The organism is Emcibacter sp. SYSU 3D8 (assembly GCF_039655875.1).
GTDB lineage: Bacteria > Pseudomonadota > Alphaproteobacteria > SMXS01 > SMXS01 > RI-34.
This window is the reverse complement of sequence record NZ_JBBYXK010000001.1, coordinates 337,019-452,361: the sequence shown is the minus strand read 5'-3', so window position 1 is coordinate 452,361 and position 115,343 is coordinate 337,019. Positions and strand designations below refer to the sequence as shown.

Below are 115,343 nucleotides of genomic sequence, written 5' to 3'. Positions count from 1 at the left end.
GGACCGCCGACCGGTAGCTTCTCGTTCATGCCGGGCCTGTCGATGACGGCCGGATAACGGCCGGCCATTTCCCGGCTGGGCAGGTTGCCCTGCAAGGCGTCCTTCGACCGCGACAGCAACCCGTCGATCATTTCCTGCCGGGCCTGCAAGGTTTGGGTCCGGTTCAGGATGTCGTCCTGCAATGTCAGCAGCTGCTTGTGGAGGTCGCCGCGGATCACGCGCAGGTCGGCGATCTGCCGGTCCTTGCTCTCGATCACCTGGTTGCCGAATATCATCGTGGCCGACGCGATGCCCACCCAGCACATGGCGGTGAAGGCAACGGCCAGCGAGATCGACTGGAAGCGGGGCGACAGCGAGACGAAGCGCACGACACCGCGCGAGCGAAAATAAATCTGACGCTCGGGAAAGTGATGTTGGTACTGCTTCGTGAGGTAAACACGAAGCGCTTCCAAACGCGGCCAGTCGCGTTTCTGCAAGCCTTTTGCCCTCGATCTGCACTCAATTGAACCAGCCGAGGTTTCTAACAAACTTCGCTGGCCGACGCGACTCATTAGAGCCTTGCGTCCGCCGCGTTGCACAAACCTTCGTGGAAATCGGGCGCAAATCCGGCCGTTTGTCGCGCTTCATGGTTGAACGGAGGCTTCAGCGCGCCGCGAAAGTGGGTTTTTACCAGTTTCCGCCACATGGGAAGCGAATCATTACGGTTTCGCTGACACATCCAGTCGAACCATCGCATGCCCACCGCCACATGGCCGATCTCGTCGCGCAGGATAATGCGCAGAATCGCGGCGCTCTCGAGATCGCCCGCGCCCTCGAAGCGACGGATCATGGCCGGCGTGACGTCCAGCCCGCGCGCCTCCAGGACCAGCGGCACGATGGCCAGCCGCGCCATCAGATCATGGGCAGTGTCCACCGCAGCCTCCCACAGCCCGTCATGGGCGGGCAGGTCGCCGTATCCCGCGCCCAAATCCGCCAGCCGGTCGGAGACCAGCAGGAAGTGCAGCCCTTCCTCGTCGGCGACCGTGACCCAATCGTCGAAAAACGATCGCGGCAGGTCAGGCGAGGCAAAGCGCGCGATCAGGTCCCAGGCCAGATCGACGGCGTTCAATTCGATGTGGGCGAGGGCGTGCAGCAGGGCGACCCGCGTGGCCAGGGACCCTGCCGAGCGGCGCCGCGGCATTCGGCCCGGCGCCAACAGCTCGGGACGCTCGGGACGGCTGGGGCGATCCGGCGGCGCAGTGCTGCCGATTTCCGGCAGCACTTTGTCTCGCCAGGCCTGGGCCACCCGCCGGGACAGCAACGCCTTGGCCCGCGCGTCGGCGGTGCCAAGCACGGCGCAGGCGCCATCCGTCAGTGTCGCGAATTGGGACATGCTGTTCAGAGCGCCTGCACGGCGGCCAGGACTTCGTCGGCGTGTCCCTTCACCGATACCTTCGGCCAGATGCGGCGGATCACGCCGTCGGCGTCGATCAGGAAGGTGGCGCGCATGATGCCCATATACTTGCGGCCATAGAGGGATTTCTCCTGCCAGACGCCGTAGGCCTCGGTGACCGAGCCGTCCTCGTCGGCGCCCAGGGTTACCCCCAGCTTGTGCTTCGCCGCGAATTTCTCGTGCTTGGCGACGCTGTCGCGCGAGACGCCGATCACCTCGGCGCCGGCCCTGGCGAAGTCGGCTTTCCGTGCCGTGAAGTCAATGGCCTCCGTGGTGCAGCCCGGCGTGTCGTCCTTCGGATAGAAATAGAGGACCACCTTTGTGCCTTTCAGGTCCGCGAGCGAAATCCGGTCGCCGCCGTCGCGGGGCATGGAGAACGCCGGGGCCTTGTCGCCGACTTCAGGTTGCTTTGACATTGGGTTCCTCCTGAGGGGGGAGATTGGATGCGGGGATGGTGATCATCTCGTCGAATATCTGGCGCACGCGCGTTTCATGTGCCAGCAAGGCCTTTTCCAGCGCACCGAAACTGTCATAGCCGGTGGCTCGCGTCAGCGCGGCGAGCAGGGCCGGCGTGCCGTGCTGGGCCGGGTCGAAGTCGCCGCCCAGCGTTTGCCGGGAGAAACCGCGGATCGAGTCCATGAGTACCCATGCCTGCTTCAGTTCGTCGGCCAATGACGTCGTGATCAGCCCGGTGCCGAGAATGTTCTCGAATACAGCCAGGGTGCGCGGGCTGAACAGGGCTGGATTACCCATCCCGTGGCGAAGCTGCAGGTATTGGCCGATGAACTCCAGGTCGAGCAGGCCGCCGCGCACATGCTTCACCGACCAGGGATTCTCCGTCCCGAATTCGGCGGCGAGACGGCGCCGCATGTCGGCAACGGTGAACAGCACCCGGTCCGCGTCGCGCGGCATCGCCAGAACCGAGTGGATCAGGTTGTCGACCTCGGCCATAAGGTCCAGCGGCCCGGCCACCGGACGCGCCCGGGTCAGCGCCATGTGTTCCCAGAGCCAGGCCTGGTTGCGCTGGTAGCTCTCGAACCCTTCGACCGACACGGCCAGCGGCCCTGCGCGTCCCGACGGCCGAAGCTGCATATCGACCTCATAGAGTCGGCCTTCGCCGGTCAGCGCCGTCAGCGCATTGATAATGCGCTGGCCCAGCCGACCGTAATACTGGCTGACAGGCAGCGGCTTTTCTCCGTCCGACACGGCATCGACGCCGGGCGTCCGATAGATGAAGATCAGGTCGAGATCGGAGGTGAAGGTGGTTTCCGATCCGCCAAACGATCCCATCGCGACGATCGCCAGTCCGCCGCCCGTCACCCGTCCGTGCCGGCGCGCGAAATCTTCCTCGACCGGCGCGAGCATGCCGCGCACGACCGCTTCGGCAAGCGCGGTATGGGCGGCCGCTGCGTCGGCGGCGCTGATGATGTCGTGCAGCAACTGGACGCCAATCTGGAACTTGCGTTCGTTGGCCCACCGGCGCGACAGATCCATGACGTCCTGGAAGTCGGCGGCGGCCGACAATGTGTGGTCCAGATCGTGTTCCAGTTCCCGCTCGCCGGGCAACCGGGTCATGAAGCCGGGACTGAGCACGGAATCCAGCAGCAGATGGTTGTGGGCAAGGAAATCGGACAGCGCTGGCGCGGTGCCCAGAATCTCGGCCACCAACTCGAGCAGCTTCGGATTGGCCTGAAACAGGGTCAGCAGCTGCACGCCCGATGGCAGCCGCGACAGGAAGTCGTTGAACCGCTGCAGCGCCTTGGTCGGCTCGGCGGTCTTGCCGAACGCATCGAGGATTGTCGGGATCAGGATCTTCAGCAATCCGCGCGCCCGTTCCGTTCGCAGGGCCCTGAACCTGCCCGTCGACCACGAGCGTACCAGGTCGACGACTGTCTCGGGAACGTCGAAGCCCAGAGCGGCGATATCGGTCAGCATCTCGGCCGACGGTTCCGCAGCACCGAACAACCGGCTCCAGTGTTCATCCTCGCTGACCGTGTGGGCGTCCCTGAACAGGTCGTCATAGCGCCGTCTCACATTGCCCAGATGCCGCAGCATGTCGGCCTCGAAACCGGCGGTCTCGGCATAGCCGAGGAATGCAGCGACGGCGGCGACCCCTTCCGGCTTCTCCGGAACCTTGTGGGTCTGTTCGTCCCGGGTCATCTGCAGCCGGTGTTCGACACTGCGCAGAAACCGGTAGGCATCGCTCAGCTCGGCTTCGTCCTCGTCGGAAATGATGTCCAGGCTGCGCAACACCTCGAGGCCCACCAGGGTCTGCTGAACCCGCAACTCGGGCATCCGTCCGCCGGAGATAAGCTGGTGCGCGCCGACGAAGAACTCGATTTCCCTGATCCCCCCAGGGCCAAGCTTGACGTCCTGGCCGGCGGCCCGGATGCCCTGGTGTCGGTGGTGGCTATGGATACGCGCCTTCATGGCGTGGATGTCCTCCAGCGCCACATAGTCCAGGTGCTTGCGCCAGACAAAGGCCTTGATCCGGTCGAGAAAGCCGTTGCCCGCGTCCAGATCGCCGCCGACCGGACGCGCCTTGATCATGGCGGCCCGCTCCCAGTTCAGACCGACGCTCTGGTAATAGATTTCCGCGGCGTCGACCGAAATGGCGACCGGCGTCGCGCCCGGATCCGGGCGAAGCTGCAAGTCGACGCGGAACACGTAACCGTCGGCCGTTCGCTCTTGCAGCAGCTTCACCAGGTCCCGTGTCATGCGGATGAAGCAATCATGGGCGTCGCGCCGCCCGACGTAGCGGATCACTTCCGGATCGAACAGCACGATCAGGTCGATGTCGCTTGAATAGTTGAGCTCGCGGCCGCCGAGCTTGCCCATGCCCAGCACGATGTAGCCGGCATTGCGGCCGAGTTCCGGGATGGCGGGCGAGCCCTTTTCCAGCGTCCACTCGAGGTCGCCGGCCACCATGCGAGCGCGCAGGATATGGGCGACAGCATGATCCACCGCCAGTTCGGCGAAGTCGCTGAGAGCCGTGGTGACCTGCTCAAGCGTCCATGCGCCGGCGATGTCGGCGAAACCAGTGATCAATGCAACCCTGATCCGCGCCTGCCGCAGCGCCCGCATGAAGGAATCCTGCGCCTCGATCGCGGGCAGGCTGGACCGCAGATCCTGGACCAGCGCCTGCATCGCCGCGTCGGGCCCCCGGGCCAGCAGGATTTCCAGCGTTTCCGGCGCCTTGAACACACACATCGACAGAAACGGACTGTTACCGAACACCGCCAGCATCAGGCTTTCGACCTCTGGCCGCGCCGCCATCTCGGCCAGCGCTGCCGGTCCTGCGGCGATCTCATCCTGCCAGTCTTCCAGCTTTTGACGCGCCAACGCCGTGTCGTATGGCTTCGGGAGCTTGTCGAGAGTGATGGGCAGGTCTAAGTCTTGCACGGGAGATGGCTCGATTTCTGGTGAGGGCACGACACTGCTGAGTTGCGCCGTCCTGGTCAAGCCGCCTCCGGCGGCAGACGGTTAGGTGTTCTTGGCGACATTCCGGTGGATATGGCGGGGCGCGGCGGCAATAGTCCTTCTGGTCGCCGTCGTTTTGACGTTGCTGGTGGCGCGGCTCATGTTGGGCCCCGTCGAGGTCGATTTTCTGCGTCCTACCATGCAGCGGGCCCTGGCCGGGCAGCTTGACGGCTTCACCGTCGATTTCGAGCACACGGTCCTGGTCTGGGGCGGCTGGAGCCGCGCCATCGATCTGCGGATCACCAGGGTGGCGTTGAAAGACCGTAACGGCCGGCCGGTGGTCGAACTGCCGCAGCTGGCGGTGGGCTTCAATGCGGCCAAGCTGTTTCGCGGGCATCCTACGCCGCGGCGCATCGAGTTCTTCTCGCCCCTCGTCCTGCTGTCGCGCAAGGCCGATGGCAGCTTCATCCTGCGCCATGACGACCGCGCCCAGGAAGGATCGGATGTCATCGAACAGCTGCTGAAATCCATGCTCGAGCCGCCATCCGACCGCAATGACCTGCGCCGGTTTTCGATCACGGATGCGGTGGTGGACATCGACGATCTGGCGGGCGAGGAGGACTGGCTGGTGAGCGGCGCGTCGCTGGACGTGCGGCGCACGGCCAAAGGCCTTGGCGCCACGCTGGTCGGGACGCTGGCGGGAACGGAGCGCAAGACCGGATTCAAGCTGCGCGGCGACTTCGACGGGGCCACCAAGCGGGCCGCCCTGTCGCTCGACATCACCGGCGCCGTACCCTCCATGTTTTCGCGGCCAGAGGGTGCGCTTGTGGTGCTGCGCGGCTGGAACCTGCCCGTCAGCGGCCGGGTGACCGCGAACGCCAAGTCAGATGGCCATGTGGAACGCCTGGACTTCGACCTTACGGCGGCGAAGGGCCGGTTGACCGTGCCGGCATTGGCCGCGCCCTTCAATGTCGACAGCGCCATCCTCAAGGGCAATCTGGATCGTGCATCCGGCAGGCTGACGCTCGATCCCATGCGGCTGATGGTGGGGCGGGCGGTCATTGAGGGCAAGGGCGTGGCCTTCACCTCTGCCGCAGGAGACGGCGGTACGCTCGACGCCACCCTGCACCAGCTGCCGTTCCGGACGCTTGCCGCCATGTGGCCGCCGGAATTCAAGACCAACACGCGCAGCTGGATCGCAAAGAACATCGCCGCTGGTGTTATTTCCAAAGGCCAGCTGACGGTCGATGTGCAACCCGTGACGCCGGGGCAGCCGGATCAAGTGGATTTCGGCCTGGATTTCGAATTCGACGGCCTGGAGGCGCATTATCTTCGCCCCATGCCGCCGATTTCCCGCGCGAAGGGAAGCGCCAGTCTTCGCCCGCAGTTTTTCGAGCTTTGGGTCGATGAGGGCGTGATCGCGGACCCGGCCAACAACCTCGACGTCGAGGTGGCCGCGCTGCATGGCCTGATCGATCATCTCGACGAGAAGGTCGTGCATGAGGCCGACATCCTGCTGGCCCTCGACACGGATGTGCCCCAGTTGCTCACCCTGCTGGACTACAAACCGCTCGGATATGCCAAGGGTTTCGGGGTCGACCCGCAGACGATCACCGGCCAGATGCGGGGCAAGGTCCGGTTCCGCATTCCGTTGATCAAGAAGCTGCAGATGAAGGACGTGACCTACGAGGCCGCCCTGATCGCCGAGCAATTCCTGCTGACCAAGGGACTGGAGAAGCTGGAGTTGCAGCCGGGAGATCTGCAACTGACGCTGGATCGTTCGGGTGTGGTCGCCAGGGGCGATTTCGTGATGCTGGGCGCCCCGACCGTTGTGGAGTGGACCGAGAGCTTCACCGACAAGTCAGGCACGCCGACCCGCTACGCCGCGCGGGCCGCGCTTGGACCGGAGGCGGCTCGCAAGCTTGGCATGCCGGATGTCTTCGAGATGGACGGCACGATGGACACGACCACGGTGCTGGTGGGGAAAGGGTCGAAAATCAGCCAGGGAACCGTGCGGGCCGACCTGAAGAACGCATCGTTCGCCTTTCCCATCATGGAGTGGGAGAAGCCGGCAGGCGAGCCGGGCACGCTCAGCATGGACATGGCGTCGCAGCCCGGCGGCCTGTTGCCCGGCAAGCTCAGTGTTTCCATGCCCGACCTCAACACGTCGGGGCGGCTTCAGTTTACCCCGGAAGGCAATTTTTCGGCGATCGAGTTGCCGAGTCTTCAACTGGGCGAAAGTGATATCGCGCTGGTTCTACGCGCGTCCGAGGATGGTCCGCTCGATATCGACATATCGGGCAGGAAGGCAGACATCCGTCCGTTTCTGGAAGGCGAAGATGATGGCAAGGACGCAGCCAGGCCGGAGACGGAAGAAGAATCCACCTTCGCTGCGAACGTCGTTCTCGACGTTGACGAAGCGATCCTGCCCAAGGGCGTGCCGATCCGGGACATGGACGCCGTCATCGCCATCGCACGCGGCGAAGTGATCGACGCGCAGGTCACCGGCATTCTCAAGAGCGGCAAGTCCATGTCGGTGGATTTTCAGCTTACCGGGGCCAAGCCCGGCATCGACGTGGTGACCGACGATGCCGGCGAGTTGCTGCGGACCCTGGGCGTGCTCGACGGCGTCACTGGCGGCAGCATGACCATCAGCGGGGCGATCAGCGGGCCGCGGGGAAAACGTCATACGGTCGGGACGATCAGCGCGAAGGATTTCCGGGTCAAGGATTCACCCATGATGGCGCAGATGCTGACCTTCGGCTCGCTGTCGGGGTTGCGGGATACTCTGACGGGCGATGGCATCGGCTTTGACCGATTCGACACCGAATTCGACATGGGCGAGGGCACGCTGCTGCTCAAGGACGCCAAGGTGTTCGGCTCTCAACTGGGCATTCGCGTGTCCGGACGTCTCTACGACAACCAGACCAGGCTCGATCTGGACGGTACGCTGGCACCGGCCTATACGTTGAACACCGTTCTGGATTATGTTCCGATCGTGGGGCAGATCATTTCAGGTGGCGAGAACGAGGGTCTGATCGCAATCCGGTTCTCGGTGCGCGGTACGACGGCCGAGCCCGACGTGTCGGTCAATCCATTGTCGGCGCTGACACCCGGTTTCCTGCGCAACATGTTCAACGTGTTCTCGACGTCACCGCACGAGCGCGACAAGGTAACGCGCCCGGCGAATGCACCCAGCGATCCGCCGGCAAAAGGTCCACCGGAAGATGACTAAGCCGCGCAAGAGATCCAGGCCCAGCGTGATCTTTCCACCGTCTTTGGTGTTTCTGCTGATGGCGGCGGCCGCGATCGTCATCGAGTTGCTGAAACCGCTGCCCATAGCGCCCGCCAACCTGATCCGCATCGTGGTGGGACCGGTACTCATGGCATTGGGAGCGGCGCTGTGGCTTCTGGCATGGCGCGAGTTCCGCCGCCACGGCGAGGTGTTCGGTCACCAATACGCCACGGAGACGGTTGTCACGACAGGGCCGTATCGAATATCGCGGCACCCGGCCTATCTGGGCTATGCGGTCATCATGGCGGGCGCGGGTCTGCTTATCGACTGCGGCTGGATGCTGCTGCTGGTGCCGGTCGCGGTGTTGATCGTCGACTCTGCGGCGCTTCGGGAAGAAGCCTATCTGATGGCCAAGCACGAGAACGACTACCGACCCTACAGGTCGGAGGTGCGGCGCTGGATCTGACGCGGCCGGTTACTGGGCCTTGCCGTCGGATCCTTTCGGAATTTCGGTGATGCTGTCGATGATGCAGGGCGTGAAATTACTGCCCAGGACGCCCCCCGAGGAATTCACGGGTACCTCGATGGTGTCGACCTCGCACAATTTGGCCAGCGACCTGGCATCGTGCCGCCACGTGCCCTGCATTTTCAGGCCCGGACACCGATGGGCCAGGGTCATCTTGTAGTCCCTGCCGCCGCGCATCTTCAGGATGATGGTCTTGTTGTCGATGACCTTGCTGCTCGACATGCGGGTGATGTCGATGCAGCGAACCAGCGGCTTGTCACCGCTTTCTGCCGCCACTGCCGGAATTGCGGCGCCGGCCGCGATGGCGGCGGCAATCAATCCCGTGGTCAGCATCTTGTTCATTGCAGGCTCCGTTCTTCGTTTTCAGCAGGCTAGACGGGTCGCACAATCACATGGCGCTTCTTGCCCGCCGTCAACTTGATAACGCCATCGGAGTTCAGTGCGTCCAGATCGAGGATACGTGTCTCATCCTCGACCTTTTCGTCGTTGACCCTCGCGCCGCCCCCCTGAATGAGACGTCTCGCTTCACCATTCGACGCGCTCAGCCCCGCTTGTCTTAGGAGATTGAGGATGCCGATGCCCTTTTCAAGCACTGTGCGCTCGATTTCGACCGTGGGGAGGTCATTGCCGAGGCCGCCCTGCTCGAATGTGGTGCGCGCGGTCTCCTCGGCGAGAAGGGCAGCGTCGCGGCCGTGGGCGAGGGAGGTTGCCTCGGTCGCCAGCACCTTCTTGGCCTCGTTGATGCCGGCGCCCTCGAGCGCGGCGAGCCGGGCAATCTCGTCCAGCGGCAGCTCGGTGAACAGCTTGAGAAAGCGCGCCACGTCGGCGTCGTCCGTATTGCGCCAGAACTGCCAGTAATCGTAGGGCGACAATTGCTCGGCGTTGAGCCAGACGGCGCCCTGGGCGGTCTTGCCCATCTTGGTGCCCGCGGAGGTGGTCATCAGCGGCGAGGTCAGGCCATACAGGTCGGCCTGGTCGACGCGGCGCCCCAGTTCGACGCCATTGATGATATTCCCCCACTGATCCGAGCCGCCCATCTGCAGCGTGCAGTTCATCCGGCGGTTCAGTTCGAGGAAGTCGTAGGCCTGCAGGATCATGTAGTTGAATTCGAGGAAGCTGAGCGGCTGTTCGCGCTCGAGCCGGAGCCTGACGCTGTCGAAGGTCAGCATGCGGTTGACCGAGAAGTGCTGGCCGAAATCCCGCAGGAATGAAATATAGTTGATGCCCGACAGCCAGTCGTCGTTGTCGACCATGATAGCATCTGTGGGCCCGTCGCCAAAGGTCAGGAACCGGTCGAACACCTTCCGGATTCCTGCCTTGTTCGTCTTGATCATTTCGTCGGTCAGCATCTGGCGCGACAGGTCGCGGCCGGTGGGGTCGCCGATCTTGGTGGTGCCGCCGCCCATGAGCACGACCGGCTTGTGGCCGGATTGCTGCAGGTGGCGCAGGATCATGATCTGCAGCAGGCTGCCCACATGCAGGCTGGGCGCCGTGCAGTCGAAGCCGATATAGGCGGTGACCGGACCCTTGCACAGCGCCGCGTCCAATGCATCGAAGTCCGTGGCCTGATGCAGGTAACCGCGGTCGACGAAGGTGCGCAGAAAGTCTGATTTCGGTTCGGTCATATTGAGTGCCCGGTGCTAGGGTAGCCGCGAAAACGCGCGGCCCGTACCTAGCACATGAGAATATGAGCACAAAGACGCAACTCACGGCCATCGGCCTCATGAGCGGCACCTCGCTCGACGGAATCGACGTGGCGCTGCTTCGCACCGACGGTGTCACCGTGGAGCATCTCGGGCCGACCTATTTCGAACCCTATAGCCGCGGTCAGACCATGCGGCTCAAGATGCTGCTCGACATGGCGGCCGAGCAGGGGCGCGACCTCGTGGGCTCGCCGGTGGTTCACGCCGTCGAGCAGGATCTGACCCGCGCCCATGCGCGGGCGGTCGAGGCGCTGCTGCATCAGGACGGCCTTGCCGCTGCCGACATCGATCTGGTGGGCTTTCACGGGCAGACAATCCTGCATCGGCCCGCCGAGCGCTGGACCTGGCAGATCGGCGACGGCGGCCTGCTGGCGCAGGAGCTGGGCATCGCCGTGGTCAACGACTTCCGCACGGCGGACGTCGCCGCCGGCGGGCAGGGCGCACCGCTGGTGCCGCTTTACCACCAGGCGCTGCTGGGGTCGGCCGGGCTGGCGGACGATGACTGGCCGGTTGCGATTCTCAATATCGGCGGCGTCTCGAACGTCACCTGGCTGGGCCGCGATGGCTCGGTCATCGCCTTCGATTGCGGACCGGGCAATGCCCTGATCAATGACTGGCTCAACCGGCACACGGGCGAGGCGCTGGACCGGGACGGCGCGATGGCCGCATCGGGCAGGGTCGACGACGCGGTGGTGCGCGAGATGATGCGCCACGCCTTCTTCGACCGGCCCTATCCCAAGTCGCTCGACCGCAACGACTTTCCGGTCGACATGGTTGACGGCATGTCACTGGAGGACGGCGCCGCGACTCTGACAGCGGTCACCGTCGCCGCCATCGCCGCCGGCCGCGATGTGCTGCCCGAGGCGCCCGGCCGCTGGCTGGTCTGCGGCGGCGGCCGGCACAATCCCGTCATCATGGCGGGACTGCAGCGTGTCTTGCAGGTGCCGGTCGATCCGGTGGAAACAATGGGCCTGCGCGGCGACTTCCTCGAGGCAGAGGCTTTCGCTTTTCTGGCCGTCCGGTCGATCAAGGCCATGCCCCTGAGCACGCCGACCACGACCGGCGTGCCGACGCCCCTGACGGGCGGCAGGCTGTTTTCGAGGAATTAGGCTTTCAGGCGCTGGTCCAGGTAACCGTCGACGGAGCCAATAAGCTGCTCCATGTGGTTCTCGTAGAAGTGGCTGGCGCCCGGAATGGTCGTGTAATTGACCGTGATGCCCTTTTGCGCCTGCAGTTTCTCGGCCAGCTTGGCCGTGGATTCCTGTGGAACGACTTCGTCCGCGGTGCCCTGGATGAGGATGCCCGAGGACGGGCAGGGCGCGAGAAAATTGAAGTCGTACATGCTGGCGGGCGGCGAGACCGAGATGAAGCCCTGGATTTCGGGGCGGCGCATCAGCAGCTGCATGCCGATCCAGGCGCCGAACGAGAACCCGGCGACCCAGCAGCTCGGCGCGTCCGCATTGTATGTCTGCAGCCAATCGAGGGCCGACGCGGCGTCGCTCAATTCACCGATGCCGTTATCGAATTCACCCTGGCTGCGGCCTACCCCGCGGAAGTTGAAGCGCAGCACCGCGAAGCCCCGGCGCGCGAAGGCGTGGAACAGGTGGTAGACCACCTTGTTGTTCATGGTGCCGCCATGCTGAGGGTGCGGATGCAGGATCAACGCGATCGGCGCGTTTTTCACTTTCGGCGGTTGGTAGCGACCTTCAAGTCGGCCGTCCGGCCCAGGAAAGATGACCTCGGGCATTCACAATTCTCCCACGCTAAACTTACATGTCGGTTGCCCGGCACCAAAACGCATTAGGTCGCGGTTCAAAAGTGCAGTAGAGCCAGAGCATTACTGACGCATCTTGAAGCGCGCAGGCTGGCACCTGAGATAACCCGTAACCTGACGACTGCAAGGGGTTGGCCCCGGCACTTGCCGGAAATCGCAGTGCGGCGTGTTATATAGCATTGACCATCTGCGAAATGCGAGCATCGGATCATGGGATCGACTGCAAATCTCCGATTGGTGCCGCCGGCGCGGGCTCGAAGAGGATTATGACCAGCGGATTCACCTATCTGGACTACAACGCAACGGCTCCCGTCAGGCCCGAGGTGGCGGCCGCCGTCGCCGAAGCGCTGGTACGGGTCGGCAACCCGTCCTCGGTGCACAAGGCCGGCCGTGCGGCGCGCGCCGCTGTCGAGCAGGCGCGTGCGCGTGTCGCCGCGCTGGTCGGCGCCCGGGTGTCCGAGGTGGTGTTCACCAGCGGCGGGTCCGAAGCCAACATGGCAGCGCTGACCCGGACCGGCGCCGCGCGGCTGATCATCTCGGCGATCGAGCATGATTCCGTTACGGAAACGGCCGCGGCTGGCGGCCTGCCTGTCCAAACCATGCCCGTTGATTCCGAGGGTGTTGTCGACCTGGCGGCGCTTGAGCGGCTTCTGGCCGAAGCGCCGCGCGATGGCGGCACACTGATCTCGCTGATGCTGGCCAACAACGAAACCGGTGTGATCGAACCGGTCGCCCGGGCGGCCGCGATCGCCCGTCGTTACGGCGCTCGGCTGCACTGCGACGCGGTGCAGGCGGCGGGCAAGATCCCGGTCGGCTTCAACGATCTGGACGCGGATTACCTTACCCTGTCCGCCCACAAGCTGGGCGGGCCGCAGGGCGTGGGCGCGCTCGTGGTGCGCGAGATCTGCGCGCTGACGCCCCTGGTCAGCGGCGGCGGCCAGGAGCAGGGCCGGCGGTCCGGCACCGAGAATGTTCCCGGAATCGTCGGGTTCGGCGTCGCCGCCGAGCTGGCTGGCCTGCCCGCAGACACGGCGCTGCTGCGCGACGCCTGGGAGGACAGGGTGAGAACGGCGGCTCCGGAGGCGGTCATATTGTCGGCCAGCGCCTCGCGCCTGGCGAATACCAGTTGCGTCGCCTTGCCGGGCGCCGGTAGCGAGACCCAGGTGATGGCGCTCGATCTGGCGGGTATCGGGATCAGCGCCGGAGCGGCGTGTTCGTCGGGCAAGGTGAGGACATCGCGCGTCTTGTCCGCCATGGGCTGCGATGCGGATGTGGCGGGCTCGGCAATCCGCGTCAGCCTGGGCTGGGGGACGACGGAAGCCGACATGGACCGGCTGTTCACCGCCTGGGCGGCCTTGCACCGGCGCATGGCACAGCGGAAGGCGGGCTGATGACGACCGATATCCAGCTGCCGATCTACATGGACTACCAGGCGACGACCCCGCTCGATCCCCGGGTGCTTGAGACGATGATGCCCTTCCTGACCACCAGATTCGGCAACCCGCATTCCAGCAGTCACAAATTCGGCTGGGAAACGGCGGACGCCATCGAGCGCGCGCGCGGCGAGGTGGCGGCGCTGGTCGGCGCCGGACCGAAGGAGGTCATCTTCACGTCGGGTGCGACCGAATCCAACAATCTGGCGATCAAGGGACTGGCCCGGTTCTACCGCAAGCATCGCAGCCACATGGTAACCGTCGCCACCGAGCACAAATGCGTGCTCGAATCCTTTGCCGCCATGGAACGGGAAGGGATGTCGGTCACCTATCTGCCGGTGAAGCCGGACGGATTGGTCGATCTCGGCGCGCTGCGGGCGGCGATCGGCGACCAGACGCTGCTGGTGTCGGTGATGGCGGTGAACAACGAGATCGGCGTGATCCAGCCGCTGGCCGAAATAGGCGCCCTGTGCCGCGAGCGGCGCGTGTTCTTTCATACCGATGCGGCCCAGGCCGCCGGCAAGATCGCGCTGGACGTGAATGAAATGAACATCGATCTCATGAGCATCTCCGGACACAAGGTCTACGGACCCAAGGGCATCGGCGCGCTTTACAGCCGGGCGGCGTCGCGGCTCAAATTCGATCCGATCATCAGCGGCGGCGGCCAGGAAGGCGGGTTGCGATCCGGCACCCTGTCGCCGGCGCTCTGCGCCGGGCTGGGCGCGGCCTGTGCCGTGGCGGCCGACGAGATGGAGGCCGAGGGGAAACGCCTGGAGCGTCAATTCGATCGCTTTGTCGGCGGCGTTCTGGACGGTGTGCCGGGCGCGGTGCTGAACGGCCACCGGGACCGGCGCATTCCCGGCAATATCAGCCTCAGCTTTCCCGGGCTGGACGGCGCCCTGCTGCTCGCCCAGCTCCGTGAATTGGCGGTCTCGTCCGGCGCGGCCTGCGCCTCGGCGGTCGCCGGTCCATCCTATGTGCTGCAGGCGCTGGGCGTCGAGGAACGATTGGCGCAGGCGACGATACGGTTCGGAATCGGCCGCTTCACAACCGATGCCGAGATCGATTACGCCGTGGATACGGTGATACGCAAAGTAACCCAGTTGAGAAAGGCGGCATGATGCCCAGGATGACCTTCGTCAGCGCGGACGGAAAGACCCGGAAGGATGTAACCGCCCAGGCCGGCCAGTCCGTGCTGGAAATCGCCCATGCCAACGGCGTCGATATCGAGGGTGTGTGCGAGGGCTCCATGGCGTGCTCCACCTGCCACGTCATCGTCGACAAGGCGTTTTATGCGAAGCTGCCAAAGCCCAGCGGCGACGAGGCGGACATGCTGGACCTGGCCTTCGGCCTGCGGCCGACCTCGCGTCTCGGGTGCCAGGTTGTTCTCACCGATTCGGTCGACGGACTGGTGGTGAAACTGCCGGACCGCACGGTGAACATGATGGACGTCTGATGGCCGTCAGCGCCGAATACAGCGCTTTCGTGCTGGAACTCCTCGAGCCTCTGGACGGTGTCAGTCTGCGGCGCATGTTTGGCGCCGCCGGCCTGTTCTGTCATGGGGTGATGTTCGGCCTGATCGCCGGCGACCGGCTTTACTTCAAGGTGGGCGCCGGCAACCGCGCCGATTTCGACGAGGCGGGCTGCGGCCCGTTCACCTATCCGACGAAGACCGGCGAACACGGCATCCTGTCGTATTACGAGGCGCCCGATTCCCTGTTCGATGACCATGACGAAATGCTGGATTGGGCCCGCAAGGCCCTCGACGAGGCGTTGCGGGCCAATACCAAAGACAAGGCTGCGAAAAAGCCGGCGAAGCGCCGGAAATAGCCCGACGGATGTTTCAGCGGCCCTCGAACTTGGCCGGGCGCTTTTCCCGGAAGGCCGTGGTGCCCTCGGTGTAGTCGAAGGTCTTCGAGGCACGGATCTGGAGGTTGTATTCCAGCTCGAGCTGCTGGTCGTAATTGTTCGCCCAGGTGGCGGCCAGCGCCTTGCGGATGAACGAATAGGCCTTGGTCGGTCCCTTGGCCATGCGGGCGGCCAGGTCCATCGCCGCGGGCATCAATTTGTCGTCGTCCAGCACCTCGGTGATCATGCCCCATTCCAGCGCCCGGTCGGCAGTAACGCGTTCACCCAGCATCATCATCCGTGCAGCGCGGGCCTTGCCGATGAGACGGGGCAGAATGAACGTGCTGCCCGCGTCCGGCACCAGGCCGATATTGATGAATGCCTGCATGAAATAGGCCGAGCGCGCCGCGTAGACGAGATCGCCGGAAATGGCGAGGCTCATGCCCGCGCCGGCCGCCGGGCCATTGACGGCGGTGATGATCGGCGCCTTCAGGTCGCGCATGCGTTTCAGCATGGGATGGTAGTAGACGTCGAGGGTCGCGACCGTGTTGTCGGGATCGTCGGGGTCGGCCGGCTTGCGGTTCTTGAGGTTGGCGCCGGCACAGAAGGCGCGGCCTTCGCCGGTGATCACCACAGCGCGCACCTTGCTCTCGCGGTCCTCCAGGATGGTCAGCACCTCCCTGAGGCTTTGCAGCATGGGCAGGGAGACGGCGTTCATCGCCTCCGGATCGTTGAGCGTCACGACGGCCACGCCGTCATTGATGTCGAGCGAAACCTTGTCGAATTCCATGGGCCATCTCCCCTCGCTAATCCTGCAGCAGAACGACCGATTGCAGGACACAGATTGTGATTCCGGGCGCTGCAGCGGATATCCGCTGCAGATCGCCGTCAGCCTTGATTAATGCGGAAGGCGGATGCGGGCAAGGTGGCAGTAGCGGCGCGGCCTCAACGGCCGCGCCCGTGCCATCCCGATCAGTGTATCAGGCTGCCTTGGGCGGCGTTTTTTTACGGGGCGCACGCGGCTTGCGGGCCGGTTTCGGCTTGGCATCCGCTTCCGGTGCATCGCCGGCGGGCGCCGCGGCATCTGCCGCCGCCTTCGCGGTATCCGCCTTCGGCTTCGCGGCGCGGCGGCGCGGTTTGGCCTTGGGCTCCTCGGCCGCTGCGGGCGCCTCATCGGCGGCAGTCTCGGCCTTGTCCGTGTCAGGCTCAGCCGGTTTCGCGGCAGCCTTGGCGCGAGGCTTGCGCACCCGCTTCGGCTTGGGGGCAGGCTGCTCCTCGGCCGCAGGCGTTTCGTTGGGCACTTCAGGCTCTTCCTGGACCGCGCCCGCTGCCGAATCAGGCTGTTGCTCAGTCGCGTCGGTTACCGGCTCGGGCTGGAGTTCCGGAGACGGCGATTCGGCCGGGGCTTCGGCAACCGCAGTCTCGGCGGCGGCAGTCTCGGCCGTGGCTGACTCGGCGGCGGCGTCCCGCGGCTTCTTGCTCCGGGTACGGCGCTTGCGCTTCGGCTTGCGATCGCCAGTGGCGTCCTGCGGCTCGGCTGCGGCGGTGTCCTCGGCCGTTACGGCATCGGCGGCCTCGGCGTCGGTGTCAGCCTCGGCGGCGACCTCAATCTCAGCCTCGGTGTCGAACAGAATCTCGTCGTCGTCGTCATCGGCGGCAATCGGCGCGATCTTGAAAGCGCGCAGCAGGAATTCAGGGACATGGTCTCCCAGGCCGACAACGGGCTCGAAATCATCGTCGCGGTAGGGGCGACGGTCACGGGGCCGATCCCGGTCCCGCCTGTCGTCGCGGCGCGAATCCCGGTGCCGGTTGTCATCACGGCGAGCCTCTTGACGGCGCGGTTCATCACGGCGCGGCTCGTCGCGGCGCTGTTCGCCTGCAGCCTTGTCCGGGCGCGGCTTCGATGCCTGATTCCTGCGCGGCTCGTCGATCACGTCCGCCTGATCCTGCGGTTGCGTCACCACGGGCACGTCCTCGGTTTGCGGCGGTGCCGCGGTCTTCGACGCGTCGCCGCGCTTGCCGCCCCGGCTGCGCCGGCGGCGCTTGCCGCGCTTTTCCTCGGAGGCGTCGTCTCCGGGTGCGTCGTTCCGGGCCGCTTCGCTTCTGGGCGCCTCGGCCGGCGTCGTATCATTCTCGGCGACGGCCGGAGATTCGGTTTCGGGCTTCGGCGCGGCGCCGGTCAGTGTGCTGATGGCCTTGCCAATGAGGTTCTGGACGTTGCGCAGCCACTTGGAATCTGCCGGTGTCGAGATCATGAAGGTACGCCCGCTGCGACCGGCCCGGCCGGTGCGGCCGATGCGGTGAATATAATCCTCGGCATGAGAAGGCACGTCGTAGTTGAAAACGTGGGACATGGCCGGGATATCCAGGCCGCGTGCCGCCACGTCGCTGGCAACCAGAAGGCGAAGATTGCCGGCCTTGAACTTTTCGAGCACTTCCGTGCGCGAGCCCTGGTCCATGTCGCCATGCAAGGCCGCCGCGTCAAACCCGTGCTTGACGAGCGAACGGTAAACCACGTCCACATCGCGCTTGCGATTGCAGAAGACGATGGCGTTCTTGATTTCCTCGCCGCGCAGCAGCTCGCGCAGCTTGGCGCGCTTGGCGCCGGCTTCGCTGGTGTTCATCGGCACCAGGAACTGCTCGACCGTCGTGGCGGTTGACGAGGGGGACGCCACTTCGATCCGCTTGGGATCGGTCAGGAACTTGGAGACCAGGTTCTGGATTTCCCGCGGCATGGTGGCCGAGAAGAAAAGCGTCTGATGCTTCTTGGTGATCAGCGAGCAGATGCGCTCGACATCGGGGATAAAGCCCATGTCGAGCATGCGGTCAGCTTCATCGATCACCAAGATGTCGACGCCGTTCATCATCAGCTTGCCACGGCCGAAATGGTCGAGTAGCCGGCCCGGTGTGGCGATCAGCACGTCGACGCCCCGGTCGAGCTTGCGCTCCTGTTCGTCGAAGCTGACGCCGCCGATCAGCAGCGCCATGTTCAGCTTGTGATATTTGCCGTAGGTCTCGAAGCTTTGCGCCACCTGGGCTGCAAGCTCGCGAGTCGGCTCGAGGATGAGAGAGCGCGGCATCCGTGCCCGGGCGCGGCCCTGGGACAGGATGTCGATCATCGGCAGCGTGAAACCGGCTGTCTTGCCCGTGCCGGTCTGGGCAATGCCCAGCACGTCGCGGCCCTGCAATACGACAGGTATCGCCTGCGCCTGGATAGGCGTCGGCGTTGTGTAACCGGCTTCTTCAACGGCCCGCAGGGTTTCCGGGGCCAATCCGAGATATTCGAAGTTCACTTTAGCAATACCGTTTCACCCACGGACACGCATGCCCACATGTCCAGAAAGTCTCGTCGATGTGGGCGATCCGTCGGCCGAGCCAGCTTTGTTTGCATGATTCACGCCGCGCAAAATAGGGACTTTACCTGCGAAGTCAACGCCGTATTCATGCGGGGCGCGCTGATTAAACGTCAAGATCGCTCACAGTAGATGCATGCTTCTGTATGTATTCAAAGCGCATTTCTGGCCGTTTCCCCATCAGTCGGTCCACCAGATCGGAGGTTTCCTCGAGTCCGATAAATCGATTTTCGCCTTCCGGAAGCTTGACGCGCAGCAGGGTCCGGGTCGCCGGATTCATGGTCGTGGCCTTGAGCTGGGCCGCGCTCATTTCGCCCAATCCCTTGAAGCGGCCCACTTCGACCTTGTCGCTGCCGTTGAACACGTCGGCGATCAGCTGATCCTTCTCGGCGTCATTCTGAGCGTAGACCGTCGTGTTCTTGTGCGTCATCCGGTAGAGCGGCGGCATGGCCAGATAGAGATGGCCCTCGCGGATCAGGCCCTGCATGGAATGAAAGAAGAAGGTCATCAGCAAGGTGGCGATATGGGCGCCGTCAACGTCCGCGTCGGTCATGATCACGATCTTCTCGTAGCGCAGATCCTCCTCGCGGTAGTGCGTGCCCGTGCCGCAGCCCAGCGCCTGCACCAGATCCTTCAGTTCCTGGTTGGCCGACGCCTTGTCCTGCGCGGCACTTGCCACGTTGAGAATCTTGCCGCGCAATGGCAGCACCGCCTGGTTGGCGCGGTCGCGGGCCATCTTTGCCGAGCCGCCGGCCGAATCGCCCTCGACGATGAACAATTCCGTGCCGGCGGTGCCCGCATTGGCGCAGTCGGTCAATTTGCCGGGCAGGCGCAGCTTGCGCGTGGCGCTCTTGCGGCCGGTTTCCTTTTCCTGCTTGCGGCGGATGCGTTCCTCGGCACGGAGCAGGGCATAGGCCAGCAGGCTGTCGGCCACCTGAGGGGCGCCGGACAGCCAGTGGTCGAAATGGTCGCGCATGGCGGTTTCGACCACACGCGTTGCTTCCGGGCTGGCCAGCCGTTCCTTGGTCTGGCCCTGGAACTGGGGCTCGCGGATGAACACCGACAGGATGACGGTGATGTTGGCCAGCACGTCCTCGGCGGTAATCTGGCCGGCCTTGCGATTGCCGGCCAGTTCCGCATAGGCCTTCAATCCCTTGACCAGCGCATTGCGCATACCGGTCTCGTGCGTGCCGCCCTCGGGCGTCGGGACCGTGTTGCAATAGGAATTGATGAAACCGTCCCGGTCGATGGGCCAGGCGATCGCCCATTCTACCCTGCCGCCGGATTCCATCTCGCCAGAACCGGCGAATGGAGCCGGGGTGACCAGATCTGCGCCTTCGATCTCCTGATTAAGGAAGTCGAGCAACCCATTGGGGAAATGAAGCACTTCTGTTTCAGGTGTCGTGTCGCTGGACTTCAGCAGCGATGGTGCGCACGACCAGCGAATCTCGACGCCGCGATACAGATACGCCTTGGAGCGCGCCATGCGGTAGAGCCGTGCCGGCTTGAACGCCAGCTCGTCGCCGAAGATCTGCGGGTCGGGACGAAAGCTGATGGTGGTGCCGCGGCGGTTCTGCACCGGGCCCATGTCGTCCAGCCTGGAGGTGGGCTTGCCGCGTGAATAGGTCTGGCGCCACAATTTGCGATCGCGCGCCACCTCGACATCGAGCCATTCGGACAGGGCGTTCACCACCGACACGCCCACGCCGTGCAGGCCGCCTGATGTTTCGTAGACCTTGCCGCCAAATTTGCCGCCCGAATGCAGGGTGGTCATGATCACCTCGAGCGCCGAGATGGTCTTGAACTTGGGATGGGCATCCACCGGAATGCCGCGGCCGTTGTCGCGGATGCTCAGGCTGCCATCCTCGCGCAGCTCGATCTCGATGCGCGATGCGTGGCCGGCCACGGCCTCGTCCATGGAATTGTCGAGTACCTCGGCCGCCAGATGGTGGAACGCCTTCTCGTCGGTGCCGCCCACATACATGCCCGGCCGCCGCCGCACCGGCTCCAGCCCCTCGAGGACCTCGATGTCCTTGGCGGAATAGTCGCTGGTGGCGCCGCCGGCGGCGAACAGATCGTCGTTGGGCTTGGTGCTCATAGGTTCCTTGGAACGGACCGTGAATCAGGAGAAGCGCAGTATAGTGTATCCAACAGGCGAGGGGCACCCGATATGTTGTGCTGAAATGCGCCTCGCCGGTACGCTGCCCATGTACAGACTGAAGATATGACCTCAAATCCAGGGCCTGCAATGGCGGCTGATGCAGCCCTGATCGTCCGGTTTGGCCGGGCGGGCGGACAGTTCATGGGCACAAGGATTCCGCAGGGTTCGACCCGGCTCCGGTCCTGGCGAGACCGCCTTGCTTGCGCCGGAGTCGCCGGGTGACAGAGAACCGGGCCATAAAGAGAAAGCCCCGGCGCGAGGCCGGGGCTTTCCGTGTAGAGGTGAGGAGCGCGGGATGCGCTCCCTTCGCTGGTTAGGCGCTGTAGTACATCATATATTCGATCGGGTGGGGAGCCGTTTCCCACGCCATGTACTCTTCTTCCTTGAGGGCCAGATAGCCGTCGATCTGGTCGTCGTTGAACACGCCGCCCTTCTTCAGGAAGTCGCGGTCCGAATCCAGCGCCTCGCAGGCCTGGCGCAGGCTGCCGCAGACGGTCGGGACAGCGGCCAGTTCTTCCGGTGGCAGGTGATACAGATCCTTGTCCATGGGCTCGCCCGGATGGATCTTGTTCTCGATGCCGTCGAGGCCGGCCATCATCATCGCCGCGAAGCCGAGATACGGGTTCGACGCCGGATCGGGGAAGCGAATCTCGACGCGCTTGCCCTTGGGGCTCGGCGAGTAGGGGATGCGGCACGAGGCCGACCGGTTGCGGGCCGAATAGGCCAGCAGCACGGGGGCTTCATAGCCGGGGACCAGGCGCTTGTAGCTGTTGGTCGTGGCGTTGGTGAACGCGTTGATGGCCTTGGCGTGCTTAATGATGCCGCCGATATAGTACAGGCAATCTTCCGACAGGTCGGCATAGCCGTTACCGGCAAACAGCGGCTTGCCGCCCTTCCAGATCGACTGGTGCACGTGCATGCCCGAGCCGTTGTCCAGCGCCACCGGCTTCGGCATGAAGGTCACCGACTTGCCATAGGCATGGGCCACGTTCTGGCAGACATATTTGTAGACCTGCACGGCGTCGGCGGCGGTTACCAGCGTGCCGAACTTCATGCCCAGCTCGTGCTGTGAGGTCGCCACCTCATGGTGATGCTTTTCGATCGGCACGCCCATGGCGCGCATGGTGTCCAGCATCTCGGCGCGGATGTCATGGCCGCTGTCGACCGGCATGGCGGGGAAGTAGCCGCCCTTGATGCGGGGCCGATGGCCCATGTTGCCGCCTTCGATGGCGACGCCGGCCATATGCGGGCTTTCGACGTCGTCGAAACGGTAGAAGGCGGTGTTGTAGCCCACTTCCATCTGCACGTTGTCGAACATGAAGAATTCGGGCTCGGGGCCGAAAAAGGCGGAGTCGCCGATACCGGTCGAACTGAGATAGTTCAACGCGGCCTTGGCGGTGCCGCGCGGATCGCGGCCATAGGCCTCATGGCTGCCGGGCTCCAGGATGTCGCAGATCACGATCAGCTGCTTGGTCGCCGAGAACGGATCGAGCACGGCGGTCGAGACATCCGGCATCAGCACCATGTCGGACTCGTTGATCGCCTTCCAGCCGGAGATCGACGAACCGTCGAACATCACACCTTCGACGAACATGTCCTCGTCGACCACGTCCTTGTGCATGGACAGGTGGTGCCATTTGCTGCGCGGATCGGTGAAGCGCAGATCAACGTACTCGATGTCCTCGTCCTTGATCCGCTTCAGCAGGGCAGTAACGTCACTCATGGATAATCCTCTCGTTCCCGATTCGTGTTGTTGGCTGGTGGTATCAGATGGCGTCGACGCCGGTTTCCCCGGTGCGAATGCGGATCGCCTCCTCGACATTGGTGACGAAGATCTTGCCATCGCCGATGCGGCCGGTCTGAGCCGCCTGCTGGATCGCCTCGATGGCCCGTTCCAGCAACGCATCGTCAAGCACGACCTCGATCTTCACCTTGGGCAGGAAGTCGACGACGTATTCGGCGCCACGGTACAGCTCCGTGTGACCCTTCTGCCGCCCGAAACCCTTGGCTTCAATGACGGTAATGCCGCTCAGTCCGACCTCGTGAAGAGCTTCCTTCACCTCGTCCAGCTTGAACGGCTTTATGATCGCTTCGATTTTCTTCATGCTTTCGTTCGTCCAACCCCAGAGTTTTGGAATTACGTAGTATGTCGGATCAAGCACGATACGTGCCAACTCTCTGCAAAACCGTATCTTGCCATTTCCGGAGTGTCCATCGCCGTTGGCCGGCAGCAGCGAGGTCCGATAATGCACAGAGATAAGGCAGCATGATGAATATGTGGGCAGACATTGGTGGGAGTGTGCATTGAGACCGGTCAACGAGGTGGTGGACAGCCTGGGGACCACCGTCTTCACGGTCATGTCGGCGCTGTGCGTGGAGCATGATGCGATCAATCTCGGGCAAGGATTTCCCGATGAGGACGGGCCCGAAGATGTGCGTGAGGCCGCCGCCCGCGCCGCGATGGAGGGGCCAAACCAATATCCGCCGATGATGGGCCTGCCGGTGCTGCGCCAGGCGATTGCCGCGCACAACAAGCGGTTCTACGGGCTGGACGTGGACTGGCGCAGCCAGGTGCTGGTGACGTCGGGCGCCACCGAGGCGCTGACCGCCAGTCTGCTGGCGCTGCTGCAGCCGGGCGACGAGGTGGTGCTGATCGAACCGGTCTATGATTCCTATCTGCCCATCGTGCGGCTGGCGGGCGCCGTGCCCCGCATGGTGCGGCTACGGCCGCCGGAATGGTCGCTGCCCGAGGCCGAGTTGCGCGCGGCGTTCGGCCCGAAGACCAAGCTGCTGGTGCTGAACAGCCCGATGAATCCGACCGGCAAGGTGTTCGATGCGGCCGAACTGGCGTTGATCGCCGAACTGGCGCGTGCGCACGATTCCTATGTGATCTGCGACGAGGTGTACGAACATCTGGTGTTCTCGGGTAGCCGTCATGTCCCGCTCATGACCTTGCCGGACATGGCCGAACGAACCCTCCGTATCGGTTCGGCGGGCAAGACATTCTCGTTGACCGGCTGGAAGGTGGGGTATCTGACCGGCGCGGCCGCGCTGATCGGGGCCGTGGCCAAGGCGCATCAGTTCATTACCTTTACCACGCCGCCGAGTCTGCAGGCAGCGGTAGCCCATGGCCTTGCCAAAGATGACGACTATTTCCGCGGGCTGGCGGCCGCGATGGAGCGCAAGCGGGACCGGCTGGTGACCGGCCTGCGCGGCGCCGGATTCAGGGTGCTGCCCTCGCAGGGCACGTATTTCGCCAATGTGGATTGCCGCCCGTTGTGGAATGGCGGCGGTGACGTGGACTTCGCCATGACCCTGGTGCGAGAGGCGCGGGTGGGCTCGATTCCCGTCAGCGCATTTTATCCCGGAGAGCCGCCGACCCACATGCTTCGCTTCTGTTTCTGCAAGCAGGATGCGGTGCTTGACGAGGCAATCGCGCGTTTGCGGGCCTTCTCCGGGGCGATCGGCTAGGTCGGTTGGCGACCATCCGCCTTCCTGACGCTTCACTGTCTCTTCTGGTGTTGCATGGCGGGGGCAATGCGGGTAAGAACTGCGCCGCTGCGGTGGCTGTAGCTCAGTTGGTTAGAGCGCGGGTTTGTGGTACCTGAGGTCGTGGGTTCGATTCCCATCAGCCACCCCAATTCCTCCTTTCATACTTATGTTTTGGCGTCTGCGGCGATGCCTCGTAGAGTCGCGCCATGACGGGTCTCGACGTGCTCACTACCGCGGAGATGTATCGTGCCGATGCGCTGGCCATCGCGCATGGCACGCCGGGCATCACCCTGATGGAGAATGCGGGCCGGGCGTGCGCCCGCGTCATCGCCGACAATTATGAACGTGTGCCGGTGAGCGTGCTGTGCGGCCCCGGCAATAATGGCGGCGACGGTTTCGTCATCGCGCGGCTGCTGCAGCGGCAGGGCTGGAGCGTCCGGCTTGGCCTGCTGGGCGAGCCGGCACGGTTGAAGGGCGACGCTGCCGGCATGGCATCGCGCTGGACCGGCCCGGTCGAGGCCTTGTCGCCCGATCTGCTGGCCGGGGCAGGGTTGATCGTCGACGCCCTGTTTGGCGCCGGACTCGACAGGCCGATCGCCGGCGCAGCGGCCGACATGATCGAGGCGGTCAACGGCGCCGGGGTGCCGGTCATCGCCATCGACGTGCCGAGCGGCGTCGAAGGCTCGACAGGCCGGGTGCTCGGTCCGGCGATCGCGGCAACGCGCAGCATCACCTTCTTTCGCAAGAAACCCGCCCATCTTCTTGCGCCCTCGAAATTTCTCTGCGGCCATGTCGATTCGTGCGATATCGGCATCCCTGCTGAAGTGCTGGCCGAGATCGGCGCCCGCTGCTGGGAGAACGGTCCGGCGCTGTGGCGGCCGGTGTTCCCCTTTCCGGCGGATGAAGGCCACAAATATGCGCGGGGGCACGCCATCGTCGTTTCCGGCCCGCTGGCGAATGGCGGCGCGGCCCGGCTGGGTGCGCGTGCTGCGCTGCGCGTCGGGGCAGGGCTGGTGACCGTCGCCTGTCCGCCAGATGCGGTCGTGGCGCACGCGTCCCAGCTCAACGCCGTGATGACTGCCCCATTCACCGACTTCGCCGACATCCTGGCCGACCGGCGGCGTAACGCGGTGCTGGTCGGGCCCGGCAACGGCGTCGGCGAGACCACCCGGGCCTCGGCGCTGAAAGCGCTACGGGCCGGCCGCTCCTGCGTCGTCGACGCCGACGCCATCACCAGCTTTCGCGACACACCGGCCGAGCTGTTCGGCGCCATCGCCGCGCCCTGCGTGCTGACGCCCCATGACGGCGAGTTCGCGCGGTTGTTTCCGGACATTACCGGGGGCTGCAAACTGGACAGGGCACGTGCCGCCGCGGCCCGCGCCGGCGCTGTCGTGCTGTTCAAGGGCCCGGATACCGTGATCGCGGCGCCGGACGGCCGCGCCGTCATCAACGCCAACGGACCGCCCACACTGGCGACCGCAGGATCCGGCGATGTGCTGGCGGGGCTGATCGTCGGCCTGCTCGCCCAGTCCATGCCGGCCTTCGAAGCCGCATGCGCCGGCGCCTGGCTGCACGGCCGGGCAGCCGCCCTGTTCGGGCCGGGTCTGATCGCCGAGGATCTCAGCGAGACGCTGCCCGCGGTGCTGCGCGAGCTCGCACTTTTATAATCGCAGGTGACCCCATCCGGTGGCGGCGTGGCCGCCTGACACCGGGTTTGCATGCAGCGGCGCAGGCCCCGGCCAGCAGGGGCAAGCGGCCCGCCGCGAAGGCCAATCCAAGATCGCTGGTGCATTTCAAAAAAGTTATGCTATACGTCCGCCCCCTGAGCGGGGCGGGATTGCTGCGGATGCGCCAGAGACTGGCGGGCGTGGCGGAATTGGTAGACGCGCCGGATTTAGGTTCCGGTGAGGAAACTCGTGGGGGTTCGAGTCCCTTCGCCCGCACCAACGCAGTCTCCGCCTTAAACATTGTTGCACAACAGAATTCGGACGATCTAATGCAAGTCACCGAAACCAACGCCGAAGGCCTCAAGCGCGAGTACAAGATTACCGTCGAGGCGGACGTCATCGACAGCAAGCTCGACGAGAAGCTACAGCAGCTCGCCGGCCGCATCCGCCTGCCGGGCTTCCGTCCCGGCAAGGTGCCGGTCGGTCATCTGCGCAAGCTGCACGGCGACGCGCTGATGGGTGAGGTGCTTGAGGAAACCGTCAACGCCACCACCCGCGAGGCGCTCGAGAAGAACGAGCTGCGCCCGGCCATGCGCCCGAACATCGAGATCACGTCGTTCGAGCGTGGCAGTGCTCTTGAATACCAGCTCTCGGTAGAAGTGCTTCCCGAGATCATTCCCGGTGACCTGGGCAAGGTGAAGCTGGAGCGGCAGACCGCGCCGGTCGGCGACGCCGACATCGAGGAGGCGCTTCAGCGTATCGCCGAAGGGCAGAAGGCCTACAAGACCGCCGCGAAGACCTACAAGGCAAAGAAGGATGACTCCGTCGTCATCGATTTCCTCGGCAAGCGCGATGGCGAACCCTTCGAGGGCGGCACGGCCGAGGATTACGAGCTGGTGCTGGGCTCGAATTCGCTGATCCCCGGCTTCGAGGACCAGCTGATCGGCGCCAAGACCAACGAAAAGCGCGATGTCAACGTCACCTTCCCGGACGATTACGGCTCGGAAGAGTTGGCCGGCAAGGACGCCGTATTCGAAGTGACGGTCAAGGAAGTGAAGAAGCCGATCGCGGTGCCGATCGATGACGAACTGGCCCAGAAGGTCGGCCTCGAGAGCCTGGAGCAGCTGCGCGAGCGCCTCAAGGAGCAGGTGGCCGCCGACTTCAACCGGGTCTCGCGCATGAAGCTGAAGCGTTCCATGCTCGACCAGCTTGCCGACATGCACGACTTTCCGGTACCGGAAGGCATGGTCGATATGGAGTTCAACCAGATCTGGCAGGATTTCGAAACCAGCCTGAAGCAGGAAGGCAAGACGCTCGAAACCGCCGACAAGCCGGAAGACGAGCTGCGCACGGAATATCGCGAGATCGCGGTGCGCCGCGTCCGTCTTGGCCTGCTGCTCTCCAATATCGGCGACAGCAACGAGATCACGGTCAATGCCGAGGAACTCAACCGGGCCATCATGATGGAAGCCCAGCGGTTCCCGGGCCAGGAGCGCCAGGTGTTCGAATTCTACCAGAAGAATCCGGATGCCATGCAGCAGGTCCGCGCCCCGATTTTCGAGGAGAAGGTCATAGACTTTATCCTCGAGAAGGCCGAAGTTACGGAGAAGGAAGTCGACCGGGAAACGCTGTTGAGCGATCCCGAGGAAGACGCCGCCGCCGACTCCAAGTAACCTCGGGTCGGCGCGCGCGTCGGACCGAACCGGGGGCAGGGCGCCCAGAAATTGTCCTGCCTCTACCAAATCCAATCGCGAAGTCCATCTGTATGAGGATGGGCTTCCGGCTACAAGGCGGTGACATGAGGGATCCACTGGAAATTTACGGCGCGCTCGTTCCCATGGTGGTCGAGCAGAGCAATCGCGGCGAACGGGCGTACGATATCTATTCGCGCATGCTCAAGGAGCGCATCATCTTTCTGGTGGGGCCGATCGACGACCACGTCTCGAGCTTGATCTGTGCCCAGCTGCTGTTCCTCGAAGCCGAGAATCCCAGCAAGGAAATCGCCCTCTACGTCAATTCGCCGGGCGGTATCGTGACCTCAGGCCTCGCGATCTACGACACCATGCAATACATCAAGGCGCCGGTGTCGACGGTGTGCATCGGCCAGGCCGCGTCCATGGGGTCGCTGCTGTTGCAGGCGGGCGAGCCGGGACGGCGCTTCGCCACTCCCAATGCCCGCGTCATGCTGCACCAGCCCTCGGGCGGCGCGCAGGGGCAGGCGAGCGATATCGAGATTCATGCTCGCGAAATCCTCGCCATCCGCGAGCGTCTCAACCAGATCTATGTCAAGCATACGGGTCAGGACATCGAGACGATCCGGCGCGCGCTGGAGCGCGACAACTTCATGACGGCGCAGGATGCGAAGACCTTCGGGTTGATCGACGAGGTTTTCGAGAAGCGTCCCGATCCGCAGAGCAAGGCGGCCTGATGCGGCGCATGGAGCGGACTTCTGCCTTTCACGCGGCGTTGAGCCGTAACATTGGCATTGATTGCCCCGGCTTCGCCCGGATAGCATGGATTGAAACGACGGTACGACACGGGTAATGACCAAGACCAGCGGCAGCGGCGACTCCAAGAATACGCTTTATTGTTCTTTCTGCGGAAAGAGCCAGCATGAGGTGCGCAAGCTCATTGCGGGTCCGACGGTGTTCATCTGCGACGAATGCGTCGAACTGTGCATGGACATCATCCGCGAGGAGAACAAGAACTCGCTGGTGAAGACCGGCGACGGCATCGCCACGCCGGCCGAGATCTGTCGCGTGCTGGATGATTATGTCATCGGCCAGGAAGTGGCCAAGCGGGTGCTCTCGGTCGCGGTTCACAATCACTACAAGCGGCTGAATCACGCGTCGAAAAACAACGACGTGGAACTGTCCAAGTCCAACATCCTGCTGATTGGCCCGACGGGCTGCGGCAAGACGTTGCTGGCCCAGACCCTGGCCCGCATCCTGGACGTACCGTTCACCATGGCCGACGCCACCACGCTGACCGAAGCCGGCTATGTGGGCGAGGATGTCGAGAACATCATTCTCAAGCTGCTGCAATCCGCCGACTACAATGTCGAGCGTGCCCAGCGCGGCATCGTCTATATCGACGAGGTCGACAAGATCAGCCGCAAGTCCGACAATCCGTCGATCACCCGCGACGTGTCGGGTGAGGGTGTTCAGCAGGCGCTCCTCAAGATCATGGAGGGCACTGTCGCCAGCGTTCCGCCCCAGGGCGGCCGCAAGCATCCCCAGCAGGAATTCCTGCAGGTGGATACCACCAACATCCTGTTCATCTGCGGCGGCGCCTTTTCGGGACTCGAGAAGATCATCGATGCCCGCGGTGCGGAGAAGTCGATCGGTTTCGGCGCGAATGTGGTCGGGCCCGAGGATCGCCGCACCGGCGATATCCTGCAGAGCGTCGAGCCCGAGGATCTGCTGAAATTCGGCCTGATCCCCGAATTCGTCGGCCGCCTGCCGGTGCTCGCCACCCTGGGCGATCTGGATGAGAGCGCGCTGATCGAAATCCTGACCAAGCCGAAGAACGCGCTGGTCAAGCAGTACCAGCGCCTTTTCGACATGGAAGGCGTATCGCTCGGTTTCACGGACGATGCATTGCATGGCGTCGCCAAGCGGGCGATCAAACGCAAGACCGGGGCGCGCGGCCTGCGGTCCATCATGGAGAGCATCCTGCTCGACACGATGTACGATCTTCCGGCGCTGGAAGGCGTGGGTGAGGTGGTCATCAACAACGAGGTTGTCGAGGGCCGCGCCCAGCCGCTGTATATCTATTCCGATCGGCGCGCCGAAGACGTCGGCAAAGGCGCGTAATATCCGTGTTCCCCCGTCCTGTTCGGGCGGGGGTTGATCTTTCGTAACCCGATCGCCACATGAGCGGGTACGATAGAATGGGGCTGCCGAGTCGGTTGGCCCCCAGATATGGATCGAATGGAAGCCATGCAGAAGACAGACAAGTCCAACACGTTCCCTGTTCTGCCATTGCGCGACATCGTCGTGTTCCCGCACATGATTGTTCCCCTGTTCGTGGGGCGCGAGAAATCCGTGCGGGCGCTCGAGGACGTGATGAAGGACGACAAGAAAATCCTCCTCGTTACCCAGAAGGACGCCGGACAGGATGACCCTGGCCATGCGGATATTTTCCGTGTCGGCACCATCGCGTCGGTTCTCCAGTTGCTCAAGCTGCCTGACGGCACCGTAAAGGTGCTGGTCGAGGGCGGTGCACGGGCGCGGCTGGACGAGTTCGTCGACAATCCCGAATTCTTCGAGGCGACGGCGTCGGAGATCGATGAGACGCTGGCCGAGCGTACCGAGCTCGAGGCACTGGCGCGCTCGGTGGTCACCCAGTTCGAGCAGTATGTGAAGCTGAACAAGAAGGTGCCGCCGGAAGTTCTCGTTTCGGTCAACCAGATCGAGGATCCGGCCAAGCTGGCCGACACGCTGGCGTCGCATCTCTCTGTCAAGATCTCGGAGAAGCAGGAATTGCTCGAGATGGAGGACGTGGGCAGCCGCCTTGAGCGGGTCTACGGCCTGATGGAGAACGAAATCGGCGTGCTCGAGGTCGAGAAAAAGATTCGCGGCCGCGTCAAGAAGCAGATGGAGAAGACCCAGCGCGAATATTATCTGAATGAGCAGATGAAGGCCATTCAGCGGGAACTCGGCGAGGGCGACGAAGGCGCCGACGAAATTGCCGAACTCGAGGACAAGATCGCGCGCCTGAAGCTGAGCAAGGAAGCCCGGACCAAGGCCGAAGGTGAGCTCAAGAAGCTGCGCAACATGAGCCCCATGTCTGCGGAAGCCACCGTCGTGCGCAATTATCTCGACTGGCTGCTCAACATTCCGTGGGGCAAGTCCAAGAAGGTGCGGACCGATATTCATGTGGCCGAGCAGGTTCTGGATACGGACCATTACGGCCTTGAGAAGGTCAAGGAGCGCATCCTGGAATATCTTGCCGTCCAGCAGCGGACCAAGAAGATCCGGGGACCGATCCTGTGCCTCGTCGGCCCGCCCGGCGTCGGCAAGACCTCGCTCGGCAAGTCCATCGCCAAGGCGACCGGGCGCGATTTCGTTCGCGTGTCGCTGGGCGGCGTGCGCGACGAGGCCGAGATTCGGGGCCATCGCCGGACCTATATCGGTTCCATGCCCGGCAAGGTCATCCAGAGCATGAAGAAGGCGGGCAGCAACAACCCGCTGTTCCTGCTCGATGAGATCGACAAGATGGGCGCGGATTTCCGGGGCGACCCGTCCTCGGCGTTGCTCGAGGTTCTGGATCCCGAGCAGAACAGCACGTTCAACGACCATTACCTGGAGATCGACTACGACCTGTCGAAGGTGATGTTCGTGACGACGGCGAATACGCTCAACATTCCCGGCCCGCTGATGGACCGCATGGAGATCATCCGTCTCAGCGGCTACACCGAGGACGAGAAGATCGAGATCGCCAAGCGCCATCTGATCAGCAAGCAGCTGGAGCAGAACGGCATCAAGAAGGGCGAGTGGGAAATCACCGACGAAGCCCTGCGCGACATGGTCCGTTACTACACCCGCGAGGCGGGCGTGCGGAGCCTGGAGCGCGAACTGGCCAAGCTGGTTCGCAAGGCGATCCGCGTGCTTGTCGGCGGCGAAGCCGACCAGGTGCGGGTCACGTCCGAGAACCTGGGTGATTACCTGGGCGTTCGCCGCTTCCACTACGGTATCGCCGAAGAGGAAGATGGTGTCGGCGTGGTCACCGGCCTGGCGTGGACCGAAGTGGGCGGCGAACTGCTGTCCATCGAGGCCGTGCTTGTTCCGGGCAAGGGCAAGATGACGATCACCGGCAAGCTTGGCGATGTGATGCAGGAATCGATCCAGGCGGCCGCCAGTTTCGTGAAGTCGCGGGCGACGACGTTCGGGATCCATCCGCGCATCTTCGAAAAGCGCGACATTCACATTCACGTGCCCGAGGGCGCCGTGCCCAAGGACGGTCCGTCGGCGGGTGTCGGCATGGTCACGTCGATCGTATCCGTGCTCACCAACAACCCGGTCCGCAAGGACATCGCCATGACCGGCGAAGTCACATTGCGGGGCCGGGTGTTCGCCATCGGTGGGCTCAAGGAGAAGCTGCTGGCCGCACTGCGCGGCGGCATCACGACGGTGCTGATCCCGAAGGATAACGAGAAGGATCTGGCGGAGGTCCCCGACAATGTGAAAGCCGGGCTGAAGATCATCCCGGTGGGCACCGTCGAGGAAGTGCTGTCCCATGCACTGACCAAGCCGCTGACTCCGATCACCTGGGAAGAGGACGATTCGGTGGGCTCGCTGAGCAAAGACGCGCCCAAGGGAGATGCCGAAGGGCTGGTTACTCACTGATCCTCTCCTGACGACAGTTCGAAAACGGACAAAGCCCCCGAAAAGCGCAGAATTTCAGCGCATTTCGGGGGCTTTTCCTTTGACCCTTATAGGTGCTGGCTCTAAACTCTCGGTTCTCTCGCAAAGAGGGACCTGTTGGACAAATCATCTACAAACAAGGGGGTTGTCGTGAACAAAAACGACCTGATCGCGGCCGTTGCAACCAGTGCAGGCCTCTCCAAGACGGATGCGGCAAGTGCGGTTGATGCCGTTCTCGATGGAATTTCGGGTGCGCTGGCTAAGGGCGATGAAGTCCGTCTCGTCGGCTTCGGCACATTCAGCGTCGCCAAGCGCGCCGCCACTACCGGCCGCAATCCGCGGACTGGCACTGCCATTGACATTCCTGCGTCCACCCAGCCCAAGTTCAAGGCTGGCAAGGCGCTGAAGGACGCCGTCAACTAAGGCGTTTCCCGACGTTCCGGGTTGTGGGCCGGCCGCCTGTTGAAGGGCGGTCGGTTTCATTTATTCATTCAGAAGACCATATATTCCAAATGCTTCGGGCGGTTAGCTCAGTTGGTAGAGCATCTCGTTTACACCGAGAGGGTCGGCGGTTCGAGCCCGTCACCGCCCACCAGCCTGCGCGCAGATAAGCGAGCGCAGCGAGACAATTCCTGCAAGATACGGCGCCGGCACTAGGCGCGATCCGAGCCGCCTGGGCGGCGCCGGTGCGAAATCGGCATCGTCCAGCAGCGAGAGCCGGCCCGGTGGCCGGTGCGGCCGCTTCGGGCGAGGCGAGGGCTCTGGGGCCGAGAAATACCCGATCTCCGCCGCTGGCCGGGCCTTTGCTAAAAGCGCTTCCCAGGCAGTTTCCATCTGCGATGCTGTTATCCCCAAAATCTTCGGACTATCGGGGCATTATCCGTTGACACCATCCGGGGGCTGCCGTAAACGGAGCCTCCCTTGCGGGGGTGTAGCTCAGTTGGTTAGAGCGTCGGCCTGTCACGCCGAAGGTCGCGGGTTCGAGTCCCGTCACTCTCGCCACTTCTCTCCGTATTCCGGTCGGCCGCGCGCTGGTGAATGCGCCACGCGGAAGATTGAATTACGACGTTTCATCCGCTTTTGCGGGGGTGTAGCTCAGTTGGTTAGAGCGTCGGCCTGTCACGCCGAAGGTCGCGGGTTCGAGTCCCGTCACTCTCGCCACTTTCCCACAGTTCTGGCCTGCAAAATCACAGGTCCATGGGATTTGACACAAAGGGTGCGCCGACTATACTGCGCCCCGATCGATCCCAGCCGGACCGATTGGTAAGCCGAACTTACAACGCAAAATCAGACGGTTTCCGATGCAGGGTTTGCTCGCCGAGTACCTACCTATCCTATTGTTTCTTGGCGTCGCCACAGCCTTCTCGCTGATCATGATCGGGGCCGCCGTGTTGGTGGCCCGCCAGAATCCTGACCCGGCCAAACTGGCTGCTTACGAATGCGGTTTCGATGCCTTTGGCGACAGCCGCGGTCAGTTCGATGTGCGCTTCTATCTGGTCGCCATCCTGTTCATCATCTTCGATCTCGAAGTCGCTTTTCTGTTCCCGTGGGCTATCTCACTGGGTGGCATAGGATTGTTCGGGTTTTGGTCGATGATGATCTTCCTGGGCGTGTTGACCGTCGGGTTCGTCTACGAATGGAAGAAAGGGGCGCTGGAATGGGAGTAGCAAATCCGCTCGCAGTGGCCGGCCGGCCGCTGGACACCTCCACCGCCGCATCGCGCGACTATTTCGAGGGCCTGTCCGGCGATCTGACCGAAAAGGGCTTCATCGTCTCCAGCCTGGATGACCTGATTACCTGGGCGCGCACCGGATCGTTGTGGTGGATGACTTTCGGTCTGGCGTGCTGCGCGGTCGAGATGATGCAGGCCAGCATGCCGCGCTACGACATGGAGCGCTTCGGCTTCGCACCCCGCGCGTCACCGCGCCAGTCTGACGTGATGATCGTCGCCGGCACGCTGACCAACAAGATGGCGCCGGCGCTGCGCCGGGTCTACGACCAGATGCCCGAGCCGCGCTACGTGATCTCCATGGGCAGCTGCGCCAATGGCGGCGGCTACTACCATTATTCCTATTCGGTCGTGCGCGGCTGTGACCGTGTGGTCCCTGTCGACATCTACGTTCCGGGTTGCCCGCCGACCGCGGAAGCGCTGGTTTACGGGATTCTGCAACTGCAGAAGAAGATCCGGCGGACCGGAAACCTGTCGCGATAGAGGCTATGATGGACGGCGCGCTACACGAGCTTGGCGACCATATCGCCACCAGCCTGCCGGATGTCGTGACGGGCTTTGAGGTTCGTCTCGGCGAACTGACGGTCGGCGCCCATGCCGCGCATATCAACCGCTTGTTGAAATTCCTGCGCGACAACACGGCGTGCCAGTGCCAGCAGCTTGTCGACATCTGCGGCGCCGATTATCCGAACCGGCCACTGCGTTTCGACGTGGTCTATCATCTGCTCAGCCTGACCCATAACCAGCGCGTCCGGGTGAAGGTGCAGACCGACGAGGACACGCCGGTGCCGTCGGCTATCGAGGTTTTCGGCTCCGCGAGTTGGTTCGAGCGTGAATGCTGGGATCTGTACGGCGTCATGTTCACGGGGCATCCGGATCTGCGCCGGATTCTGACCGACTACGGCTTCCAGGGATTTCCGCTGCGCAAGGATTTCCCGCTGACCGGCTATGTCGAGGTGCGCTATTCGGAAGAGCAGAAGCGCGTGGTTTACGAGCCCGTCAGCCTGATGCAGGAGTTCCGGGACTTCGACTTCATGAGCCCGTGGGAAGGCGCCAAATACATCCTGCCTGGCGACGAAAAGGCGCCGGGCGAGGGCGGGAAGCAGGGCTGATGGCGGACGTAGAGCTCAAAAACTTCAACCTTAACTTCGGCCCGCAACACCCTGCGGCGCATGGTGTTCTTCGCCTGATCACCGAGCTTGACGGCGAGATTGTCGAGCGTCTCGACCCGCATATCGGCCTGCTTCACCGCGGCACCGAAAAGCTGATCGAATACAAGACCTATCTGCAGGCCGTGCCCTATTTCGACCGGCTCGATTATGTCGCGCCGATGAACCAGGAACATGCCTTCGCGCTCACGGTGGAAAAACTGCTGGGCTGCGAGGTGCCGGTCCGCGGCCAATATATCCGCGTGCTCTATTCCGAGATCGGCCGGATCGCCAATCATCTGCTGAACCTCACCACCCACGCTCTGGATGTGGGCGCCATGACGCCTATCCTGTGGGGGTTCGAGGAACGCGAAAAGCTGATGGTGTTCTACGAACGGGCCTGCGGCGCCCGGTTGCACGCGGCCTATTTCCGGCCGGGCGGCGTCCACCAGGACCTGACGCCCGAGTTGCTGGCAGACATCTTCACCTGGACCGATACGTTCCCGGCAGTTCTCGCCGACATGGAAACCATGCTGATCGAGAACCGCATCTTCAAGCAGCGCAATGTCGACATCGGCATCGTGACGGCGGAGCAGGCGTTCGATCTGGGGTTTTCGGGACCGCCGCTGCGGGCCTCGGGCATCGCGTGGGATCTGCGCAAGTCGCAACCCTATGACGGCTACGAGAAGTTCGACTTCGATATCCCGATCGGCAAGCACGGTGATTGCTACGATCGCTTCATCCTGCGGCTGGAGGAAATCCGCCAGAGCCTGAGGATCATTAAGCAGGCAATCAACGAAATGCCCGCTGGGCCGGTCGCCTCGCTCGACCGCAAGATTGTGCCGCCCAAGCGCGGCGAGATGAAGCGCTCCATGGAAGCGCTGATCCATCACTTCAAGCTCTATACGGAAGGTTACAAGGTGCCGGAAGGCGAGGCTTACGCCGCCGTCGAGGCGCCGAAAGGCGAGTTCGGCGTCTATGTGGTCTCGGACGGCTCCAACAAGCCGTACCGCTGCAAGATCCGGGCACCGGGCTTTCCGCACCTGGCCGCCATGGATTTCATGTGCCGGGGGCATATGCTGGCTGACATTCCGGCCGTCCTCGGTTCTCTTGATATCGTGTTCGGGGAGATCGACCGATGAGCGGCGTGCACGCTGCCCCCTTCGTCCAGCCCTCCAGCTTCGAGTTCACTGCGGAGAGCATGGAGCAGGTCAACAAGCACATCGCCAAGTATCCCGAGACGCGCCAGCAGAGCGCGGTGATGCCGCTGCTCGATATCGCCCAGCGTCAGAACGGCGGTTGGCTGCCCGAAGCGGCGATCCGCGTGATCGGCGAGATGCTGAGCATGCCCTATATCCGCGTCTACGAGGTCGCCACCTTTTACACCATGTACAATCTGGCGCCGGTCGGCCGGCACTTCGTCCAGGTCTGCACGACCACGCCGTGCTGGCTGCGCGGATCGGACCAGGTGATGGAGGCCTGCCGCCAGTCGCTTGGCGTGCGCGCCGGCCATACCACGGAAGATGGAGCGTTCACGCTGCTCGAGGTGGAGTGTCTGGGCGCTTGCGTCAACGCGCCCATGATGCAGATCGGCGACGATTATTATGAAGACCTGGACGCGGACTCCACGAAGCGCATCCTGGACGATCTTCGGGCGGGCCGCACGCCTGCGGCCGGGCCGCAGGTCGACCGTGTCAACGCGGCGCCCGAGGGCGGACCGACCACGCTGAAGGAGACCGCATGATGCTGGCGGACCAGGACCGCATCTTCACCAATCTTTACGGTCTGCACAGCCCGTATCTGGACGGCGCCAAGACGCGCGGCGACTGGGACGGCACCGCCGCCCTGATTGCCAACGGCCAGGACTGGATCATCACCCAGATCAAGGAATCCGGTCTGCGCGGCCGGGGCGGCGCGGGTTTCCCGACCGGTCTGAAGATGTCGTTCATGCCCAAGGAGAGCGACGGACGTCCGTCCTATCTGGTCGTGAACGCCGATGAGGGCGAGCCCGGGACCTGCAAGGACCGCGAGATCATGCGGCATGACCCGCACAAGCTGATCGAAGGCTGCCTGGTGGCCGGTTTCGCCATGCGCGCCATTGCCGCCTACATCTATATTCGCGGCGAGTTCTACCGCGAGGCCGAGAACCTGCAGCGGGCCATTGACGAAGCCTATGACGCCGGCTTGATTGGCGAGAATGCCTGCGGCAGCGGTTACCGCTTCGACGTCTATGTCCACCGCGGCATGGGCGCCTATATCTGCGGCGAGGAAACCGCCCTGATCGAGAGCCTGGAAGGCAAGAAGGGGCAACCGCGCCTGAAGCCGCCGTTTCCGGCCAATATGGGCGTCTGGGGCTGCCCGACGACGGTTTCCAATGTGGAATCGATCGCCGTGATCCCGACCATCCTGCGCCGCGGCGCCACCTGGTTCTCGGGCATTGGCCGGCCGAACAACACAGGCACCAAGCTGTTCTGCATTTCCGGCCACGTGAACAAGCCCTGCACGGTCGAGGAAGCCATGAGCATCCCGCTGCGCGAGCTGATCGACAAGCATTGCGGCGGTGTGCGGGGCGGCTGGGACAACCTGCTTGCCGTCATTCCGGGCGGCTCGTCCGTGCCGGTACTGCCCAAGGCGATCTGCGACGACGTGCTCATGGATTTCGATGCGCTGAAGGCGGTGCAGTCGGGCCTGGGAACGGCGGCGGTGATCGTCATGGACAAGTCCACCGACATCGTGAAGGCCATCGCCCGGCTGTCCAAGTTCTACATGCATGAAAGCTGCGGCCAGTGCACGCCGTGCCGCGAGGGCACCGGCTGGATGTGGCGCGTCATGGATCGTCTGGTGCGCGGCGAGGCCGATGTGCCCGAAATCGATCTGTTGCAGGAAGTGACCAAGCAGGTCGAAGGCCACACGATCTGCGCGCTGGGCGACGCGGCGGCATGGCCGATCCAGGGCCTGATCCGTCATTTCCGCCCGGAACTCGAGGCGCGTATTGCCGCCTACAAGAACGCCCAGGTTCAGGCGGCGTAGGGGAAACGGGATGCCAACGCTTACCATCGACGGCAAGGAAGTCACGGTCGGCCAGGGCACCACGGTGCTGCAGGCTTGCGAGGTCGCGGGCGTCGAAGTGCCGCGGTTCTGCTATCACGAACGCCTGTCCATCGCCGGCAATTGCCGCATGTGCCTGGTCGAGCAGGAAAAGGCGCCCAAGCCGATAGCCAGCTGCGCCATGCCGGCCGCCGACAACATGGTGATCCACACCAATACGCCGCAGGTGAAGAAGGCCCGCGAAGGCGTGATGGAATTCCTGCTGATCAACCATCCGCTCGATTGCCCGATCTGCGACCAGGGCGGCGAGTGCGACCTGCAGGACCAGAGCATTGCCTATGGCAAGGGCGCCAGCCGGTTCCACGAGAACAAGCGCGCCGTCAAAGAAAAGTACATGGGTCCGCTGATCAAGACGGAGATGACCCGGTGCATCCATTGTACCCGTTGCATCCGCTTTGCAGAGGAAGTGGCCGGCGTCGAGGAAATCGGCGCCATCGGGCGCGGCGAACACATGGAGATCACCACCTATCTGGAACAGGCCATGACGTCGGAATTGTCCGGCAACGTCATCGACCTGTGCCCTGTCGGCGCGCTGACCTCGAAGCCCTATGCCTTCACGGCACGGTCGTGGGAGCTGGAGAAGGTGGAGAGCGTCGACGTCCATGACGCCGTCGGCTCCAATATCCGCGTCGACTTCCGCGGCAAGGAAGTCATGCGCGTGCTGCCACGCCTCAACGAGGACATCAACCAGGAGTGGATCTCCGACAAGACCCGCTTCGCCTATGACGGCCTGAAGCGCCGCCGGCTGGATCGGCCCTATATCCGCAAGGACGGCAAGCTGCAGGAAGCCAGCTGGGCCGAGGCGTTCGCCGCCATTGCCGCACGGGTAGACGGCGTGCCGGCCAGCGGGATCGCTGCCATTGCCGGCGATCTGGCCGACCTGGAGGCCATGGCTGCGCTGCAGGACCTGATGGCCAAGCTGGGTTCGCCCAATATCGACTGCCGCCAGGATGGCGCGAAGCTCGATGCCACGGCGCGCGCGTCCTACCTGTTCAACAGCACCATCGCCGGCATCGACCAGGCTGACGCGCTGCTGATCGTCGGCTCCAATCCCCGGATCGAGGCGCCCATCATCAATGCCCGCATCCGCCAGCGCTGGCTGAGCGGCGGTTTGCGCGTCGGCGTGATCGGCGAACGGCCGGAGCTGACCTACGATTACGATTATCTCGGCGCCGGTCCGGACACGCTGGGCGAGGTCGCCTCGGGCGGCCATTCCTTCGCCGACGTGCTGCGCGGTGCGCAACATCCCATGATCATCGTCGGCCAGGGCGCGCTTGCCCGTGACGACGGCGCCGCCGTGCTCGCCGCCGCCCGTCAGATCGCCGACAGCTACGGCATGATCGGCGAGGGCTGGAACGGTTTCAATGTGCTGCACACGGCCGCCGCCCGTGTTGGCGGCCTCGACCTGGGCTTTGTGCCGGGCGAGGGCGGTCTCGACGTCGAGGGCATCCTGGCGGGCGCCGAGTCCGGCGCGGTCGAGGTGGTCTACCTGCTGCATGCCGACGAACTGGACACCAGCCGGCTCGACAAGGCCTTCGTGATCTATCAGGGCACCCACGGCGACGAGGGCGTCAAGCACGCCGACGTGATCCTGCCGGGCGCTGCCTACACCGAAAAGAACGCCACCTGGATCAATACCGAGGGCAGGGTACAGCTCGGCAACCGCGCCGTCTTCCCGCCCGGCAATGCGCGCGAGGACTGGACCATCATCCGGGCTCTCTCGGAAGTGGTCGGCGGCAAGCTTCCCTATGACAATCTGGGCGCGCTGCGCCGGCGGATCGCCGCCGCGCTGCCCCATGTGACCGCTGTGGACGATGTGGTGCCTGCCGAATGGACCGCGTTCGGCCAGGCCGGGGCGCTGGGCGATGCGCCTTTCGTCTCGACCGTGACCCAGCATTACCTGACCAACCCGATCTGCCGCGCCTCCTACGTCATGGCCGAGTGCCACGCCGTGATCGAACCGGCCCAGGAAGGAACCGGTACTCATGGCTAATCCGTTCCCGGAAAACGGACTCTTCACTCTGGTCTGGCTGGTGCTGTGCATTCTGGCGGTCATGCTGCCGGTCGTGATCGCCGTCGCGTTCGTGATTTATTTCGACCGCAAGATCTGGGCCGCCATGCAGCTGCGCCGTGGTCCCAACGTGGTCGGACCCTTCGGGCTGCTGCAAAGCTTCGCCGACGGCATCAAGCTGGTGCTGAAGGAAACCATTGTTCCGGCCAGCGCCAACAAGGGCGTCTATTTCATCGCACCGGTGCTGACGTTCGTGCTCGCCATGGTCGCCTGGGCGGTGATTCCATGGGGCTACGCCAACGGCGTGAAGCTGGTCATCTCCGACATCAATGTCGGCATTCTCTACCTGTTCGCGATCTCGTCGCTGGGCGTCTACGGCATCATCATGTCGGGCTGGGCGTCCAATTCGCGCTATCCGTTCCTGGGCGGCCTGCGCTCGGCGGCGCAGATGGTGTCCTACGAAGTGTCCATCGGCTTCGTGCTGATCACCGTGCTGCTGTGCGTCGGTTCGCTGAACCTGAGCGATATCGTCGAGGCGCAGCGCGGCACCTGGTACGGCATCCCGAAGTGGTTCTTCATTCCGCTGTTCCCCATGTTCGTGATCTTTTTGATCTCGGCGCTGGCCGAGACCAACCGGCCGCCCTTCGATCTGCCCGAGGCAGAGGCCGAACTGGTGGCGGGATACCAGGTGGAATATTCGTCCATGACCTTCGCCATGTTCTGGCTGGGCGAATACGCGAACATCCTGTTGATGTGCGCCATGATCTCGATCCTGTTCTTCGGGGGCTGGCTGCCGCCTTACGACGTATGGTTCCTGAACTGGATACCCGGTCCGATCTGGCTGATTCTCAAGATCGCCGTCTTCTTCTTCGTGTTCTCATGGGTCAAGGCCGCGGTGCCGCGCTATCGCTACGACCAGCTCATGCGTCTGGGTTGGAAGGTCTTCCTGCCCATCTCGCTCGGCGCGGTCGTGGTCGTGTCGGGTTTCCTGGTCGCCTTCGACCTACTGCCAAACAAGGGTTAGGAGCACGCCGATGTCGAGCTTCTCACGTGCCGCCAAGACGATCCTCCTCTGGGAGTTCGTGCAGGCCATGGCATTGACCATGAAGTACTTTTTCAAGGCCAAGCAGACCATCAACTATCCCTACGAGAAGGGGCCGCTGAGCCCGCGCTTCCGGGGCGAGCATGCGCTGCGCCGCTATCCGAACGGCGAGGAACGCTGCATCGCCTGCAAGCTGTGCGAGGCGATCTGTCCCGCCCAGGCCATCACCATCGAGGCCGAACCCCGTGCCGACGGCTCGCGCCGCACCACCCGCTACGACATCGATATGGTGAAGTGCATCTATTGCGGGTTCTGCCAGGAAGCGTGTCCGGTCGACGCCATCGTCGAGGGGCCGAACTTCGAATTCGCCACCGAAACCCGCGAAGAACTCTACTACAACAAGGACAAGCTGCTGGCCAACGGCGACCGCTGGGAACGCGAGATCGCCGCCAACCTTGCAGCCGACGCACCCTACCGCTAAGAACCCGGCCAGAAGAAGCCTAACCAGGAACGCTCACCGGATGATCCTGCAGACGATAACGTTCTATCTATTCGCCGCGATCACGGTCGCCGCCGGCTTCATGGTGATTGCCGCGCGCAACCCGGTGCACTCCGTGCTGTACCTGATCCTGGCGTTTTTCACGTCGGCGGGATTGTTCGTGCTGATCGGCGCCGAGTTCATCGCCATGATCCTGGTGATCGTCTATGTGGGCGCCGTCGCCGTGCTGTTCCTGTTCGTGGTGATGATGCTCGACATCAATTTCACCGAATTGCGCCAGGGCTTCCTGCAATATCTGCCGATCGGCGCGCTGATCGGCATCGTGTTGCTGGTCGAGTTGCTCATGGTGCTCGCCGGATGGCAGTTCGGTCCCGAGATCGCGGGCCAGGCCATGCCGCAGGCCACCACAGACGGCATGACCAATACCGAGGCGTTGGGCAGCGTCATCTATACCCAATATGTCTACGCGTTCCAGGCGGCGGGCGTGATCCTGCTGATTGCCATGATCGGCGCCATCGTGCTGACCCACCGCACGCGGCCGGGCGTCAAGAAGCAGCGCATTTCCAGCCAGGTCTACCGCGATCCCAAGACGACCATCGAAGTGAAGAAAATTCCGCCGGGGCAGGGGATCTGAAATGACGATCGGCCTTGAAAACTACCTGATCGTCGCCGCGATCCTGTTCACCCTCGGCATCTTCGGCATCTTCCTGAACCGGAAGAACGTCATCATCATCCTGATGTCGATCGAGCTGATGCTGCTGGCCGTCAACATCAACCTGGTCGCGTTCTCGGTGTTCCTGGGCAACCTGATCGGCCAGGTCTTCGCCCTGTTCGTGCTGACCGTGGCGGCCGGCGAGGCGGCCATCGGCCTTGCGATTCTGGTGATCTACTTCCGTAACCGCGGCACCATCGCCGTGGAAGACATCAGCCAGATGAAGGGTTGAGGGGAATGTTTCCGTTTGCGTTTATCGTCTTCCTTCCCCTTGCCGCGGCGATCATCGCCGGCTTCGGCGGACGTGTTATCGGCGACCGCGGCGCGCAGATCGTTACCTGCGGCGCGGTAATCACCTCGGCCATCCTGTCGATCATCGCCTTCTTCACCGTGGCGCTGGGGCACCAGACCGAACACGTTGTGCTCGCCAACTGGATGCTGTCGGGTGACTTCACGGTCGACTGGGCGATCAAGGTCGACACGCTCACCGCGGTGATGCTGGTGGTGGTCAACGGGGTGTCGTCGCTGGTGCATGTGTACTCGGTCGGCTACATGAGCCACGATCCGCACAAGCCGCGCTTCATGGCCTATCTGTCGCTGTTCACCTTCGCCATGCTGATGCTGGTGACCGCGGACAACTTCGTGCAGATGTTCTTTGGCTGGGAAGGCGTGGGCGTCGCGTCCTACCTGCTGATCGGCTTCTGGTACAAGCGCCCCTCGGCCAATGCCGCCGCCATCAAGGCGTTCCTGGTCAACCGGGTCGGCGATTTCGGCTTCGCGCTCGGCATTTTCGGCATCTTCCTGGTATTCGGCGCCCTGGATTTCCAGACCGTGTTCGCTGCCGCGCCGTCGATGGCCGGCAAGAGCTTCACCTTCCTGAATTATCAGGTCGACGTGATGAACACGCTGACCTTCCTGCTGTTCATCGGCGCCATGGGCAAATCGGCCCAGCTCGGTCTGCACACCTGGCTGCCGGATGCCATGGAAGGCCCGACGCCGGTTTCCGCGCTGATCCACGCCGCCACCATGGTGACCGCCGGCGTGTTCATGGTCGCCCGCTGCTCGCCCATGTTCGAGCAGGCGCCAGAGACCATGCAGTTCGTGACAATCATCGGCGCCTCGACGGCGTTCTTCGCCGCCACCATTGGCCTGGTGCAGAACGACATCAAGCGCATCATTGCCTATTCGACCTGTTCGCAGCTCGGCTACATGTTCTTCGCGCTTGGCGTGGGCGCCTATGGCGCGGGCATCTTCCACCTGTTCACCCACGCCTTCTTCAAGGCGTTGCTGTTCCTGGGCGCCGGCTCGGTGATCCACGGCATGTCGGACGAACAGGACATCCGCAAGATGGGCGGCCTGTTCCCGTACATGAAGGTGACGGCCATCCTGATGTGGATCGGTTCGCTGGCGCTGGCGGGCATCGGCATTCCCGGTGTGTTCGGCTTTGCCGGCTTCTATTCGAAGGACATCATTCTCGAATCCGCCTTCGCGGCGCATTCCGGCGTCGGCCTGTACGCGTTCTGGCTGGGCATCGCAGCGGCGTTCATGACCGCGTTCTATTCGGGCCGCCTGCTGTTCATGACCTTCCATGGCCGCAGCCGCGCCGATCATGACGTGCTGCACCACGCCCACGAATCCCCGCAGGTGATGCTGGTTCCGCTGTACATCCTGGCGGCGGGCGCGGTGCTGGCGGGCTTCGTGTTCTACGAGTTCTTCGTCGGCCACCATTATGCCGAGTTCTGGAACGGAGCGCTGACCGTGGTCGGCGAGAACGTGCTTGAACACGCGCACCATGTGCCGTTCTGGGTCAAGCTCCTGCCGCTGGTCATGGCCGTCGGCGGCCTGGCCATCTCGTGGTCGTTCTATATCGACAACGTGCCGAAATGGGCTCGGGCCGTGTCGCTGCTCGCCAGTATCGGCATCATCGTCGCGGGTGTCGTGCCGGGCGTGGTCGAGCATCAGGGCGGCATGATTTTGACCGGCATCGCCGCGCTGGTCCTGTCGCTGGTGTTCTACTTTGGCCGCACCACCGCGCCCGGCGCGCTGGTCGAGACCAACCAGGCGCTCTACCAGTTCCTGCTCAACAAGTGGTACTTCGACGAACTCTACGACTTCCTGTTCGTGCGTCCCGCAAAATGGCTGGGAGTCCAGTTCTGGAAGAAGGGTGATGGCAAGATCATCGATGGCTATGGCCCGGATGGCGTCACTGCCGCGATCGGCTATGTCGCCCGGCGGGCACGGGTGCTGCAGACCGGATATGTCTACCATTATGCTTTCGCCATGCTGATCGGCGTCGCCGCCTTCGTCACCTGGTTCATGCTGCACTCGGGCGGGGGACACTGATGACCGGCTGGCCAATTCTCTCGCTGATCACCTTTCTGCCGCTGCTTGGCGCGGTGTTCGCGCTGTTGCCGCGCGGCGACGATGCCGTGGTGGCGCGCAATGTCCGCGCGGTCGCCCTGCTGACGACCGCCGCGACCTTCGTCGTATCGCTGCTGATCTGGATCAACTTCGACAGCGGCACGGCGGATTTCCAGTTCGTCGAAGACCACGCCTGGCTGGGCGGTGCGATCCGCTACCGCATGGGCGTCGACGGCATCTCCATGCTGTTCGTGATCCTGACCACGTTCCTCATGCCGTTCTGCATCCTGGCCAGCTGGGAATCGATCCAGACTCGCGTGCGCGAATACATGATCGCGTTCCTGCTGCTCGAGACGCTGATGATCGGCGTGTTCTGCTCGCTCGACCTGGTGCTGTTCTACCTGTTCTTCGAGGGCGGCCTGATCCCGATGTTCCTGATCATCGGCGTCTGGGGCGGCGCGCGGAAGATCTACGCGTCGTTCAAGTTCTTCCTCTACACCCTTGTCGGCTCGCTGCTGATGCTGCTGGCGATGATCGCCATCTACATCTATGCGGGTACCACCAGCATTCCCGAGCTGCTGACCGGCGACCATTTCGACGCCGGCGTGCAGAAGTGGCTGTGGCTGGCGTTCTTCGCGTCCTTCGCGGTGAAGATGCCCATGTGGCCGGTGCACACCTGGTTGCCCGACGCCCATGTCGAGGCGCCGACAGCCGGCTCGGTAATCCTGGCGGGTGTGCTGCTGAAGATGGGCGGCTATGGCTTCCTGCGATTCTCGCTGCCCATGTTCCCGGTCGCGAGCGACTATTTCGCGCCGCTGGTGTTCGCGCTGTCGGTGATCGCGGTGATCTACACCTCGCTGGTCGCCCTGATGCAGCAGGACATGAAGAAGCTGATTGCCTACTCGTCGGTTGCCCATATGGGCTTCGTCACCCTTGGCCTGTTCGTCATGAACACGCAGGGCGTCGAGGGCGGCATCTTCCAGATGCTCAGCCACGGCATTGTGTCGGGCGCGCTGTTCCTGTGCGTCGGTGTTGTCTACGACCGGCTGCATACCCGCGAAATCGACCGCTATGGCGGCCTGGTGAACAACATGCCGCGCTATGCGCTGGTGTTCATGGTGTTCACCATGGCGTCGGTCGGACTGCCGGGGACGAGCGGCTTCGTCGGCGAGTTCCTGGTGCTGGCTGGCGTGTTCAAGGTCGACACGGTCGTCTGTGCGCTCGCCGCCACCGGCCTGGTCCTCGGCGCGTCCTACATGCTGTGGCTCTACCGCAAGGTGATCTTCGGCGATCTGACCAAGGATGACCTGAAACACATGATCGACCTGTCGCCTCGCGAGAAGCTGATCTTTGCGCCGCTGGTCGCCGTGGTGTTCTGGATGGGCATATTCCCGGGGTCGTTCCTCGGCGTCATGCACGTCTCGGTCGATAACCTGCTGCACAATTACGATACGGCGATCGCCGCCCATGAGACGGGTGCGTCCGCGGTTGCCGAGGGAGCGCATCGATGATCGAAGTACCGGCCCTGCTTCCGGCGCTTCCGGAGATCATTCTCGCCATCGGCGCCCTGTTCCTGCTGATGCTGGGCGCGTTTTCGGGCGAGAAGTCGCTGCGGACTGTATCCCTGCTGGCGGTTTGCCTGCTGCTCGGCGCCGCCATCGCGGTGCTGCCCGGCTACTACGACAACGTCGTCACCTTCGGCGGCATGTTCGTGTCGGATTCATTCGGCGGCTTCTGCAAGATACTGATCCTGATCGGCTCGGCGGTTTCCATCATCATCTCGGTGGACTATCTCGAGCGCGAGAACCTGAAGCGGTTCGAATATCCGGTGCTGATCGTGCTCGCCACGCTCGGCATGCTCATGATGGTCTCGAGCAACGATCTGATCGCGCTCTATATCGGCCTCGAGACGCAGAGCCTGGCGCTTTACGTCCTGGCCGCGTTCAGCCGGGATTCGGTGCGCTCGACCGAGGCGGGACTGAAATACTTCGTCCTCGGCGCGCTGTCGTCCGGCATGCTGCTCTATGGCAGTTCGCTGGTCTATGGCTACACCGGCAGCACCAATTTCAACGAGATCGCCGCTGCCGTGACCGGCAGCGGTCCGGTGTCGATCGGCCTGCTGTTCGGCCTGGTATTCGTGCTGGCGGGCCTTGCCTTCAAGGTCTCGGCAGTGCCCTTCCACATGTGGACGCCGGATGTCTATGAAGGCGCACCTACGCCGGTGACCGCGTTCTTCGCCGTCGCGCCCAAGATCGCCGCCATGGCGCTGCTGGTGCGCACCTTGTACGGCGCGTTTCCGGAAATCGCCGACCAGTGGCAGCAGATCCTGGTCTTCCTGTCGATCGCCTCCATGGTGGTCGGCGCGGTCTTCGCGATCGTTCAGACCAACATCAAGCGGCTGATGGCCTACAGCTCGATCGGCCATGTCGGCTACGCGCTGATGGGGCTGGCGGCGGCGTCGCCGGATGGCGTCAAGGCGGTGCTGATCTATCTGGCGATCTATCTGGCGATGAATGTGGGGGCGTTCGCGCTCATCATCGCCATGCGGCGCAAGGAAGGCGCGACCGAGTCCATCGCCGACCTGGCGGGCCTGTCGCGGACCCGTCCGGCCATGGCGCTGGCCATCGCCATCTTCATGTTCTCGCTCGCCGGTATCCCGCCGCTCGCCGGATTCTTCGGCAAGTTCTACGTCTTCATCGCCGCCATCGACGCCAACCTGACTTTCCTGGCCGTGATCGGCGCGCTGGCCAGCGCGGTGAGCGCGTTCTATTACCTGCGCATCGTCAAGGTGATGTATTTCGACGAGCCGGCGGAAGCGTTCGACGTGTACACCGGTCGGGGTATCGCGGTCGTTGCCAGTGTCTCTGCGGTGATCACCGTAATCTTCGCCGTACCGTTGATTGCCGGCAGCCTCGACACCGCCGCCATGTTGGCCGCGCAATCGCTGTTCCGGTAGGGCGGGCGAGGTGGTCCATCTTCCCGATGGCTACAGCATCGCGATCTTCGACAGTATCGACAGCACCAACGAGGAGGCCCGGCGGCACGCCGCCACGGCCCGTGACCGCACGGTCTACTGGGCCAAGCGCCAGACGGCGGGCAGGGGACGCCGCGGCCGTTCCTGGATGTCCGAGCCGGGCAATCTCTTCGTATCGCTGCTGCTGAAACCCGATTGCCCGCTGGTGCAGGCTGCCCAGCTCTCGTTCGTTTCCGCGCTGGCGATCAGCGATGTGCTGATGAAGGCCGGCGCAGGTGACCGGGCGGCGCTCAAATGGCCTAACGATGTGCTGGTCGACGGCGCCAAGATTTGCGGCATCCTGCTGGAAGCCACATCGACGGGCGCCCAGGTCGAGGCCGTCATTGTCGGCATCGGCCTGAATCTGGTCAGCCATCCCGACGGCACGCCCTATCCGGCGACCGATTTTCATCACGCCGGGCTGGAAAATCTCAACGCCGACCTGGCGCTGACATGGTTGCTGGATGCTTTCGAGCTACGTTACGCAGCATGGCGCGACCAGGGGTTTCCGGCGGTCCGCGCTGACTGGCTGATCCGCGCCTGGCGGTTAGGGCAGGATATCCAGGTCCAACTTGACGGCGAAACCGTCACTGGACGCTTCGCCGAGTTGGACGAGTCCGGCGCACTGGTGGTCGAAACGCCTGCCGGAGCGCGCCACATCACGGCCGGAGATGTTTATTTCCCCGGCGCCGCTTGAGGAAACTATGACCAAGGAACTGCTGTTCGTGCCGCTCGGCGGCGCGGGCGAGATTGGAATGAACCTGAACGTGTTCGGGTATGACGACCAGTGGATCATTGTTGATCTGGGCGTCAGCTTCGGCACCCCGACGCTTCCGGGCATCGATCTGGTCATGCCGGACCCGTCCTTCATTGAGGCACGCCGTGACAAGCTGCTCGGGATCGTGCTGACCCACGCTCACGAGGATCACCTGGGCGCCGTACCGCATCTCTGGACCCGGTTGCGGTGTCCGGTCTACGCCACGCCCTTCACCGCCGGCATCCTGCGCAGCAAGCTGTCCGAGGTGGGCCTGCTCAAGGAGGTGCCGCTCATCGAGACCCCGCTCGGCGGCCGCGTCTCGCTCGGGCCGTTCGAAATCGATTTCCTGACGCTTACCCATTCCATCGCCGAGCCCAGTGCGCTCGTCATTCGCACGCCTGTGGGCACCGTCTTCCATACCGGTGACTGGAAGATCGACCCGGACCCGCTGATCGGGGAACCGTTCGACGAAGACGCGCTGGCCCGGCTGGGCGAGGAGGGCGTTCTCGCCATGATCTGCGACAGCACCAATGTCTTCAATCCCAGCGCCAGCGGCTCCGAGGCCGATGTGCGCCGGAATTTGCTGGAACTGGTGGGCAAGGAGACAGGCAGGGTGGCGATCACCTCCTTCGCCTCGAACATTGCCCGGCTGGAGACGCTGGCCGAGGTGGCGAAAGCCCATGACCGCCATGCCGTATTGGTCGGCCGGTCGCTGCGGCGAAATGTCCAGGTCGCCCAGGCGACCGGCTATCTGACGCATCTGCCGCCCTTCATCGACGAGGCGGACGCCGGCTTCCTGCCCCGCGACAAGGTGCTTTATATCTGCACCGGCAGCCAGGGCGAGCCGCGCGGCGCCATGATGCGCATCGCGTCGGGCGACCATCCCCACGTGAATCTGGCGGATGGCGACACCGTGATCTTCTCCTCCAAGATCATTCCCGGCAATGAGCTGGCGCTCAGCGGGCTTTACAATTCACTGGCCAAGCGAGGCGTCAGGATCATCACCGAGAAGGATGAGTTCGTGCATGTCTCCGGCCATCCGGGCCGCGAGGAGCTGTCGCGCATGTATCAGTGGATCCGGCCCGAGATCGCCGTGCCCGTTCACGGTGAGGCGCGTCATCTGTTCGAGCACGCCGACCTGGCCCACGAGTTGCAGGTGCCGCGCTGCGTCGTGCCGGCGAATGGCACCGTGATACGGCTGGCGCCTGGCACCGCCGAGATCGTCGACCGGGTAAAGGCGGGACGGCTCGTGCTTGATGGCAATCAGCTCGTCGCCGAGGACAGCACGTCCATCGTCGAGCGTCGCCGCAGCCTCCACAATGGCCATCTTGTCATCAGCATTGCCGCCGACGACGAGGGCCGGCTGCTGACGGATCCAGGCGTGACCCTGTTCGGCGTGCCGGATCCGGGCGATCTCGCGGAAGACATCGCCGATGCAATCGAGGCGACGGTGAAGGGCATGCCGCGCGGTCAGCGCCGCGACGATGAAACCCTGCGCGAAGCCGTCCGGATCGCCGCCCGGCGGGTCGTCCGCCAGATGACCGACAAGAAGCCGGTCACCGATGTGCAGATTCTGCGATTGCCGTCACAATCCTAAGTCCCTAAACAGAACCCATCCGAATTCACGAGGAGCACGTCATGATCGGTCGTCTCAACCATGTTGCCATCGCCGTCCCGGATCTGGCCGCCGCGTCCGCAGTCTACCGTGACACGCTCGGCGCCAAGGTTACCGACGCCGTGGACATGCCCGAGCACGGCGTGACCACCGTCTTCGTCGAACTGCCGAACACCAAGATCGAGCTGCTGCATCCGCTGGGCGACAAGTCGCCCATCGCCAAGTTCCTCGAAAAGAACAAGTCCGGCGGCATCCACCACGTGTGCTACGAGGTCGAGGATATCCTGTCGGCCCGCGACAAGCTGAAGGGCGAGGGCGCCACCATCCTGGGTGATGGCGAGCCGCGCATCGGCGCCCACGGCAAGCCGGTGCTGTTCCTGTCGCCCAAGGATTTCTGCGGCACGCTGGTCGAAATCGAGCAAATCTGAGCGGGGCCCGCCGATGGGACTTGTCAGCGGCATCGTCGTCTATGTCGTGATGTGGTGGGTGGTGTTCTTCACCATGCTGCCCATAGGCGTGAAGACCCATGCCGACGAGGGCACCGAAAGCGAGGCGGGACATGCCGATAGCGCGCCCATCAGACCCTATATGTGGCGCAAGGTGCTGGCCGCGAGCGTGATCGCGGCTGTCCTGTGGGGCGGCTACTACTGGCTGCAGGGTTCCGGGCTGATCACGCTGCGGCCGGATTTCAATCGCCCGGATTGACCGCGCCGCTTGGCTGCGTAACGCACAAGAAAAAAGCAAGGCTCGTTGGAGCCTTGCTTCTCGAGATCGTCGATAATTCTTAGTAGTCGGCTATTTCGCCGTTCTATGTTAGTTAAGTCCCCTCCCAAGGAACTTTAACTCCCCAAACTTGGACCACTCCGCAGTTGCTCGGTGCCTGTTTGCCTTGCGCGGCTATTGTTTGATTTCTGCTGCGCTTCGTTGTTGATGGAAATGTAGGTGATTCCACTGGGCATGTCATCGGCCGTTGGCGGTTTCCACGGGGTTGCAGGTAACTTTTCCAGGCCGTGTTGCAAAAACACCACAACGCGGACTTGTGCGCGCCGTCGCCCCACCGCCAATTGCTTTAGGCCATCACCAGCCCTAAAGTCCGCCGCAAGAAAGCCGCGATCACCGCAGATCGCGGCGCCAGCCGGGAGCAAGTCAGTCCATCATGCGCCGTTCCGCCCTATTCCTGCCGACCATGAAGGAAACTCCCACCGAGGCGCAGATCGCCTCGCATCGCCTGATGCTGCGCGCCGGCATGGTCCGCCAGTCAGCGGCGGGCATCTATTCCTGGCTGCCGCTGGGATTGCGCGTGCTGCGCAACATCGAGCAGATCGTGCGCGAGGAGCAGGACCGGGCAGGCGCCCAGGAAATGCTGATGCCGACCATCCAGTCGGCCGAGCTGTGGCGCAAGAGCGGCCGCTATGACGATTACGGCAAGGAAATGCTGCGGATCGTCGACCGTGGCGAGCGCGAGCTGCTCTATGGACCGACCAATGAGGAACTGATCACGGACATCTTCGCCAGCTCGGTCCGGTCGTACCGGGATCTGCCGAAGAACCTCTATCATATCCAGTGGAAGTTCCGGGACGAGATCCGCCCGCGCTTCGGCGTGATGCGCGGCCGCGAGTTCCTGATGAAGGACGCCTATTCGTTCGACCTGGACAAGGAGGGCGCGCGCCGGTCGTACCTGACCATGTTCGTCGCCTATCTTCGCACCTTCGCGCGCATGGGCCTGCGGGCCGTGCCGGTTCATGCCGATCCGGGCGCCATTGGTGGCAACATGAGCCACGAGTTCCATATCCTGGCGGACACGGGCGAGAGCGACGTCTATTTCGACGCGGCGTTCGAGGACTACACGGTCGGGCAGATGCTGAACGCGGACCTGGACATGGTCGCCCGGATGGAAGGCCTCTATGCCGCCGCCGACGAAAAGCATGACGCTGCGGCATGTCCGATTCCGGCCGACCGGCTGCGCCAGCGCAAGGGTATCGAAGTGGGGCACATCTTCTATTTCGGCACCAAATATTCCGAGCCCATGGGCGCGAGCGTGACGTCATCGACCGGCGAGAGCGTCGCTGTCGAAATGGGCTCCTACGGCGTCGGCGTCTCGCGCCTCGTCGGTGCGATCATCGAGGCAAGCCACGACGAGAAGGGCATTGTCTGGCCGGAAAGCGTGGCGCCCTACAAGGTTGTGCTGATCAACCTGCGTCACGGCGATGCCGACTGCACCGCGGCGGCGGACGGCCTCTACGAGAGGCTCCAGAACGCCGGAATTGACACGCTTTACGACGACCGCGACGAGCGCCCGGGCGTAAAATTCGCCGATGCCGATCTGATCGGCGTGCCGTGGCAGGTGGTGATCGGCCCGCGCGGCGTGAAAGCGGGTGTGGTCGAGTTCAAGAACCGGGCGACAGGCGAGACCCTGGAGATCACTCCCGAGGCTGCCCTCGACCGCCTGTCCGCGAAAGCCTGATGATCGCCGCCTTTGAATGGATGATGGCCGCGCGCTATTTGCGTGCCCGGCGCAAGGACGGTTTCATCTCGCTGACGGCTGTGCTCTCGGTGGTCGGCATCGTGCTCGGCGTCGCCACGCTGATCATCGTCATGTCGGTGATGAACGGTTTCCAGAACACGCTGATCAACCAGCTTCTGGGCCTGCGCGGCCATGTGCTGGTACAGACGGCGTTCACCGAACCCATGCGCGATTACGAGCCGCTGGTCGAGCGGCTGCGCAAGGTCGAGGGCGTCAGGGAAGCACGGCCCATCGTCGAGGGCCAGGCCATGGCGGTGGGGCCGCGCCAGTCGGCGGGCGTCATGGTGCATGGCATCCGGCCCCAGGACATCGCCCGGCACGACATCGCCAAGGCCGACGCCAAGGGCCGCACCAAGGTCATCGCCGGAAGCCTGGCGGATTTCACGCCCGGCGATTCCATCGTGCTCGGCACGCGGCTGGCGGATACGCTGGGCGTGCGGCCCGGCGACGTGATCACGCTGGTCTCGCCGCAGACCACGGCCACGCCGTTCGGATCGGCGCCGCGCATGCGCGATTATACCATCGTGGCCGTCTTCAGCGTCGGCAACGTGCTGTTCGACAGCACCTACATCTTCATGCCGTTCGAGGACGCGCAGACCTATTTCCGCCAGAAGGACCAGGCCAGCGAGATCGAGGTGGTGCTGAACGATCCGCGCAAGATCAATCAGGCCATGCCGCTGATTCAGGATGCGGCGGGCGAGGGCTTCCGGCTGATCAGCTGGGAAAGCCTTAACGCCGGGCTGGTCAGTGCGCTCAAGGTCGAGCGCAACGTGATGTTCGTCATTCTTGTGCTGATCATCCTCGTGGCCGCCTTCAACATCATGTCGAGCCTGATCATGCTGGTGAAGGACAAGGGCAGGGATATTGCCGTGCTGCGCACCATCGGCGCCTCGCGCCAGTCGGTGATGAAGATCTTCATTCTGTGCGGCGGCATGCTGGGCGTGAGCGGCACCATCATCGGCTTCCTGCTTGGCGTTGTGCTGCTGAATTTCCGCAACGAGATCCTCGGTGGTCTGGGGCGGCTGCTCAACACCACCTTTTTCCCGCCCGAGGTCTATGGCATTGACGGCCTTCCGGCGCTGGTCGATCCGCTGGAAGTGGGGCTTGTCACCGGCATCGCCATGATTCTCAGCCTGCTGATGACCGTGTATCCGGCCTGGCGCGCGGCCAGTCTCGATCCGGTGGAAGCGCTGCGCTATGAGTGACACGGCGCTGAAGCTGGTCGATCTGCGCAAGGGCTTCGACGCGGGGCAGGGACGCCTCGAAGTGCTGCGCGGCGCCACGATCGAAGTGGCCCGCGGCGAGGTGATCGCCCTGCTCGGCCCGTCGGGCGCGGGCAAGTCGACGCTGCTGCATATCGCCGGTCTGCTGGAGGCCGCCGACAGCGGCGAAATCATCCTGGCGGGCAAATCCTGCGCCAGACTGTCCGATTTCGAGCGCACCGCGATCCGCCGCGAGACCGTGGGCTTCGTCTACCAGTTCCACAATCTGCTGCCCGAGTTCAGCGCCGCCGACAACGTGGCGCTGCCTCAGATGGTGGCGGGCAAGTCCCAATCCGCCGCCCGCGCCCGGGCCAAGGAATTGCTGTCGCGGCTCGGCCTCGGCCAGCGGCTGGAGCATTATCCGTCGCAATTGTCCGGCGGCGAGCAGCAGCGCGTCGCCATCTGCCGCGCCCTGGCCAACAAGCCGAAAATCCTGTTCGCCGACGAGCCCACGGGCAACCTGGACGAGGCGACCGCCGACGCGGTGTTCGCCGAATTGCTCCGCGTGGCCCGCGAGGACGGCGTCGGCGCGCTGATCGCCACCCACAACGGCGCGCTCGCCGACCGCATGGACCGGCGGATATTGCTGCACAACGGGATGATTGAGGCGGGTTAGCGCGGCGGCGCTGGCCTGGCTGATTTTCTCCGACTCCGCGCCCCTGCACCTTGTTCGCTGTTCGAGACGGCGATCAAATCTGATCTCTCATTGTTCCACCGAGAGGTATCAGAAGCCATTCAGAGGAATGGAGGCGGAGGGCGCTGGCAATGGTTGAACGCCAATCAACTCGCCGACACATCCTGCCTCGATCAGAATATCAATTGGCAGGAGTCGTGGAGTGATAGTGACGTCGGTGTAGCCGGCATTGTCCTCGATCTGGTGATAAGCGGCTATCACCCTGGAAGGCTTGTGGCTCGCATCAAGTTCGACTGTTAGCCGGTCGTCATTCGACGAAGCCTCGATCGCGCTTTCCAGGACACCTGCATCGAAAAGGACGCCCTTGGCCCGTCGGATCAGCTCCGGCATTCCTGTAACGGTGAAGCCACCGAGTGTTCGCGGTCCCGCTTGGGTCAATACCGGCATACCTGCACACGGACGGTCAGTTGTCAGAACTAGCTTATCCGGCGGCGCGGCTATGACGGCCGTTTCCATTGTCATACCGTTCGACGGCGCCGGATCAGCGAAGACAATCCGCAGTTTGTGGGCGTACTCAACGGGCTCGCCATCTTCAGTTGAAGGTGTGAAGCGGTATCCGTTGACTTCATCCCAGGCCTTGTCATCCAAGGCCGGATCGCCACTGCTTTCGATAATTCTCAGGGTGCTCAGGTCTGGAGTGCCGTCTATGCGGACGACGAAACCCACAATAACTGCGGGAGATCTACCGGTTCGATGCGGTTCTGCCGCCTTGGCCGATGCAGACGCAGATACGATTGCAATCAATATCAAAACGAGAACACGCACCTCATACTCCAGTCGACTCCAATCCAGCGATGACAGGGCAACAGACTGCATAAATCAAGTGTTCTGGTTTGGCTCTGCGCTTTCCACACAATCTGAGCCGCAACCCACTTGCAGGGTTTGGCTTGAAGCGGCTGACGCATTACCTTGTGACCCCGTAACGCTCCACCCCTGATTCTGGACAGCGCCTTGGCCGATTTCATCCATCTCCGCGTCCATTCGTCCTATTCGCTGTCCGAGGGTGCGATCCATCTGAAGGCGCTTACCAAGCTGTGCGCGGCGCACAGGATGCCGGCCATGGCGGTGACCGACACGGGCAATCTGTTCGGCGCGCTGGAGCAGTCGGTGCTGATGGCCGAGGCCGGCGTCCAGCCGATCATCGGCTGTATCGTGCGGGTGTCCTATGCACAGGCGGTGCTGGGCCAGCAGCCGCCCGAACCGGCGCAGGTGGTGTTGCTGGTGCAGAGCGAAACCGGCTACCGCAACCTGATCAAGCTGGTCAGCCGTTCGTTCATGGAGACCGACGCCACCAGCGAACCACGGGTGTCGCTCGAGGACCTGCTCGCTGCGAATGAGGGCTTGCTGCTGCTGACCGGCGGGCCGGATGGACCCATCGGCCGCCTGGTCCAGCAGAACCAGCCTGCGGCTGCCGAAGCGTTGGCGCAGCGCATCGCCGGTGTGTTCGCGGGCCGCACCTATGTGGAGATCCAGCGCCACATGCAGGACGACGAGCAGCGCACCGAGGCCGCGTTTCTCGATATCGCCTACAAGCTCGACCTGCCGCTGGTCGCCACCAACGATGTGTTCTTCGCCAGGCGCGAAATGTACGAGGCGCACGATGCCCTGCTGTGCATCGCCACCGGCGCCTATGTGGGCCAGACCGACCGGCGGCGCGTGACGCCCGAGCATTATTTCAAGTCGGCAGAAGAGATGAAGGTGCTGTTCGCCGACCTGCCCGAGGCCATCGACAACACGGTGACCATCGCCCGGCGCTGCGCCTTCATGGTCAGCACCCACAAGCCCATCCTGCCGAAATTCTCCCGTGACGGGGACGAGGTCGAGGAATTGCGGGCACAGGCGCGGCAAGGGCTCGAATTGCGGCTCGAACAGGCTGTCTATGGCGACGGCCTTGACGAGGCGGCGAAGAGCGAAGTCGCCAGGCCCTATCGCGAACGCCTCGAGTTCGAGCTCGACGTCATTGTCAATATGGGGTTTCCCGGCTACTTCCTGATCGTGTCCGACTTCATCAAGTGGGCCAAGGAGCATGATGTGCCGGTGGGGCCGGGCCGTGGCTCGGGCGCCGGTTCGGTAGCGGCCTGGTCGCTGCAGATCACCGATCTGGATCCGCTGCGCTTCGGCCTGCTGTTCGAGCGCTTCCTCAATCCCGAGCGCGTGTCGATGCCTGATTTCGACATCGATTTCTGCCAGGAGAAGCGCGGCCAGGTGATCTCCTATGTGCAGGAGAAGTACGGCTTCGATCAGGTTGCCCAGATCATCACCTTCGGCAAGCTGCAGGCCCGCGCGGCGCTGCGCGATGTCGGGCGCGTGCTGGAGATGCCCTACGGCCAGGTCGACCGGCTGTGCCGCATGGTCCCCAACAATCCGGCCAAGCCGGTGACGCTGGCCGAGGCCATCGAGGGCGAGCCCCGGCTGCAGGCCGAGCGTGACGGCGACGAGTCCGTGGCGCACCTGCTGGAGACCGCGCTGAAGCTCGAGGGCCTTTACCGCAACGCCTCGACTCACGCAGCCGGCGTGGTGATCGGCGACCGGCCGCTCGACGAACTGGTGCCGCTCTACCGCGATCCGCGATCGCCCATGCCTGTCACCCAGTTCAACATGAAGTGGGTCGAGCCGGCGGGGCTGGTGAAGTTCGACTTTCTCGGCCTGAAGACCCTGACCGTGATCGAACGCTCGGTACGGCTGATCCGGCGGCGCGGCATCGATATCGACATTGCCCGGCTGCCGCTCGATGACGAGAAGACCTTCAGGATGCTGTCGAAAGGCGATGCGGCCGGCATCTTCCAGCTTGAAAGTTCGGGCATGCGCGACGTGCTCAAGAACATGCGGCCTGACAGTTTCGAGGACATCATCGCGCTGGTGGCGCTCTACCGTCCCGGTCCCATGGACAACATCCCCACCTATATCAAGCGCAAGCATGGCGAGGAGACGCCCACCTACATGCACGACTGGCTGAAGCCGGTGCTGGAGGAAACCTACGGCGTCATCATTTACCAGGAACAGGTGATGCAGATCGCCCAGATCCTGGCCGGTTACAGCCTGGGCCAGGCCGATTTGCTGCGCCGCGCCATGGGCAAGAAGAAGCAGGAGGAGATGGACGCCCAGCGCGCCAGCTTCGTGCAGGGCGCCACGGCAAAGGGTGTCGATCCCGAGCAGGCATCGTTCATCTTCAACCTGGTGGACAAGTTCGCCGGCTATGGCTTCAACAAGTCCCACGCGGCGGCCTATGCGCTGGTCGCCTATCAGACGGCGTGGCTTAAGGCCAATTATCCGGTCGAGTTCCTGGCCGCGTCCATGACCCTGGACGCCGGCAACACCGACAAGCTGAACATGTTCCGCCGCGAACTGGAACGCCTGTCGATTCCGCTATTGCCGCCCGACATCAACCGCTCGGGCGTGGAGTTCGAGGTCGAAGCCGTCGAGGGCGAGCAGTTTGGCGTTCGCTATGCGCTCGCAGCGATACGGAATGTGGGCGCGCAGGCCATGCATACCGTGGTGGATGAGCGTGACAAGGCGGGGCCATTCGCGGACCTGGGCGACCTGTCGCGCCGGATCGACCCAAGGCAGGTCAACAAGCGGCAACTGGAGAATTTGGTCAGGGCAGGGGCGTTCGATTCCCTCAATACCAACCGTGCCCAATCGTACGAGGCCGCGGAGACCATTCTGCGCCATGCGGCGGCGGCGGCGAACGACCGCACGTCCAACCAGGCGGCGCTGTTCGGCGGCACGGGCGGCGGCGAGACAGTGGCGCTGAAGCTGCCTGTGGTGCGCGACTGGAGCACCATGGAAAAGCTGTCCAACGAATTCGACGCGGTCGGCTTCTTCCTGACCGCCCATCCGCTCGATGCCTACAAGCGCGCCCTGAAGCAGCAGAACGTCATGACCTGGCTTGAGGCCTTTGCCCAGATGCAGCGCGGCATGACCGGATTCCGCCTCGCGGGTGTGATCGCGCGCGTACAGGAACGCAAGTCGCAGAAGGGGAAGCCCTACGCGTTTGTCGAATTGTCCGATTCCAGCGGTGCGTTCGAGGTGATGTTCTTTTCCCAGCAATTGCTGTCCCACCGCGAATTGCTGGTGGTCAACAAGTCGGTCGTCCTTACCGTCGAGGCGCGCATGGAGAACGATGCGCCCAAGCTGGTCGCCAACGGTGTCCAGACCATCGACGAGGTTGCCGCCGCCGCCGGCATGGGGCTGCGCATCGTCATCGACAGCGACAAGCCGTTCGATGTGGTCAGGGACATCCTGGAGCAGGGCGGACGCGGCAAGGGACTGGTGCATGTCACGCTGAAGCTGCCGGAGATGAGCAGGCAGGTTGAGTTGACGTTGCCGGACCGATACAAGATATCGCCCAGGCTGCGGGACAGTCTCGAAACCGTCCCCGGCATCCTTGAAGTCCAGGAAATCTGATGACCGAAGCCATTCCGTTTGCCGCCACCGTCCTGCTGTTGCGTGACCGTCCCGATGAGATGGAAGTGCTGATGGTGCAGCGTCACCGCGACATGAAGTTCATGGGCGGAGCGCTGGTATTTCCGGGCGGCAAGCACGACGCCGCCGATGTCGGCGCCGCCAAATACGCGACCTGCGCGTCAGACGACGTGGCGCTGCGCATCACCGCCATCCGCGAGGTGTTCGAGGAATGCGGCATTCTGCTGGCGCGCGAGAAGGACGGTAGCGGCTTCGTCGGCGATGCACACCGGGAGCAGATCGCCGAGCGGCATCGCAAGAGGCTGGATAAGGGCGAGATGAACATGGTCCAGCTTGCCGAGGCCGAGAACATCGAGTTCATGACCGATCTGCTGGTGCCGTTCGCCCACTGGGTCACGCCGACCGGTGCCCCGCGGCGCTATGACACCTGGTTCTACATGGTGCGCGTGCCCGAAGATCACATTCATGCCCATGACGGCGGCGAGTCCATCGACTCGGTCTGGATCAGTGCGTCGCAGGCGCTTGCCGACGAGGCCGCCAAGCTGCGCGAGATCACGTTCCCCACGCGCATGCAGCTCGCCAAGCTGGGCCGCAACAAGACCGTGGACGCCGCCCTCGATGCGGCGCGCCGCGCGACCATCGTCACGGTGCTGCCGGAGATTCGCGATGGCAAGCTGCAAATCCCGCTGGAAGCCGATTACGATATCACCGAAGAAGAGCTGAGCCGCGCCCTTCACAAATAGGGGGGGAAATCTTCCGGCCGTCCAGACGAACCAAGAAATCGGACTGCTAAACTCCTTGCATCCCGGCCGGTGACGGGCTAAATCACCGGCCATCACACACGCAGGGGCACGGTCAAGTGTGTTGCTTGATCGGTCCGGTGTCGGCACCCGCCGACTCTTATCCCTGTGGCGGTTGAACCGGTAAAGGAAGGATTTGCAGATGGCTCTGCCTCACGTATCTATGCGCCAGCTCCTCGAAGCGGGCGTTCATTTCGGTCACCAGACGCATCGCTGGAACCCCAAGATGGGCCCGTATATTTTCGGCGCCCGCAACAAGATCCACATCATCGACCTGTCGGAGACGGTTCCGCTGATGAACCGCGCCCTGGTGGCGATCCGCGACATCACCGCCGGCGGTGGCCGCGTGCTGTTCGTGGGCACCAAGCGCCAGGCGGCCGACGTGGTGGCCACGGCCGCCCACAAGTGCGGCCAGCACTACGTCAACCATCGCTGGCTCGGCGGCATGCTGACCAACTGGAACACCATTTCCCAGTCGATCCGCCGTCTCAAGACGCTGGAAGAAGAGATGAATGGCGGCGAGAGCGGCGGCCTCACCAAGAAAGAGCGCCTGAGCCTCAGCCGCGAGCACGAAAAGCTCGAGCGCTCGCTCGGCGGCATCAAGGACATGGGCGGTCTGCCCGATCTGCTGTTTGTGATCGACACCAACAAGGAATCGATCGCCATCCAGGAAGCCAACAAGCTGGGCATTCCGGTGGCGGCCGTGGTCGACACCAATTGCGATCCCGACGGCATCGATTATCCGATTCCGGGCAATGATGACGCCAGCCGCGCCATCAACCTGTATTGCGACATGGTTGCGGCGTCGGTGCTTGAAGGTATCCAGCGCGAGCTGGTCGCCGGCGGCGTCGACATCGGCGAATCCGAAGCGCCGGCTGTCGAAGACCTGCCGGAAGCCGCCGAGCTCCAGGCCGAACCGGAAGCGGCGGCACAGCCTGAGGCCGCCGCCGAAGCAGAGCCGACCCCCGAGTCAACGGGCGACGCCAAGACCGAAGCCGCACCCGCTAACGGCTGAGCGCCGCCCGCGTTCATTGAATACCAACGGGGGCCGCTAAAAACGGCCCCCCTTTGTCACCAGGACCCGTTCGCAGGAAGGAAGAACCATGGCTGAAATTACCGCTGCCCTCGTCAAGGAGCTTCGCGAGAAAACCGGCGCCGGCATGATGGATTGCAAGAAGGCGCTGACCGAGAATTCGGGTGACGTCGAGGCATCCGTCGACTGGTTGCGCCAGAAGGGACTGGCCGCCGCCGCGAAGAAGTCCGGCCGTGTCGCAGCCGAAGGTCTTATCGGCGTCAGCGTCGGCGGCAATTCCGGCGCTATGGCCGAAGTGAACTCGGAAACGGATTTCGTTGCCCGCAACGATACGTTCCAGGCGTTCGTCAAGACCGTCGCCGATCTGGCGCTGGCCAATGAAGGCAACCAGGACACGGTGATCGCCAGCGGCTTTCCGAACGAGAGCCGCACGGTCGCTGAGCAATTGACCCACCTGATCGCCACCATCGGCGAGAACATGGCGATCCGCCGCATGGCCGCGCTGAAGGTCAACCAGGGCGTTGTCGCGTCCTATGTCCACAATCCCGCCGCGCCGGGCCTGGGCAAGATCGGCGTCATCGTGGCGCTCGAATCCGCCGGCGACACGGCCAAGCTGGAGGCCTTCGGCCGTCAGTTGGCCATGCACATCGCCGCAGCTGCGCCGCAGTCGATTTCGACGGACGATCTGGATGCGGATCTTGTTGCCCGCGAGCGTCAGGTTCTCGTGCAGCAGGCGCGCGAGTCCGGCCGCGCCGAGGAGATCATCGAGAAGATGGTCGATGGCCGCATGCGCAAGTTCTTCGAGGAAGTCGTGCTGCTGTCCCAGACCTGGGTGATCGATGGCGAGAGCAAGATCGACAAGGTCGTCGCCAACCTCGCCAAGGAACTGGGCACCGACGTGAAGGTGACCGGTTTCGTCCGCTTCGTGCTGGGCGAGGGTATCGAAAAGGACGAAGGCGACTTCGCCGCCGAAGTCGCCAGCATGGCCGGCTGAGCCAACACTCGCTGGTATCGGGCAAGGTTCGCTCCGGGCAACATCGCCCGGAGCCGGACCCCGCTGCACGCCTATTTCGACACAAACCCGCAATACGGGCTACAGTTGCCCGGCGGAGTTGTTGTAAGGTGCGCGCCGCTGGTCGGCGCGAGCGTGCGCCTTGACGCAAGAAGGGGAAAACTGTGGGTACGCCAGGTCCATATCGCCGTGTCCTGTTGAAGGTTTCGGGCGAGGCCCTGATGGGCGATGGCGCCTACGGCATCGACCTTGCCACGGTGGACCGGATCGCTGATGACGTCATGGCGGTGGTCGCCTCGGGTATCCAGGTGTGTCTGGTGGTCGGCGGCGGCAACATTTTCCGCGGCCTTTCTGGCGCCGCCCAGGGCATGGACCGGGCCAGCGCCGACCAGATCGGCATGCTGGCAACCGTCATGAATGCGCTGGCCATGCAGAACATCATGGAAAACAAGGGCATGGCGACGCGGGTGCAATCGGCGATTCCGATGTCGAGCGTCTGCGAACCCTATATCCGCCGGCGCGCCATCCGGCACATGGAAAAGGGCAGGGTGGTGATCTTCGCCGCCGGCACCGGCAATCCGTTCTTTACCACGGATACGGCGGCTGCCTTGCGCGCCGCGGAGATGCGCTGTGATGCATTGCTGAAAGGCACGCAGGTCGACGGCGTCTATTCCGCCGATCCGAAAAAGGATCCGGATGCGATCTATCACACACACCTTAATTATCTCGAGGTGTTATCGAACGATCTTAAAGTGATGGATGCGTCGGCAGTATCTCTGGCCCGCGAGAATGAAATCCCCATCCTGGTGTTCTCGATCCAGGATCCGGGTGGCCTGGCCCGGGTGCTTTCGGGGCAGGGCACGTTCACCACGATTGGCAAATAGGGGTCGTCATGGCTGAGGAAGATATCGATCTGAACAGCATCGAGCGCCGCATGAAGGGTGCGCTTGATGTGCTGTCTAGTGAATTTGGCGGATTGCGCACCGGGCGTGCCTCCGCCTCGCTGCTGGATCCCATCGTTGTGGATGTCTACGGCTCAACCATGCCGATCAATCAGGTCGGCACGGTCAGCGTGCCGGAATCGCGCATGATCACCGTGCAGGTCTGGGACAAGGCGAATGTGTCCTCGGTCGACAAGGCGATCCGCAATTCGGGCCTGGGGCTGAATCCGTCCCCGGACGGGACATTGATCCGGATACCGATCCCGGAATTGAACGAGGAGCGCCGCACCGAGCTGTCGAAGGTTGCCGGCCGCTACGCGGAACAGGCCAAGGTGGCGGTACGCAATGTGCGCCGAGACGGCATGGATCTGCTCAAGCGCCTCGAAAAGGCCAGCGAGATCAGTCAGGATGATCACAAGCTCTATGCGGACGAGATCCAGGAGATGACCGACAAGATGGTCGGAAAGATCGACGAGATGCTCGCGAGCAAGGAAAAGGAGATCATGCAGGTTTAGCCCATGCTGGACGTCTTGCCGCAACAGCTTCCCAACGTCATCCCGACGCATATCGCCATCATCATGGATGGCAATGGACGTTGGGCGAAGGCCCGTGGCTTGCCACGCATCGCCGGGCACCGTCAGGGTGCCGAGGCGGTGCGGCGTTCGGTAGAAAGCTGCCGCGAACTGGGCGTGTCCTACCTGACGCTGTTCGCGTTTTCCTCGGAGAACTGGAAACGGCCGGCGTCCGAAGTCGACGACCTCATGGGGCTCCTGCGTCTATATCTGCGCCGTGAGATCGCCGAACTGGCGAAGAATGACGTCAGGCTCAAGATCATCGGCGACCGAAGCAAGCTCTCGGACGATATTTGCGCGCTGATTCAGGAGGGCGAATCCCGCACCAAGCTGAATGCGGGCCTGACATTGACCATCGCCATCAGCTATGGCGCGCAGGCCGAGATCGTGAATGCCGCGCGGCTGATTGCCGCGGCTCACAAGCGGGGCGACCTCGACCTCGACGAGATTGACGAGGGCATGTTCTCGCGCTTCCTCTACACCGAAAGCATGCCCGATCCCGATCTGTTGATCCGGACCAGCGGCGAGCAGCGGCTCAGCAATTTCATGCTTTGGCAGTCGGCCTATGCCGAATTGCTGTTTATGGATGTCTATTGGCCGGATTTCGACAAGCAATCGCTGATGAAGGCCATCGACACCTTCAACGCGAGAGACAGGCGCTTCGGCGCGACGTCGGGCCCCTGAGCGCGGCCCGTGCGAGGATTTACCTGATTGGCCAGCCGCTTACTCGTTCGCACCGGATCGGCGCTGGTTATGGCGCCCGTCGCTCTTGGCGCGGCCTGGGCGGGCGGCTGGTGGTTCACCGCGGTGATCCTGGTGGTCGCGGTTTACGCGACCGTCGAATGGAACCGGATCACGGGTTCGGCGCATGCGGCCCTGACGATCGTCAACGGCGTGAGCCTGGCGCTCGCCTGCATGGCGCTGCAGGACGTCGGGGGGCGGCTGGCGCTGGCCTTCGTCGTGGCGGGCGCCGCGCTTGCCGCAGCGGTCGCACTGATCCGCCGCTGGCCGCTGGCCTGGCCCGTCACCGGGTTGCTCTATCTCGGCGTCGCCGGCCTGTCGCTGCTCTGGCTGCGAGAATGGGGTGGCTTCCTGCTGGTGTTGTGGCTGCTGCTGGTGATCTGGGCGTCCGATACGGGCGCCTACCTGGTCGGTTCGCGGGTGGGCGGACCAAAGCTGGCGCCGCGCCTCAGCCCCAACAAGACATGGTCGGGCCTTGCCGGTGGCTGCGTCACGGCGGGGGTGCTCTCGGTGGTATTCGCAAGCCTCGCGGGCGGCGAGGCCGCCGCTTTCGGCTATCCTTTCGTGCAGTTCTTGGTAGGCTTTGTGCTGGCCGGACTGTCACAAGTCGGCGATATCGGGGAGTCCGCCATCAAGCGCCGATTCAACGTCAAGGACAGCGGCAACATCATTCCTGGCCATGGCGGTGTCCTCGACCGTGTCGACAGCCTGGTTTTCACCGCGCCGCTCGTCGCGCTCTCCATTATCCTCTTGCGTGAATTCGGTGCCTTTACAAATGGCTGAACCCCTCAACAAGCCGGCAGTTCTTCCCCGTACGCTGAGCCTGCTGGGCTCGACGGGGTCCATCGGCCTCAGCACGCTCGACCTCGTGTCCCGCGATCCTGACGCCTACGATGTCGTCGCGCTGACCGCCAACACGAACGTGGCGCTGCTTGCCGAGCAGGCGCGCCAGTACCATCCGCGTGTCGTGGCGATCGCCGATCCGGCCATGTATCAGGCGCTCAAGGAAGCGCTGGCCGGCACGAATATCTCGGTGCTCGCCGGCCCGCAGGGGCTTGTCGAGGCGGCCAGCCTGGCCTCCGACTGGGTGATGGCCGGCATCGTCGGCTCGGCGGGCTTGTGGCCGACCCTTGCCGCTGTCCGCCGCGGCGCGACCGTGGCCCTGGCCAACAAGGAATGTCTGGTCTGTGCCGGTGAACTGTTCACCCGCGACGTGACCAAGTCCGGCGCCACATTGCTGCCGGTCGATTCCGAGCATAACGCCATTTTCCAGGTGTTTGATTTCGACCACGCCGAACGGGTCGAGAAGATCATCCTAACCGCATCGGGCGGCCCGTTCCGGACTTTCACCCGCGACGCGATGTCCCGGGTCACGCCGGCTCAGGCGGTGAAACATCCGAACTGGTCCATGGGGGCCAAGATCTCGGTCGATTCGGCGACGTTGATGAACAAGGGCCTTGAGGCGATCGAGGCTTATCACCTGTTTCCGGTGGGTGTCGACCAGATCGAAGTGCTGGTGCATCCACAGTCGGTCATCCACAGCATGGTTCAATATGTCGATGGCTCGGTGCTGGCCCAGCTTGGCTCGCCCGACATGCGCACGCCCATCGCGCACGCGCTCGCCTGGCCCGACCGGATGGTGACGCCGGTCAATCGGCTCGACCTTGGGGAAGTGGGGCGTCTCGACTTCGAGTCTCCGGACCTCGGCCGCTTCCCGGCGCTCCGTCTGGCGCGCGAAGCCTTGCAAAGCGGGGGGGCCGCACCTACTATCCTGAACGCAGCAAACGAGGTCGCCGTGGAGGGGTTCTTGCAGGAGCGCGTCGCCTTCCTGGAAATCCCGACAATCGTTGAGAAGGTGTTGGATCGGATGGGTGCCATGCCGCTCCGGAGCTGGGATGACCTAGAGCAGATCGACAGCCAGGCCAGGTCGCTCGCTACCGCAATGCTGGCCTGAAGTTCCCCGCAGCAGCAAAGAGTTAGATGGATATTCCGTTCGTAGGCACGTCGGCTGTTGCGTTCATCGCGGTGTTCTCCGCGCTGGTATTTTTTCACGAGCTTGGTCATTTCTGGGTCGCGCGCCGCTTTGGCATACGCGTCGACGTATTCTCCATCGGCTTCGGTCCTTCGCTGTGGAGCCGCAAGGATCGGCACGGCATCGAATGGCGTATCTCCGCCATCCCCCTGGGCGGCTACGTGAAGTTCTACGGTGACGCCTCGGGCGCCAGCAACCAGTCGGATGAACTGAGGCATATGAGCGAGGCCGAGCGCCGCGATTGCTTCCATTTCCGCCCCCTGTATCAGCGTGCCGCCGTTGTCGCCGCCGGCCCTGCGGCCAACTTCCTGCTCGCCCTGGTCATCTTCACCGGGATGTTCATGGCCGTCGGGCAGCAGTTCAGCCCGCCGGTGATTGACCAGGTCGTCGAGGGATCGCGGGCGGAGAAAGCCGGCTTCAAGGCGGGAGACCGCGTGGTCCAGGTCGGATCCCGCGAGATTGAATCGTTCGAGCAACTGCGCAATCAGATCATACTCAACGCCGACAAGCCGCTTGACGTGACGGTCCGGCGCGGCGGCGAAACCCTGGTCCTGCAGGCGATTCCCGCGACCGTGGTCGAGCAATCCTCCAAAATGGGCCGGCTCGGCATCGTCAATGAGCATCCGGGGCTGATCAAGCGCGGTCTGGCGGATGCCGTGTGGTACGCGGGTGTCGAGGTCCGCGACAACGTGTTCATGATTCTTCATGTCGTTGGCGAGATGATCGGCGGCGAGCGGTCGGTCAAGGATCTCGGAGGGCCGCTGAAGATCGCCGAGGTTTCCGGTTCCGTGGCGCAATCCAGCCTGCTTGGGCTGCTGATGTTGACCGCCGCTCTCTCCATCAATCTGGGGCTGATCAACCTGTTTCCGATTCCCGTGCTGGACGGCGGGCATCTTCTCTATTATGCCTTTGAAGCCGTTCGCGGTCGTCCCCTGGGCGAGAGGGTCCAAGAGTATGGATTCCGCGTGGGAATGGCGCTTGTGTTGCTGTTGATGGTCGTCGTCACTTGGAACGACCTCATCGGCATGGTGTCCAGAATTCAATCATAAGAGCCTAACAGGATGGTCGAGTAACGAGATGCGGCAGGTCTCCTTTAAGTCGTGGCTGTTCGCCGCAGCTCTGATGCTGGTTTCCACCCTGGCGCAGCCTGCGGACGCACAGACCGGTGGTATCGTGTCGGCCATCCGGGTCGAGGGCAATCAGCGTATCGAGCCGGATACGGTGCGGTCCTATCTGCTGATCGCGCCCGGCGACCGGTATCAGGCTGAAGTTGTCGATCAGTCACTGAAGCGCCTGTTCGGCACCGGCCTGTTTGCCGACGTACGCATTGCCCTGCAGGGCAGCGTGTTGCTGGTGTCGGTGGTGGAAAACCCCATCGTCAACCGCATCGCATTCGACGGCAACAAGAAGCTCGACGACGACAAGCTCCGGCAGGAGTTGCAGATCAAGCCGCGTACGGTGTTCACCCGCGCCAAGGTGCAGGCAGATCTCCAGCGTCTGATCGAACTCTACCGCCGCTCCGGGCGCTTTGCCGCCACCGTCGAGCCCAAGATCATCGAACTGCCCCAGAACCGCGTGAATCTGGTCTACGAGATCAGTGAAGGCGAGAAAACCACGGTCCGCCGGATCAACGTCATCGGCAACGAGAAGTATTCGGACGGTGACCTGCGTGGCGAGGTGGCGACCAAGGAAGCCCGCTGGTGGCGCTTCCTGACTTCGAACGACACCTATGATCCCGATCGCCTCCTGTACGATCGTGAGTTGCTGCGCCAGTACTACCTGCAGCGCGGTTTCGCCGATTTCCGCACCATTTCAGCGGTGGCCGAACTGGGCCGCGACCGCGAGGATTTCTACATCACCATCACCCTTGAAGAGGGGCCGATCTACAAGGTTGGCAAGGTGGCGGTGGAGTCCGAAATCGAGGATCTGGATCCCTCCCAACTGACCCGTCTGGTCCTGACGGAAGAGGGCGAGACCTACAACGCCCAGGAGATCGAGAAGACCGTCGAGGCGATCACCGAGGCCGCCGGCAAGATCGGCTATGCCTTCGTCAACGTCCGGCCCAAGATCACCCGCGACAAGGAAAACAAGATCATCGCCATCACCTACCGGCTGCTCGATGCGCCGCGGGTGTATGTGGAGCGCATCGACATCGTCGGTAACACGCGCACGCTGGACAAGGTGATTCGCCGTGAATTCCGGCTGGTCGAGGGCGACGCCTTCAATACCGCCAAGCTGCGCCGCACCAAGACACGTGTGAAGGGCCTGGGCTACTTCGAGGAAAAGGGCGTCGAGATTGACCAGGCGCAGGGCACATCGCCCGACCGCGTGGTGCTGACGGCGACCGTGCAGGAGCAGTCGACCGGCGAGTTGTCGATCGGCGCTGGCGTGTCCTCTTCGGAAAGCCTGATCGGCGAAGTATCGATTCGCGAACGCAACCTGCTCGGCAAGGGCCAGGACCTGCGCCTGTCGCTGGCTGCATCGGGCCGTCGGCAGCAGATCGATTTGGGCTTCACCGAGCCGTATTTCCTCGATCGGCCGCTGGCTGCAGGCTTCGACCTGTTCCATCGGAAGGTCGACTACAAGGAAAGCTCGTTCTCGCAGGGATCGAGCGGCGTGAACCTGCGCGCCGTGTTCCCGATTACCGAATATCTGTCCATGGGCGTGCGCTACCAGTTCCGCTACGATTCGGTCACCGACCGCAACGATATCGTCCAGTCCCTCTACATCGACGAGGGCAACTTCCTCACGTCGTCGGTGGGCTTCACGCTGGCCTATGACGTACGGGATGACCGCATCAAGCCGACGCGCGGCTTTAACATCGTGTTTTCGCAGGACGTTGCCGGCCTTGGCGGCAACACGCGCTACCTGCGGAATCGCCTCAATTACGACTGGTACTATCCGCTGCTGTTCATCGGCGATGACTGGGTCGTCAACCTGTCGCTGGAGGCTGGCCACATCTTCGGCCTGGGCCAGGATATCCGCATCAACGAGCGCTATTTCCTTGGCGGCACCCGCCTGCGCGGCTTCGAACAGGCCGGCGTCGGCGCCCGCCTGAGAAACAGCCAGGACGCCCTTGGCGGCAACACCTACTTCGCCGGATCGGTGGAAGTGTTTATTCCCTTGGGCGCGGTCGAAGAGTTTGGTATTACAGCCTCCGCTTTCGTCGACTTCGGCACGCTCTTTGGTGTCGACGGCGTAGTGAACGGTCAGCTCTGCAACGATCAAGGCACGTGCGAGGTCGTGTTGGGCTCCGATAGTATCCGGATGTCAGCCGGTATCGGCTTCTCCTGGAAATCGCCTTTCGGACCCATTCGATTCGACTTCGCGAAAGCCATCCGCAAAGAAAGCTTCGACCAAACGCAGTTCTTCCAATTCAACGTCGGGACCAGATTCTAATGAAAAACGGGAATATCGCACGTACCTGGCTGGCGGCCGCCGCCGCCTTGTTCGTGGTTGGTACAGCCTCCTACGCCTCGGCCCAGGAAGCCCCTGTGGCCAAGATCATCGTCGTCGATCTGCGCGAGGTTCAGAAGTCCTCGCTGGCGGGCAAGGATTTCGCACGGCAGGTGGAGACCCTGCGTGCCGACCTCGAGACCGACAAGCAGAAACTAGAAAAGCAGGCCGCTGATGCGGAGCAGGAACTCAGCCGCCAGAAGGCGATCCTGAGCGACGCTGCTTTCGAGGAAAAGCGCAAGGCAGCCGCCCAGCAGTTTGCTGACAGCCGCAACAGCCTGCAGGACAAGGCCAACCGCGTTCAGGTTGCCCTCGGTAATGCCGATCGCGATCTGCAGTCGGCGCTCAACCCGATCTACACGGCGGTGCTGAGCAAGTATGCCGCCAACATGATCCTCGACCGCAGCGTGATCGTGGCGACCGGCCAGGTGACTGACGTGACCCGCGAGGTCATCCAGCAGCTGGACCAGAAGATGCCGAGCATCAAGCTCAACATGCCGGCCGCCGGTTCCACGCCGAAGCAGTAGGCTTTCAGCCGTCTGGAATTTGGGGTCCCCCGCGAGAGCGATCTCGCGGGGGACTTTCTCTTTGGTGAACATCTGTTATTAACAACCGTCAAGGACGGCATCTGGAAGGGGCTCTCGGGATGAATGCGCTGATTGGGGAAAATGTCGAGGCGACGCTGGATCAGGAGCGGATCAGGCGGCTGATTCCCCATCGCTATCCCATGCTGCTGATCGACCGGGTCCATGTCATCGAGCGCGGCGAACAGGCCGTCGGGATCAAGAACGTCACCGCCAACGAACCCTTCTTTCAGGGACATTTCCCGGAAAAACCCGTGATGCCGGGCGTGCTGATCATCGAGGCACTGGCCCAGACGGCCGCCGTGCTGGCTCTTGATGTGCTTCTCACCGACGAAGAGGACGCGATCGTCTATCTGACGTCGATCGACAGCGCCAAGTTCCGCCAGCAGGTCGTGCCCGGCGATACGCTCTATCTCCACGTACGCAAGGAGAAGGCGCGCTCGTATCTGTGGCGCCTCGCCGTCGAGGCAAAAGTCGATGGCAAGGTCGTGACGGAGGCCGTGGTTTCGGCCGTGGTGGAAAAGCGCAAACGCTAGCCGTTTCCCGACCGGCGCTCGAACAGCCAGGACATAAAAAAGGGCGGCATCCGAAGGTGCCGCCCTTTTCGATTCACGGGACCCGAGGCTAGTTGCGCTTGTCCATGGCGACATAGGAACGCCGGACCGCGCCGGTGTAGAGCTGGCGGGGACGGCCGATCTTCTGCATCGGGTCCTCGATCATCTCGTTCCACTGGGCAACCCAGCCCACGGTCCGGGCGACGGCGAACAGCACGGTGAACATGCTGGTCGGGAAGCCCATGGCCCGCAGGATGATGCCGGAATAGAAGTCGACGTTCGGATACAGCTTCTTCTCGACGAAATAGTCGTCCTCGAGAGCGATCCGCTCCAGTTCCACGGCCAGTTCCAGCAGCGGGTCGTCCTGCTTGCCCAAGGCGGCCAGAACCTCGTGGCAGGTCTCCTGCATGACCTTGGCGCGCGGGTCGTAGTTCTTGTAGACCCGGTGGCCGAAGCCCATCAGGCGGAAATTGTCGTCCTTGTTCTTGGCCTTCTTGACGTATTCCGCGACGCGATCCTTCGAGCCGATTTCCTGCAGCATCAGCAGCACGGCCTCGTTGGCGCCGCCATGGGCGGGGCCCCACAGGCAGGCGATACCGGCGGCGATGCAGGCGAACGGATTGGCACCCGACGAACCGGCAAGGCGCACGGTCGAAGTAGAGGCGTTCTGCTCATGATCCGCATGCAGGGTGAAGATGCGGTCCATGGCCCGGGACATGATCGGATCGATCTTGTAGTGCTCGGCGGGCACCGCAAACATCATGTGCAGGAAGTTCTCGGCGTAGCTCAGATCGTTGCGCGGATAAACGAAGGGCTGACCCGTCGAATATTTGTACGCCATCGCCGCGATGGTCGGCATCTTGGCGACGAGGCGGTGCGTCGCCACCATGCGCTGGTGCGGATCATTGATGTCGGTGCTGTCGTGATAGAACGCCGACAGGGCGCCGACGACGCCGCACATTATTGCCATCGGGTGCGCATCCCGGCGGAAACCACGGAAGAATTCCCGCAGCTGCTCGTGCACCATGGTGTGGTAGGTGATGCCGCGGACGAATTTCTCGCGGTCGGTCTTGTTCGGCAGTTCGCCATACAGCAGCAGGTAGCAGACTTCCTCGAAATCCGAGTGGCGGGCCAGTTCCTCGATGGGATAGCCGCGATAGAGCAGCACGCCTTCGTCGCCGTCGATATAGGTGATCTTCGACTCGCAACTCGCGGTCGAGGTGAAGCCAGGATCGTAGGTGAACATGTCCGTGGCCCCATAGAGCTTGCGGATGTCGATCACCTTGGGACCAACGGAACCCTCCATTACCGGCAGGTCGACGGATATCCCGCCAGCGCCGAGCTTCGCAATCTTCTCGCTTTCACCCATCTATTGTCCCCTGTCTTTCTCGCGGCGCCGGATGCGACGCGTCATGTGTTTATCTGGTCTGCAATCCGCGCCAGGCTTTCGTCGCGGCCCAGCACGGCAAGAACATCGAATATGCCGGGGGACGTGGTCCGCCCGACGAGCGCCGCGCGCAGCGGCTGAGCAATCTTGCCGAGTTTGATGCCTTCGGCTTCGCTCATGTTTCGTAGGGTGAGATCAAGGGATTCGGCGGTCCATTCCGAGACGGATTTCAGCCCGCTATAGGCATGCCCCAGAATCTCCCTAGCTTCGGGATTATCTAACAGGACTTTGGCTTTGTCGTCCACTGCAAGCGGCCTTTCCTCGGCCAGGAAAAGGGCGCCCTCGGCCAGTTCCAGCAGGGTCTTGGCGCGCTCCTTCAATCCAGGCATGGCCATAGCGATGCGCGATGCGGCGTCCGCGTCCGGCTTGCGGCCGAGCCGATCGGCGACCATGGGAACGACTAGGTCGGTCAGGCGCTGGTCGTCGGCCTGGCGCAGGTAATGGCCATTCAGGTTCTCGAGCTTGGCAAAGTCGAAGCGCGAGGCCGACCGGCCGACGCCGTCCAGGTCGAACCACTCGACGGCCTGTTCGGTGGATATGATCTCGTCGTCGCCGTGGCCCCAGCCAAGCCGCAACAGGTAGTTGCGCAGCGCCTCGGGCAGATAGCCCATCTCACGGTAGGCTTCAACGCCCAGCGCGCCATGGCGTTTGGACAGCTTGGCGCCATCCGGGCCATGGATCAGCGGAATATGGGCAAAGCGCGGTATGTCCCAGCCCATCAGCGCATAGAGGTGGTATTGCCGGAAGGCATTGGTCAGGTGATCGTCGCCGCGGATAACATGGGTGATCCCCATGTCGTGGTCGTCGACCACCACCGAAAGCATGTAGGTCGGCGAGCCGTCGCCCCTGAGCAGCACCATGTCATCGAGCTGGCCGTTGGCGATGGTGACACTGCCCTGGACAAGGTCGTCGATCACCGTCTCGCCATCCTGCGGCGCACGGAGCCGGACGACCGGGGACACTCCGGCGGGCGCATCGGCCGGATCCCGGTCGCGCCAGCGGCCGTCATAGCGTATCGGCCTGCCTTCGGCCTTGGCGCGCTCGCGCATTTCGGCCAGTTCTTCGACCGAGGCGTAGCACTTGTAAGCATGGCCGGCCGCAAGCAGGGCATGCGCGACTTCAGCGTGCCGCGCGGCGCGCCGCGACTGGAACACGATGTCGCCATGGTGATCGAGGCCCAGCCAGTCCAACCCGGCGATGATGGCGTCGATGGCGGCCTGTGTTGAGCGTTCCTTGTCGGTGTCTTCGATCCTGAGAAGGAACTGGCCGCCATGATGGCGGGAAAACAGCCAATTGAACAATGCGGTTCGTGCGCCGCCAATATGCAAAAAACCCGTCGGAGACGGCGCGAAGCGGGTTACAACTGGGGCAGGAGATTGGGACACGGGAGACACGGAACTCCTGTTCAGCGGGATGGTAGGGCAGGGCGCTTCCGCAGCGCAACAAGCTTCTAGCATAGTTAGTTCGAAAGGAAAAACTATCACGCGTGACTTTCTTCTCCGGGTGCGGAACCGGGGTACGTTACCGGTATCGACGTAGCGGAAATCGTGTAGTCAAGACATTCAGATGGGCTTTGTTCTTGCGCTGGGGACTTAACTCGTTAGGGGGGATGCTGGTCGCGGAACGCGACCGCTGGGCGCTGTGGGTTCCGGTCCTGACCGGCTGCGGCATCGCGGGCTATTTCGCCAGTGCAGCCGAGTGGCCGGCATGGCCTGTCCTCGTATGTGCCGCCGTTGCCGGTGCAGCCGTTCTGCTTCTGCACGGCGCCGCGAAGTGGCTGGCCATTACAGCATTGTGTATCGCGCTGGGCCTTGCCGCTGCCGCCGTCCGGAGCCAGCTGGTGTCGGCGCCCGCGATCACTGCCGAGACCCGGATGCTGTCTCTGTCCGGACGTGTCGACAAGGTGGAGCGTTTCTCGCCGAAAGAGATGCGGCTTACCCTGTCGACCCTGGTGATCGAGGGCTGGACGCCGGCATCGACGCCCGCACGGGTCCGGGTTGGCGTGCGGACCAGGGGTGACGATGTGCGGCCGGGCAATCTTGTCTCGCTCCGCGCTGTGCTGATGCCGCCGCCAGGGCCAAGCGTGCCCGGTGGCTATGATTTCTCACGGCATGCCTGGTTCGACCGCCTGGGCGCCGTCGGTTTCGCCGTTTCCGCCGTGAAGGTGACCGGGCAGGCGGCGGATTGGGGCGGCTGGCGCGTGGCGCGCTGGCGCGACGACATCGGCCGCCGGCTGCTCGCACAGGCAGACGGGGACACCGGGGCCATGGCGGTGGCGCTGGTCACCGGCGAACGGGCGGGCATGAGCGAGGAGACGCTGGAGACCCTGCGGGTGGCCGGAATCGCCCACCTGCTGGCGATCTCCGGCATGAACATCGCCATGATGACCGGTTTCGTCTTCGTCGTGGTTCGCTTCCTGCTGGCCTGCCTGCCGGGCGTCGCACTGCGCTATCCGATCAAGCGGTGGGCGGCTGTGGCCGCGTTGATCGCCGGCGTGTTCTATCTGCTGATGAGCGGCGCCACCATACCGACCCAGCGCGCATTCATCGCCTCCACCGTGGTATTCGTCGGCATCCTGCTCGACCGGGTGGCAATAACCATGCGGCTGGTCGGCATCACCGCCCTCCTGCTCTTGCTGCTGACGCCGGAAAGCCTGCTCAGCGTCAGCTTCCAGATGTCATTCGCGGCCGTGGTGGCGCTGGTGGCGGTCTATGAACGCGCACGGCTGTCGGGATGGCTGGTCGCCGGCAAGGGGAGCGTGCTGTACCGGCTCTGGATCTATGTGGTGGCGGTCGCTGTCACCAGCCTGGTGGCCGGCGCCGCGACAGGATTTTTCGCGGCGTTTCATTTCAACAACTTCGCATCTTATGGCTTGCTGACCAACATGGCTGCCGTGCCGCTTATGGGCCTTTGGATCATGCCCTGGGTGCTGGTGCTTTTCGTGGCGCTGCCGTTCGGGCTGGAGGCGCTGCCCCTGCAGATGGTGGTCTGGGGCAACGACCTGACGCTTCTCATCGCCCGCCTTGTCGCCGCGCTGCCGGGCGCCGACCTGAGAATCCCTGCATTGCCCGACCTGACCATGGGCCTGGTCGTCGCCGGCGGCCTCTGGCTGCTGCTCTGGACCCGGGCATGGCGCTGGTGGGGGCTGGCGCCGATGATGGCGGGAATCGCCTTTGCGTTCACCGTCAGGCCGTCGGATATCCTGATCGATGAGAGAGGCAAGGTAGCGGCCGTGCGCGGTGCAGCGGGTAACCTGATCGTGCTCGGCGGGGGGCCGAAATCCTTTGCCCGAGAAACATGGTTACGCCGCGATGCTCAATTGCAGAACGAAGAATCATCTGTTGAGGGAAAACCTGTCTGCGACTCCCTCGGCTGCATCTACCAGCCGGCCCGCCATCCGGGGATGCGCATCGCCCTGGTGCGGGTTCCGGATGCGCTCCCCGATGATTGTGCGAAAGCCGACATCGTCATCAGCGCCGTGCCCACCTTCAACCGCTGCCGTGGACCGCGGGTGGTCATCGACCGCTTCGACCTGTGGCGCGGCGGCGCCCATGCGATCTGGCTCGACGAGGATAATGTCCGGGTGCGGACGGTTGCGCAGGAACAGGGAACGCGTCCCTGGTCGCTCTATGCGCGGAGAACCGCAGAAAAATCGTTCAAGCCTCAGTAACGGCGGAGCAATCCGACCATGCGGCCCTGGATTTTCACCCGGTCGGGGCCAAAAATACGCGTCTCGTAAGCCGGGTTCGCGGCTTCCAGCGCGATCGAGGCACCCTTGCGGCGCAGCTTCTTCAGCGTCGCCTCCATGTCATCGACGAGGGCGACGACGATCGTGCCATTTTCAGCCGTATCGGCCCGTTCGATGATCACCGTGTCGCCGTCCAGGATGCCGGCCTCGATCATGGAATCGCCGGCGACCTCAAGGGCATAATGCTCCTTGCTGCTGAGCATGCTGGCCGGAAACCCTACCGTCCTGTCGTGGTTCTGGAGCGCCTCGATGGGCGTGCCGGCCGCGATCTTGCCCCAGAGCGGCATTTCGATCACGCCATCGGTCCCGCTCACCGCGCCTGCAAGCCCTTCCGGACGGCGCTTGAAGTTGGGTTCGATGATGTTGCTGCGCGGCTTTTTGCTCGTGGCCTTCGCATCGGGCAGCTTGATGACTTCCAGCGCGCGGGCGCGGTGGGCGAGGCGGCGGATAAAGCCGCGCTCCTCGAGCGCCGTGATCAGCCGGTGGATGCCCGACTTGGACCGCAGATCGAGCGCCTCCTTCATCTCCTCGAACGAGGGCGAAATGCCGGTAGCCTCCAGCTTCTCGTGGATAAAGGTAAGAAGTTCGTGCTGCTTTCGCGTGAGCATGTAGCCTCCCGACAGGAACAAATACTGCTCAAATGTTCTAGTTTAGTTCTTAATTCTGGTCAATATGAATTGCAGCTAAATGCCGTCGAGCGGGAGGATTTCCACCATTTCGCCTTCATGGGCAGCCGGCGCATTCGGCGGCCGGATCACCAGCGCGCCCGCATTGGCGAACAGTGAAATCATGGAACTGTCCTGAACGCGGAACGGGGTGGCGACGGGCATGGCGCGGCGATCGCCGCGGAACAGGGTCGCGCGCATGTAGTCCTGGCGGTCACGGTTGGCCGGCAATTCGCAGCCCAGCAGCGCCTGTTCGGTGGGTAGCTCGACCGGCCGGATACCCAGCATGGCGCGGATCAGCGGCACCAGAAACAGCAGGCTGCAAACCATTGAGGACACGGGGTTTCCCGGCAAACCAAGCATCATCGCATTGTCCATCAGGCCGAAGATCAACGGCTTGCCGGGACGCATGGCGATTTTCCAGAAGTCGATCTCCAGCCCCAGGTCGCCGAGCACCTGCTTGACGATGTCATGATCGCCCACCGACGCGCCGCCGATCGTGACCAGAATATCGGCGCCGCGGGCGCGCTCGACGGCTTCGCGCAGCGAAGCCTCGTTGTCGCGGGCGATCCCAAGGTCCAGCACCGAGCCGCCATGACGTTCGACCAGGGCCTTGATGGCGACGGAATTGGAGCTGACGATCTGGTTCGGGCCCACTGGCTCGCCCGGCGGCACCAGTTCGTCGCCGGTCGCGATCAGGGCTACCAGTGGCCGGCACCGCACTTCCAGCGACGACACGCCCATGGCGGCAAGCAATCCGACGACAGCCGGGGTCAGCACGCGGCCCTCCTGCAACAGCCGGTCGCCCTCGCGAAAATCAATCCCGGACCTGCGGATGTGCTGGCCCAGTCCACCCGGTTCGTTGACCGTCACGTCGCCGGCGCCGGCCGTCGTATCCTCTTGCAGAACAACGGCATTGGCGCCCTTGGGCACCGGTCCGCCGGTGAAGATGCGGACCGCCTCGCCGGCGCCGACGATACCGTCGAAGGCATTGCCGGCCGGTGCGTGGCCCACGATCTTCAGCGTGACCGGGGCATTCACGATGTCGTCGGCACGGACGGCGTATCCGTCCATGGCGGAGGCATCGAAAGGCGGCTGGGTGCGGCGAGCGGCGGTATCTGCGGCGAGTACCCGGCCGGCAGCGTCGGCCAGGGCCATGGTCTCCGTCGGCATCACCGGTGCAAGGCCGACGATGCGCTCAAGTGCCTCATCGACCGAGATCATTTCATTCCCCCTCGAACGTGCCGGACTTGCCGCCTGACTTGTTGATCAGCCGAATCTCGCCGATCCGCATGGAGCGGTCGACGGCCTTGCACATATCGTAGATGGTGAGCCCGGCAACCGAAACGGCAGTGAGGGCTTCCATTTCCACGCCGGTCCTGCCTGTCACTTTTACCGTTGCCTCGATCTCGACGGCGTTTTCGGCGTCGAGGCAGACCAGCGCCAGGGTGACCTTGTCGAGGGGCAGGGGATGGCACAGCGGTATCAGATCCGCGGTGCGCTTGGCGGCCATGATGCCGGCAAGCCGGGCCACACCCAGCACGTCGCCCTTCTTGTGGCTTCCCTCACGGATCATGGCGAGTGTTTCCGGCAGCATGGCAATCCGGCCCCTGGCGACCGCGACCCGCCCGGTGACCGACTTGCCTGACACATCGACCATGACTGCGTTGCCATCATTGTCGAAATGCGTCAGGCCGGCCATTACGCGGCTCCCAGCAGGGCTGCGGTGGCGCGGCCCACATCGGACTGGCGCATCAGGGATTCGCCGACAAGGAAACACTTCATGTTGTAGCGGGCCAGATCGACCAGTTCGTCGTGGGTATGGATTCCGCTCTCGCCGACGACGAGGCGGTCGATCGGCACCCTCGGGCCCAGGTCGCGGGCAGTCTGCAGGTCGACGTTCAGAGTCTTCAGGTTGCGGTTATTGATGCCGATCAGCGGCACATCGAGATCGAGCGCGCGCTCCAGTTCCTCGGCATTGTGGACCTCGACCAGTACGTCCATGCCCCAGTTGGCCGCGCAGACCGCAAGTTCCATGGCCTGGCTGTCCTCCAGCGCGGCCATGATCAGCAGAATGCAATCGGCGCCCAGCGCGCGGGCCTCGGTCACCTGATAGGGATCGAGCATGAAGTCCTTGCGCAGAACGGGCAGGGATACGGCCTCGCGCGCGGCGACCAGATAGGCATCCTCGCCCTGGAAGTAGGGTGTATCGGTCAGCACCGACAGGCAGGTGGCGCCGCCGGCTTCATAGGCGCGGGCAAGCGCAGGCGGATCGAAGTCGGCGCGGATCAGCCCCTTGGAAGGGCTAGCCTTCTTGATTTCGGCGATCAGCCCGAAGCCGCCGCCGGCCACGGCAGCCTGCAGGCTGAGCATGAAACCGCGGGGCGGCGAGGCGGCGCGGGCGGCCTCCTCGACAACCGGCAGCGGCCGGGCCGCCTTGCAGGCGGCCACATGCTGGCGCTTGTCGGTACAGATTCTGGCGAGAACGTCGGTCATGGGCTGTTGGATATGGTCACGAGTTTGCCGAGGGTAGCTTTCGCTGCGCCGGAGTCCAGCGCGGCAGCGGCCATCGCAACGCCTGCGCGCAGGTCCGCCACCTTGTCGGCCACCAGGAGTGCGGCGGCTGCATTGAGCGTCACGATGTCGCGGTAGGCGCCCTTGTCGCCGTCCAGCAGGGCGCTGAGCGCTGCTGCATTGCAGGCCGGGTCGCCGCCTTTAAGGTCTTCGGGACTTGCATAGTCCAGGCCGGCGTCTTCCGGCGTGATCGAGAACTCGCGGATCTGGCCGTCGCGCAACTCGGCGACCCGGGTCGCCGCCGTTGTGGTGATCTCGTCGAGACCGTCCTCGCCATGCACGACCCACACGCGGGTCGAGCCCAAATTGCGCAAAACCTGTGCCATGGGGAGAACCCACCTGCTGTCGAACACCCCAAGCAGCTGGCGCGACGCGCCGGCCGGATTGGAGAGCGGGCCCAGCAGGTTGAAGATGGTTCTGGTCCCCAGTTCAACGCGCACGGGCCCCACATGGCGCATGGCGGTGTGGTGCTTTGGCGCCATCAGGAAAGCGATGCCTGCGCCGCTCAGGCAACGCTCGAGCACGTCCGGCTCGCGGTCGATGTTGACGCCCAGTTGATGCAGCACCTCGGCCGATCCGGACCGGGACGACAACGCCCGGTTGCCGTGCTTGGCGACGGGCACGCCAAGTGCAGCGACAACGAGCGCCACTGCCGTCGATATGTTGTAGCTGCCGCTGCCGTCGCCGCCGGTGCCGCAGGTATCGATGGCGTCATCGGGTGCGGTCACCCGCACGGCCTTTTCGCGCATGACGCGGGCACCACCGGTGATTTCGGCGACGGTCTCGCCGCGGACGCGAAGCGCCATCAGGAAGCCGCCCATCTGGCCCGGCGTCACATCGCCGTCCATCATGGCGGAGAAGACCGTGTAGGCTTCGTCCTCGGTAAGGCTTGCGCGGGTTGCAACCTTGGCGATGAAGGGCTTGATGCCGGCCATCAGGCGGCATCTCGGGTGCGGGCGCGATCCAGGAAATTGCGCAGCAGATCATGCCCGTGCTGGGACTCGATGCTTTCGGGATGAAACTGCACGCCGTGAATCTCGAAATGCCGGTGTTCCAGACCCATGATGAGCCCGTCGTCGGTCCAGGCGGTTATCTCCAGACAGTCGGGCAGGGTGTCGCGCTCGGCGATCAGGGAATGATAGCGCGTGGCCCTGAAGCGGGCTGGCAGGCCGCGAAAGATGCCCTTTCCGGCATTGTTGATTTCACTCACCTTGCCGTGCATCAGGCTGGGCGCGCGGATGACCCGCCCGCCGAAGGCCTGGGCGATGGCCTGGTGGCCCAGGCACACGCCGAGCAGCGGAATCTTGCCGGCGGCCGCGCCGATCAGGTCGAGGCAAATGCCTGCCTCGTTGGGCGTACAGGGGCCGGGCGAGAGGACGATGCCCTCCGGTCGCATGGCCACCAGGTCGGCGACGCCGATCTGGTCGTTGCGGTGGACGACAACTTCCGCGCCCAGTTCCGCCAGATAGTGGAACAGGTTGTAGGTGAAGCTGTCGTAGTTATCGATCAGGACGAACATCGCTACCCAACACCTTGTATTCCGGCGGATGAAGCGCGAGCCGGCAAAGCCGGTTGGCGCGGACATGCCGCTTTGCCAGAACGATATAAGGCAGTCGGACGGGGATGCATAGATTCGTTAGGATCGGCGACCAAAAAGATCGCCTCTCACGAGGCGCGTCATGCGTCCTGGAGCAGGGGGGAAACGGCCGGCGCCGCGGTGCCTGAAGACCAGAGGTTCGCGCGCAGTGCTGACCGGAGACGATGCGGTGGCTGGTTGGGGGCTGATCCCTCGTGCAGCGGAGCCTGGCTCAGCGGAGGCCGAAGAAGGACAAGACCGCGATGATCACCACGACCAGTCCCACCAGATAAATGATCCCGTTCACGGCGGGTCTCCTCTTGTCGTTGATGCAACGGCCACGTCGACGCACTAACAGCGTGGCCGGGCCAGAAGTTCCGCCGATTTCGGATTCCGCCGTCGTATCCGCGTGTTATCACGCATATATAAATTGGTGAGGCGCGCCATCCGGCCCGCCATAGGATGAGAGCCGCCCTTGAAATCCCGCTTCACGTTCAACCGCTCCAACCTGCCGCTGATTTTGGCGGGGGCGGTTACCGTTGTCTCCGTGATCATTGTCCTGGTGGTGATGATGGGTGGCAGCGCGCCCCGGAAGCCCGCAGACTCCGGTGCCGTCCGGTCTCCGCCGCCCGTTGCCGCTGCGGCGCCGGACGCCGTAAGGCAGGACGCCGATCCGATCGGCGATCTGATTGCCGGCCTGCCGTCAGGCAGTCCGCATGCCGTGCCTCCGCAGGACGGCTTGCCCGTGTTCGACGGCGATCCGGCGTGGAAGCGATATGCGACGGCCAGCAGCACGCCGCGGGGCAAGGCGGTGATCGCGGTGGTAATCGATGACGTAGGCCTGAACCGGGCCCGCGCCGACGATGTGATGGCGCTGCCGGCCGCGGTGACGCTGGCGTTCATGCCCTATGGCGAAAATATCCAGGCCCAGGTGGACAAGGCGCGCACGCTGGGCCACGAGGTCATGCTGCATCTGCCCATGCAGCCCGAAAGCGACAAGGAGGACCCAGGACCGAAGGCGCTGCTCACGACCTTGCCGACGCAGGAGTTGCAGGACCGTGTGGTCTGGAACATGGATCGTTTCACCGGCTATGTGGGATTCAACAACCACATGGGCAGCAAATTTACCGCCGACCAGGAAGGCATGGGCGTGGTGATGCGCGAGGCGGCGAAGCGCGGCCTGATGTTTCTCGATTCGCGGACGACGCCGCGCACCGCCGGACCGGCGGCCGCCGCCCGGTTCGGTGTACCGCTGCTGAACCGGGACATCTTCATCGACAATCTGGCAACCGAGGCGGCAGTGCGCGCCCAACTTGACAAGGCTGCCGAGATGGCCCGCAAACGCGGTGTCGCCATCATCATCGGCCATCCTCACACGGCAACCGTGGCGGCGCTGCGGGCGTGGATTCCGACCCTGCAGGATGTGACGCTGGTGCCGATCACCGCGGTACTCAACCAGCCGGCGCCAACGCCGGCGGTGGCGGAGACGCGCTAACTACTGTCCCCGGCCCGGCGCGGCGGCGAATCTCACCGCTTCCTGGGCGGCGCGCACCAGGGCGCGGGCCTTGGCGCGGCATTCGGCGTCCTCGCTTTCCGGGACGCTGTCGGCGACGATGCCGGCCCCGGCCTGGATGTACATGACGCCGTCCTTCACCAGCCCGGTCCGCAGCACGATGGCTGTGTCCATGGAGCCGCCCGCCGAGAAATAGCCGACGCCGCCGGCATAGATGCCGCGCTTTTCCACTTCCAGTTCGTCGATGATTTCCATGGCACGCACCTTGGGCGCGCCCGAGACGGTGCCGGCGGGGAAACCGCCGCACAGGGCGTCGATGCCGTCATGGCGCGGGTCGATCTCGCCGCGCACGTTCGAGACGATGTGCATGACGTGGGAATAGAGTTCGATGGTATTCTGCTCGGTCACCTCGACGGTGCCGGGCTTCGCCACCCGGCCGACGTCGTTGCGGCCCAGATCCAGCAACATCAGGTGCTCGGACAGCTCCTTGGGATCGGCCAGCAGCCCCTCCATCAGTTCCCTGTCCTCCTGCGCCGTGGCGCCGCGCGGGCGGGTGCCGGCGATCGGGCGGATGGTGACCTCGCCATCCTTCAGCCGCACCAGGATTTCGGGGCTGGAACCGGTCACGGCAAAGCCGCCCATGTCCATGTAATACATGTAGGGCGACGGGTTGGTACGCCGCAGCGCCCGGTAGAGCGCGAAGGGCGGCAGGTCGAACGGCACGGAAAAACGCTGCGACAGCACCACCTGGAAGATGTCGCCGGCAGCAATGTATTCCTGCGCCTTGCGGACCATGTCGAGATAGCGCTCGCGCGGTGTGTTGGAGACGGGCTCGGGCAGGGCGGGCGCATCAATACCGGCGCTATGGGCGGCGGGTACCGGTGTGTCGAGCGCGTCGATGCCCAGCCACAGCCGGTCAAGCGCCCGGCTGTAGGCGGCTTCGGCGGTGAGGCCGGGTTGCGGGCGCACGGGCGTTACCAGGATCACCAGGTCTTTCACGCTGTCGAACACGGCCATCAGTGTCGGCCGTACGAACATGCCGTCGGGCGTGCCCAGCGGGTCGGGATTGGGCGCGGGCAGCGTTTCCATCAGCCGCACCATGTCATATCCCATATAGCCGACCAGGCCAGCGGCCATGGGTGGCAATCCCTCGGGCAGGTCGATCAGCGATTCGCCGATCAATGCCCGCATGGACTGCAGCGGCTTTTCGGTCTCCACGGTGAACGCGTCCGTGTCATTCAGGGCATTGCGGTTGATCTCGGCCATGTCGCCGACGCAACGCCAGATAATGTCCGGCATCAGGCCGATGATCGAGTAGCGGCCGCGGCTGGCGCCGCCCTCCACCGATTCAAGCAGGAAGGTGTGGCTCTTGCCGGCGGTCAGCTTGAGGAACGCCGAGACCGGCGTCTCGAGATCGGCGACCAGCGTTGTCCAGACGACCTGGGGCCGCCCGGCCTGATAGGTGGCGCGAAACGCGTCGGGCTCTGGCAAGAAGTCCGTCATGTGGTCGCCACCCGTGCTGATCTGCCATGCCCGCCCACCGCTCTCACGGCATCTGCGACACGACCTGATCGACAAGCTGCTGGTTCCGGCTGACGGAATACTTGTCGAACAGATAGGTCTGGTACTGCGCGAAGATGTCCAGCTTCAGCGTCTCGCCGAGTGAGCTCCTGATCTGCTGGTATTCATCGCTGTTCTGGTCGATGGGCACGGATTTCACCTCGGCCACCTGGACGACGAAATAGCCATCGCCGCGGGCCGACGGGCCGAATACGACACCGCCTTTGCCGGCGTCGAACATGGCGACCAGCAGGTCGCGGGAGAAGGCGCCGCCGAGCTTGCCGACATCCGAGCGACTGACGACGGGTGTCGAGGCCACGATGGCGCCGGTTTCGGTCGCGGCATCGGACAGCGAGGTGCCGCCGCGTACCTTCTCGACCATCTTCTCGGCAACCGAACGCGCCGCCTGGTCGCGTGCGTCACGGATCCAGTCGCTGCGGACCTGCTCCTTGATCTGATCGAGCGGCCGGACCTGCGCCGGCACGATCTTGTCGATCTGGGTGACGAAATAGCCGTTCTCGCCATCGTCCTCGAGATCAATGAACTCGCCCTCGGTCTTGGCGAAGAGGGAGTCGACGAACGCCCTGGTGGGCGGAAGACCGGTCACCGTCACGCCCTGGTCGTCCATACCGTCGCGGCTCATGGCCTTGACCGTGCGCAGCGGCAGGTCCAGCGACTTGGCCAGCGCCTCGATGGTCGCCCCGGTGGCGATCTGCGTCCGCGCCTTCTCGGACAGCTCGTCGAGAGCGGCGGTTACCCGATTGTCGACAATGTCCTTCATGAGCTGGGGCCGCGCTTCGTCGAACGAAACCTCGCGGCCCGGCGTGACGGCGTCGACCTTGAAGATAACCCAACCCAGCTTGCTGCTGACCGGCTCGCTGACGTCGCCTTCGGACAACGAGAAAGCCGTGTTCGCGGCATCGTCACCCAGATAGGACAGGGCGGCCTTCTCGGTCGCCGGCAGGCTGGTCTCGGCGGCAGACATGCCGGCGGACCTGGCGACATCGCCGAAGTCTTCGCCCGCATCGAGCCGCTGCTTGAGTTTCTTGGCGGCGTCCTCGGAAGCCACGGTGATCTGCTTCAGGTCACGCTTCTCGGGCGTGGACAGGCTTGACTTGCGCTGCTCGTACTCGGCCTTCAGCTGTTCCTCGCTTACCTGTGTGCGAGACGCCAGGTCGGCCTGGTTCAGCACCAGGAAACGGAATGCACGGAACTCGGGTTGCGCATAGTCCTGCTTGTGCGATTCGTAATAGGTCTTGATGTCCTGATCGCTCGGCTCGGGGATGGTGGTCATGGCGGCGACCGGAATGCCGACATAATGCGCCCAGCGGACCTCGGAGCTGTAGGAATAGAGCGCCTGGACCACGGCCTCGGGCACGATGACGCCACTGCGCAGGGTGCCGAGGAGATCGGCGCGCTCCATCAGGCGCCGCATCTCGCTTTCGTACATGGCCTCGGTCATGTTGCGCTGGCGCAGGCCTTCCCGGTAGATCGCCCGGTCGAATGTGCCGCTCGGGCCATGAAATTGCGCCGCGCCATGGATCGCATCGTAAACCCGCTTGTCCGACGCACGCACGCCAAGATCGTCGGCGGCGTTATCGAGCGCGGCGCCCATGACCAGGCGCTCCAGCGTCAGCTTGTCCACGCCGTCGGCGACGGCCTGGGCGGTGGTGTAGCGCTCGGATGGATCCTTGGTGCGCACGAACCGTTCCGCCTCAAACGCACGCATGAATTCGCCCTGCGTGACATGCACGCTGTCGACGCTGGCGACGGTCGACGGACCCGCCAGATGCGCCGATTGGACGCCCCAGAGGACGAAGCTGGCGATGATAAGAATCAGCAGGCCACGAAGGACCCAGGAATTCACGCCTTTGCGCAGCGCTGTCAGCATCGTTAACGTTCTCCCCAACGGGCAGCGGCCCGGGGTTCGGGCTGAATGGGCGCGCATCATAGTCACGCCAGCCACCCCCCGCAACCGGCAAGCCGGGACTGGTAAGCCGGTGTCCGGTCTGCTATCGGAAAATCCGTTTCACAATCAGGAAGAGCCGATGACCCAAGCATCAAGGCCGCTGGTGGCGGGCAACTGGAAGATGAACGGGACAGTGTCCGGCGCGGAGGAGGCCAGGCGCGTGGCCACCGGTCTGGCCGCGCTGCCGGGCGTCCGCTGCGACGCCATGATCTGCCCGCCGTTTCCGTTGATCGGGTTGTTCGCACGGCAGCTGTCGGGCACCGCACTGGCCGTCGGCGCGCAGGATTGCCATCCCGCGCCGAGCGGGGCGCATACCGGCGATGTGAGCGCCGAGTTGCTGGCCGAGGTCGGCGCCGCTGCGGTCATCGTCGGCCACTCCGAGCGCCGGCAGGATCATGGCGAGACCAGCGCCCTGGTGGCGTCCAAGGCCGAGGCAGCCTGGCGCGCCGGTCTGACCGCCATCATCTGCGTCGGCGAGACCGAGGCCGAGCGAACCGATGGCCGGACGCTCGAGGTGATCGGCGATCAGGTTGCCGGTTCGGTGCCATCGGCCGCGCGACCAGAGAGCACGATCATTGCCTATGAGCCGGTCTGGGCCATCGGTACCGGGCGCACGCCCACGCCCGAGGACGTTGCCGAGGTGCATGCTTTCCTTCGCGGTGCACTGGTCACGCAACTGGGTGAGGCGGGCAGGGGCATCCGCCTGCTCTATGGCGGGTCGGTCAAGCCGTCCAACGCGGCCGAGTTGATGGCGGTCGCCAATGTGGATGGCGCTCTGGTCGGCGGCGCGAGCTTGAAGGCGGACGACTTTCTAGGGATTATATCTGCCTACGCATAGGGCTGGCGGTGCAAACCCCAAGACGATTCCTTCGGTTGCCGCCGGTTGCCGGTAAAACCACCAAATAACGGTATGGCACCACTCGTACACTTGGTGTAAAAGCCCCCCAACCCTGACCGTGAAAGCGCCATGCAAGAAGTTGTCCTCATCATCCAGTTGGTGGTCGCCGTCGCTTTGGTGATCGTGATCCTGATGCAGCGCTCCGAAGGTGGCGCTGCTACGCTTACCGGCGGCGCGTCTTCGGGCGGCTTCATGTCGGTTCGCGGCGCCGGTAGTTTCCTCACGCGGACCACGGCGATCCTTGCCGCGATCTTCATGGCGCTATGTCTGTTCCTCGCGGTGCTGGCAGCGCGTGGTGGCGATAACGCGGGTTCGGTGCTCGACAAGGCGCCGGCAGAAACCGGTTCGGCGCCTGCCGCCCCGGCGACGCCTGCCGAGCCGAACGTGCCGTACCAGGAGTAGCTTTAAACCCCTCCCTTCAACAACCGCATGCGTGCCCCCGGTCCATGACGCGATTTATTTTTATCACCGGGGGAGTGGTCTCTTCTTTAGGCAAGGGACTTGCTTCCGCCGCACTGGGCGCTTTGCTGCAGGCCAGGGGCTACAAGGTCCGTCTGCGCAAGCTTGACCCCTATCTCAATGTCGATCCGGGCACCATGAGCCCGTATCAGCATGGCGAGGTCTATGTCACCGACGACGGCGCCGAGACCGATCTGGATCTTGGCCATTACGAGCGCTTCACCGGCGTGGCGTCGCGCAAGAGCGACAACGTCACCTCGGGGCGCATCTATCAGCAGATCATCACCAAGGAGCGGCGCGGCGATTATCTGGGTGGCACGGTCCAGGTCATTCCGCACGTCACTGACGCCATCAAGGAATTCGCGCTGGCCGAGCAGGACGGTTGCGATTTCATCTTGTGCGAGATCGGCGGCACCATCGGCGACATCGAAAGCCTGCCGTTCCTCGAGGCCATACGTCAGCTCGGCAACGAGTTGGGCGACAACGCCATTTTCATCCATCTGACCCTGGTGCCCTACATCGCCTCGGCCGGCGAGTTGAAAACCAAGCCGACCCAGCATTCGGTCAAGGAACTGCGCAGCATCGGCATTCAGCCGCATATCCTGATGTGCCGCAGCGAACATGAGCTGCCTGCGTCGGATCGGCGCAAGATCGCGCTGTTCTGCAATGTGCGCGAGGAAGCGGTGATTCCGGCCCTCGACGTCGGCACCATCTATGAAGTGCCGCTGCGGTACCACGAACAGGGCCTCGATACCCAGGTGCTCAAGGCGTTCGGGATCGGCGATGCGCCGGCGCCCGACCTGTCGGCCTGGCAGAACGTGGTCAAGCGGGTCAAGGAGCCGGAAGGCGCTGTGACGATTGCCGTTGTCGGCAAGTACACGGGCCTGAAGGACGCCTACAAGTCGCTGCAGGAAGCGCTCGTGCATGGCGGCATCGCCAACAACGTGCAGGTCAACATCGAGTGGTTCGATTCGGAGATATTCGAATCCGAGGACGCGGTGCTGCACCTGGAAAATGTTCACGGCATCCTGGTTCCGGGCGGCTTCGGCAACCGGGGCGCGGAAGGCAAGATTGCGGCCGCCACTTTCGCGCGCACACGGCTGGTGCCCTATTTCGGCATCTGCTTCGGTATGCAGCTTGCGGTGATCGAGGCGGCGCGCAACCTTGCGGGCGTGCAGCAGGCCAGCTCCACGGAATTCGGTCCCTGCACCGATCCGGTCGTCGGCCTGATGACCGAATGGGAGCATGAAGGGGCGACGCAGACGCGTTCCGAGGCGTCGGACATGGGAGGCACGCTCCGGCTTGGCGCCTATCCGGCGGTGCTGCAGGGCAATTCGCAGGTCGGCGGCATCTACGGCTCGGCCAGCATTTCCGAACGCCACCGGCACCGGTACGAGGTCAATATCAACTACAAGGACCGGCTGGAGCAGGCCGGCTTGCTGTTCTCCGGCATGTCGCCGGACGGCCGGTTGCCCGAAATCGTCGAAAATCCTGATCATCCGTGGTTCATCGGCGTGCAGTTCCATCCGGAGCTGAAGTCCAAGCCGTTCGACCCGCATCCGCTGTTCGTCTCGTTCATTCGCGCCGCCGTCGAACAGTCGCGCCTCGTCTAGGCGCCGCGGCCCGGAACTGCCAATCAAGAAAGGGGAAGCCCATGACCGCCATCGCTGATATCGCCGCCCGCCAGATCTTCGACAGCCGTGGCAACCCCACCGTTGAAGTGGACGTGGTGCTGGAATCGGGCGCGGCCGGCCGCGCCGCCGTTCCGTCGGGCGCATCGACCGGCGCCCACGAGGCCGTCGAATTGCGCGACGGCGGCCCTCGCTATCTGGGCAAGGGCGTGTCCAAGGCGGTCAACGCCGTGAACACCGAGATTTACGAGGCGCTGGCCGGTCTCGATGCCGAAGATCAGCGGGCGCTGGACCGGATCATGATCGACCTGGACGGCACGCCCAACAAGGCGCGGCTGGGCGCCAACGCCATCCTCGGGGCCAGCCTCGCCATCGCCAAGGCGGCGGCCGCCGAATCCGGCTTGCCGCTTTACCGTTATGTGGGCGGCGCTTCAGCACACATCCTGCCGGTGCCGATGATGAACATCGTCAATGGCGGCGCCCATGCGGACAACCCCATCGACATCCAGGAATTCATGATCATGCCGGTGGCGGCCGAGAGCATCGCCGACGCGGTGCGCATGGGTTCGGAAATATTCCACACGCTGAAGAAGGAACTGTCGGCGGCCGGTCATAACACCAATGTGGGCGACGAGGGCGGCTTCGCGCCGAATCTGGCGAGCACGACGGCTGCGCTGGATTTTGTCATGAAATCCATCGAGAAGGCCGGCTACAGGGCCGGTGACGAGGTCATGCTGGCGCTCGATGCCGCCGCTACCGAGTTTTTCAAGGACGGCCGCTATCACCTTGCCGGTGAAGGCAAGGTGCTGGATGCCGGCGAGATGGCCGCCTATTGGGCCAATCTGGCCGCCCGCTATCCGATCATCTCCATCGAGGACGGGATGTCCGAGGACGATTTCGAGGGCTGGAAGGCGCTGACCGACGCTGTCGGTGACAAGGTGCAGCTGGTCGGCGACGACCTGTTCGTCACCAATCCGTCGCGGCTGGCTGCCGGCATCAAGGACGGTCTCGCCAACTCCATCCTGGTGAAGGTCAACCAGATCGGTACCTTGTCGGAGACTCTTGAGGCGGTGAACATGGCGCACCGGGCTTCCTACACGGCGGTGATGTCGCATCGTTCGGGCGAAACCGAGGATTCGACCATTGCCGATCTGGCCGTGGCCACCAATTGCGGGCAGATCAAGACCGGCTCGCTGGCGCGTTCCGACCGGCTCGCCAAATACAACCAGCTGATCCGCATCGAGGAGCAGCTTGGCGACATGGCGGTCTATGCCGGCCGCTCGATTTTACGGGGCTGAACGCGCTTCCTGCCGCAATGACTCGCGGACTCTTCACAAGTTGCTGAATCAATGGAGAATTCCGTTTGACCCGCTGACTCGCGTGTGATTCACTAATTCACATGCGCAAAGGGGCAATCAAACAGATGACACTCGATGCGATCCTTCCGGGGGTCGTCATGTGTCTCATCGCGTATTTTTGCTACCATGCGGTGCAGGGCGAACTGGGGCTGCTGTCCTATGTCCGGCTGGAGCGCCAGAAGTCGGCGCTCGAGGTCGAAGCCGCGGCCGTCTCGGCCCAGCGCGCGGCGCTGGAGCACCGGGTGCGGCTGATGGCCCCGGACAAGGTTGATCCCGATCTGCTCGATGAACTGGCCCGTTACGAACTCGGTTTCGCCCATCCGGATGAGATCGTGATTCTGAACGAGACCCTGCAAAAGAACTGAAGCCGCCTTATTTTCTTTCTTGGGCACGTGTCGCGGCGAAACTTCCGTACGCGGGTCGCCGCCAGACCACAACAAACTGGCGAACTGAAAACCGTCACTGATCGGCGATTGATTTTCGCCGTCGAAGCGTCGGTAATAGGAGCCGAAAGGGCGGCGCCGGGACATCGGTCGCGCCGCTCGTCGTAAAGGGGACCGCATGACGACCAGGAAACCGGCGACCAAGGCCAAACAGCGCGAGGCGCGCGCGTCCGCGCCGGCGCCCTACAAGGCCAAGCCCAAGGAATTACTCGAGTTTTACCGTGAAATGCTGCTGATCAGGCGGTTCGAGGAACGTGCCGGTCAGATGTACGGCATGGGCCTGATCGGTGGCTTCTGCCATCTCTATATCGGGCAGGAAGCGGTCATTACCGGCGTCCGCTCGGCCATGAAGGACATCGATTCCCTGATCACGGCCTATCGCGATCACGGCCACATCCTGTCCGTCGGCACCAATCCCAATGCGGTTATGGCTGAATTGACCGGCCGGAGCGGCGGTGTGTCGAAGGGCAAGGGCGGCTCGATGCACATGTTCGACCGCAAGGCCAATTTCTATGGCGGGCACGGCATCGTCGGCGCGCAGATTCCGCTGGGCGCCGGGATTGCCTTCGCCCACAAATACAAGGGCGACGGCGGCGTGAGCTTGACGTTCTTCGGCGACGGCGCCGCCAACCAGGGCCAAGTCTACGAGGCCTTCAACATGGCCGAGTTGTGGCAGTTGCCGGTGGTGTTCGTCATCGAGAACAACCAGTACGCCATGGGCACATCGGTGGAGCGCTCGTCGTCCGAAACCCATTTCTACAAGCGTGGAACCAGCTTCCGCATTCCGGGCTACGAAGTAGACGGCATGGATGTCCTGGCGGTGCGCGCGGCGGCCGAGGACGCCATCGGCTTCGTGCGCGACGGCAACGGACCGATCATCCTGGAAATGAAGACCTATCGGTACCGCGGTCACTCCATGTCCGACCCGGCCAAGTACCGCACCCGCGACGAGGTTCAGAAGATGCGTGCCGACCACGATCCCATCGACCATCTGGGCGAAGTGCTGATCAGCACCGGTGCGGCCAAGGAGGACGATCTGAAGGCCATTGACCGCGAGATCAAGGACATCATCTCCGACGCCGCCGATTTCGCCCAGGAGAGCCCCGAGCCCGAGGCCGCCGAACTGTTCACCGAGGTGTATGCCTGATGCCGATCGATATCCTCATGCCGGCCCTGTCGCCGACCATGGAAGAAGGCACCCTCGCCAAATGGCTGGTGAAGGAAGGCGACGCGGTCAGCTCGGGCGACGTGCTGGCCGAGATCGAGACCGACAAGGCCACCATGGAACTCGAGTCCATCAATGACGGCAAGGTGGCCAAGATCCTTGTTCCCGAGGGAACCGAGGGCGTGAAGGTCAACGAGATCATCGCCCGCCTGATCGAGGAGGGCGAAAGCGCTGAGGCGGCGGAGGCCAAGCCCGCGGCCAAGGCGCCAAAAGCCAAGGACAAAGCCGAGGAACCCGCCAAGGCCGAAGCGAAACCCGCGGCGAAAACCGAGCCCGCACCCAAGGCCGCGCCTGCGCCCAAGGACCCGGAAATTCCCGCCGGCACCGAGATGGTCGAGATGACCGTTCGCGAGGCACTGCGCGACGCCATGGCCGAGGAGATGCGCCGCGACGAGAAGGTGTTCCTGATGGGCGAGGAGGTTGGCCAGTACCAGGGCGCCTACAAGGTCTCGCAGGAACTGCTGCAGGAATTCGGCGACAAGCGGGTGATCGACACGCCGATCACCGAGCACGGTTTTACCGGCCTGGGCGTGGGTGCGGCCATGGCCGGCCTGAAACCCATCGTCGAATTCATGACCTTCAATTTCGCCATGCAGGCCGTTGACCACATTATCAATTCGGCCGCCAAGACCCGCTACATGTCGGGCGGGATGATCAGCGTGCCGATCGTGTTTCGCGGCCCCAACGGGTTCGCCTCGCGCGTCGCCGCCCAGCACTCGCAGTGCTATGCGAGCTGGTACGGCCATGTGCCGGGCCTGAAGGTGGTGGCGCCCTATTCGGCAGCCGATGCCAAGGGCCTGCTGAAGTCGGCCATCCGCGACCCCAATCCGGTGGTGTTCCTGGAACAGGAGCTGCTCTACGGACGCAAGTTCGAGGTGCCAAAACTGGACGATTACACCGTGCCGATCGGCAAGGCCAAAATTGTCCGGGAGGGCAAGGACGTCACCCTGATCAGCTTCTCCTACACCATGCTGGCCGTGCTGGATGCTGCCGAAAAGCTGGCGGAGGAGGGGATCGATGCCGAGGTGATCGATCTGCGCACCATCCGGCCGCTCGATGTCGAGACGCTGATCGAGTCGGTGAAAAAGACCAACCGCGCCGTCGTCGTCGAGCAGGGCTGGACCGCTTATGGCGTGACCTCGGAAGTATCCTCGGTGCTGATGGAGCAGGCATTCGACTGGCTCGATGCGCCGATCCTGCGCCTGGGCGGGGCCGACGTGCCCATGCCCTATGCGGCCAGCCTGGAGAAAATCGCCATCGTTCAGCCCGAGGACGTGGTCAAGGCGGCAAAGACCGTCTGCTACAAGGCCTGATCCATGGCCATATACATCACGATGCCGGCGCTGTCGCCCACCATGGAGGAGGGCAACCTTTCCAGATGGCTGGTGAAGGAAGGCGATTCGGTGAAGGCCGGCGATATCATCGCCGAGATTGAGACCGACAAGGCCACCATGGAAGTGGAGGCCGTTGACGAGGGCGTCGTTGGCAAGCTGCTGGTGCCGGAAGGCGCCGAGGGCGTAAAGGTCAACTCCGTCATCGCCATGCTGCTGGAAAGCGGCGAGAAGGCCGCCGACCTGAAGGCGCCTGCGGCCGCCGCGCCGAAGAAGGCCGATGCGGCGCCGAAAGCCGAAGCCAAGCCCGCGCCCGACGAGGATCATGACGTCCTCGCAAATCCGTCGGCGCGCCGCATCGCCGAGGAGGAGGGCATCGACCTTGCCGCCCTGAAGGGCAGCGGTCCCGATGGCCGCATCACCAAGGGCGACGTGCTGGCCGCCGTCGCGGGCGGTGGTGGCGCGCCGACCACAAAGCCGGCGGAGGCGAAAGCGGATGCCTCGGGCCGCGTCTTCGCCAGCCCGCTGGCGCGCAAGCTGGCTGCGGAGAAGGGCTATGAGCTGGCCGATATTCCCGGGTCGGGGCCCAACGGCCGGGTGATCAAGGCCGACGTGAAGGCATTCGCGCCGAAGGCCAAGCCAGCCGGCGCGCCGTCCGCGGCGCCGGTCACCGGCGACGCGCCGTTCGAGGAAGTCCGGCTGTCGACCATGCGCAAGACCATCGCCCGGCGCATGACCGAGGCCAAGCAGAGCGTGCCGCATTTCTACCTGACCATCGAGGTGGAGATCGACAAGCTGCTGGACGTGCGCAAGGACCTGAACGAGGTGGCGGGCGATGGCCCCAAGCTGTCGGTCAACGATTTCATTATCCGTGCCGCGGCGCTGGCGCTGAAGGAATTCCCCGACGCCAACGTGCAATATGCCGGCGACACGCTGCGCCGCTTCAGCCGCGCGGACGTATCGGTGGCCGTGGCCATCGACGGCGGCCTGATCACGCCCATCGTCAAGGGCGCCGAGGGCAAGACCGTCGCCGCCATCTCATCCGAGATGAAGGACCTGGCCGAACGGGCGCGCAAGGGCAAGCTGGCGCCCGAGGAATACCAGGGCGGCACGATCTCGATCTCCAATCTGGGCATGTTCGGGATCAAGGAGTTCCTGGCCGTCATCAACCCGCCCCAGGCGTCGATCCTGGCCGTGGGCGCGGGCGAGAAGCGGCCGGTGGTGAAGAACGATCAGCTTACCGTCGCCACGGTGATGAGCGTCACCATGGCCTGCGATCATCGCGCCATGGACGGCGCCATCGGCGCGCAATATCTTCAGGTATTCAAGGCTCTCATGGAGCATCCGGTCAGGCTGCTGGTTTAATCGTGAAAGCCATTCGGGAAGCGTCACGTCTGTTCAGTTAATCTCTTAGACAGGCGGTACAAGACCATGACGAAACAACTACTCCATCTTGTTCTGGGTGGGCGGGTCAAGAGCACGGCATCGACCGAATTCGAGGATCTCGGCGACGTCGATGTCGTGGGCCTTTATCCCAATTATGCCGAGGCCCTCAAGGCCTGGCGCGGCAAGGCCCAGTCCACGGTGGACGACGCCCGCATGCGCTATTTCGTGGTTCATGTGCACCGTCTGATGGACCCGGATGAGGACCACGATCACGACCAGTGAACCGCGGCGTCTTGCGGCACGGCACCTGCAAAATCGCGGGTGCGCGATGCCTGCGGAACATGGACTTGAGGCGGCCTTTGGCCTATGTGGTAAACCATGAGCAATGTCGAGGTCATCAAGGGCGAGAAGCCCGAGCGGGTCCGCAAGCCGGACTGGCTGCGCGTCAAGGCGCCCGGCTCCGAGGAGTACATGAAGACGCGCAGGCTGATGCGCGATCTGAAGCTCAATACGGTGTGCGAAGAGGCGGCCTGTCCGAATATCGGCGAGTGCTGGACCCAGAAACACGCGACCGTGATGATCCTGGGCGACATCTGCACCCGCGCCTGCGCCTTCTGCAACATCAAGACCGGTATGCCGCGCACCGTCGACCATGACGAACCCGAGCATGTGGCGACGGCAGTTGGCGAACTGGGCCTCGAGCATGTGGTGATCACCTCGGTGGACCGCGACGACCTGCCGGATGGCGGCGCCAGCCAGTTCGTCAAGGTCATCACGCAGATTCGCGAGCATTCGCCCGGCACCACCATCGAGGTGCTGACGCCCGACTTCCTGCGCAAGAAGGGCGCCATCGAGGCGGTCGTCGAGGCGCGGCCCGATGTCTACAACCACAATCTGGAGACCGTGCCGCGGCTCTACACCTCGATCCGGCCGGGCGCGCGCTATTACAATTCGCTGCGGCTGCTCGACAGGGTCAAGCAGCTCGATCCGTCGATCTTCACCAAGTCGGGCGTCATGGCAGGTCTCGGCGAAGACAAGCGCGAGGTCTATCAGGTGATGGACGACATGCGCGCCGCCGAGGTGGATTTCCTCACCATCGGCCAGTATCTGCGTCCCACGCCGCGGCATGCCGAGGTCGCCCGCTACGTGACGCCGGACGAGTTCGCGTCCTATGCCAGGATGGCGCGGGCCAAGGGTTTCCTGATGGTGTCGGCGTCGCCGCTCACCCGCTCGAGCTATCACGCCGGGCAGGACTTCGCACAACTCCGGGCCAACCGGGAAGAGCAACTGGCCAAGGCGCGCTGAACGCGCCGGTCACCAAGAAAAGCGCGAGGGTCATGCACAGGCACGCGGAAAAGCGGGTGCTGCCACACACAGCCGAACAGATGTTCGCCGTCGTCGCTGATGTGGAGCACTACGATGAATTCCTGCCCTGGTGCACCGGTGTGCGGGTCTTCAAGCGCGAAGAGGGCATGTTCCTTGCCGACCTGATGATCGGCTACAAGGCGATCCGAGAAAAATTCACCTCGAAAGTCGAGCTTTTCCCCCACGAGCGGATCAAGGTCGCCTACCTGACCGGGCCCATGCGGCACCTGAATAACGACTGGCAGTTTATCGCCAATCCGGACGGCACCTGCACCGTGGATTTCTACATTGAGTTCGAATTCCGCAGCCGCCTGCTGGAAAAGCTGATCGGCGGCGTCTTCGACGAGATCGTCAAGCGCATGGTCAGCGCCTTTGTCGCCCGGGCGGACGCGCTGTACGGCTCAGATAAGCGACTGCATCAGCTCTAGCGCCAGCTCAACCGACCTGCGGCGGACCACGGAGCGGCCCAGGTCACCGAACTCCATTTTCCTGTGTATGGTTTCGCCGCCGCGGCGGGCGGCCGCGAAGTGCACCAGTCCCACGGACTTGTCGGTGTCGTCCTTCGGCGGGCCTGCAATGCCGGTAATGGCCACCGCGACGTCGGCGCCGGAATTCGCCAGCACGCCGGCGACCATGGCGCGCACGCACGGTTCGCTGACGGCGCCGGGACCAGGGCGGTTGAGTATATCCAGCGGCACGCCGAGCAAGTCGTGCTTGGCCGCGTTGCTGTAGGTCACGAATCCGCGGTCGACCACGTCGGAAGATCCGGGCACTTCGGTCAGGCAGGCCATGACCAGGCCACCGGTGCAGGATTCGGCGGCCGCCAGCTTGAGCTTCCCGGCCCTGGCGGCCGCGAGCACGTCGCGGGCGAGGGGAATCAGAGCGTCGGTATCCATGGTCCACCTGCGAAAAGGATGAGGAAAAGCTGCAGCAGAATGAAGGCGAACAGCCCGGCGAGCATGTCGTCCTGCATGATGCCGATGCCGCCCCGGCCGTGCTTGTCCAGAATATGGATCGGCCACGGCTTGAAGATGTCGAACAGCCGGAACAGCACGAAGGCCGCCAGCCAGGCCCACAGCATGCCGGGCGGGATCAGCAAGCAGGCGATCCATTGGCCGGCCACCTCGTCGATCACCACCTCGCCCGGATCGGTCTCCACGAAATCCCGGATGTAATGGGCCGAGGACCAGCATCCCAACCCGAACACCAGCAGCGCCCCGGCAAGCAGGGCCAGCGGCCCCCAGAAGGTCTGGATTGCCCAGGCGAAGGGGAGCGCGGCCAGCGAGCCGAATGTGCCGGGCGCCTTGGGGATCAGCCCGATCCAGAACCATGTGGAGGCCAGGGTGGATGGATGGAACAGATGCGGCCTCATGGCGCGTCTGGCAGCAGCAGGCTGCAGGCGGCCTGGGCGGCAATGCCCTCGCCGCGGCCGGTGAAGCCAAGTTTCTCGGTCGTGGTCGCCTTCACGTTGATGCGCCGCGCCGGGATGCCGAGGATTTCAGCCAGTACGGCGGTCATGGGCTGCACATACGGCGTCACCTTAGGCGCCTCGCAGATGATGGTCACGTCCACATTGGCGATGCGGCCGCCCTGGGCGCGCACCAGCCTGACCGCCTCCTCGAGGAACAGACGCGACGGCGCGCCTTGCCATTGCGGATCGCTGGGCGGGAAATGCCGGCCGATATCGCCGGCGCCGAGCGCGCCGAGGATCGCATCGACCAGCGCGTGCAACGCCACGTCGGCGTCCGAATGACCGATCAGGCCCTGGCTGTGGGGAATTCGGTGACCGCAGAGCATGACATGATCGCCGGGACCGAGCCTGTGCACGTCGAATCCGGAGCCGCTGCACGGCAGCATGGCGTGGGCAGACAGTGCTGCGACATCTTCCGGAGTGGTCACCTTGATGTTCCTCTCGTCGCCGTCGATCACAAGCACCGTGTGGCCGGCCCGTTCCGCCACGGCCGCATCATCGGTCAGATCGGTCACGTCCGCCAGAGTCCGGTGCGCCTCCAGGATGGTGCGGTAGTGAAACCCCTGGGGTGTCTGTGCGCGGCGCAGGCTATCCCGGTCGATATTGCCGGTGATGGTGCCGCCAACGACCTGCTTGATGGTGTCGGTCACCGCGAGACCGGGAATGACTGCCTCATAATTGGACAAAGCATCGACGATGGACCGGATCAGCATGGCGGAAACGAATGGCCGCGCGGCGTCGTGAATCAGCACCAGGTCGGGCTGTCCCGCGGCCAGCGCCTCGAGGCCAAGCCGTACGGATTCCTGCCGGCTCGTACCGCCCGAACAGGGCTCGGGAAGGCCAAGCCCCGCCGTGGAGCGATCATAGAGCGGCCGGTCTCCGGGATGAATCACCACCTGAACAACATGGACCAAGCCACTGTCCAGGAATGCCTTCACCGAATGGCGCAGGATAGGCTCGCCACGCAGGTCCAGATATTGTTTGGGCAGCGGAGCCCCGGCCCTCTGGCCTCGGCCCGCCGCGACGATCAGGGCTGCAACTTTCACGATTGGTCCGGCCGGTGCTGCGCGATAAAGTTCATACCTGTGTGTGCGAGAGTTTTCATTGGGGGTCAACTGTGTGATAAACACTTGCACAAATTGGCGTCCTTGCTTAGGAAATCAGCAGCCACAAAGGTTGCATAAAAAATGACCATCAAGATCGGCCAGCTTTCCATTAGCGACCCAGTCGTTCTCGCGCCCATGTCCGGCGTGACCGACATGCCTTTCCGCAAGCTTGTGAAGCGCTACGGCGCCGGCCTCGTCGTGTCGGAGATGATCGCCAGCGAAGCGATGATCCGCGAAACGCGCAGGACCCAGCAGATGATTGCCAAGTCGGCCGAGGAGCAGCCCCTGTCCATGCAGCTTGCCGGTTGCGAGCCCAAGGTAATGGGCGAGGCGGCCAGGCTGAACGAGGATCTGGGCGCGGCCATCATCGACATCAACATGGGCTGCCCGGTGAAGAAGGTGGTGAACGGCGAAGCAGGGTCGGCGCTGATGCGCGACCTGGACCACGCCTCCCGCATTATCGAGGGCACGATCGAGGCTGTCTCGGTGCCGGTGACGCTGAAGATGCGCACGGGCTGGGACCTCAATTGCCGTAACGCGCCCGAACTGGCGCGAATTGCCCAGGACCGCGGCGTGCAAATGGTCACCGTCCATGGCCGCACCCGCAATCAGCTTTACAAGGGACACGCCGACTGGTCGTTCGTGCGCCAGGTGAAGGAGGCCGTGAGCATCCCGGTCATCGTCAACGGCGACATCAACGGCTTTGACGATGTGGACGAGGCGCTGAAGCAATCCGGCGCTGACGGGGTGATGATCGGCCGCGGCGCCTATGGCCGGCCCTGGTTCCCGGGGCAGGTGGTTCATTACCTGCGCACCGGCGAGAAACTGCCGGATCCGTCCATTGCCGAACAGCTGGACGTGCTGCTCGAACATTACGAGGACATGCTGGCGCATTACGGTCTGGAGACCGGCGTGCGTGTCGCGCGCAAGCATATCGGCTGGTACTCGAAGGGCATGGTGGATTCGGGCGAATTCCGCGACCGGGTCAACCGGCTTGACGATCCGGTACAGGTGCGCGCCATGATCCGCGCCTTTTACGAACCACAGCTCGAGAGACTGGCGGCCTGATGCCGTCCGTGGCCAGCCTGTTCAAGGGTCGGGGGCAGTCGCCGCTGAGCAGCGACATGCTGGTCAACGCATTGCCCGATCCGCTGCTGGTGGTCGACCCGTCGGATCGCATCCGCTTTGCCAATCTGGCCGCCGAGCAGTTCTTCCAGTCCAGCGCCAAGGTGCTGCAGACCCAGGGATTGAGCGAGGTCATGCCGTTCGACAGCCCGCTGATCGCGCTGGTCGGGCAGGTGCGCTCGCGTGGATCGTCGGTATCCGAATATGGTCTCGTCGTGGCGACGCCGCGGATCGGCATCCATAACGTCGATGTCCAGATTTCTCCCGTATCCGAAGACCCGTCGATGCTGGTGATTACACTGCGCGAGCGCGGCATCGCGAGCAAGATCGACCACCAGTTGCTGCAGCGGGGCGCCAACCGCTCGATCGTCTCCATGGCCGCGGTGCTTGCCCATGAGATCAAGAACCCGTTGTCCGGCATCCGCGGCGCGGCCCAGCTTGTCGAAAGTTCGGTAGGATCCGAGGACAAGGCGCTGCTGCGCCTGATCTGCGAGGAAACCGACCGTATTGTCGCACTGGTCGATCGTATGGAGGTGTTCTCGGACCCGCGGCCCATCGACCGCGCGCCGATCAATATCCACGAAGTGCTGGAACATGTCCGGCGGTTGGCCGAGAACGGCTTTGCCCGGTCGGTGAAGTTCAGCGAAATGTATGATCCGTCGCTGCCGCCGGTGCAGGGGGACCGTAACCTGCTGATTCAGGTGTTCCTCAACCTGGTCAAGAATGCCGCCGAGGCAGCACCCGACGATGGCGGCGAGATCACGCTGACCACGGCCTATCGCCAGGGTGTGCGCGTGGCGGTGCCCGGAACCCGGGAACGCATCAACCTGCCGCTCGAGATCTGCGTCATCGACAATGGCTCCGGCGTGCCGGACGACCTTCAATCCCACCTGTTCGATCCGTTCGTGACCACCAAGCCCGGCGGCACCGGACTGGGTCTGGCGCTGGTCGCCAAGATCATCGGCGACCATGGCGGAATTATCGAGTGCGACAGCGTTGCGCGAAAGACCGTGTTCCGCGTGCTGCTGCCCACCGGTCCGCGACCACCCAAAGGCAGTAGGCAGCGCGCATGAGCGACGGAACGATACTGGTAGCCGACGATGACCGCGCGATCCGGACGGTGCTGAACCAGGCGCTGGGGCGGCTCGGCTACGACGTTCGGACCACTGGCAACGCGGCCACGCTGTGGAGCTGGGTGGCGAACGGCGAAGGCGATCTGGTCATCACCGATGTGATCATGCCTGACGAGAACGGGTTGGACCTGCTGCCGCGCATCCGCAAGGTGCGGGGCGATTTGCCGATCATCGTCATGAGCGCGCACAACACCCTGAGCACGGCGCTGAAAGCCACCGAACGCGGCGCCTATGACTATCTGGCAAAGCCGTTCGATCTGACCGAGCTGACCAACGTGGTCAAGCGCGCGCTGGCCCGCCCCAAGCGCGCCGATGCGCCAGACCAGTCACTCGACGACGACGACATGCCGCTGGTCGGCCGGTCGCCGGCCATGCAGGAAATCTATCGTGTGCTGGCGCGGCTGGTGCCCACCGACCTCACGGTCATGATCTTCGGCGAGTCTGGCACCGGCAAGGAGCTGGTCGCCCGGGCGCTGCACCAGTTCGGCAAGCGCCGCAACGGTCCGTTCGTCGCCATCAACATGGCCGCCATTCCGCGCGAGCTGATCGAGAGCGAGTTGTTCGGCCACGAAAAGGGCGCCTTTACCGGCGCCACGTCGCGCCACAGCGGCCGCTTCGAACAGGCCCAGGGCGGCACCCTGTTTCTCGACGAGATCGGCGACATGCCGCCCGAGGCCCAGACCCGGCTGCTGCGGGTGCTGCAGGAAGGCGAATACACCACGGTCGGCGGCCGTACCCCGATCTCGACCGATGTGCGCATCATCGCCGCCACCAACCGGGACCTGCGCCAGCAGATCCATCAGGGTCTGTTCCGGGAAGACCTGTTCTACCGCCTCAACGTGGTGCCGCTGCGCCTGCCGCCGCTGCGCGACCGGCTGGATGACATTCCGGACCTGGTGCGTCACTTCCTCAATCAGGCCGGCCAGGAAGGCCTGCCGCAAAAGGCGTTCGACAATTTCGCGCTGGAGCGTCTGAAGCGTCACAACTGGCCCGGCAATGTCCGCGAACTGGAGAATGTGGTAAAGCGCATCGTCGCGCTCTATGCCGAGGAGATCGTCGGCGTCGAGGTGGTGAGCGCCGAGCTTGCCGAGACCGAGCGGCGTATCGTCCCGGCCGGCGGCGTCGAGGCCGACAATCTGGCCGGGGCAGTGGAGAGCCACCTCGAGCGTTATTTCGCGGCTCATGGCGACGGCCTGCCGCCCAAGGGGCTCTATGACCGGATCATCAAGGAAGTCGAGCGGCCGCTGCTCAACATCGTGTTGACGTCGACCCGGGGCAACCAGATCCGTGCTGCCGAACTGCTGGGCCTCAACCGGAACACCTTGCGCAAGAAGATTCGCGAGCTGGACATCCCGGTCAATCGGGGCCTGAAGTAGCCATCCGCCCCGTTGGCAAATCGGTGATGCAAATTTGCAACATTATGTTACCCTGCGCCCGCGCCGCTCCCGGCGCGATGGTTGAATCGGGATCTGAAGCCGTACTGAATGTCGAGCCTCGGCGGCACGTCTGATAGACCCAAACGGGCGCTGGTTCCCGGCTGGATCAAGCAACTTACGCACAATCGTTGGGTTCCCGCCGCGCTGGCGGTGATCGCGGTGATCTGGGGCGTGGTGACTTATGTCCTGCTGAGCCGCGGCCTGGTCGCCGTGGATTCGAGCGGCGCCATTGCCCTGATCTTCGGCAATCTGGCCATCGTCACCGTGCTGGCGGTGTTGATCACCCGGCGGGTCGTCCGGTTATGGGTGGCCCGGCGCACCGGTCTTGCCGGCTCCAGGCTGCATGTTCGGCTGGTGACGCTGCTCAGTCTTGTCGCGATCATCCCGACAATCATTGTCGCCATGTTCTCGGCGCTTTATTTCAACCTGGGACTGCAGAACTGGTTCTCGGATCAGGTCCGCGGCGCGGTCCACAACTCGGTGCGGATCGCCGAGGACTACATGGAGGAGCACAAGAAGAGCATCTCGCGCGATCTGATCGAGATGGCCTCGGTGCTTAACAGCCGTGCCGACGAATTTCGCTTCGAGCCGAAGAAGTTCGACGAGGAGATGCAGAATCAGGCGCGAAGCCGGTCTTTCAGCGAGGCCATCATCCTGTCGCGCAACGGGACGATCTATTCCAAGTACAACGGGCTGTTTGGCGACACATTGGCGCGCACGTCGGCGCTGCCGCGGCGCGCCATGGCGCAGGCCGAGGCCGGCGGCGTCGCGGCCATGACCAATGCCAACGACGATTATGTGGGCGCGCTGATCAAACTCAGCGGCTATTGGGACCGCTATCTCTATGTGGGCCGCAACGTCGAGCAGCGGGTGGTCGAGCAACTCGACCGGACACGGCACCACGCCGCCGAATACGAGCGGCTGGAACAGCGCCGCGGGTCGCTGCAAACCAACATCAACATCACCTTCGTGGTGCTGGCGCTTTTGATGCTGATGGTGGCCGTTTTCGTCGGCATCTGGTTCGCCAGCCGGCTGATCGCGCCGATTACCGACCTTGTGCGCGCCTCGGAACGCATACGCGAGGGCGACCTGTCGATCCGCGTGCCGGAGGGCGAGGGCGACGACGAGATCACCGTGCTGTCGCGCACCTTCAATCGCATGACCGACCAGCTGCAGGGCCAGCGGGACGAGCTTATCGACGCCAACATCCAGCTCGACCAGCGTCGGCGGTTCACGGAAGCGGTTCTCGAGGGCGTTCTGGTCGGCGTTATCGGGCTCAACGCGCGCGGCGAGGTCGACCTGTCCAACCGCGCGGCGCTTGCCATGCTGGAAGAGACCGAAACCTCGCTGAAGGGCAGGAAACTGGTTGCCTCCGTGCCCGAGCTGTCCGAGTTGTTGACTGAAGCCGAAGACAATCCGGACGAGTTCGTGCAGCAGCACATCAATATCGTCCGCGATGGCCAGGCGAGAAACCTGCTGGTGCGGATCTCGTCGGAGCGGCTCGATGGCGAAATCACCGGTTTCGTGGTCACGTTCGATGACATCACCGAACTGGTCGCCGCCCAGCGCACCGCGGCCTGGGCCGACGTGGCGCGGCGCATCGCCCACGAGATCAAGAATCCGCTGACACCCATCCAGCTTTCGGCGGAGCGTCTGAAACGGAAGTACCGCAAGGAAATCATCACCGACCCGGACGTGTTCAGCCATTGCACCGACACCATTATCCGTCAGGTTGGCGACATCCGGCGCATGGTGGACGAGTTCTCCGGCTTCGCACGGATGCCGGCGCCCACATTCAGGCCGGAAAACATTACCGAGATCGCCCGCCAGACCCTGCTGTTTCTCGAAGTGTCCTCGCCGGACATTCGCTTCGAGTTCCACGGCGACGAGGAACCGGTGACGCTGAACTGTGACGGGCGGCAGGTGGCGCAGGCGCTGACCAACATCATCAAGAATGCCTCGGAATCCATTCACGGCCGCAAATGCGGCGAGGGCGAGCACCTGCCTCCCGGCCGCATTGACCTGACTGTTATTTCGGACGTCGATTCGGTGGTCATCTGTGTCGAGGACAACGGCCTGGGCCTGCCCAGGGAGCACCGCGACCGGCTCACCGAACCCTATGTAACCACACGCGAGAAAGGCACCGGATTGGGACTGGCGATCGTCAAGAAGATCATGAGCGACCATGGCGGCGAGTTGCTGCTGGAGGACCGGCCGCTGGGCGGCGTACGGGTCCGGCTGGTATTCTCGCGCGAACACGCGGCCGAGTTGGTGCCTGAACCCAGAATCGCAACGGTGGGCTGACCCATGTCACACGACATTCTGATCGTTGATGATGAAGTGGACATTCGCGACCTTGTCGCGGGCCTGCTGGAGGACGAAGGATATGAGACCCGGAGCGCCGGCGACAGCGACAGTGCGCTTGCCCAGATCGAGCAGCGCCGTCCCAACCTGGTGATCCTGGATATCTGGCTGCAGGGCAGCCGCCTCGACGGGCTGGAATTGCTGGACTTCATCCGGCGCGACCATCCTGACGTACCGGTGATCATCATCAGCGGGCACGGCAACGTGGAAACGGCGGTTTCAGCGATCAAGCGCGGCGCATCGAATTTCATCGAAAAGCCCTTCAAGACAGACCATTTGCTGCATCTTGTTCAGACCGCAACTGAAGCCGCCCGGCTGCGCCGCGAAAACGAGGAGCTGCGCGCCCGCTACATGCCGACGGACGAGCTGGTGGGCGCGTCTTCTGCCATCAACAGCGTGCGTCAGGTCGTCGAGCGCGTGGCACCAGCGAACAGCCGGGTGCTGATCGCGGGCCCGACCGGTTCCGGAAAGGAAGTGATCGCCCGGCAGATTCACAAGCTGTCGTCCCGCGCCAACGGCCCGTTCGTGGTGGTGAATGCCGCCAACATCGCGCCCGAGCGCATGGAGATCGAGCTTTTCGGCATCGAGCGCAAACAGGTGGGACAGGTGCAGAGCCGCAAGATCGGCCTGTTCGAGCAGGCCCATGGCGGCACCCTGTTTCTCGATGAAGTGGGCGACATGCCCATGGAGACCCAGAGCAAGATCTTGCGGGTGCTGGTCGAGCAGATGTTCGAGCGGGTCGATGGCAGCCGCAAGGTACAGGTCGACGTGCGGGTGATGAGTTCGACCACCAAGGATCTGCGGCATTCAATCGAGAGCGGGCGGTTTCGCGAGGACCTCTATCATCGTCTCAACGTGGTGCCGATCCAGGTGCCGCCTCTCAGCGCGCGGCGCGACGACATCCCGCTGCTGATCGACTATTTCATGGAGCGGCTGGCGACCTCGGGCGGCATGGCGCGGCGCGAGGTCAGCGCCGATGTGATCGCGGCGCTGCAGGCCTATGAATGGCCCGGCAATGTGCGGCAGCTCCGCAATGTGGTGGAGCGCATGCTGATCATGGCGGCTGAAGATGTGCTGGAGCAGATCGGCGCCGACATGCTGCCAGCCGAGATCAACGGAACGAGTTCCACGCTCGTGCGTGCGGGCCAGGGTGAGGCCATCATGTCTGTACCATTGCGCGAGGCGCGGGAGGCGTTCGAGAAGGAATATCTGCAGGCGCAGATTACCCGGTTTGGCGGGAATATCTCGCGCACCGCCAGCTTCGTCGGCATGGAGCGCTCGGCGCTGCATCGCAAGCTGAAGTCACTGGGATTGCAGACCGGCGAGCGCAGAGCCGGCGAAGAGGACGAATGAACATTATCGTCTGCGGGGCCGGGCAGGTGGGCGCGTCCATCGCGCATCATCTGGCCCAAGAACACCACGACGTCACCCTCATCGACATTTCGGCGGAGCTGATCCACAGGCTGACCAATACATTGGACGTTCAGGGCGTCGTCGGCCATGCGGCCCATCCGGATATTCTGGAATCCGCGGGCGCCGCCCAGGCTGAAATGCTGATTGCGGCAACGCATTCGGACGAAGTCAACATGGTTGCCTGCCAGGTGGCGCACACGCTGTTCAGCGTCCCCACCAAGGTGGCCCGGCTGCGCACCCAGTGCTATCTCAACCGGGATTGGCGGACGCTGTTCGGTCCCCAGCAAATGCCCATCGACCTGATCATTTCGCCCGAGCTCGAGGTGGCGCGCGCCATCAGGCGTCGGGTCGACACGCCGGGCGCGTTCGACGTGGTGCCGTTCGCCGAAGACCGGGTCTACCTGCTGGGTATCGCCATCGGTCCTGATTGCCCGGTGATCGACACACCGCTGCTGCAACTCACCGAGCTGTTCCCCGACCTCCATGTGCGGGTCGTCGGCATCAGGCGCGGCGAGACCACCATTGTCCCCGACGCCGAAGAGCAGCTGCGGCCCGGCGACCGGGTCTATGTGGTGACCGAGAAGGGGCAACGGAACCGGGTGCTGGCCGCTTATGGCCACGAAGAGCCCGAGGCCCATCGCATCATCATCGTCGGCGGCGGCCATGTGGGGCTCTATCTGGCACAGGAGCTGGAAGCAAGCGGCGGCGGCTTCAACCTGCGCATCATCGAGAGGTCGGAAGATCGCGCGCGCTATGTCGCCGATCAGCTGGAGCGCGCCGTGGTGTTGCACGGCGATGCCCTCGACCAGGACATCCTGCGCGAGGCGCATGTGCAGATGACCGATACGGTGATCGCCGTCGCCAATGACGACGAGACGAATATCCTGTCCTCGCTGCTGGCCAAGCGGGAAGGGGCCAAGCAGGCGATTACCCTCGTCAATAACCCGGTTTACGGGCCATTGCTCCCGTCGCTTGGCATCGACGTCTATATCGATCCGCGGGCGACTACCGTGTCGACGATCCTGCGTCATGTACGGCGCGGTCGTATTCGCGGCCTGCACTCGCTGAGCGCGGCGGGCGCCGAACTGATCGAGGCCGAGGCCCTGGAGACGCTCGAAATCCTCGATACGCCGCTGCGCGACGCCAAGGTGCCGCCGGGCGTGCGTTTCGGCGCCATCGTGCGCGGCGACCAGGTGATCATTCCCCGCGGCGACACGGTGATCCGCATCGGCGACCGGGTGATCATCTTCGCGCTGGCGGAGCAGATCAAGAAGGTCGAGCAGATGTTTTCTGTGCAGCTGGGCTATTTCTGAGCGAGGTCTGCGTCGCACGACGGTCTTCCATTCGGCAGACGATCCCACCTTGTCCTCGGGGGTAAAACATCCCATTTTGTGAAGGTGCCGCCCCAACGGCGCCCCCGAATAATAAGAGAAGGAAAAACCCCTCAATGGCTTCCGACCGGTCGCAGAATGTTCAGGACGTCTTTCTCAACCACGTCCGCAAAGAGAAGACCCCGGTTACCGTCTTCCTCATGAATGGTGTGAAACTTCAGGGCGTCATCACCTGGTTCGATAATTTCTGTATCCTGCTGCGCCGCGACCGGCACTCCCAGCTGGTCTACAAGCATGCCATCTCGACGGTCATGCCTTCGGCGCCGATCCAGCTGTTCGAACCGGCCGACGAAGACTCCGACGGAGAATAGTGTTTGACCAAATCAACCGAGGCGCGGGGTCGCAGCCGCGCCCATACAGCCGACACCGCCGCGTTTAGCGATCGCGAGGCGGTATCCAAGGGCACCCGGGCGCTGCTGCTCCATCCTTATCCGAAGGGTGAGGGCAGCCGCCGGTCGCCCGAGGCGGCGCTTGACGAGTTGCAGGGCCTCGCGCAGGCTATTGGTCTCGATATCGTCGGCGCCGAGAGCACCCAGCTGTCGTCCATCCGCCCCCGTACCTATCTGGGCGAGGGCAAGGTCGAGGAACTGACCGCGGCGGTCAAGGAGGCCGATGCCGAGTTGGTGGTGATCGACGCGGCGCTCAGCCCCGGACAGCAGCGCAATCTGGAAAAAGCGTTGTCGGCCAAGGTCATCGACCGCACCGGCCTGATTCTGGAAATCTTCGGCGAGCGGGCGCAAACGCGGGAAGGCGTGCTGCAGGTCGAGCTGGCCCATCTGAACTATCAGAAGGGCCGGCTGGTCCGATCCTGGACCCATCTGGAGCGACAGCGGGGCGGTGCGGGCTTTCTGGGCGGTCCCGGCGAGCGCCAGATCGAAGCGGACAGGCGTCTGCTGCGCGAGCGCATCGGCAAGCTGAAGCGCGAGCTGGAGACGGTGACCCGCACGCGGCTGCTGCATCGCGAGCGGCGCGTGAAGGTGCCGCATCCGGTGGTCGCGCTGGTCGGCTATACCAATGCGGGCAAGTCGACCCTGTTCAACCGGCTGACCAGCGACGACGTCATGGCCGAGGACATGCTGTTTGCCACCCTGGATCCGACCATGCGGGGCCTCGATCTGCCGTCCGGCAAGCGGATCATCCTGTCCGACACGGTGGGCTTCGTGTCCAACCTGCCCACCCATCTGGTCGCGGCGTTCCGCGCCACGCTGGAAGAGGTGATCGAGGCCGACATTGTCATCCACGTCCGTGACATTTCCCACCCGGATACGGAAGCCCAGCGTCAGGACGTCATTGACGTGCTGACCAGCCTGGGCGTGCCGGACGAGGAGGAGCAGGTCCTGATCGACGTGGAGAACAAGATCGACCTGCTGGGTGCCGAGCAGCGCGCCCAGACCGAGGCGCGCGTCGAGCGCCACGAAGACCTGATCCCGGTGTCGGCGGTCACCGGCGAGGGGATCGACCGGCTGCTGGAGCGTCTCGACAGCCTGCTGGCGCGTGCTGAACGGCTGGTGACCTTGCGGGTCCCCTATGCGGATGGCGCGATGATGGCCTGGCTTTACGATCATGGCGACGTGGTCAAGCGCACCGACGTGGAGGAGGGCGCCGATTTCGAGGTTCGCCTGTCCGACCAGGATGTGGGCAAGCTGCGCAAACAGTCGCCCGCCATGTTCGCCGAGGCAGCCGAATAGCGCGCCGCACCGGTTGACTTGGCCGGGGCTGCTTTCTATCGTCGCGTCCGAAACGGCGTGCGCGCCGGAAACCATCCACGGGAGACCATTATGAGCAACTTCAAGCCGCTGCACGACCGGGTCCTGGTCAAGCGCCTGCCGTCGGAAGAGAAGACCGCCGGCGGCATCATCATTCCGGATTCGGTACAGGAAAAGCCCCAGCAGGGCGAGATCGTCGCTGCTGGTTCCGGCTCGCGCCGCGCCGATGGCAATATCGATCCGCTGGGCGTGAAGGTCGGCGACAAGATCCTGTTCGGCAAGTACGCCGGCACCGAGGTGAAGATGCAGGGCACCGAGTACATCATCATGAAGGAATCGGACATCCTGGGCGTGCTCGACTAGGCTTGCCGACATCGCAGATCAAAGGGCCGCCCCTCGGGCGGCCCTTTTCGTTTGCGCATCCGGTGACGGCGAGCCGCCGGGTCAGGCCAGTTCCTTGAACACCTCGCGCGCTACCCGGATGCCGTTCACCGCGCAAGGCCAGCCGGCATAATGAGCGAGGTGGATCATCATCTCCTCGACTTCCTCATGGGACACGCCCTGGTTCAGCAACCCCTTGAGGTGCACCTTGAGCTGAGCCTCCTTGCCCAGCGCCACCAGGGTGGCGCAGGTGATCAGGGACCTGTCCCGCAGCGCCAGCCCCGGCCGGGTCCAGATATCGCCGAACAGGTGATCGATCGTCACCTCGATCAGTGGATCGTCCAGATTGGGGGCATCGCCATCACCCCACAGTTTTTTCCTGATGCCGAGTCCGCGCTGCCTGCGGTCGCTATCCGCCATGTTTCGTCTCCCTGGTTCGTGCTTCCGCTGCCAGTCTATCCAATCCGTCGCCGGTGAGGCGATAGATCAGCCATTCGCCCTGACGTTTCGCGCCCAACCCCTCATAGAAGCGGATCGACGGTTCGTTCCAGTCCAGGACGGTCCATTCGAACCGGGCGCAGCCGTTCTCGGCGGCGATACAGGCCAACTGGGCAAGCAGGGCTCGCCCGATGCCATTGCCGCGGTGCTCGGGCAGCACGAACAGGTCTTCCAGATACAGCCCCGGCCGCCCGGCAAAGGTGGAGAAATTGTAGAAATACAGCGCGAAACCCACCGGAATACCGCCCCATTCGGCGATCAGCGCCTCGGCGTAGGGGCGCGGGCCGAACAGTGCCCGGTCCATGTCCGCGTCGGTCGCCACCATTTCGTGGCGCAGCTTCTCATACTCGGCCAGCGCCTCGACAAAGAACACCACCAGTCCCGCATCGCCGGGCACCGCTTTCCTGATAGTGAGTTGTTCCATGCCAATTCTCCCCGTATCTGCCCCGTTATAGGATTTTCCGCCCGCAATTGCTGCTTCTCGCGCGTGGCACGGACCATTATCCTCGCGCGATGATGTCCTATTTCATGGTCTTCCTCGGCGCCGGCATCGGCGGTGCCATGCGCCACGGCGTCAACCTGGCGGTTACCCGCGGGCTGGGCATCCAGTTCCCGTTCGGCATCATGCTGATCAATGTGCTCGGGTGTCTGTCCATGGGCCTGATCGTCGGCTGGCTCGCGCTGCGCGGCCAGGCGGGCCAGGAATGGCGCCTGTTTCTGACCACCGGCGTCCTCGGCGGCTTCACGACCTTTTCCGCCTTCTCCCTCGACGCCGCCTTGCTGTACGAGCGCGGCGAACCGGGACTGGCGGCGGTGTATGTGCTGGGTTCGGTGGTGTTGTCGCTTGCGGCGGTGTTCGCCGGATTGTGGGCGGTTCGGCAGATCGGCTAGCGTCCAACGGCTGCTGTCCTACCGCGCGGCGAACCGGGCGGGGACACCTCAATCGTCCTGCTTTTCCGGTTCGGTACACAAATAGCCGAAGTCCGCGCGCATGAAGTCGTAGCTGGCGCCAAGCGCCTCGCCAAGCTTCAGCAACGCATCGTTTGCCCGGCAGGCGGCGCCAAATTCCGGGGATCCGCCATAATAATGCTGGGTCACGATCCCGATCGTTCTGCGCGTGTTGTCAATCACGTCGATGAGTTCGGCCTTCTGCTCGTCCCGCAATCCTTTCAGCCTCGTCCGCCTGCGGCCCACGGGTGTTCTCCGACTCGTTTGTTCCTGATATGTTCTTGGTGTAGCACCTCACTGGAGCAAGTCAACGCGAAGCAGCGCCCAGGCGACGCCGGCAACTCCGCCGGCGTGTCCGGCGGTTTCTTATGGATTGAACTCGTACGTCTCGATGATGGTTTGCTCGGCTGCGGCGTCGGCCAGCCACGCCTTGATGGCGGGCAGGCTCCACACCGCGTCCGCGTAAGCGGCGGACACCGCGTCCAGTTCGATACCATAGGTACGGAACCGGCTGATCACCGGCGCGAACATGGCGTCTGCGGCGCAGAACGCGCCGAACAGGAACGGGCCGCCGGAGCGCGCCAGGCAGTCGGCCCAGAGTTGCTGCACGCGGGCGATGTCGGCAGCAGCGTCGGCGCTGTAGCGGAAATTCTCATAGCGCCTGCGAACGTTCATCGGCATCTCGCCCCGCAGAGGCGTGAAACCGGCATGCATCTCGGCGCTGACGGCACGGGCGAGGGCGCGTTCACCGGCATCTGCCGGCCAGATCTGCTTGGCAGGAAACCTGTCAGCCAGATACTCGATGATGGCGAGGCTTTCCCACACGGTCAGGTCGCCGTCCCGCAGCACCGGAACCTTGCCGGCGCGCGACCAGTCGTCGATGAACTCGGTGGCGATCTCGTTGGTCACGTGGGCCGATTTCAGGCGGCCGCGGACGAGTTCGTAGGGAATTTGGAAATGGTCGAGCACGAGCATCGGACGGACCGACCAGGAGGAATAGTTCTTGTTAGCGATCAGCAGCTTGAGACTCATGTCTCAACTCCTTCTTGGCCTGCTGCCATAGCGCTTCCAGCTCTTCCAGGGTCTTGTCCTGCGGGCGCTCGCCGCGCGCCGCCAGAATGCTTTCGATGCGGCGAAACCGTTGTTCAAACCGCCGGTTGGTGCCGCGCAGCGCCCGCTCCGGGTCGACCTTCAGGAAACGCGCCAGGTTGGTGTAGGCGAACAGGATGTCGCCCAGTTCACTCTCGACCTTGTCGTGGTTGTCGGCGCCGGCCTTGGCGTCGGCCATTTCCACCGCCAGCTCGATGGTTTCCTCCTTGATCTTGTCCAGCACCTGGGACGCGTCCGGCCAGTCGAAACCGACCGTTGCGGCGCGCTTGGCCAGCTTTACCGAGCGCATCAGGGCAGGGTAGCCGTACGCCACGCCGTCGAGCACGCTGGGCACGCGGCCCTCGGCGCGGGCCTTCTCGTCGCGCTCGCGTTTCTTGTGTTCTTCCCAGGCCAGCGTCTGGGCATCGGCATCCTCGATTGTCGCATCGCCGAATACGTGCGGGTGACGTCGCAGCATCTTGCCGCAGATGGCGTCAATGATGTCGCCGAAGTCGAATTCTCCTGCCTCTTCAGCCATTTGCGCGTGAAAAATCACCTGGAACAGCAGATCGCCCAGCTCGTCCTTCAGGGACGGCATGTCCTTGTCGGTGATGGCCTGGGACACCTCGTAGGCTTCCTCGATGGTGTAGGGCGCGATGCTCTCGAAATCCTGCTCCCGGTCCCACGGACAGCCGTTACCGGGGTCACGCAGCTGGCGCATGATCGTAAGCAGGTCGTCGATGCTGTGCTGTGCCATGGGGAGCCAAACTGCAGGGGGAAGGGAGTGGAACCGCTTGTCTCCCTCCTATACCATTCCGGAAACGGGGGAGAAACCATGAGCCGTCTGCTGTCGCTTGCCACCGGCAATCTGCCTGAATTCACGCCCGTCGAGGTCGTCGACGCCGCCGCCGAGGCGGGCTGGACGGCCTGCGGCATCTGGTTCGATCCGGAGACATGGACCGCCCAGACCACGCGCGACACCCGCAACGCGTTCGAGCGGACCGGCCTCAAGCCGTTCGACATCGAGGTGGTATGGATCCGCCCCGGCGACGCGGACCCGAACCACGAGCGGCTGCTGGCCGCGGGCGGCGAGATCGGCGTCGCCAACGCGCTGGTCGTCAGCTCGGACCCGGACATGGACGCCACCAAGCGGCGCTTCGAGGACCTGTGCAGGATCGCCGACAAATACGGCATCAACGCGTGTTTCGAGTTTCTGCCGATTACCGAGGTGAAGAGTCTGCCGGCCGGCCTCGACATCGTGCAATCGGTCGGCCATCCGCGCGGCAAGCTGCTGGTCGATGCGCTGCACCTGGCGCGCTCCGGCGGCCATCCGGACATGCTGAAGGGACTGCCGGCGGACCTGTTCGCCTATGCCCAGATCTGCGATGCACCGGCGAATTTGCCGGACATGGAGTTCAACACCATCCTGTACGAGGCCGTCGACGGACGATTGATGCCGGGCGAGGGTGCGTTGCCGGTAAGGCAGCTGGTCGCCAACCTGCCGAAAGACCTGCCGCTGGCGCCCGAACAGCGCTCCAGGCCGTTGCGCGAGCGGTATCCGAACGCGGCAGACCGCGCAAAGGCGATCCTCGAGGCGACGATCACGTTCCTGGGATAGCTTCGCGCGTTCTTCCCACCACACATCGGCGTCATTCCCGCGCACGCGGGAACCCAGCTCTTCGTAGGGCTGGCTGCTCGGCTTCTCATTGAGCAGGAAGTGTCTTCGTGACCAAGTGGTCGAGACGCCACGTGGTAGCACCAACTGGGTTCCCGCGTGCGCGGGAATGACGCTGGAGGGGATGCGGGGGAACGTGGATGAACGACAAGAACGCCAATGCATCGTCTCCATCCATAAATCGCATAATATATATTATGTTAAATTATAGATGGGGAAATGATATCAAAGCCTTGAACTTCCTATGATACAGCACCCCTCAACACCGAAAATTGCAGGCGCATCCGCCTGGAATTCAGCCGGTCACCGCTTCCGGCCCGTCGAGTTCGAGCACCATACCGTCATAGGCCGGCTCGACGCCGTCCGGAAGTTGCCGCCTGAGCGTGTCGTAATCCATGTCCCAGGTCATGTGGGTCAGCACCGCGCGCTTCGGCTTGACGCGCTCGATCCAGCTCAAGGTCAGGTCGAGATGGGCATGGGTCGGATGCGGCTCGTAGCGCAGCGCATCGACGATCCACAGGTCGATGCCGGACAACGCTTCGAACGCGGCGTCATCGAGGCCGTTCAGGTCGGTGGAATATGCTGCCTGTCCAAACCGATACCCGATGGACGTGATGTCGCCATGAGCCTGATCGAAGGGTGTCACGGCAATCTCGCCCACCTGGAACGGTCCGTCGATCGGTCGCTGCTCGCAGATGGCCGGATAGCCGTGCTTCGACACGAACACGTAATCGAAGCGCTGCCTGAGCGTATCGAGTGTATCCTGGTTGCCATAGACTGGCACCTTGCCGCCCATGGTCCAGGCCAGACCGCGCAGATCGTCGATGCCATGGGTGTGATCGGCGTGGTCATGGGTGTAAAGCACGCCGTCCAACCGCTTGATATTGTTGTCGAGGCACTGCTCGCGCAGGTCGGGCGAGGTGTCGACGATCAGGCGTGTGGCGCCCTGCTCCACCGCAATCGACACGCGCCGCCGACGGTTTCGCGGATTTTCCGGATCGCAGGCGCCCCAGTGATTGCCGATGCGCGGCACGCCGCCAGACGTGCCGCAGCCCAGAACCGTGATCCTCACGGCCGCGGCACCTTGGTGAAAAGCCGCAGGAAATTCTCGGTGGTTCTTGCCGCAAGCTGTTCTGGCGACAGGTCTTTCAGGCCGGCTACCGTGTTGGCGGTGTGCACGACGAAGGACGGCTCATTGTCCTTGCCCCGGAACGGGATCGGCGCGAGATAGGGCGAATCCGTCTCGACCAGCAGCCGGTCGATCGGCAGCGCGCGGATGGTATCGCGCAAATCCTCGGCCTTCTTGAACGTGGCGATGCCGGAAATGGAGATATAGAGACCCAGTTTCACCGATTTCTCGGCGAGTTCGCGGCTGGAGCTGAAGCAGTGGATCAGACCGGGAAAGGCGCCCTGCCCCATTTC

Annotated in this window: 105 protein-coding genes and 5 tRNA genes (2 of these 110 running past the window's edge); 77 read left to right on the top strand and 33 right to left on the bottom strand. The window is 63.7% G+C overall.

Annotation, left to right across the window (positions count from 1 at the left end):
* The 4 genes from WJU21_RS02260 to WJU21_RS02245 all read right to left on the bottom strand — a co-directional run.
* Positions 1–476, bottom strand: partial view of a M23 family metallopeptidase gene (locus WJU21_RS02260; protein WP_346321749.1) — the 5' end (the start) only. 829 nt of this gene lie to the left of the window's left edge; 476 of the gene's 1,305 nt are visible here — the first part of the coding sequence; its start codon is at positions 474–476; the stop codon falls past the left edge of the window.
* 74 nt (positions 477–550) lie between these two features.
* On the bottom strand, positions 551–1,372 hold the full coding sequence (locus WJU21_RS02255) for a ferritin-like domain-containing protein (protein ID WP_346321748.1): 822 nt from the start codon (positions 1,370–1,372) through the stop codon (positions 551–553).
* A 5-nt stretch (positions 1,373–1,377) separates the two neighbouring features.
* On the bottom strand, positions 1,378–1,848 hold the full coding sequence (gene bcp, locus WJU21_RS02250) for a thioredoxin-dependent thiol peroxidase (protein ID WP_346321747.1): 471 nt from the start codon (positions 1,846–1,848) through the stop codon (positions 1,378–1,380).
* On the bottom strand, positions 1,832–4,834 hold the full coding sequence (locus WJU21_RS02245; protein WP_346321746.1) for a bifunctional [glutamine synthetase] adenylyltransferase/[glutamine synthetase]-adenylyl-L-tyrosine phosphorylase: 3,003 nt from the start codon (positions 4,832–4,834) through the stop codon (positions 1,832–1,834). The genes bcp and WJU21_RS02245 overlap by 17 nt, the downstream gene beginning before the upstream one ends.
* Before the next feature lie 178 nt (positions 4,835–5,012).
* Here WJU21_RS02245 and WJU21_RS02240 point away from each other — a divergent pair, with 178 nt between their 5' ends.
* Positions 5,013–8,087 (top strand): AsmA-like C-terminal domain-containing protein, encoded by a 3,075-nt coding sequence (locus WJU21_RS02240; protein WP_346321745.1) that lies wholly within the window; start codon positions 5,013–5,015, stop codon positions 8,085–8,087.
* A 25-nt stretch (positions 8,088–8,112) separates the two neighbouring features.
* Positions 8,113–8,553, top strand: coding sequence for an isoprenylcysteine carboxylmethyltransferase family protein (locus WJU21_RS02235; RefSeq protein WP_346321744.1), 441 nt, complete (start codon positions 8,113–8,115; stop codon positions 8,551–8,553).
* Between the two features lie 9 nt (positions 8,554–8,562).
* Here WJU21_RS02235 and WJU21_RS02230 read toward each other — a convergent pair whose 3' ends face one another.
* Positions 8,563–8,955 (bottom strand): DUF6491 family protein, encoded by a 393-nt coding sequence (locus WJU21_RS02230; RefSeq protein WP_346321743.1) that lies wholly within the window; start codon positions 8,953–8,955, stop codon positions 8,563–8,565.
* A 29-nt stretch (positions 8,956–8,984) separates the two neighbouring features.
* Positions 8,985–10,238 (bottom strand): tyrosine--tRNA ligase, encoded by a 1,254-nt coding sequence (gene tyrS, locus WJU21_RS02225; RefSeq protein WP_346321742.1) that lies wholly within the window; start codon positions 10,236–10,238, stop codon positions 8,985–8,987.
* Positions 10,239–10,300: 62 nt separating this feature from the next.
* Here tyrS and WJU21_RS02220 point away from each other — a divergent pair, with 62 nt between their 5' ends.
* A complete protein-coding gene (locus tag WJU21_RS02220) occupies positions 10,301–11,425 on the top strand; it encodes an anhydro-N-acetylmuramic acid kinase (protein WP_346321741.1) in 1,125 nt (374 codons plus the stop codon).
* Here WJU21_RS02220 and WJU21_RS02215 read toward each other — a convergent pair.
* On the bottom strand, positions 11,422–12,063 hold the full coding sequence (locus WJU21_RS02215) for an alpha/beta hydrolase (protein WP_346321740.1): 642 nt from the start codon (positions 12,061–12,063) through the stop codon (positions 11,422–11,424). The two genes, WJU21_RS02220 and WJU21_RS02215, sit on opposite strands and share 4 nt — an antisense overlap.
* Positions 12,064–12,356: 293 nt before the next feature.
* Between WJU21_RS02215 and WJU21_RS02210 the strand changes: the two genes are divergently transcribed.
* From WJU21_RS02210 to WJU21_RS02195, 4 genes are read left to right on the top strand one after another with little or no spacing between them, the layout of a single operon-like run.
* Positions 12,357–13,481: a cysteine desulfurase family protein gene (locus WJU21_RS02210; protein WP_346321739.1), complete on the top strand. Its 1,125-nt coding sequence runs from the start codon at positions 12,357–12,359 to the stop codon at positions 13,479–13,481.
* Positions 13,481–14,644, top strand: coding sequence for an aminotransferase class V-fold PLP-dependent enzyme (locus tag WJU21_RS02205; protein WP_346321738.1), 1,164 nt, complete (start codon positions 13,481–13,483; stop codon positions 14,642–14,644). Before WJU21_RS02210 ends, WJU21_RS02205 begins: the two co-directional genes overlap by 1 nt.
* Positions 14,644–14,979, top strand: a complete 336-nt coding sequence (locus WJU21_RS02200; protein WP_346322438.1) for a ferredoxin family 2Fe-2S iron-sulfur cluster binding protein — start codon at positions 14,644–14,646, stop codon at positions 14,977–14,979. Before WJU21_RS02205 ends, WJU21_RS02200 begins: the two co-directional genes overlap by 1 nt.
* A complete protein-coding gene (locus WJU21_RS02195) occupies positions 14,979–15,353 on the top strand; it encodes a TfoX/Sxy family protein (RefSeq protein WP_346321737.1) in 375 nt (124 codons plus the stop codon). The genes WJU21_RS02200 and WJU21_RS02195 overlap by 1 nt, the downstream gene beginning before the upstream one ends.
* A 13-nt stretch (positions 15,354–15,366) precedes the next feature.
* On the opposite strand, the gene WJU21_RS02190 is transcribed toward WJU21_RS02195, so the two are convergent.
* The 5 genes from WJU21_RS02190 to WJU21_RS02170 all read right to left on the bottom strand — a co-directional run bounded on the left by WJU21_RS02190 (position 15,367) and on the right by WJU21_RS02170 (position 22,990).
* On the bottom strand, positions 15,367–16,161 hold the full coding sequence (locus WJU21_RS02190; protein ID WP_346321736.1) for an enoyl-CoA hydratase-related protein: 795 nt from the start codon (positions 16,159–16,161) through the stop codon (positions 15,367–15,369).
* A 190-nt stretch (positions 16,162–16,351) separates the two neighbouring features.
* Positions 16,352–18,664 carry a DEAD/DEAH box helicase gene (locus tag WJU21_RS02185; RefSeq protein WP_346321735.1) on the bottom strand — a complete coding sequence of 771 codons (2,313 nt, stop codon included), beginning with the start codon at positions 18,662–18,664 and terminating at the stop codon, positions 16,352–16,354.
* A 166-nt stretch (positions 18,665–18,830) separates the two neighbouring features.
* Positions 18,831–20,822 carry a DNA topoisomerase IV subunit B gene (gene parE / locus WJU21_RS02180; RefSeq protein ID WP_346321734.1) on the bottom strand — a complete coding sequence of 664 codons (1,992 nt, stop codon included), beginning with the start codon at positions 20,820–20,822 and terminating at the stop codon, positions 18,831–18,833.
* 376 nt (positions 20,823–21,198) lie between these two features.
* A complete protein-coding gene (glnA, locus tag WJU21_RS02175) occupies positions 21,199–22,608 on the bottom strand; it encodes a type I glutamate--ammonia ligase (RefSeq protein WP_346321733.1) in 1,410 nt (469 codons plus the stop codon).
* 43 nt (positions 22,609–22,651) lie between these two features.
* Positions 22,652–22,990, bottom strand: coding sequence for a P-II family nitrogen regulator (locus tag WJU21_RS02170; protein WP_346321732.1), 339 nt, complete (start codon positions 22,988–22,990; stop codon positions 22,652–22,654).
* Positions 22,991–23,189: 199 nt separating this feature from the next.
* Here WJU21_RS02170 and WJU21_RS02165 point away from each other — a divergent pair, with 199 nt between their 5' ends.
* The 33 genes from WJU21_RS02165 to WJU21_RS02005 all read left to right on the top strand — a co-directional run bounded on the left by WJU21_RS02165 (position 23,190) and on the right by WJU21_RS02005 (position 54,809).
* Positions 23,190–24,356, top strand: a complete 1,167-nt coding sequence (locus WJU21_RS02165) for an aminotransferase (RefSeq protein WP_346321731.1) — start codon at positions 23,190–23,192, stop codon at positions 24,354–24,356.
* A gap of 92 nt (positions 24,357–24,448) precedes the next feature.
* A tRNA-His gene (locus tag WJU21_RS02160) sits at positions 24,449–24,525 on the top strand.
* Positions 24,526–24,583: 58 nt separating this feature from the next.
* The gene (locus WJU21_RS02155) at positions 24,584–26,044 is read left to right on the top strand and encodes an NAD(P)H-hydrate dehydratase (protein WP_346321730.1); all 1,461 of its coding nucleotides are present in this window, start codon (positions 24,584–24,586) and stop codon (positions 26,042–26,044) included.
* A gap of 194 nt (positions 26,045–26,238) precedes the next feature.
* Positions 26,239–26,323, top strand: a tRNA-Leu gene (locus WJU21_RS02150).
* Positions 26,324–26,373: 50 nt separating this feature from the next.
* A complete protein-coding gene (tig, locus tag WJU21_RS02145; protein WP_346321729.1) occupies positions 26,374–27,717 on the top strand; it encodes a trigger factor in 1,344 nt (447 codons plus the stop codon).
* 125 nt (positions 27,718–27,842) lie between these two features.
* Positions 27,843–28,472: an ATP-dependent Clp protease proteolytic subunit gene (locus WJU21_RS02140; protein WP_346321728.1), complete on the top strand. Its 630-nt coding sequence runs from the start codon at positions 27,843–27,845 to the stop codon at positions 28,470–28,472.
* A gap of 115 nt (positions 28,473–28,587) precedes the next feature.
* Positions 28,588–29,859, top strand: coding sequence for an ATP-dependent Clp protease ATP-binding subunit ClpX (gene clpX, locus WJU21_RS02135; RefSeq protein WP_346321727.1), 1,272 nt, complete (start codon positions 28,588–28,590; stop codon positions 29,857–29,859).
* Between the two features lie 126 nt (positions 29,860–29,985).
* On the top strand, positions 29,986–32,394 hold the full coding sequence (gene lon, locus WJU21_RS02130) for an endopeptidase La (protein ID WP_346321726.1): 2,409 nt from the start codon (positions 29,986–29,988) through the stop codon (positions 32,392–32,394).
* A 168-nt stretch (positions 32,395–32,562) separates the two neighbouring features.
* Positions 32,563–32,835 (top strand): HU family DNA-binding protein, encoded by a 273-nt coding sequence (locus WJU21_RS02125; RefSeq protein WP_346321725.1) that lies wholly within the window; start codon positions 32,563–32,565, stop codon positions 32,833–32,835.
* Positions 32,836–32,931: 96 nt separating this feature from the next.
* Positions 32,932–33,007 (top strand) — tRNA-Val (locus WJU21_RS02120).
* A 330-nt stretch (positions 33,008–33,337) separates the two neighbouring features.
* Positions 33,338–33,414: transfer RNA gene (locus WJU21_RS02115), tRNA-Asp, on the top strand.
* 82 nt (positions 33,415–33,496) lie between these two features.
* Positions 33,497–33,573 (top strand) — tRNA-Asp (locus WJU21_RS02110).
* A 140-nt stretch (positions 33,574–33,713) separates the two neighbouring features.
* Complete coding sequence (locus WJU21_RS02105) at positions 33,714–34,079, top strand: NADH-quinone oxidoreductase subunit A (RefSeq protein ID WP_346321724.1); 366 nt, start codon at positions 33,714–33,716, stop codon at positions 34,077–34,079.
* Positions 34,049–34,624, top strand: a complete 576-nt coding sequence (locus WJU21_RS02100; RefSeq protein ID WP_346321723.1) for an NADH-quinone oxidoreductase subunit B family protein — start codon at positions 34,049–34,051, stop codon at positions 34,622–34,624. Before WJU21_RS02105 ends, WJU21_RS02100 begins: the two co-directional genes overlap by 31 nt.
* 8 nt (positions 34,625–34,632) lie before the next feature.
* Entirely contained in the window at positions 34,633–35,253 is a 621-nt protein-coding gene (locus WJU21_RS02095) for an NADH-quinone oxidoreductase subunit C (protein ID WP_346321722.1), read from the top strand.
* Complete coding sequence (locus tag WJU21_RS02090) at positions 35,253–36,431, top strand: NADH-quinone oxidoreductase subunit D (protein ID WP_346321721.1); 1,179 nt, start codon at positions 35,253–35,255, stop codon at positions 36,429–36,431. The genes WJU21_RS02095 and WJU21_RS02090 overlap by 1 nt, the downstream gene beginning before the upstream one ends.
* Positions 36,428–37,033: an NADH-quinone oxidoreductase subunit NuoE gene (nuoE, locus tag WJU21_RS02085; protein ID WP_346321720.1), complete on the top strand. Its 606-nt coding sequence runs from the start codon at positions 36,428–36,430 to the stop codon at positions 37,031–37,033. The genes WJU21_RS02090 and nuoE overlap by 4 nt, the downstream gene beginning before the upstream one ends.
* The gene (nuoF, locus tag WJU21_RS02080; protein WP_346322437.1) at positions 37,033–38,319 is read left to right on the top strand and encodes an NADH-quinone oxidoreductase subunit NuoF; all 1,287 of its coding nucleotides are present in this window, start codon (positions 37,033–37,035) and stop codon (positions 38,317–38,319) included. Before nuoE ends, nuoF begins: the two co-directional genes overlap by 1 nt.
* A gap of 10 nt (positions 38,320–38,329) precedes the next feature.
* Positions 38,330–40,390: an NADH-quinone oxidoreductase subunit NuoG gene (gene nuoG, locus WJU21_RS02075; RefSeq protein WP_346321719.1), complete on the top strand. Its 2,061-nt coding sequence runs from the start codon at positions 38,330–38,332 to the stop codon at positions 40,388–40,390.
* Positions 40,383–41,432 (top strand): NADH-quinone oxidoreductase subunit NuoH, encoded by a 1,050-nt coding sequence (gene nuoH, locus WJU21_RS02070; protein WP_346321718.1) that lies wholly within the window; start codon positions 40,383–40,385, stop codon positions 41,430–41,432. The genes nuoG and nuoH overlap by 8 nt, the downstream gene beginning before the upstream one ends.
* Positions 41,433–41,442: 10 nt before the next feature.
* Positions 41,443–41,931 (top strand): NADH-quinone oxidoreductase subunit NuoI, encoded by a 489-nt coding sequence (gene nuoI / locus WJU21_RS02065; RefSeq protein WP_346321717.1) that lies wholly within the window; start codon positions 41,443–41,445, stop codon positions 41,929–41,931.
* A gap of 40 nt (positions 41,932–41,971) precedes the next feature.
* Positions 41,972–42,583, top strand: a complete 612-nt coding sequence (locus WJU21_RS02060; protein WP_346321716.1) for an NADH-quinone oxidoreductase subunit J — start codon at positions 41,972–41,974, stop codon at positions 42,581–42,583.
* Between the two features lies 1 nt (position 42,584).
* Positions 42,585–42,893 (top strand): NADH-quinone oxidoreductase subunit NuoK, encoded by a 309-nt coding sequence (gene nuoK / locus WJU21_RS02055; RefSeq protein ID WP_346321715.1) that lies wholly within the window; start codon positions 42,585–42,587, stop codon positions 42,891–42,893.
* 5 nt (positions 42,894–42,898) lie between these two features.
* Positions 42,899–45,004, top strand: a complete 2,106-nt coding sequence (gene nuoL, locus WJU21_RS02050) for an NADH-quinone oxidoreductase subunit L (RefSeq protein WP_346321714.1) — start codon at positions 42,899–42,901, stop codon at positions 45,002–45,004.
* On the top strand, positions 45,004–46,533 hold the full coding sequence (locus WJU21_RS02045) for an NADH-quinone oxidoreductase subunit M (RefSeq protein ID WP_346321713.1): 1,530 nt from the start codon (positions 45,004–45,006) through the stop codon (positions 46,531–46,533). Before nuoL ends, WJU21_RS02045 begins: the two co-directional genes overlap by 1 nt.
* On the top strand, positions 46,530–47,978 hold the full coding sequence (gene nuoN / locus WJU21_RS02040; protein WP_346321712.1) for an NADH-quinone oxidoreductase subunit NuoN: 1,449 nt from the start codon (positions 46,530–46,532) through the stop codon (positions 47,976–47,978). Before WJU21_RS02045 ends, nuoN begins: the two co-directional genes overlap by 4 nt.
* Positions 47,979–47,988: 10 nt before the next feature.
* Complete coding sequence (locus WJU21_RS02035) at positions 47,989–48,732, top strand: biotin--[acetyl-CoA-carboxylase] ligase (RefSeq protein WP_346321711.1); 744 nt, start codon at positions 47,989–47,991, stop codon at positions 48,730–48,732.
* 7 nt (positions 48,733–48,739) lie between these two features.
* Positions 48,740–50,389, top strand: a complete 1,650-nt coding sequence (locus WJU21_RS02030; RefSeq protein WP_346321710.1) for a ribonuclease J — start codon at positions 48,740–48,742, stop codon at positions 50,387–50,389.
* A gap of 41 nt (positions 50,390–50,430) precedes the next feature.
* Positions 50,431–50,835 carry a methylmalonyl-CoA epimerase gene (gene mce / locus WJU21_RS02025; protein ID WP_346321709.1) on the top strand — a complete coding sequence of 135 codons (405 nt, stop codon included), beginning with the start codon at positions 50,431–50,433 and terminating at the stop codon, positions 50,833–50,835.
* Between the two features lie 13 nt (positions 50,836–50,848).
* Positions 50,849–51,112 carry a DUF1467 family protein gene (locus WJU21_RS02020; protein ID WP_346321708.1) on the top strand — a complete coding sequence of 88 codons (264 nt, stop codon included), beginning with the start codon at positions 50,849–50,851 and terminating at the stop codon, positions 51,110–51,112.
* 451 nt (positions 51,113–51,563) lie between these two features.
* A complete protein-coding gene (proS, locus tag WJU21_RS02015; protein ID WP_346321707.1) occupies positions 51,564–52,871 on the top strand; it encodes a proline--tRNA ligase in 1,308 nt (435 codons plus the stop codon).
* The gene (locus WJU21_RS02010) at positions 52,871–54,136 is read left to right on the top strand and encodes a lipoprotein-releasing ABC transporter permease subunit (RefSeq protein WP_346321706.1); all 1,266 of its coding nucleotides are present in this window, start codon (positions 52,871–52,873) and stop codon (positions 54,134–54,136) included. The genes proS and WJU21_RS02010 overlap by 1 nt, the downstream gene beginning before the upstream one ends.
* Positions 54,129–54,809: an ABC transporter ATP-binding protein gene (locus tag WJU21_RS02005; protein WP_346321705.1), complete on the top strand. Its 681-nt coding sequence runs from the start codon at positions 54,129–54,131 to the stop codon at positions 54,807–54,809. Before WJU21_RS02010 ends, WJU21_RS02005 begins: the two co-directional genes overlap by 8 nt.
* A gap of 108 nt (positions 54,810–54,917) precedes the next feature.
* Here the strand turns inward: WJU21_RS02005 and WJU21_RS02000 are convergent, their stop codons facing one another.
* Positions 54,918–55,652, bottom strand: coding sequence for an energy transducer TonB (locus WJU21_RS02000; RefSeq protein WP_346321704.1), 735 nt, complete (start codon positions 55,650–55,652; stop codon positions 54,918–54,920).
* A 186-nt stretch (positions 55,653–55,838) separates the two neighbouring features.
* Between WJU21_RS02000 and dnaE the strand changes: the two genes are divergently transcribed.
* The 13 genes from dnaE (at position 55,839) to fabZ (ending at position 71,019) form a co-directional block, all read left to right on the top strand.
* Positions 55,839–59,294 carry a DNA polymerase III subunit alpha gene (gene dnaE / locus WJU21_RS01995; RefSeq protein WP_346321703.1) on the top strand — a complete coding sequence of 1,152 codons (3,456 nt, stop codon included), beginning with the start codon at positions 55,839–55,841 and terminating at the stop codon, positions 59,292–59,294.
* Positions 59,294–60,055, top strand: a complete 762-nt coding sequence (locus WJU21_RS01990) for an NUDIX domain-containing protein (protein ID WP_346321702.1) — start codon at positions 59,294–59,296, stop codon at positions 60,053–60,055. The genes dnaE and WJU21_RS01990 overlap by 1 nt, the downstream gene beginning before the upstream one ends.
* Positions 60,056–60,254: 199 nt before the next feature.
* Positions 60,255–61,127, top strand: coding sequence for a 30S ribosomal protein S2 (gene rpsB, locus WJU21_RS01985; RefSeq protein ID WP_346321701.1), 873 nt, complete (start codon positions 60,255–60,257; stop codon positions 61,125–61,127).
* An 88-nt stretch (positions 61,128–61,215) separates the two neighbouring features.
* Positions 61,216–62,139 carry a translation elongation factor Ts gene (tsf, locus tag WJU21_RS01980; protein WP_346321700.1) on the top strand — a complete coding sequence of 308 codons (924 nt, stop codon included), beginning with the start codon at positions 61,216–61,218 and terminating at the stop codon, positions 62,137–62,139.
* A gap of 182 nt (positions 62,140–62,321) precedes the next feature.
* Positions 62,322–63,041, top strand: coding sequence for a UMP kinase (gene pyrH / locus WJU21_RS01975; protein WP_346321699.1), 720 nt, complete (start codon positions 62,322–62,324; stop codon positions 63,039–63,041).
* Between the two features lie 8 nt (positions 63,042–63,049).
* Positions 63,050–63,613 (top strand): ribosome recycling factor, encoded by a 564-nt coding sequence (gene frr, locus WJU21_RS01970; protein ID WP_346321698.1) that lies wholly within the window; start codon positions 63,050–63,052, stop codon positions 63,611–63,613.
* A 3-nt stretch (positions 63,614–63,616) separates the two neighbouring features.
* A complete protein-coding gene (locus WJU21_RS01965; RefSeq protein WP_346321697.1) occupies positions 63,617–64,354 on the top strand; it encodes an isoprenyl transferase in 738 nt (245 codons plus the stop codon).
* Positions 64,355–64,381: 27 nt separating this feature from the next.
* Positions 64,382–65,194 carry a phosphatidate cytidylyltransferase gene (locus WJU21_RS01960; RefSeq protein WP_346321696.1) on the top strand — a complete coding sequence of 271 codons (813 nt, stop codon included), beginning with the start codon at positions 64,382–64,384 and terminating at the stop codon, positions 65,192–65,194.
* A complete protein-coding gene (locus WJU21_RS01955; RefSeq protein ID WP_346321695.1) occupies positions 65,187–66,365 on the top strand; it encodes a 1-deoxy-D-xylulose-5-phosphate reductoisomerase in 1,179 nt (392 codons plus the stop codon). Before WJU21_RS01960 ends, WJU21_RS01955 begins: the two co-directional genes overlap by 8 nt.
* Positions 66,366–66,391: 26 nt before the next feature.
* On the top strand, positions 66,392–67,492 hold the full coding sequence (gene rseP, locus WJU21_RS01950) for an RIP metalloprotease RseP (RefSeq protein WP_346321694.1): 1,101 nt from the start codon (positions 66,392–66,394) through the stop codon (positions 67,490–67,492).
* A 73-nt stretch (positions 67,493–67,565) separates the two neighbouring features.
* Complete coding sequence (gene bamA, locus WJU21_RS01945; protein ID WP_346321693.1) at positions 67,566–69,842, top strand: outer membrane protein assembly factor BamA; 2,277 nt, start codon at positions 67,566–67,568, stop codon at positions 69,840–69,842.
* The gene (locus tag WJU21_RS01940; protein WP_346321692.1) at positions 69,842–70,426 is read left to right on the top strand and encodes an OmpH family outer membrane protein; all 585 of its coding nucleotides are present in this window, start codon (positions 69,842–69,844) and stop codon (positions 70,424–70,426) included. Before bamA ends, WJU21_RS01940 begins: the two co-directional genes overlap by 1 nt.
* A gap of 119 nt (positions 70,427–70,545) precedes the next feature.
* Positions 70,546–71,019: a 3-hydroxyacyl-ACP dehydratase FabZ gene (fabZ, locus tag WJU21_RS01935; RefSeq protein ID WP_346321691.1), complete on the top strand. Its 474-nt coding sequence runs from the start codon at positions 70,546–70,548 to the stop codon at positions 71,017–71,019.
* Positions 71,020–71,107: 88 nt separating this feature from the next.
* Here fabZ and gltA read toward each other — a convergent pair whose 3' ends face one another.
* Both gltA and gltX read right to left on the bottom strand, forming a co-directional pair.
* The gene (gene gltA / locus WJU21_RS01930) at positions 71,108–72,406 is read right to left on the bottom strand and encodes a citrate synthase (RefSeq protein ID WP_346321690.1); all 1,299 of its coding nucleotides are present in this window, start codon (positions 72,404–72,406) and stop codon (positions 71,108–71,110) included.
* A gap of 41 nt (positions 72,407–72,447) precedes the next feature.
* Positions 72,448–73,869, bottom strand: coding sequence for a glutamate--tRNA ligase (gene gltX / locus WJU21_RS01925; RefSeq protein ID WP_346321689.1), 1,422 nt, complete (start codon positions 73,867–73,869; stop codon positions 72,448–72,450).
* Between the two features lie 224 nt (positions 73,870–74,093).
* On the opposite strand from gltX, the gene WJU21_RS01920 reads away from it, so the two are divergent.
* On the top strand, positions 74,094–76,154 hold the full coding sequence (locus WJU21_RS01920) for a ComEC/Rec2 family competence protein (RefSeq protein WP_346321688.1): 2,061 nt from the start codon (positions 74,094–74,096) through the stop codon (positions 76,152–76,154).
* On the opposite strand, the gene lexA is transcribed toward WJU21_RS01920, so the two are convergent.
* From lexA to WJU21_RS01890, 6 genes are all read right to left on the bottom strand, one after another.
* Positions 76,148–76,840, bottom strand: a complete 693-nt coding sequence (lexA, locus tag WJU21_RS01915) for a transcriptional repressor LexA (RefSeq protein ID WP_346321687.1) — start codon at positions 76,838–76,840, stop codon at positions 76,148–76,150. The genes WJU21_RS01920 and lexA overlap by 7 nt on opposite strands.
* A gap of 75 nt (positions 76,841–76,915) precedes the next feature.
* Positions 76,916–78,121 carry a gephyrin-like molybdotransferase Glp gene (glp, locus tag WJU21_RS01910; protein WP_346321686.1) on the bottom strand — a complete coding sequence of 402 codons (1,206 nt, stop codon included), beginning with the start codon at positions 78,119–78,121 and terminating at the stop codon, positions 76,916–76,918.
* 1 nt (position 78,122) lies between these two features.
* The gene (gene moaC / locus WJU21_RS01905; RefSeq protein ID WP_346321685.1) at positions 78,123–78,599 is read right to left on the bottom strand and encodes a cyclic pyranopterin monophosphate synthase MoaC; all 477 of its coding nucleotides are present in this window, start codon (positions 78,597–78,599) and stop codon (positions 78,123–78,125) included.
* Positions 78,599–79,393 (bottom strand): indole-3-glycerol phosphate synthase TrpC, encoded by a 795-nt coding sequence (trpC, locus tag WJU21_RS01900; protein ID WP_346321684.1) that lies wholly within the window; start codon positions 79,391–79,393, stop codon positions 78,599–78,601. Before trpC ends, moaC begins: the two co-directional genes overlap by 1 nt.
* Positions 79,390–80,406, bottom strand: a complete 1,017-nt coding sequence (gene trpD, locus WJU21_RS01895; RefSeq protein WP_346321683.1) for an anthranilate phosphoribosyltransferase — start codon at positions 80,404–80,406, stop codon at positions 79,390–79,392. The genes trpC and trpD overlap by 4 nt, the downstream gene beginning before the upstream one ends.
* Entirely contained in the window at positions 80,406–80,990 is a 585-nt protein-coding gene (locus WJU21_RS01890; RefSeq protein WP_346322436.1) for an aminodeoxychorismate/anthranilate synthase component II, read from the bottom strand. The genes trpD and WJU21_RS01890 overlap by 1 nt, the downstream gene beginning before the upstream one ends.
* 532 nt (positions 80,991–81,522) lie before the next feature.
* Between WJU21_RS01890 and WJU21_RS01885 the strand changes: the two genes are divergently transcribed.
* A complete protein-coding gene (locus WJU21_RS01885) occupies positions 81,523–82,542 on the top strand; it encodes a divergent polysaccharide deacetylase family protein (protein ID WP_346321682.1) in 1,020 nt (339 codons plus the stop codon).
* Here the strand turns inward: WJU21_RS01885 and trpE are convergent, their stop codons facing one another.
* Both trpE and WJU21_RS01875 read right to left on the bottom strand, forming a co-directional pair.
* The gene (trpE, locus tag WJU21_RS01880; RefSeq protein ID WP_346321681.1) at positions 82,543–84,063 is read right to left on the bottom strand and encodes an anthranilate synthase component I; all 1,521 of its coding nucleotides are present in this window, start codon (positions 84,061–84,063) and stop codon (positions 82,543–82,545) included.
* 43 nt (positions 84,064–84,106) lie between these two features.
* Positions 84,107–86,011 carry a peptidyl-prolyl cis-trans isomerase gene (locus tag WJU21_RS01875; protein WP_346321680.1) on the bottom strand — a complete coding sequence of 635 codons (1,905 nt, stop codon included), beginning with the start codon at positions 86,009–86,011 and terminating at the stop codon, positions 84,107–84,109.
* A gap of 157 nt (positions 86,012–86,168) precedes the next feature.
* On the opposite strand from WJU21_RS01875, the gene tpiA reads away from it, so the two are divergent.
* The 11 genes from tpiA (at position 86,169) to WJU21_RS01820 (ending at position 96,613) form a co-directional block, all read left to right on the top strand.
* A complete protein-coding gene (tpiA, locus tag WJU21_RS01870) occupies positions 86,169–86,927 on the top strand; it encodes a triose-phosphate isomerase (RefSeq protein WP_346321679.1) in 759 nt (252 codons plus the stop codon).
* 129 nt (positions 86,928–87,056) lie between these two features.
* Entirely contained in the window at positions 87,057–87,389 is a 333-nt protein-coding gene (secG, locus tag WJU21_RS01865; protein WP_346321678.1) for a preprotein translocase subunit SecG, read from the top strand.
* A gap of 44 nt (positions 87,390–87,433) precedes the next feature.
* Entirely contained in the window at positions 87,434–89,059 is a 1,626-nt protein-coding gene (locus WJU21_RS01860; RefSeq protein ID WP_346321677.1) for a CTP synthase, read from the top strand.
* 41 nt (positions 89,060–89,100) lie between these two features.
* Positions 89,101–90,375 carry a phosphopyruvate hydratase gene (eno, locus tag WJU21_RS01855; protein ID WP_346321676.1) on the top strand — a complete coding sequence of 425 codons (1,275 nt, stop codon included), beginning with the start codon at positions 89,101–89,103 and terminating at the stop codon, positions 90,373–90,375.
* Between the two features lie 158 nt (positions 90,376–90,533).
* A complete protein-coding gene (locus WJU21_RS01850) occupies positions 90,534–90,800 on the top strand; it encodes a septum formation initiator family protein (RefSeq protein ID WP_346321675.1) in 267 nt (88 codons plus the stop codon).
* Between the two features lie 196 nt (positions 90,801–90,996).
* A complete protein-coding gene (gene pdhA / locus WJU21_RS01845; protein WP_346321674.1) occupies positions 90,997–92,025 on the top strand; it encodes a pyruvate dehydrogenase (acetyl-transferring) E1 component subunit alpha in 1,029 nt (342 codons plus the stop codon).
* Complete coding sequence (locus WJU21_RS01840; protein ID WP_346321673.1) at positions 92,025–93,416, top strand: pyruvate dehydrogenase complex E1 component subunit beta; 1,392 nt, start codon at positions 92,025–92,027, stop codon at positions 93,414–93,416. The genes pdhA and WJU21_RS01840 overlap by 1 nt, the downstream gene beginning before the upstream one ends.
* 3 nt (positions 93,417–93,419) lie before the next feature.
* Positions 93,420–94,799 carry a 2-oxo acid dehydrogenase subunit E2 gene (locus WJU21_RS01835; RefSeq protein WP_346321672.1) on the top strand — a complete coding sequence of 460 codons (1,380 nt, stop codon included), beginning with the start codon at positions 93,420–93,422 and terminating at the stop codon, positions 94,797–94,799.
* Between the two features lie 66 nt (positions 94,800–94,865).
* Positions 94,866–95,102 carry a DUF4170 domain-containing protein gene (locus WJU21_RS01830; protein ID WP_346321671.1) on the top strand — a complete coding sequence of 79 codons (237 nt, stop codon included), beginning with the start codon at positions 94,866–94,868 and terminating at the stop codon, positions 95,100–95,102.
* Positions 95,103–95,198: 96 nt separating this feature from the next.
* Entirely contained in the window at positions 95,199–96,125 is a 927-nt protein-coding gene (gene lipA, locus WJU21_RS01825; RefSeq protein WP_346321670.1) for a lipoyl synthase, read from the top strand.
* A gap of 32 nt (positions 96,126–96,157) precedes the next feature.
* Entirely contained in the window at positions 96,158–96,613 is a 456-nt protein-coding gene (locus WJU21_RS01820; RefSeq protein WP_346321669.1) for a type II toxin-antitoxin system RatA family toxin, read from the top strand.
* Here the strand turns inward: WJU21_RS01820 and WJU21_RS01815 are convergent.
* From WJU21_RS01815 to WJU21_RS01805, 3 genes are read right to left on the bottom strand one after another with little or no spacing between them, the layout of a single operon-like run.
* On the bottom strand, positions 96,587–97,081 hold the full coding sequence (locus WJU21_RS01815) for a CinA family protein (RefSeq protein WP_346321668.1): 495 nt from the start codon (positions 97,079–97,081) through the stop codon (positions 96,587–96,589). The genes WJU21_RS01820 and WJU21_RS01815 overlap by 27 nt on opposite strands.
* Positions 97,063–97,557, bottom strand: a complete 495-nt coding sequence (locus WJU21_RS01810; RefSeq protein ID WP_346321667.1) for a phosphatidylglycerophosphatase A — start codon at positions 97,555–97,557, stop codon at positions 97,063–97,065. The genes WJU21_RS01815 and WJU21_RS01810 overlap by 19 nt, the downstream gene beginning before the upstream one ends.
* Positions 97,554–98,702 carry a bifunctional 2-C-methyl-D-erythritol 4-phosphate cytidylyltransferase/2-C-methyl-D-erythritol 2,4-cyclodiphosphate synthase gene (locus WJU21_RS01805; RefSeq protein ID WP_346321666.1) on the bottom strand — a complete coding sequence of 383 codons (1,149 nt, stop codon included), beginning with the start codon at positions 98,700–98,702 and terminating at the stop codon, positions 97,554–97,556. Before WJU21_RS01805 ends, WJU21_RS01810 begins: the two co-directional genes overlap by 4 nt.
* Positions 98,703–98,843: 141 nt before the next feature.
* Here WJU21_RS01805 and dusB point away from each other — a divergent pair, with 141 nt between their 5' ends.
* From dusB to groES, 9 genes are all read left to right on the top strand, one after another.
* A complete protein-coding gene (gene dusB / locus WJU21_RS01800; RefSeq protein WP_346321665.1) occupies positions 98,844–99,830 on the top strand; it encodes a tRNA dihydrouridine synthase DusB in 987 nt (328 codons plus the stop codon).
* Complete coding sequence (locus WJU21_RS01795; RefSeq protein WP_346321664.1) at positions 99,830–100,960, top strand: ATP-binding protein; 1,131 nt, start codon at positions 99,830–99,832, stop codon at positions 100,958–100,960. Before dusB ends, WJU21_RS01795 begins: the two co-directional genes overlap by 1 nt.
* Positions 100,957–102,396 (top strand): nitrogen regulation protein NR(I), encoded by a 1,440-nt coding sequence (gene ntrC / locus WJU21_RS01790; protein WP_346321663.1) that lies wholly within the window; start codon positions 100,957–100,959, stop codon positions 102,394–102,396. Before WJU21_RS01795 ends, ntrC begins: the two co-directional genes overlap by 4 nt.
* Before the next feature lie 108 nt (positions 102,397–102,504).
* On the top strand, positions 102,505–104,760 hold the full coding sequence (locus WJU21_RS01785; protein WP_346321662.1) for a PAS domain-containing sensor histidine kinase: 2,256 nt from the start codon (positions 102,505–102,507) through the stop codon (positions 104,758–104,760).
* A gap of 3 nt (positions 104,761–104,763) precedes the next feature.
* Positions 104,764–106,173: a sigma-54 dependent transcriptional regulator gene (locus WJU21_RS01780; RefSeq protein ID WP_346321661.1), complete on the top strand. Its 1,410-nt coding sequence runs from the start codon at positions 104,764–104,766 to the stop codon at positions 106,171–106,173.
* A complete protein-coding gene (gene trkA / locus WJU21_RS01775; RefSeq protein ID WP_346321660.1) occupies positions 106,170–107,546 on the top strand; it encodes a Trk system potassium transporter TrkA in 1,377 nt (458 codons plus the stop codon). The genes WJU21_RS01780 and trkA overlap by 4 nt, the downstream gene beginning before the upstream one ends.
* Before the next feature lie 134 nt (positions 107,547–107,680).
* On the top strand, positions 107,681–107,935 hold the full coding sequence (hfq, locus tag WJU21_RS01770; protein WP_346321659.1) for an RNA chaperone Hfq: 255 nt from the start codon (positions 107,681–107,683) through the stop codon (positions 107,933–107,935).
* Positions 107,936–108,037: 102 nt separating this feature from the next.
* Positions 108,038–109,312: a GTPase HflX gene (hflX, locus tag WJU21_RS01765; protein ID WP_346322435.1), complete on the top strand. Its 1,275-nt coding sequence runs from the start codon at positions 108,038–108,040 to the stop codon at positions 109,310–109,312.
* A gap of 90 nt (positions 109,313–109,402) precedes the next feature.
* Entirely contained in the window at positions 109,403–109,693 is a 291-nt protein-coding gene (gene groES / locus WJU21_RS01760; protein WP_346321658.1) for a co-chaperone GroES, read from the top strand.
* Positions 109,694–109,774: 81 nt separating this feature from the next.
* Here the strand turns inward: groES and WJU21_RS01755 are convergent, their stop codons facing one another.
* Positions 109,775–110,131: a carboxymuconolactone decarboxylase family protein gene (locus WJU21_RS01755; RefSeq protein ID WP_346321657.1), complete on the bottom strand. Its 357-nt coding sequence runs from the start codon at positions 110,129–110,131 to the stop codon at positions 109,775–109,777.
* The gene (locus tag WJU21_RS01750) at positions 110,121–110,633 is read right to left on the bottom strand and encodes a GNAT family N-acetyltransferase (protein ID WP_346321656.1); all 513 of its coding nucleotides are present in this window, start codon (positions 110,631–110,633) and stop codon (positions 110,121–110,123) included. Before WJU21_RS01750 ends, WJU21_RS01755 begins: the two co-directional genes overlap by 11 nt.
* Positions 110,634–110,725: 92 nt before the next feature.
* Between WJU21_RS01750 and crcB the strand changes: the two genes are divergently transcribed.
* Entirely contained in the window at positions 110,726–111,100 is a 375-nt protein-coding gene (crcB, locus tag WJU21_RS01745; protein WP_346322434.1) for a fluoride efflux transporter CrcB, read from the top strand.
* A gap of 48 nt (positions 111,101–111,148) precedes the next feature.
* Here the strand turns inward: crcB and WJU21_RS01740 are convergent, their stop codons facing one another.
* The 3 genes from WJU21_RS01740 to mazG all read right to left on the bottom strand — a co-directional run bounded on the left by WJU21_RS01740 (position 111,149) and on the right by mazG (position 113,003).
* Positions 111,149–111,373 carry a hypothetical protein gene (locus WJU21_RS01740; protein ID WP_346321655.1) on the bottom strand — a complete coding sequence of 75 codons (225 nt, stop codon included), beginning with the start codon at positions 111,371–111,373 and terminating at the stop codon, positions 111,149–111,151.
* A gap of 150 nt (positions 111,374–111,523) precedes the next feature.
* A complete protein-coding gene (locus tag WJU21_RS01735; protein ID WP_346321654.1) occupies positions 111,524–112,189 on the bottom strand; it encodes a glutathione S-transferase in 666 nt (221 codons plus the stop codon).
* Positions 112,164–113,003 carry a nucleoside triphosphate pyrophosphohydrolase gene (gene mazG / locus WJU21_RS01730; protein ID WP_346321653.1) on the bottom strand — a complete coding sequence of 280 codons (840 nt, stop codon included), beginning with the start codon at positions 113,001–113,003 and terminating at the stop codon, positions 112,164–112,166. The genes WJU21_RS01735 and mazG overlap by 26 nt, the downstream gene beginning before the upstream one ends.
* A 78-nt stretch (positions 113,004–113,081) precedes the next feature.
* On the opposite strand from mazG, the gene WJU21_RS01725 reads away from it, so the two are divergent.
* Positions 113,082–113,864: a TIM barrel protein gene (locus tag WJU21_RS01725; protein WP_346321652.1), complete on the top strand. Its 783-nt coding sequence runs from the start codon at positions 113,082–113,084 to the stop codon at positions 113,862–113,864.
* A 352-nt stretch (positions 113,865–114,216) separates the two neighbouring features.
* Here WJU21_RS01725 and WJU21_RS01720 read toward each other — a convergent pair whose 3' ends face one another.
* Both WJU21_RS01720 and WJU21_RS01715 read right to left on the bottom strand, forming a co-directional pair.
* Entirely contained in the window at positions 114,217–114,993 is a 777-nt protein-coding gene (locus WJU21_RS01720) for an MBL fold metallo-hydrolase (RefSeq protein ID WP_346321651.1), read from the bottom strand.
* On the bottom strand, positions 114,990–115,343 hold the 3' end of the coding sequence (locus tag WJU21_RS01715; RefSeq protein WP_346321650.1) for a TatD family hydrolase. 426 nt of this gene lie beyond the right edge of the window; the window shows 354 of its 780 coding nt (coding positions 427–780); the start codon falls outside the window, past its right edge; the stop codon is at positions 114,990–114,992. Before WJU21_RS01715 ends, WJU21_RS01720 begins: the two co-directional genes overlap by 4 nt.

Coding starts and splice junctions, on each gene's coding strand:
- WJU21_RS02255 (WP_346321748.1), bottom strand. CDS start 1,372: ATGTCCCAATTCGCGACACTGACGGATGGCGCCTGCGCCGTGCTTGGC.
- bcp (WP_346321747.1), bottom strand. CDS start 1,848: ATGTCAAAGCAACCTGAAGTCGGCGACAAGGCCCCGGCGTTCTCCATG.
- WJU21_RS02240 (WP_346321745.1), top strand. CDS start 5,013: ATGTTGGGCCCCGTCGAGGTCGATTTTCTGCGTCCTACCATGCAGCGG.
- WJU21_RS02230 (WP_346321743.1), bottom strand. CDS start 8,955: ATGAACAAGATGCTGACCACGGGATTGATTGCCGCCGCCATCGCGGCC.
- tyrS (WP_346321742.1), bottom strand. CDS start 10,238: ATGACCGAACCGAAATCAGACTTTCTGCGCACCTTCGTCGACCGCGGT.
- WJU21_RS02220 (WP_346321741.1), top strand. CDS start 10,301: ATGAGCACAAAGACGCAACTCACGGCCATCGGCCTCATGAGCGGCACC.
- WJU21_RS02215 (WP_346321740.1), bottom strand. CDS start 12,063: ATGCCCGAGGTCATCTTTCCTGGGCCGGACGGCCGACTTGAAGGTCGC.
- WJU21_RS02210 (WP_346321739.1), top strand. CDS start 12,357: ATGACCAGCGGATTCACCTATCTGGACTACAACGCAACGGCTCCCGTC.
- WJU21_RS02205 (WP_346321738.1), top strand. CDS start 13,481: ATGACGACCGATATCCAGCTGCCGATCTACATGGACTACCAGGCGACG.
- WJU21_RS02200 (WP_346322438.1), top strand. CDS start 14,644: ATGCCCAGGATGACCTTCGTCAGCGCGGACGGAAAGACCCGGAAGGAT.
- WJU21_RS02195 (WP_346321737.1), top strand. CDS start 14,979: ATGGCCGTCAGCGCCGAATACAGCGCTTTCGTGCTGGAACTCCTCGAG.
- WJU21_RS02190 (WP_346321736.1), bottom strand. CDS start 16,161: ATGGAATTCGACAAGGTTTCGCTCGACATCAATGACGGCGTGGCCGTC.
- parE (WP_346321734.1), bottom strand. CDS start 20,822: ATGAGCACCAAGCCCAACGACGATCTGTTCGCCGCCGGCGGCGCCACC.
- glnA (WP_346321733.1), bottom strand. CDS start 22,608: ATGAGTGACGTTACTGCCCTGCTGAAGCGGATCAAGGACGAGGACATC.
- WJU21_RS02170 (WP_346321732.1), bottom strand. CDS start 22,990: ATGAAGAAAATCGAAGCGATCATAAAGCCGTTCAAGCTGGACGAGGTG.
- WJU21_RS02155 (WP_346321730.1), top strand. CDS start 24,584: ATGACGGGTCTCGACGTGCTCACTACCGCGGAGATGTATCGTGCCGAT.
- tig (WP_346321729.1), top strand. CDS start 26,374: ATGCAAGTCACCGAAACCAACGCCGAAGGCCTCAAGCGCGAGTACAAG.
- WJU21_RS02140 (WP_346321728.1), top strand. CDS start 27,843: ATGAGGGATCCACTGGAAATTTACGGCGCGCTCGTTCCCATGGTGGTC.
- clpX (WP_346321727.1), top strand. CDS start 28,588: ATGACCAAGACCAGCGGCAGCGGCGACTCCAAGAATACGCTTTATTGT.
- lon (WP_346321726.1), top strand. CDS start 29,986: ATGCAGAAGACAGACAAGTCCAACACGTTCCCTGTTCTGCCATTGCGC.
- WJU21_RS02105 (WP_346321724.1), top strand. CDS start 33,714: ATGCAGGGTTTGCTCGCCGAGTACCTACCTATCCTATTGTTTCTTGGC.
- WJU21_RS02100 (WP_346321723.1), top strand. CDS start 34,049: ATGGAAGAAAGGGGCGCTGGAATGGGAGTAGCAAATCCGCTCGCAGTG.
- WJU21_RS02095 (WP_346321722.1), top strand. CDS start 34,633: ATGGACGGCGCGCTACACGAGCTTGGCGACCATATCGCCACCAGCCTG.
- WJU21_RS02090 (WP_346321721.1), top strand. CDS start 35,253: ATGGCGGACGTAGAGCTCAAAAACTTCAACCTTAACTTCGGCCCGCAA.
- nuoE (WP_346321720.1), top strand. CDS start 36,428: ATGAGCGGCGTGCACGCTGCCCCCTTCGTCCAGCCCTCCAGCTTCGAG.
- nuoF (WP_346322437.1), top strand. CDS start 37,033: ATGCTGGCGGACCAGGACCGCATCTTCACCAATCTTTACGGTCTGCAC.
- nuoG (WP_346321719.1), top strand. CDS start 38,330: ATGCCAACGCTTACCATCGACGGCAAGGAAGTCACGGTCGGCCAGGGC.
- nuoH (WP_346321718.1), top strand. CDS start 40,383: ATGGCTAATCCGTTCCCGGAAAACGGACTCTTCACTCTGGTCTGGCTG.
- nuoI (WP_346321717.1), top strand. CDS start 41,443: ATGTCGAGCTTCTCACGTGCCGCCAAGACGATCCTCCTCTGGGAGTTC.
- WJU21_RS02060 (WP_346321716.1), top strand. CDS start 41,972: ATGATCCTGCAGACGATAACGTTCTATCTATTCGCCGCGATCACGGTC.
- nuoK (WP_346321715.1), top strand. CDS start 42,585: ATGACGATCGGCCTTGAAAACTACCTGATCGTCGCCGCGATCCTGTTC.
- nuoL (WP_346321714.1), top strand. CDS start 42,899: ATGTTTCCGTTTGCGTTTATCGTCTTCCTTCCCCTTGCCGCGGCGATC.
- WJU21_RS02045 (WP_346321713.1), top strand. CDS start 45,004: ATGACCGGCTGGCCAATTCTCTCGCTGATCACCTTTCTGCCGCTGCTT.
- nuoN (WP_346321712.1), top strand. CDS start 46,530: ATGATCGAAGTACCGGCCCTGCTTCCGGCGCTTCCGGAGATCATTCTC.
- WJU21_RS02030 (WP_346321710.1), top strand. CDS start 48,740: ATGACCAAGGAACTGCTGTTCGTGCCGCTCGGCGGCGCGGGCGAGATT.
- mce (WP_346321709.1), top strand. CDS start 50,431: ATGATCGGTCGTCTCAACCATGTTGCCATCGCCGTCCCGGATCTGGCC.
- WJU21_RS02020 (WP_346321708.1), top strand. CDS start 50,849: ATGGGACTTGTCAGCGGCATCGTCGTCTATGTCGTGATGTGGTGGGTG.
- proS (WP_346321707.1), top strand. CDS start 51,564: ATGCGCCGTTCCGCCCTATTCCTGCCGACCATGAAGGAAACTCCCACC.
- WJU21_RS02010 (WP_346321706.1), top strand. CDS start 52,871: ATGATCGCCGCCTTTGAATGGATGATGGCCGCGCGCTATTTGCGTGCC.
- WJU21_RS02005 (WP_346321705.1), top strand. CDS start 54,129: ATGAGTGACACGGCGCTGAAGCTGGTCGATCTGCGCAAGGGCTTCGAC.
- WJU21_RS01990 (WP_346321702.1), top strand. CDS start 59,294: ATGACCGAAGCCATTCCGTTTGCCGCCACCGTCCTGCTGTTGCGTGAC.
- rpsB (WP_346321701.1), top strand. CDS start 60,255: ATGGCTCTGCCTCACGTATCTATGCGCCAGCTCCTCGAAGCGGGCGTT.
- tsf (WP_346321700.1), top strand. CDS start 61,216: ATGGCTGAAATTACCGCTGCCCTCGTCAAGGAGCTTCGCGAGAAAACC.
- frr (WP_346321698.1), top strand. CDS start 63,050: ATGGCTGAGGAAGATATCGATCTGAACAGCATCGAGCGCCGCATGAAG.
- WJU21_RS01965 (WP_346321697.1), top strand. CDS start 63,617: ATGCTGGACGTCTTGCCGCAACAGCTTCCCAACGTCATCCCGACGCAT.
- WJU21_RS01955 (WP_346321695.1), top strand. CDS start 65,187: ATGGCTGAACCCCTCAACAAGCCGGCAGTTCTTCCCCGTACGCTGAGC.
- rseP (WP_346321694.1), top strand. CDS start 66,392: ATGGATATTCCGTTCGTAGGCACGTCGGCTGTTGCGTTCATCGCGGTG.
- bamA (WP_346321693.1), top strand. CDS start 67,566: ATGCTGGTTTCCACCCTGGCGCAGCCTGCGGACGCACAGACCGGTGGT.
- WJU21_RS01940 (WP_346321692.1), top strand. CDS start 69,842: ATGAAAAACGGGAATATCGCACGTACCTGGCTGGCGGCCGCCGCCGCC.
- fabZ (WP_346321691.1), top strand. CDS start 70,546: ATGAATGCGCTGATTGGGGAAAATGTCGAGGCGACGCTGGATCAGGAG.
- gltA (WP_346321690.1), bottom strand. CDS start 72,406: ATGGGTGAAAGCGAGAAGATTGCGAAGCTCGGCGCTGGCGGGATATCC.
- WJU21_RS01920 (WP_346321688.1), top strand. CDS start 74,094: ATGCTGGTCGCGGAACGCGACCGCTGGGCGCTGTGGGTTCCGGTCCTG.
- lexA (WP_346321687.1), bottom strand. CDS start 76,840: ATGCTCACGCGAAAGCAGCACGAACTTCTTACCTTTATCCACGAGAAG.
- glp (WP_346321686.1), bottom strand. CDS start 78,121: ATGATCTCGGTCGATGAGGCACTTGAGCGCATCGTCGGCCTTGCACCG.
- moaC (WP_346321685.1), bottom strand. CDS start 78,599: ATGGCCGGCCTGACGCATTTCGACAATGATGGCAACGCAGTCATGGTC.
- trpC (WP_346321684.1), bottom strand. CDS start 79,393: ATGACCGACGTTCTCGCCAGAATCTGTACCGACAAGCGCCAGCATGTG.
- trpD (WP_346321683.1), bottom strand. CDS start 80,406: ATGGCCGGCATCAAGCCCTTCATCGCCAAGGTTGCAACCCGCGCAAGC.
- WJU21_RS01890 (WP_346322436.1), bottom strand. CDS start 80,990: ATGTTCGTCCTGATCGATAACTACGACAGCTTCACCTACAACCTGTTC.
- trpE (WP_346321681.1), bottom strand. CDS start 84,063: ATGACGGACTTCTTGCCAGAGCCCGACGCGTTTCGCGCCACCTATCAG.
- WJU21_RS01875 (WP_346321680.1), bottom strand. CDS start 86,011: ATGCTGACAGCGCTGCGCAAAGGCGTGAATTCCTGGGTCCTTCGTGGC.
- tpiA (WP_346321679.1), top strand. CDS start 86,169: ATGACCCAAGCATCAAGGCCGCTGGTGGCGGGCAACTGGAAGATGAAC.
- secG (WP_346321678.1), top strand. CDS start 87,057: ATGCAAGAAGTTGTCCTCATCATCCAGTTGGTGGTCGCCGTCGCTTTG.
- WJU21_RS01860 (WP_346321677.1), top strand. CDS start 87,434: ATGACGCGATTTATTTTTATCACCGGGGGAGTGGTCTCTTCTTTAGGC.
- eno (WP_346321676.1), top strand. CDS start 89,101: ATGACCGCCATCGCTGATATCGCCGCCCGCCAGATCTTCGACAGCCGT.
- WJU21_RS01850 (WP_346321675.1), top strand. CDS start 90,534: ATGTGTCTCATCGCGTATTTTTGCTACCATGCGGTGCAGGGCGAACTG.
- pdhA (WP_346321674.1), top strand. CDS start 90,997: ATGACGACCAGGAAACCGGCGACCAAGGCCAAACAGCGCGAGGCGCGC.
- WJU21_RS01840 (WP_346321673.1), top strand. CDS start 92,025: ATGCCGATCGATATCCTCATGCCGGCCCTGTCGCCGACCATGGAAGAA.
- WJU21_RS01835 (WP_346321672.1), top strand. CDS start 93,420: ATGGCCATATACATCACGATGCCGGCGCTGTCGCCCACCATGGAGGAG.
- WJU21_RS01830 (WP_346321671.1), top strand. CDS start 94,866: ATGACGAAACAACTACTCCATCTTGTTCTGGGTGGGCGGGTCAAGAGC.
- lipA (WP_346321670.1), top strand. CDS start 95,199: ATGAGCAATGTCGAGGTCATCAAGGGCGAGAAGCCCGAGCGGGTCCGC.
- WJU21_RS01820 (WP_346321669.1), top strand. CDS start 96,158: ATGCACAGGCACGCGGAAAAGCGGGTGCTGCCACACACAGCCGAACAG.
- WJU21_RS01815 (WP_346321668.1), bottom strand. CDS start 97,081: ATGGATACCGACGCTCTGATTCCCCTCGCCCGCGACGTGCTCGCGGCC.
- WJU21_RS01810 (WP_346321667.1), bottom strand. CDS start 97,557: ATGAGGCCGCATCTGTTCCATCCATCCACCCTGGCCTCCACATGGTTC.
- dusB (WP_346321665.1), top strand. CDS start 98,844: ATGACCATCAAGATCGGCCAGCTTTCCATTAGCGACCCAGTCGTTCTC.
- WJU21_RS01795 (WP_346321664.1), top strand. CDS start 99,830: ATGCCGTCCGTGGCCAGCCTGTTCAAGGGTCGGGGGCAGTCGCCGCTG.
- ntrC (WP_346321663.1), top strand. CDS start 100,957: ATGAGCGACGGAACGATACTGGTAGCCGACGATGACCGCGCGATCCGG.
- WJU21_RS01785 (WP_346321662.1), top strand. CDS start 102,505: ATGTCGAGCCTCGGCGGCACGTCTGATAGACCCAAACGGGCGCTGGTT.
- WJU21_RS01780 (WP_346321661.1), top strand. CDS start 104,764: ATGTCACACGACATTCTGATCGTTGATGATGAAGTGGACATTCGCGAC.
- trkA (WP_346321660.1), top strand. CDS start 106,170: ATGAACATTATCGTCTGCGGGGCCGGGCAGGTGGGCGCGTCCATCGCG.
- hfq (WP_346321659.1), top strand. CDS start 107,681: ATGGCTTCCGACCGGTCGCAGAATGTTCAGGACGTCTTTCTCAACCAC.
- groES (WP_346321658.1), top strand. CDS start 109,403: ATGAGCAACTTCAAGCCGCTGCACGACCGGGTCCTGGTCAAGCGCCTG.
- WJU21_RS01755 (WP_346321657.1), bottom strand. CDS start 110,131: ATGGCGGATAGCGACCGCAGGCAGCGCGGACTCGGCATCAGGAAAAAA.
- WJU21_RS01750 (WP_346321656.1), bottom strand. CDS start 110,633: ATGGAACAACTCACTATCAGGAAAGCGGTGCCCGGCGATGCGGGACTG.
- crcB (WP_346322434.1), top strand. CDS start 110,726: ATGTCCTATTTCATGGTCTTCCTCGGCGCCGGCATCGGCGGTGCCATG.
- WJU21_RS01735 (WP_346321654.1), bottom strand. CDS start 112,189: ATGAGTCTCAAGCTGCTGATCGCTAACAAGAACTATTCCTCCTGGTCG.
- mazG (WP_346321653.1), bottom strand. CDS start 113,003: ATGGCACAGCACAGCATCGACGACCTGCTTACGATCATGCGCCAGCTG.
- WJU21_RS01725 (WP_346321652.1), top strand. CDS start 113,082: ATGAGCCGTCTGCTGTCGCTTGCCACCGGCAATCTGCCTGAATTCACG.